The 96312-nt window shown below is 71.1% G+C and carries 70 protein-coding genes; 37 read left to right on the forward strand and 33 right to left on the reverse strand.

Annotation, left to right across the window (positions count from 1 at the left end; translation table 11 throughout):
• Window positions 1-122: 122 nt before the first annotated feature.
• The 3 genes from orn to ACFV57_RS31140 all read right to left on the reverse strand — a co-directional run bounded on the left by orn (window position 123) and on the right by ACFV57_RS31140 (window position 2860).
• Window positions 123-731, reverse strand: a complete 609-nt coding sequence (gene orn, locus ACFV57_RS31130) for an oligoribonuclease (RefSeq protein ID WP_385239051.1) — start codon at window positions 729-731, stop codon at window positions 123-125.
• A 5-nt stretch (window positions 732-736) separates the two neighbouring features.
• Window positions 737-2239: a GlxA family transcriptional regulator gene (locus ACFV57_RS31135; protein ID WP_385239053.1), complete on the reverse strand. Its 1503-nt coding sequence runs from the start codon at window positions 2237-2239 to the stop codon at window positions 737-739.
• A gap of 348 nt (window positions 2240-2587) precedes the next feature.
• Window positions 2588-2860: a hypothetical protein gene (locus tag ACFV57_RS31140; RefSeq protein ID WP_385239055.1), complete on the reverse strand. Its 273-nt coding sequence runs from the start codon at window positions 2858-2860 to the stop codon at window positions 2588-2590.
• A gap of 420 nt (window positions 2861-3280) precedes the next feature.
• Between ACFV57_RS31140 and ACFV57_RS31145 the strand changes: the two genes are divergently transcribed.
• Window positions 3281-3802 carry a universal stress protein gene (locus tag ACFV57_RS31145; protein ID WP_385239057.1) on the forward strand — a complete coding sequence of 174 codons (522 nt, stop codon included), beginning with the start codon at window positions 3281-3283 and terminating at the stop codon, window positions 3800-3802.
• Between the two features lie 657 nt (window positions 3803-4459).
• Here ACFV57_RS31145 and glmS read toward each other — a convergent pair.
• Together glmS and ACFV57_RS31155 are read right to left on the reverse strand one after the other, a co-directional pair.
• Window positions 4460-6289, reverse strand: a complete 1830-nt coding sequence (glmS, locus tag ACFV57_RS31150) for a glutamine--fructose-6-phosphate transaminase (isomerizing) (RefSeq protein WP_385239059.1) — start codon at window positions 6287-6289, stop codon at window positions 4460-4462.
• Window positions 6290-6361: 72 nt separating this feature from the next.
• The gene (locus tag ACFV57_RS31155) at window positions 6362-6637 is read right to left on the reverse strand and encodes a hypothetical protein (protein ID WP_030018892.1); all 276 of its coding nucleotides are present in this window, start codon (window positions 6635-6637) and stop codon (window positions 6362-6364) included.
• A gap of 173 nt (window positions 6638-6810) precedes the next feature.
• Between ACFV57_RS31155 and ACFV57_RS31160 the strand changes: the two genes are divergently transcribed.
• Window positions 6811-8454, forward strand: coding sequence for a beta-N-acetylhexosaminidase (locus ACFV57_RS31160; RefSeq protein ID WP_385239061.1), 1644 nt, complete (start codon window positions 6811-6813; stop codon window positions 8452-8454).
• 116 nt (window positions 8455-8570) lie between these two features.
• Here the strand turns inward: ACFV57_RS31160 and ACFV57_RS31165 are convergent, their stop codons facing one another.
• Genes ACFV57_RS31165 through ACFV57_RS31180 form a run of 4 tightly spaced genes read right to left on the reverse strand, consistent with a single transcriptional unit; the run spans window position 8571 to window position 14337 of the window.
• The gene (locus tag ACFV57_RS31165; RefSeq protein ID WP_385239063.1) at window positions 8571-9725 is read right to left on the reverse strand and encodes an acyl-CoA dehydrogenase family protein; all 1155 of its coding nucleotides are present in this window, start codon (window positions 9723-9725) and stop codon (window positions 8571-8573) included.
• A 3-nt stretch (window positions 9726-9728) separates the two neighbouring features.
• Window positions 9729-10667, reverse strand: coding sequence for a hydroxymethylglutaryl-CoA lyase (locus tag ACFV57_RS31170; protein ID WP_385239065.1), 939 nt, complete (start codon window positions 10665-10667; stop codon window positions 9729-9731).
• Entirely contained in the window at window positions 10664-12679 is a 2016-nt protein-coding gene (locus ACFV57_RS31175) for a biotin carboxylase N-terminal domain-containing protein (RefSeq protein WP_385239067.1), read from the reverse strand. Before ACFV57_RS31175 ends, ACFV57_RS31170 begins: the two co-directional genes overlap by 4 nt.
• Window positions 12680-12711: 32 nt before the next feature.
• Window positions 12712-14337 (reverse strand): carboxyl transferase domain-containing protein, encoded by a 1626-nt coding sequence (locus tag ACFV57_RS31180; protein WP_385239173.1) that lies wholly within the window; start codon window positions 14335-14337, stop codon window positions 12712-12714.
• A gap of 152 nt (window positions 14338-14489) precedes the next feature.
• Between ACFV57_RS31180 and ACFV57_RS31185 the strand changes: the two genes are divergently transcribed.
• The 4 genes from ACFV57_RS31185 (at window position 14490) to ACFV57_RS31200 (ending at window position 18604) form a co-directional block, all read left to right on the forward strand.
• A complete protein-coding gene (locus ACFV57_RS31185) occupies window positions 14490-15161 on the forward strand; it encodes a TetR/AcrR family transcriptional regulator (protein WP_385239069.1) in 672 nt (223 codons plus the stop codon).
• Window positions 15162-15241: 80 nt separating this feature from the next.
• Window positions 15242-16399 (forward strand): acyl-CoA dehydrogenase family protein, encoded by a 1158-nt coding sequence (locus ACFV57_RS31190; protein ID WP_385239071.1) that lies wholly within the window; start codon window positions 15242-15244, stop codon window positions 16397-16399.
• Window positions 16400-16491: 92 nt separating this feature from the next.
• Entirely contained in the window at window positions 16492-17376 is an 885-nt protein-coding gene (locus tag ACFV57_RS31195) for an acyl-CoA thioesterase (protein ID WP_385239073.1), read from the forward strand.
• Between the two features lie 247 nt (window positions 17377-17623).
• Entirely contained in the window at window positions 17624-18604 is a 981-nt protein-coding gene (locus ACFV57_RS31200; protein WP_385239175.1) for a cation diffusion facilitator family transporter, read from the forward strand.
• Window positions 18605-18769: 165 nt separating this feature from the next.
• Here ACFV57_RS31200 and ACFV57_RS31205 read toward each other — a convergent pair whose 3' ends face one another.
• A complete protein-coding gene (locus ACFV57_RS31205; protein ID WP_385239075.1) occupies window positions 18770-19564 on the reverse strand; it encodes a phosphatase in 795 nt (264 codons plus the stop codon).
• A 113-nt stretch (window positions 19565-19677) separates the two neighbouring features.
• Here ACFV57_RS31205 and speB point away from each other — a divergent pair, with 113 nt between their 5' ends.
• A complete protein-coding gene (speB, locus tag ACFV57_RS31210) occupies window positions 19678-20664 on the forward strand; it encodes an agmatinase (RefSeq protein ID WP_385239077.1) in 987 nt (328 codons plus the stop codon).
• 137 nt (window positions 20665-20801) lie between these two features.
• On the opposite strand, the gene ACFV57_RS31215 is transcribed toward speB, so the two are convergent.
• Window positions 20802-20996, reverse strand: coding sequence for a hypothetical protein (locus tag ACFV57_RS31215; protein ID WP_385239079.1), 195 nt, complete (start codon window positions 20994-20996; stop codon window positions 20802-20804).
• The gene (locus ACFV57_RS31220) at window positions 20993-21904 is read right to left on the reverse strand and encodes a LysR family transcriptional regulator (protein ID WP_385239080.1); all 912 of its coding nucleotides are present in this window, start codon (window positions 21902-21904) and stop codon (window positions 20993-20995) included. The genes ACFV57_RS31215 and ACFV57_RS31220 overlap by 4 nt, the downstream gene beginning before the upstream one ends.
• A gap of 158 nt (window positions 21905-22062) precedes the next feature.
• On the opposite strand from ACFV57_RS31220, the gene ACFV57_RS31225 reads away from it, so the two are divergent.
• Together ACFV57_RS31225 and kdpB are read left to right on the forward strand one after the other, a co-directional pair.
• Window positions 22063-23010, forward strand: coding sequence for a DMT family transporter (locus ACFV57_RS31225; RefSeq protein WP_385239082.1), 948 nt, complete (start codon window positions 22063-22065; stop codon window positions 23008-23010).
• 365 nt (window positions 23011-23375) lie between these two features.
• Window positions 23376-25613, forward strand: a complete 2238-nt coding sequence (gene kdpB, locus ACFV57_RS31230; RefSeq protein ID WP_385239084.1) for a potassium-transporting ATPase subunit KdpB — start codon at window positions 23376-23378, stop codon at window positions 25611-25613.
• Between the two features lie 133 nt (window positions 25614-25746).
• Here the strand turns inward: kdpB and ACFV57_RS31235 are convergent, their stop codons facing one another.
• The 5 genes from ACFV57_RS31235 to ACFV57_RS31255 all read right to left on the reverse strand — a co-directional run bounded on the left by ACFV57_RS31235 (window position 25747) and on the right by ACFV57_RS31255 (window position 33252).
• On the reverse strand, window positions 25747-26745 hold the full coding sequence (locus ACFV57_RS31235) for a nitroreductase/quinone reductase family protein (RefSeq protein ID WP_385239086.1): 999 nt from the start codon (window positions 26743-26745) through the stop codon (window positions 25747-25749).
• A gap of 550 nt (window positions 26746-27295) precedes the next feature.
• Complete coding sequence (locus ACFV57_RS31240) at window positions 27296-28981, reverse strand: NAD-dependent malic enzyme (RefSeq protein WP_385239088.1); 1686 nt, start codon at window positions 28979-28981, stop codon at window positions 27296-27298.
• Window positions 28982-29175: 194 nt separating this feature from the next.
• Window positions 29176-29781 carry a TetR/AcrR family transcriptional regulator gene (locus ACFV57_RS31245; RefSeq protein ID WP_385239177.1) on the reverse strand — a complete coding sequence of 202 codons (606 nt, stop codon included), beginning with the start codon at window positions 29779-29781 and terminating at the stop codon, window positions 29176-29178.
• A 308-nt stretch (window positions 29782-30089) separates the two neighbouring features.
• Window positions 30090-32462 (reverse strand): YhgE/Pip family protein, encoded by a 2373-nt coding sequence (locus tag ACFV57_RS31250; protein ID WP_385239090.1) that lies wholly within the window; start codon window positions 32460-32462, stop codon window positions 30090-30092.
• Window positions 32434-33252: an ATP-binding cassette domain-containing protein gene (locus ACFV57_RS31255; RefSeq protein WP_385239092.1), complete on the reverse strand. Its 819-nt coding sequence runs from the start codon at window positions 33250-33252 to the stop codon at window positions 32434-32436. Before ACFV57_RS31255 ends, ACFV57_RS31250 begins: the two co-directional genes overlap by 29 nt.
• 207 nt (window positions 33253-33459) lie before the next feature.
• On the opposite strand from ACFV57_RS31255, the gene ACFV57_RS31260 reads away from it, so the two are divergent.
• The 5 genes from ACFV57_RS31260 (at window position 33460) to ACFV57_RS31280 (ending at window position 45458) form a co-directional block, all read left to right on the forward strand.
• Window positions 33460-36390 carry a discoidin domain-containing protein gene (locus ACFV57_RS31260; protein WP_385239094.1) on the forward strand — a complete coding sequence of 977 codons (2931 nt, stop codon included), beginning with the start codon at window positions 33460-33462 and terminating at the stop codon, window positions 36388-36390.
• A gap of 252 nt (window positions 36391-36642) precedes the next feature.
• Window positions 36643-38283, forward strand: coding sequence for a penicillin-binding transpeptidase domain-containing protein (locus tag ACFV57_RS31265; RefSeq protein ID WP_385239096.1), 1641 nt, complete (start codon window positions 36643-36645; stop codon window positions 38281-38283).
• A 94-nt stretch (window positions 38284-38377) separates the two neighbouring features.
• On the forward strand, window positions 38378-39625 hold the full coding sequence (locus ACFV57_RS31270) for an esterase-like activity of phytase family protein (protein ID WP_385239098.1): 1248 nt from the start codon (window positions 38378-38380) through the stop codon (window positions 39623-39625).
• 165 nt (window positions 39626-39790) lie between these two features.
• The gene (locus ACFV57_RS31275) at window positions 39791-43753 is read left to right on the forward strand and encodes an ABC transporter ATP-binding protein (RefSeq protein ID WP_385239100.1); all 3963 of its coding nucleotides are present in this window, start codon (window positions 39791-39793) and stop codon (window positions 43751-43753) included.
• Window positions 43754-44033: 280 nt separating this feature from the next.
• Window positions 44034-45458 carry a S28 family serine protease gene (locus ACFV57_RS31280; RefSeq protein WP_385239102.1) on the forward strand — a complete coding sequence of 475 codons (1425 nt, stop codon included), beginning with the start codon at window positions 44034-44036 and terminating at the stop codon, window positions 45456-45458.
• Between the two features lie 110 nt (window positions 45459-45568).
• On the opposite strand, the gene ACFV57_RS31285 is transcribed toward ACFV57_RS31280, so the two are convergent.
• The 5 genes from ACFV57_RS31285 to ACFV57_RS31305 all read right to left on the reverse strand — a co-directional run bounded on the left by ACFV57_RS31285 (window position 45569) and on the right by ACFV57_RS31305 (window position 52259).
• Window positions 45569-46198 (reverse strand): hypothetical protein, encoded by a 630-nt coding sequence (locus ACFV57_RS31285; RefSeq protein ID WP_385239104.1) that lies wholly within the window; start codon window positions 46196-46198, stop codon window positions 45569-45571.
• Between the two features lie 392 nt (window positions 46199-46590).
• Entirely contained in the window at window positions 46591-48420 is a 1830-nt protein-coding gene (locus ACFV57_RS31290; RefSeq protein WP_385239106.1) for a glycoside hydrolase family 3 protein, read from the reverse strand.
• A gap of 749 nt (window positions 48421-49169) precedes the next feature.
• Entirely contained in the window at window positions 49170-49976 is an 807-nt protein-coding gene (locus ACFV57_RS31295; RefSeq protein ID WP_385239179.1) for a sugar phosphate isomerase/epimerase family protein, read from the reverse strand.
• 29 nt (window positions 49977-50005) lie between these two features.
• Entirely contained in the window at window positions 50006-50965 is a 960-nt protein-coding gene (locus ACFV57_RS31300; RefSeq protein ID WP_385239108.1) for a GNAT family N-acetyltransferase, read from the reverse strand.
• Window positions 50966-51008: 43 nt separating this feature from the next.
• Window positions 51009-52259 carry a LacI family DNA-binding transcriptional regulator gene (locus tag ACFV57_RS31305; RefSeq protein ID WP_385239110.1) on the reverse strand — a complete coding sequence of 417 codons (1251 nt, stop codon included), beginning with the start codon at window positions 52257-52259 and terminating at the stop codon, window positions 51009-51011.
• 225 nt (window positions 52260-52484) lie between these two features.
• On the opposite strand from ACFV57_RS31305, the gene ACFV57_RS31310 reads away from it, so the two are divergent.
• The 5 genes from ACFV57_RS31310 (at window position 52485) to ACFV57_RS31330 (ending at window position 59520) form a co-directional block, all read left to right on the forward strand.
• Complete coding sequence (locus ACFV57_RS31310; RefSeq protein ID WP_385239112.1) at window positions 52485-53636, forward strand: Gfo/Idh/MocA family protein; 1152 nt, start codon at window positions 52485-52487, stop codon at window positions 53634-53636.
• Entirely contained in the window at window positions 53633-54733 is a 1101-nt protein-coding gene (locus ACFV57_RS31315; protein WP_385239114.1) for a dihydrodipicolinate synthase family protein, read from the forward strand. Before ACFV57_RS31310 ends, ACFV57_RS31315 begins: the two co-directional genes overlap by 4 nt.
• On the forward strand, window positions 54730-55605 hold the full coding sequence (locus tag ACFV57_RS31320; RefSeq protein ID WP_385239116.1) for a sugar phosphate isomerase/epimerase family protein: 876 nt from the start codon (window positions 54730-54732) through the stop codon (window positions 55603-55605). Before ACFV57_RS31315 ends, ACFV57_RS31320 begins: the two co-directional genes overlap by 4 nt.
• A gap of 242 nt (window positions 55606-55847) precedes the next feature.
• A complete protein-coding gene (locus tag ACFV57_RS31325) occupies window positions 55848-58115 on the forward strand; it encodes an ATP-dependent RecD-like DNA helicase (RefSeq protein ID WP_385239118.1) in 2268 nt (755 codons plus the stop codon).
• Window positions 58116-58230: 115 nt separating this feature from the next.
• The gene (locus ACFV57_RS31330) at window positions 58231-59520 is read left to right on the forward strand and encodes a citrate synthase (protein WP_385239120.1); all 1290 of its coding nucleotides are present in this window, start codon (window positions 58231-58233) and stop codon (window positions 59518-59520) included.
• Window positions 59521-60030: 510 nt separating this feature from the next.
• On the opposite strand, the gene ACFV57_RS31335 is transcribed toward ACFV57_RS31330, so the two are convergent.
• On the reverse strand, window positions 60031-62340 hold the full coding sequence (locus tag ACFV57_RS31335) for a heavy metal translocating P-type ATPase (RefSeq protein WP_385239122.1): 2310 nt from the start codon (window positions 62338-62340) through the stop codon (window positions 60031-60033).
• 5 nt (window positions 62341-62345) lie between these two features.
• Window positions 62346-62642, reverse strand: a complete 297-nt coding sequence (locus ACFV57_RS31340; protein WP_385239124.1) for a heavy-metal-associated domain-containing protein — start codon at window positions 62640-62642, stop codon at window positions 62346-62348.
• A 231-nt stretch (window positions 62643-62873) separates the two neighbouring features.
• Here ACFV57_RS31340 and ACFV57_RS31345 point away from each other — a divergent pair, with 231 nt between their 5' ends.
• Together ACFV57_RS31345 and ACFV57_RS31350 are read left to right on the forward strand one after the other, a co-directional pair.
• Complete coding sequence (locus ACFV57_RS31345; RefSeq protein WP_385239126.1) at window positions 62874-63632, forward strand: DedA family protein; 759 nt, start codon at window positions 62874-62876, stop codon at window positions 63630-63632.
• Between the two features lie 11 nt (window positions 63633-63643).
• On the forward strand, window positions 63644-64864 hold the full coding sequence (locus ACFV57_RS31350) for a cation:proton antiporter (RefSeq protein ID WP_385239128.1): 1221 nt from the start codon (window positions 63644-63646) through the stop codon (window positions 64862-64864).
• A 100-nt stretch (window positions 64865-64964) separates the two neighbouring features.
• Here the strand turns inward: ACFV57_RS31350 and ACFV57_RS31355 are convergent, their stop codons facing one another.
• The 7 genes from ACFV57_RS31355 to ACFV57_RS31385 all read right to left on the reverse strand — a co-directional run bounded on the left by ACFV57_RS31355 (window position 64965) and on the right by ACFV57_RS31385 (window position 72595).
• Window positions 64965-66050 (reverse strand): Gfo/Idh/MocA family oxidoreductase, encoded by a 1086-nt coding sequence (locus tag ACFV57_RS31355; RefSeq protein ID WP_385239130.1) that lies wholly within the window; start codon window positions 66048-66050, stop codon window positions 64965-64967.
• 327 nt (window positions 66051-66377) lie between these two features.
• A complete protein-coding gene (locus ACFV57_RS31360) occupies window positions 66378-67325 on the reverse strand; it encodes a 2-dehydropantoate 2-reductase (protein WP_385239132.1) in 948 nt (315 codons plus the stop codon).
• 76 nt (window positions 67326-67401) lie between these two features.
• Window positions 67402-67605, reverse strand: a complete 204-nt coding sequence (locus tag ACFV57_RS31365; RefSeq protein WP_385239134.1) for a helix-turn-helix transcriptional regulator — start codon at window positions 67603-67605, stop codon at window positions 67402-67404.
• A 275-nt stretch (window positions 67606-67880) separates the two neighbouring features.
• A complete protein-coding gene (locus ACFV57_RS31370; RefSeq protein WP_385239136.1) occupies window positions 67881-69359 on the reverse strand; it encodes a sugar porter family MFS transporter in 1479 nt (492 codons plus the stop codon).
• Complete coding sequence (locus ACFV57_RS31375) at window positions 69356-70219, reverse strand: sugar phosphate isomerase/epimerase family protein (RefSeq protein ID WP_385239138.1); 864 nt, start codon at window positions 70217-70219, stop codon at window positions 69356-69358. Before ACFV57_RS31375 ends, ACFV57_RS31370 begins: the two co-directional genes overlap by 4 nt.
• Before the next feature lie 399 nt (window positions 70220-70618).
• A complete protein-coding gene (locus ACFV57_RS31380; protein ID WP_385239140.1) occupies window positions 70619-71641 on the reverse strand; it encodes a Gfo/Idh/MocA family protein in 1023 nt (340 codons plus the stop codon).
• Window positions 71642-71674: 33 nt separating this feature from the next.
• Window positions 71675-72595: a sugar phosphate isomerase/epimerase family protein gene (locus ACFV57_RS31385; RefSeq protein ID WP_385239142.1), complete on the reverse strand. Its 921-nt coding sequence runs from the start codon at window positions 72593-72595 to the stop codon at window positions 71675-71677.
• A gap of 453 nt (window positions 72596-73048) precedes the next feature.
• On the opposite strand from ACFV57_RS31385, the gene iolC reads away from it, so the two are divergent.
• The 6 genes from iolC to ACFV57_RS31415 all read left to right on the forward strand — a co-directional run bounded on the left by iolC (window position 73049) and on the right by ACFV57_RS31415 (window position 80281).
• Window positions 73049-74047, forward strand: coding sequence for a 5-dehydro-2-deoxygluconokinase (gene iolC, locus ACFV57_RS31390; RefSeq protein ID WP_385239181.1), 999 nt, complete (start codon window positions 73049-73051; stop codon window positions 74045-74047).
• A gap of 109 nt (window positions 74048-74156) precedes the next feature.
• Window positions 74157-75050, forward strand: coding sequence for a deoxyribose-phosphate aldolase (locus ACFV57_RS31395; protein ID WP_385239144.1), 894 nt, complete (start codon window positions 74157-74159; stop codon window positions 75048-75050).
• Window positions 75051-75080: 30 nt separating this feature from the next.
• A complete protein-coding gene (gene iolB, locus ACFV57_RS31400; protein ID WP_385239146.1) occupies window positions 75081-76052 on the forward strand; it encodes a 5-deoxy-glucuronate isomerase in 972 nt (323 codons plus the stop codon).
• On the forward strand, window positions 76049-77959 hold the full coding sequence (iolD, locus tag ACFV57_RS31405; RefSeq protein WP_385239148.1) for a 3D-(3,5/4)-trihydroxycyclohexane-1,2-dione acylhydrolase (decyclizing): 1911 nt from the start codon (window positions 76049-76051) through the stop codon (window positions 77957-77959). The genes iolB and iolD overlap by 4 nt, the downstream gene beginning before the upstream one ends.
• Window positions 77960-78042: 83 nt before the next feature.
• Window positions 78043-79536, forward strand: a complete 1494-nt coding sequence (locus ACFV57_RS31410; protein WP_385239150.1) for a CoA-acylating methylmalonate-semialdehyde dehydrogenase — start codon at window positions 78043-78045, stop codon at window positions 79534-79536.
• A 265-nt stretch (window positions 79537-79801) separates the two neighbouring features.
• Window positions 79802-80281, forward strand: a complete 480-nt coding sequence (locus ACFV57_RS31415; protein ID WP_385239152.1) for a GNAT family N-acetyltransferase — start codon at window positions 79802-79804, stop codon at window positions 80279-80281.
• Between the two features lie 105 nt (window positions 80282-80386).
• Here ACFV57_RS31415 and ACFV57_RS31420 read toward each other — a convergent pair whose 3' ends face one another.
• On the reverse strand, window positions 80387-81622 hold the full coding sequence (locus tag ACFV57_RS31420; protein WP_385239154.1) for a styrene monooxygenase/indole monooxygenase family protein: 1236 nt from the start codon (window positions 81620-81622) through the stop codon (window positions 80387-80389).
• 210 nt (window positions 81623-81832) lie between these two features.
• On the opposite strand from ACFV57_RS31420, the gene ACFV57_RS31425 reads away from it, so the two are divergent.
• The 3 genes from ACFV57_RS31425 (at window position 81833) to ACFV57_RS31435 (ending at window position 86316) form a co-directional block, all read left to right on the forward strand.
• Window positions 81833-84754 carry an alpha/beta fold hydrolase gene (locus ACFV57_RS31425; protein ID WP_385239156.1) on the forward strand — a complete coding sequence of 974 codons (2922 nt, stop codon included), beginning with the start codon at window positions 81833-81835 and terminating at the stop codon, window positions 84752-84754.
• A 116-nt stretch (window positions 84755-84870) separates the two neighbouring features.
• Window positions 84871-85671, forward strand: a complete 801-nt coding sequence (locus ACFV57_RS31430) for an ABC transporter permease (protein WP_385239183.1) — start codon at window positions 84871-84873, stop codon at window positions 85669-85671.
• A gap of 141 nt (window positions 85672-85812) precedes the next feature.
• Entirely contained in the window at window positions 85813-86316 is a 504-nt protein-coding gene (locus tag ACFV57_RS31435; RefSeq protein ID WP_385239158.1) for a hypothetical protein, read from the forward strand.
• A 9-nt stretch (window positions 86317-86325) separates the two neighbouring features.
• Here the strand turns inward: ACFV57_RS31435 and ACFV57_RS31440 are convergent, their stop codons facing one another.
• Window positions 86326-87354 (reverse strand): alpha/beta hydrolase, encoded by a 1029-nt coding sequence (locus tag ACFV57_RS31440; protein WP_385239160.1) that lies wholly within the window; start codon window positions 87352-87354, stop codon window positions 86326-86328.
• Between the two features lie 457 nt (window positions 87355-87811).
• Between ACFV57_RS31440 and ACFV57_RS31445 the strand changes: the two genes are divergently transcribed.
• The 7 genes from ACFV57_RS31445 to ACFV57_RS31475 all read left to right on the forward strand — a co-directional run bounded on the left by ACFV57_RS31445 (window position 87812) and on the right by ACFV57_RS31475 (window position 96173).
• Window positions 87812-89983, forward strand: a complete 2172-nt coding sequence (locus tag ACFV57_RS31445) for an FUSC family protein (protein ID WP_385239162.1) — start codon at window positions 87812-87814, stop codon at window positions 89981-89983.
• Window positions 89984-90353: 370 nt separating this feature from the next.
• Window positions 90354-91433, forward strand: a complete 1080-nt coding sequence (locus ACFV57_RS31450; RefSeq protein WP_385239164.1) for a rod shape-determining protein — start codon at window positions 90354-90356, stop codon at window positions 91431-91433.
• Window positions 91434-91831: 398 nt separating this feature from the next.
• Complete coding sequence (locus tag ACFV57_RS31455) at window positions 91832-92338, forward strand: DUF4288 domain-containing protein (protein ID WP_385239166.1); 507 nt, start codon at window positions 91832-91834, stop codon at window positions 92336-92338.
• 489 nt (window positions 92339-92827) lie between these two features.
• Window positions 92828-94723: a sensor histidine kinase gene (locus tag ACFV57_RS31460; protein WP_385239185.1), complete on the forward strand. Its 1896-nt coding sequence runs from the start codon at window positions 92828-92830 to the stop codon at window positions 94721-94723.
• A gap of 2 nt (window positions 94724-94725) precedes the next feature.
• Window positions 94726-95133: a roadblock/LC7 domain-containing protein gene (locus ACFV57_RS31465; protein ID WP_360122739.1), complete on the forward strand. Its 408-nt coding sequence runs from the start codon at window positions 94726-94728 to the stop codon at window positions 95131-95133.
• Between the two features lie 73 nt (window positions 95134-95206).
• The gene (locus tag ACFV57_RS31470) at window positions 95207-95569 is read left to right on the forward strand and encodes a DUF742 domain-containing protein (protein WP_385239169.1); all 363 of its coding nucleotides are present in this window, start codon (window positions 95207-95209) and stop codon (window positions 95567-95569) included.
• Complete coding sequence (locus tag ACFV57_RS31475; protein WP_385239171.1) at window positions 95550-96173, forward strand: ATP/GTP-binding protein; 624 nt, start codon at window positions 95550-95552, stop codon at window positions 96171-96173. The genes ACFV57_RS31470 and ACFV57_RS31475 overlap by 20 nt, the downstream gene beginning before the upstream one ends.
• Window positions 96174-96312: the final 139 nt, after the last annotated feature.

Genomic DNA, 96312 nt, shown 5'->3' on the forward strand with positions numbered 1-96312 from the left:
TGAGCTATACCCACCATGACCGGTGCTGTGTGGTGTCTTGTTCCCCACCGGCTGAGAAAAAGTGTACAGGGTCTGGAGGGGTGCTCGCTCCCGGCGTTGGGTCCGGCCGGGAGCGAGCTGCGTCACTCCGTGTCCGCGGGCAGGACGTGCCTGGCCGCGATCTCCTTCGCGGTGTCCGAGTCCGGGCCGGGCTGCGGCACGAAGACCGCCTCCCGGTAGTAGCGGAGCTCCGCGATGGATTCACGGATGTCCGCCAGCGCCCGGTGGTTCCCGTTCTTCTCCGGACTGTTGAAGTACGCCCTCGGATACCAGCGCCGGGCCAGCTCCTTCACGGACGACACGTCCACGATCCGGTAGTGCAGGTGGCTCTCCAGCTTCGGCATGTCGCGGAGCAGGAAGCCCCGGTCGGTGCCGACGGAGTTGCCGCACAGCGGTGCCCGGCCGGGTTCCGGTACGTGCTGCTTGATGTACTGGAGTACCTGTTCCTGTGCGTCCTCCAGGGTGGTGCCGCTGTCCAGCTCGGCCAGCAGCCCGGAGGAGGTGTGCATCTGGCGCACGACCTCGGGCATGGTGGTCAGGGCCTCGGCCGGGGGGCGGATCACGATGTCCACCCCGTCGCCCAGGACATTCAGCTCCGAGTCGGTGACCAGGGCGGCCACCTCGATGAGCGCGTCGTTCGCCAGCGAGAGCCCGGTCATCTCGCAGTCGATCCACACCATGCGATCGTTCATACGTCTCACCCTACGGGGCGCTCCCGCTGGCTGGGCAGCACCGGGCGGCCGCCCGGCCGGCCGGCGGGCTGTTCCGGGAGTCGCGGCGCGTAGGCGTCGGATTCCGGTTTGCCCGGTTCTGTGGGCGCGAGAGCCGTTGCCTGGCTGTGCACCGGCTGGGAGTGGCCCGCCGTACTGTGCCCCGGCTGACCGCCCGACCCGTGCCCGCCCGGACCGCCGTGCCCGCCCGGACCACCGTGCGGTCCCTGCGGGTGCCCGCCCGGACCGTGGCCGCTTTGCGGGTGGCCCTGCGTGTGGCCGCCCGGACCGAGCCCCCCTTGGGCGTGCGTCGCCTGGCTGTGCGACGTCTGCCCGTGGTGCAGCTGGCCGTGGCCCCCGGGCAGATGGCCCGCCGCGGCTGCGGCGAACCGGTCCGCACCGGCACCGGGGCGCTCGCCGCGCTCCGGCCGGTCCAGCCGGGAGGCCTGCTCGGGCACCCCGTTCTGCGGCCGGCGCGCGCGGTACGCCGCGCGGTAGGCCGCGGGTGAGGCGCCCAACTGCCTCCGGAAGTGGCCGCGCAGTGCGACCGGCGACCGGAAGCCGCAGCGTCCGGCGACCTCGTCCACGGAGTAGTCGGAGGTCTCCAGCAGCCGCTGCGCCTGTAGAACGCGCTGGGTGATCAGCCACTGCAGGGGAGCGCTCCCGGTCAGGGACCGGAAACGGCGGTCGAAGGTACGGCGGCTCATGTAGGCGCGGGCCGCCAGCGTCTCCACGTCGAACTGCTCGTGGAGGTGCTCCAGCGCCCAGGCCACGACCTCGGCGAGCGGGTCCGCGCCGATCTCCTCCGGTAATGACCTGTCCAGGTACCTCTGGTGCCCCAGGTCCGACGCGGTGCGCCGGGGCGGGACCACCAGCCGCCGGGCGAGCGCGTTGGCCGCGTCCGCCCCGTGGTCGGTACGGACGATGTGCAGGCACAGGTCGATGCCGGCGGCGGTCCCCGCGGAGGTCAGCACGTCGCCGTCGTCGACGAAGAGCTCGCGGGGATCGACATGGACGGACGGATAACGCTTGGCGAGCGTTGGCGCGTACATCCAGTGGGTGGTCGCGGGGCGGCCGTCGAGGAGCCCTGCGGCGGCGAGCACGAAGGCCCCCGTGCAGAGCCCGACGATGCGGGCCCCCTCTTCGTGCGCCCGGCGCAGCGCGTCCAGCGCGGCCGGGGGTGGTGCCTGTGTGATGGACCGCCAGGCCGGCACGACGACCGTGCCCGCGCGGGCGATCGCCTCCAGCCCGTAGGGGGCCGACAGTTCCAGCCCCCCGGTGGTGCGCAAAGGCGCATCTTCGCCCGCGCACACAAGTAGTCGGTACCGCGGAACACCCGCGTCCTGGCGGTCGATGCCGAAGACCGAGAGCGGAATGGAGCTCTCGAAAATCGGGCCGCCACTGAAGAGGAGCACCGCGACTATTTCGCGGCGTCGTCGGGCGGCGAGCTTGCGTGCGGCATCTGGTACGGCAGCGGAGTCCTGGCTCATGGCACTTAAGCCCCCCTCGGTCGTCTCGCCCTCTCGGTCCTGCACTGTTCCCCCGCCGTGATTGCCAAGATCGAATCTACTGCGTCCCGTGAGGATGGAGTGCCAAGTTCACCACCCGCTCGTATGTCGATATGGCAACTTGGCGCGAAGCATTCGATCACGAAGCGTTCCACTCGTCGGGCCTGCTGGGAAGTACGCCTCTCGCCTCTGCCCGCGAGCCGTAGGGCACAACCATGCCCGGCGGTCCTTTCCGCCCAGCTCAGGCCCAGGTTGTGGGTCGCTTTTGCCAAGGGATGCACTTGGGAGCGAAGTTGGCCGAAAACGACCCTGGGCAGGCTTGCGAGCGCGTCATTCCTCCGGCGTACGCCCCTCGGAGCGGCGCCCTCCGCGGTGGGCCCCGGTGCCGGTGCGGCTGTGCCGGCCGCGGTGCGGGGCGATCTCGTCGGGGGACGGCCGGGCGGCGGTGCGTTCGGACTGGCGCAGCAGCGCCCGGCACGCGCAGGTAACCGTCGCCAGCCCCACGGCGGTACCGGCCGCCCCGGCGGCGGAGGCGCCGCACAGGACGAGGACGAGGGGCACCAGGGCGCAGCTGAACGCCGCCCAGCGGACGAGATCGCTCACCGGATCGGCTGATGTGTTCGACGGACCGCGCACGGCGTACTCCCTCCAGGCAGGCAGGTACTACAACGGCTGTGGGGTCCATGAGTCACCGCGAGGGGTACGTACGGGGGCAGGCCGGGGCATTGCCATCCGGCCCACGCTCCGGCATGCTCCGGGAATGTTCGAGCGGTACCCCGTCCCCGGTGGCCGCGGGGGTTCGCCCCCGTCCCAGGGGCCCGTCGTCCGCGCGGGGCTCTGGGCAGCGGGGGAGTGGCGCCGTACTCTTGGGGTAAGGCATTGGGAAGATGATTCCCGGTCGTGTTGTTCCTCTTTGAACTAAGAGGTTGACCTGCCGATCAAGCCAGCCCAGTCAACTGTCGGATCAAGTCAATCGCCGCTCCCCGTCCGCCCCTCCGCAAGGACTTCCTTCGCCGAGACACCATGGCCGGTCACGAAATCCCCGAACCCGCGGACCGCAAGCAGGTCGCCGATCCGACGGCGGACCTCCAAGCGGCGGATCAGACACGCCACTCCTGCGACCCGGCCTTCCGGCACGGTGTCGTGGTCGGCTTCGACGGCTCGATGTCCAGCGAGCGGGCGTTGGCGTATGCAATCGGTATGGCGCGGCGCTCCGGCTCGGGCCTGATCATCGTCCATGTGGCCAACCGGCTGCCCACGACGGTCTGGGCGGGCTGCGAACCCCCGGTCTTCGTGGACGTGCCGGATCACCGTACGGAAGTGCTGGGGCTGGAGCTGGCCTGCGCCGATCATCTCGCGGAGATCCCGTGGATTCTCGTGGAGCGCGGCGGCGACATCTGCCACGAGCTCGAAGAGGTCGGGCAGGAGTACGAGGCCGACGCGATCGTCGTCGGCTCGACGCACGGCATCGTGGGCCGGATCTTCGGCTCGGTCGCGGGGCGGCTGGCCCGTCGGGCGCAGCGGCCCGTGGTCGTCATCCCCTGACCGTACGGCCGACGGTCTGACCGTATGCCCGCCCGCCTGCCCCGCTCGGCCGACGGCCCCGGCCGCCCGCCCCGGCGTCGCCCCGGGCCTCCGGCCGCCCTGTCGCGCACGGCCATCCCACGTACGCCCCTCCGCTTTCCTGACACTGCGTGACCCTGTGGTGCGCGAGGTGAAAGAGCGTCACCAGCCGTACGAATATGCGCAGTCGGCATATCTACTGGCCCGTAGAGGTGGATTGGGGGGTCGTGGCGGGTAGAAATCCGATCAAGAGGGCGCGAACAGAGCGTGAACGGCGGGGGCGGTCAGGACGCCCCCGGCCTCCGCTCCCGGGGTGCGCGGGCGTCCGGCGGACGAAGGGCCGCCGCCCGGCCGCCGCCCGTCAACAGCGTGCTGCCGCCCGGGAGGTGACGGTTCCCGGGGAGGTGGCCACCGCCGGCGTAAGGGCGACGCCGGCAACAGGGGAGGCGGGGCCCCGCGCGTATGGTGGCACGCGCGGGGCACCCGCCTCCCGCCCCTTCGCGGACGTACGAGCCGACGTCCGGGCCGGCGTACCGACGTGCCGGCGGACGTACGGGCTGACGCGCGAAAGGGACGGGCGGCCCCCCGTAGGCCGCCCGTCCCCTGATGCGTTTTCCGTGGTCCCGCAGGACCGGACTGCTACTCGACCGTGACCGACTTAGCCAGGTTGCGCGGCTTGTCGATGTCCCGGCCCATGGCCAGCGCCACGTGGTAGGCCAGCAGCTGGAGCGGGATGCCCATCAGGATCGGGTCCAGCTCGTTCTCGTTCTTCGGCACGACGATGGTGTGGTCGGCCTTGTCCTGCTTCTGGTGCGCGACGGCCAGGATGCGGCCGCTGCGGGCCTTGATCTCCTCCATCGCGGCGCGGTTCTTCTCCAGCAGGTCGTCGTCCGGGACGATCGCCACGGTCGGCATGGCCGGCTCGATCAGCGCCAGCGGGCCGTGCTTGAGCTCGGACGCCGGGTACGCCTCGGCGTGGATGTAGGAGATCTCCTTGAGCTTGAGGGAGGCCTCGCGGGCGACGGGGTAGCCGCGCACCCGGCCGATGAACATCATCGACCTGGCGTCCGCGTACTCCGCCGCCAGCTGCTTGACCTCGTCCTCCAGCTCCAGGATCTCCTGGATCTGGCCGGGCAGCCTGCGCAGGCCCTCGATGATCCGCTTGCCGTCGGCGACGGACAGGTCGCGGATGCGCCCGAGGTGCAGGGCGAGCAGCCCGAAGGCGACCACGGTGTTGGTGAAGCACTTGGTGGAGACCACGCAGACCTCGGGGCCCGCGTGCACGTACACGCCGCCGTGGGTCTCCCGGGCGATCGCCGAGCCGACCACGTTCACCACGCCCAGGACGCGCGCGCCCTTGCGCTTGAGCTCCTGCACGGCCGCCAGCACGTCGTAGGTCTCACCGGACTGGGAGACCGCGATGTAGAGGGTGTCGGGGTCCACGACCGGGTTGCGGTAGCGGAACTCGGAGGCCGGCTCGGCGTCCGAGGGGATGCGGGCCAGCTCCTCGATCATCTGCGCGCCGATCTGGCCCGCGTGGTACGAGGTGCCGCAGCCCAGGATCTTGACCCGGCGGATGGCGCGCGCCTCGCGGGGGTCCAGGTTCAGGCCGCCCAGGTGCACGGTGGAGAAGCGGTCGTCGATCCGCCCGCGCAGCACGCGGTCGACGGCGTCGGCCTGCTCGCTGATCTCCTTGTGCATGTACGTGTCGTGGCCGCCCATGTCGTACGACTCGGCCTCCCACTCCACGGTGGTCGGCTGGGCGGAGGTGTGCGAGCCCTCGGTGGTGTAGGTGCGGTAGTCGTCGGCCTTGATGGTGGCCATCTCGCCGTCGTCGAGGGTGACGACCTGGCGGGTGTGCGAGACCAGCGCGGCGACGTCGGAGGAGACGAACATCTCCTTCTCGCCGATGCCCAGGACGACCGGCGAGCCGTTGCGGGCGACGACGATGCGCTCGGGGAAGTCGGCGTGCAGCACGGCGATGCCGTACGTGCCCTCAATGACCCGCAGGGCCTCGCGGACCTGCTCCTCCAGGGTCGGCGCCTGGGAGCGGCCGATCAGATGGGCCAGCACCTCGGTGTCGGTCTCGGAGACGAACTCCACGCCGTCGGCGGTGAGCTTGGCGCGCAGCTCGTCGGCGTTGTCGATGATGCCGTTGTGGACGACGGCGACCTTGCCCTCGGTGTCCACGTGCGGGTGGGCGTTCTCGTCGGTGGGGGCGCCGTGGGTGGCCCAGCGGGTGTGCGCGATGCCGGCGGTGCCCGCGAAGCGCTTGGGCAGCCGGGACTCCAGCTCGCGGACGCGGCCCTTGGCCTTGGCGGTCTTCAGGCCGCCGGCCGCCTTGCCGGCGCTCTTCGCGTGGATGGCGATACCGGCGGAGTCGTAGCCGCGGTACTCCAGGCGCTGCAGTCCTTCGAGGAGCAGCGGAGCCACGTCCCGCTTACCGATGTAGCCGACGATCCCGCACATGAAGTGACCCTCCCGGTCAGGCAGTTGGACAGGTGGCGCACGATGCGGCGCGCGCCGGGGTGCTCGGCCGGTTCAGCCGTAGACGAGGCGGCGCAGCTGGCGCGCCGAGAGCTCGGGCGGGCGGACCGCGCGGTGCGGCAGCTCCTGGCCGATGCGTTCGAAGATCGCCTCGTTGCGCAGTCCCTGCGACTGCAGCTCCCGGTGGCGTCTGCGGACGTAGTCCTCGGTCGTCTCGTCGAAGTACGCGAGAACGTCGAGCACCACCCGGGCGGCCTCACCGCGCTGTAGCGGTGTGCTGCGCACCAGGTGGTCGACGAGGTCCTCATGGGGCGAACGGCGATCGAGCACCCGATGAATACTGAAGGGTCGCTCCGGCTTATGCAAGAAATCTGCCCGATATCGGGCAAGCGACACGCCGGATGACGCCAGACGTGGTCTGCACCTTGACCACCAGGGGGGTGAGCGGTACTCAATGTTGACGTTCGGTTGCTCCATGCCACGTATGACGTCCACGCACGGTCATGCACGACGAGCCCACCGAAGGGAATCTCGTGAGACGAAGCAGACTGTTCTGCTCGCTGCTGTTGGTCGCGACGGCCGGCCTGTCGACGGCCGGGGCCCAGTCCGCCGCGGCCGACCGCGGCGGCCCGGCCGCCCGCCACGCCAAGCCGATAGCCCTCGACCAGGTCATCCCGGCGCCCGCCGCCGTCCGGCCCGGCAAGGACCCGTACACGATCGGTGACCGGACGCAGATCCGGGTGCCCGGCGCGTCGGGCGAGGTCAGGCGGGTGGCCGGCTATCTGGCGGAGGTGCTGCGCCCGTCCACCGGCTACCCCTTGCCGGTCACCGGCAAGGACGGCCGGGACGGCATCGTGCTGCGCCTGGGCGGCAAGGACAGCAAGAAGCTGGGCGCCGAGGGCTACCGCCTCACCTCCACCCGGCACGCGGTGACGATCACCGCGGACCGGCCCGCCGGCCTCTTCCACGGCGTGCAGACGCTGCGGCAACTGCTGCCGCCGTCCGTCGAGAAGCGCAGCAGGCAGCACAGCCCCTGGAAGGTCTCCGGCGGCACCATCACCGACACCCCGCGCTACGGCTACCGCGGCGGGATGATCGATCTCGGCCGGCACTTCTTCACCGTCGAACAGCTGAAGCGTTACATCGATCAGCTTGCGCTGTACAAGTACAACAAGCTGCATCTGCACCTCACCGACGACCAGGGCTGGCGGCTGCAGATCAACTCCTGGCCGCGGCTCACCACCTTCGGCGGCAGCACCCAGGTCGGCGGCGGCCCCGGCGGCTACTACACCAAGGCCCAGTACCGCGAGATCCTGCGGTACGCGGCCAGCCGCTACATGGAGGTCATCCCCGAGATCGACACCCCGGGGCACACCCAGGCCGCGCTCGCCTCGTACGCGAAGCTCAACTGCAACAACGTTGCGCCTCCGATCTACACCGGTGTCGAGGTCGGCTTCAGCTCGCTGTGCGTGCCGAAGAAGCTGACGTACGAGTTCCTGGACGACGTCTTCCGCGAGGTCGCGGCGCTCACCCCGGGGCCGTACCTGCACATCGGCGGCGACGAGGCCTACTCCACCAGCCACGCCGACTACATGACCTTCATGAACAAGGTCCAGCCGCTGGTGACCAAGCACAAGAAGAAGGTCATAGGGTGGCACCAGCTGACCGCCGTGACCCCGGCCAAGGGCGCCGTGGTGCAGTACTGGGGCTACGACAAGACCACCGCGAAGGAGCGGGCGCAGGTCGTGGCGGCGGCCAAGAAGGGCACCGGGCTCATCCTGTCGCCGGCCGACCGGTCCTACCTCGACATGAAGTACACCAAGGACACCAAGCTGGGTAAGGCCTGGGCCGGGTACGTCGAGGTGCAGCGGTCCTACGACTGGAACCCCGCGACGTACCTCAAGGGCGCGCCGCAGAAGTCGATCCTCGGCGTCGAGGCCCCGATCTGGACGGAGACCCTCTCCACCGATCAGCACCTCGACTACATGACGTTCCCGCGGATGCCCGGCATCGCCGAGCTGGGCTGGTCCCCGGCGTCCACGCACGACTGGAACACCTACAAGCACCGGCTGGCGTCCCTGGCGCCCCGCTGGGAGGCCATGGGCTTCGACTACTACAAGTCCCCGCAGGTCCCGTGGCGCAAGTGAGCTGACGGCGAGAACGACGGCAACGACAGCGGGGCGGGACCGGAGCACCGGTCCCGCCCTGTGCCGTACCGGGCAGCCGTACGGGCGAGCCGTACGAGCCGCCGTACGCGGCCGTCCTACACGCCCAGCTCCCGGGCGATCAGCAGCCGCTGCACCTCGCTCGTCCCCTCGCCGATCTCCAGGATCTTGGAGTCGCGCCACATACGGGCGACCGGGTACTCGTTCATGAAGCCGTAGCCGCCGTGGATCTGGGTGGCCTCGCGGGCGTTGTCCACCGCGATCTCGGAGGAGTACAGCTTGGCGAGCGCCGCCTCCTTCTTGAAGCGCTCGCCGTGCACCAGCCGGGAGGCGGCGTCGCGCCAGGCCAGCCGGGAGGTGTGGGCGCGCATCTCCATGTCGGCCAGCTTGAACTGGATCGCCTGGTTGTGGCCGATCGGCCGGCCGAAGGCGTGCCGCTCCTTGGCGTAGCGCACGGACTCGTCCACACAGCCCTGCGCGAGGCCGGTGGCCAGCGCCGCTATCGCGATCCGGCCCTCGTCGAGGATGCGCAGGAACTGGGCGTAGCCGCGGCCCTCGGTACCGAGCAGGTTGCCGACCGGGACCCGTACGTCGGAGAAGGACAGCTCACGGGTGTCCGAGGCATTCCAGCCGACCTTCGAGTACGGGGCGCCGACGGTGAAGCCCGGGGTGCCGGAGGGCACGATGATCGAGGAGATCAACGGGCTGCCGTCGTCCTTGCGGCCGGTGACGGCGGTGACCGTGACCAGGCCGGTGATGTCCGTACCGGAGTTGGTGATGAAGCACTTGCTGCCGTTGATCACCCACGAGTCGCCGTCGCGGACCGCCGTGGTGCGGGTGGCGCCCGCGTCGGAGCCGCCGTCCGGCTCGGTCAGGCCGAACGCGCCGAGCACCTCGCCCGCGCACATCCGGGGCAGCCACTCGCGCTTCTGCTCCTCGGTGCCGAAGTGGAAGAGGGGCATGGCGCCCAGCGAGACGCCCGCCTCCAGGGTGATCGCCACCGACGAGTCGACCCGGGCCAGCTCCTCCAGGGCGACGCCGAGGGCGAGGTAGTCGCCGCCCATGCCGCCGTACTCCTCGGGGAAGGGCAGGCCGAACAGGCCCATCCGGCCCATCTCCCGCACGATCTCGTACGGGAACTCGTGGTGCTCGTAGAACTCGCCGATCTTGGGGGCGACGACGTCGTGGGCGAACGCCTCGACCGTGCGCCGCAGTTCTTCGAGTTCAGGGGACAGGCGGTGGTCCAGGGACATCGTTCACTCCTTGTGGGAGAGGGCACGGACGGTGCGGGACGGGCTCGGACGGCCCAGTTGTTCGGCCATCCACCCGCTGGTGGCGGTGAGCCGGCCCAGATCGACCCCGGTCTCGATGCCGAGGCCGTGCAGCATCCACACCAGGTCTTCGGTGGCGAGGTTGCCGGTGGCGCTCTTGGCGTACGGGCAGCCGCCGAGGCCGCCCGCCGACGCGTCGACGGTGGTGACGCCGTGCTGGAGCGCGGCGAGGGTGTTGGCCAGCGCCTGGCCGTAGGTGTCGTGGAAGTGCACGCCGAGGCGGTCGGTGGGCACGCCCGCCTCGTTCAGCGCGGCGAGCAGTGCCTGTACGTGGCCGGGGGTGGCGACGCCGATGGTGTCGCCGAGGCTCAGCTCGTCGCAGCCCATGTCGAGCAGGGCACGGCAGACCCGCACGACCTGCGCGATCGGCACCGGGCCCTCCCAGGGGTCGCCGAAGCACATGGAGAGGTAGCCGCGGACGTGCGTCTTCTCCTCCTTCGCGCGGGCGACCACCGGAGTGAACATGGCCAGCGATTCCTCGACCGTACGGTTCAGGTTGGCCTTGGCGAACGACTCCGTGGCGCTGCCGAAGACGGCGATGCGGCGGGCGCCGAGGGCGAGCGCGCGGTCCAGGCCGCGGTCGTTGGGGACGAGGACGGGCAGGTGCGCGTCGAGGTCCGCCAGCATCGGGTAGAGCTGTTCGGCGTCGGCGAGCTGCGGCACCCACTTGGGGTGCACGAAGCTGGTCGCCTCCACCGTGGTCAGCCCGGCTTCCGCGAGGCGGCGGATGAACTCGGCCTTGACCTCGGTGGGCACGACGGCCGACTCGTTCTGCAGGCCGTCGCGGGCGCCGACCTCGTGGATGCGGACCCGGGCCGGCAGGGCGGGCGCCGGGACGGGCATGGGGAGTCCGGAAGCGGTCATGCCGTTGCCTCCTCGGTCGGGGCGGCCGCCTGCGCGTCCGGCGTCCGCGGGCCGGACGCTTCCGCATCGGCGGACGCGTGCGGGTCGACGACGGCGAGCACCTGGTCCATGGCGACGGTGCTGCCGGGGGAGACGCCCAGCTCGCTGACCGTGCCGGCGTGCGGCGCGGAGATGACGTGCTCCATTTTCATCGCCTCGACGACCAGCAGCCCCTGCCCTGCGGCCACTTCGTCGCCGACGGCCACCTTCACGACGGTGACCGTGCCGGGCATCGGCGCGGTCAGCGCGTCCATCCCGTGGGCCCCGGCGGCGCCGCGCAGCGTCTCGGCGACCGGGTCGTGGTCCGTCACGTGCCAGGTGTCGCCGTCCCGGCCGAGCCAGTCGCCGACCCGGTGGAAGGTGTGCACGATGCCGTCGACGGTGACGCGGACCCGGTCGGCGGTGACGTGGCCGGTGCCCGTGGCGGCCACCGGGTCGTGGCCGGGGACCTTGACCTGGTGGGCGACGGGCGCCGGACGGCCGCCGATCCGCCAGCCGTCCGGTACGGAGAACGGGTCCACCCAGCCGCCGTCCGGCACCGGCTCCAGGGCCGCGTTCCGTACGGCAGCGGCGGCCGCGTACACCTCGGCGGGCACCTCCCGCGGCACCAGCGCGTCCATCTCGCGCTCGACCAGCCCGGTGTCCAGCTCGCCCGCCACGACGGCCGGGTGGGCCAGCAGGCGGCGCAGGAAGCCGGTGTTGGTGGGCACCCCGAGCACAACCGTTTCGGCGAGCGCGGCGCGCAGTTTGCGCAGCGCGGTCGCACGGTCCGGGCCGTACGCGACGACCTTCGAGAGCATCGGGTCGTACAGGCTGCCGACCTCCGTGCCCTCGGCCAGGCCGGAGTCCGTGCGCACCCCGTCGCCCTGCGGCTCGGCGAGCGCCAGGACCGTACCGCCGGAGGGCAGGAAGCCCCGCGCGCCCTCCTTCACCGACACCGTCTCGGCGCAGATCCGGGCCTCGACGGCGTGTCCCGTCAGGCGGACGCCGTCCTGCCCGAACGCCAGCGGCTCCCCGGCGGCGATGCGCAGCTGCCACTCGACCAGGTCGAGGCCGGTGACGAACTCGGTGACCGGGTGCTCGACCTGGAGACGGGTGTTCATCTCCATGAAGTAGTACGCGGACGGGTCGTCGCCCGGCACGATGAACTCGACCGTGCCCGCGCCCCGATAGCCGCACGAGCGCGCTGCCTGGACGGCGGCCTCGCCCATCGCGGCCCGCGTCGCCTCGTCCAGCAGGACGGACGGCGCCTCCTCGATCACCTTCTGGTGGCGGCGCTGGAGCGAGCACTCGCGCTCGCCGAGGTGGACGACGTTGCCGTGGCCGTCCGCGAGCACCTGGATCTCGATGTGCCGGGGGCGGTCCACCCAGCGCTCCACGAGCAGCGTGTCGTCGCCGAAGGAGCCGCGCGCCTCGCGCCGGGCGGCGGCGATCTCGTCGGCGAGCAGCGCCTCGTCGCGCACCAGGCGCATGCCCTTGCCGCCGCCGCCCGCGGACGGCTTCAGCAGCACCGGCATCCCGATCTCACGGGAGGCGTCGGCAAGTTGGGAGTCGGTCAGGCCGCTGCCGGAGGAGCCGGGCACGACCGGCACACCGGCCGCCCGCACCGTCTCCTTCGCGCGGATCTTGTCGCCCATCAGCTCGATGGCCTCGGCGGACGGCCCGATGAAGACCAGCCCGGCGTCGGCGCAGGCCGCCGCGAACGCGGTGTTCTCGGCGAGGAAGCCGTAGCCGGGGTGCACGGCCTCGGCGCCGCTGCGGTGCGCGGCCTCGATCAGGCGGCCCGCGTGCAGATAGCTCTCGGTGGACGGCGGCGGGCCGATGCGGACCGCCGTGTCGGCCTCGCGGACATGGCGGGCGTCGGCGTCCGCGTCGCTGAAGACGGCGACCGAGCGGATGCCGAGGGCGCGCAGCGTCCGGATGACGCGGACCGCGATCTCGCCCCGGTTGGCGACCAGGACCGTGTCGAACATGCTCATCTGTTCCTTCACTCCCCGCACTCCCCTCACATCCGGAAGACGCCGTAGCCCGGCTCGCCCAGCGGCGCGTTGCCGCAGGCCGTCAGTGCCAGACCCAGCACACGGCGGGTGTCCAGCGGGTCGATGACCCCGTCGTCCCACAGGCGCGCGGTCGCGTAGTACGCGCTGCCCTGGGTCTCGTACTGCTCGCGGACCGGGGCCTTGAACGCGGCCTCCTCCTCGGCGCTCCACTGCTCGCCGCGGGCCTCCAGCTGGTCGCGCTTGACCGTCGCGAGGACGGAGGCGGCCTGCTCGCCGCCCATCACCGAGATCTTCGCGTTCGGCCACATCCACAGGAAGCGGGGCGAGTAGGCCCGGCCGCACATCGAGTAGTTGCCCGCGCCGTACGAGCCGCCGATGACGACGGTCAGCTTGGGGACCCGCGTGCACGCGACCGCCGTGACCATCTTCGCGCCGTGCTTGGCGATGCCGCCGGCCTCGTAGTCGCGGCCGACCATGAAGCCGGAGATGTTCTGGAGGAAGACCAGCGGGATGCCGCGCTGGTCGCACAGCTCGATGAAGTGCGCGCCCTTCTGGGCGGACTCGGAGAACAGGATGCCGTTGTTGGCGACGATGCCGACCGGGTGGCCGTGGATGTGCGCGAAGCCCGTCACCAGCGTCGTGCCGTACTCGGACTTGAACTCGGCGAAGCGGGAGCCGTCCACGACGCGCGCGATGACCTCCCGTACGTCATAGGGCGTACGGGAGTCGGCGGGCACCACCCCGTACAGCCCCGCCGGGTCGGCCTTGGGCTCCTCGGCGGGGCGCGCCGTCCAGGGCAGCGGGCCGCGGTCGCCCAGGGTGGAGACGATGGTGCGCACGATGCGCAGCGCGTGGGCGTCGTCCTCGGCGAGGTGGTCGGTGACGCCGGACGTACGGCTGTGCACCTCGCCGCCGCCCAGCTCCTCGGCCGTGACGACCTCGCCGGTCGCGGCCTTCACCAGCGGCGGGCCGCCCAGGAAGATCGTGCCCTGGTTGCGCACGATCACGGCCTCGTCGCTCATCGCCGGTACGTACGCGCCGCCGGCCGTGCACGAGCCGAGGACCGCCGCGATCTGCGGGATGCCCGCGCCCGACATCCGGGCCTGGTTGTAGAAGATCCGCCCGAAGTGCTCGCGGTCGGGGAAGACCTCGTCCTGCATCGGCAGGAAGGCGCCGCCCGAGTCGACCAGGTACAGGCACGGCAGGCGGTTCTCCAGGGCCACTTCCTGGGCGCGCAGGTGCTTCTTGACCGTCATCGGGTAGTACGTGCCGCCCTTGACCGTGGCGTCGTTGGCGACGATCACCGTCTCGCGGCCGGAGACCCGCCCGACGCCCGCGATCACGCCCGCGGCCGGCGCGGCACCCCCGTACATCCCCTCGGCCGCCAGCGGCGCCAGCTCCAGGAACGGCGAGCCGGGGTCCAGCAGCGCGTCCACCCGCTCCCGGGGCAGCAGCTTGCCGCGCGCCGTGTGCCGGGCCCTGGCCTTCTCGCCGCCGCCGAGGCGGGCCGCGGCCAGGCGGGCGCGCAGGTCCTCGGCCAGCTCCTGGTGGGCGGCCTCGTTGGCCCGCCAGGTGTCCGAGGCCGGGTCGGCCGTGCTGCCGAGCACCGGCGCGTGCTCCGTCGGGTCCATCCGCATCCGTCCCCCCGCCTCCGTCGGCTCCATCGCTACGGCCCCCTTCTCACGGCTGCCGCGGACGCCGGGGATCGCCCGGCGGTTAATGGGCGTTAACTTCGTCGCTTCCAGGTTAACGACCACTAACCCGCCTGTCTACAATTAGTTGTATGAGCAGCACACACGTCCCGGCAGCCACCAGCCGACGCGAGCAGATCCTCAAGGAGGCCGCCCGGCTCTTCGCCGAGCGTGGCTTCCACGGCGTCGGCGTGGACGAGATCGGGGCCGCCGTCGGCATCTCCGGGCCCGGCCTGTACCGCCATTTCGCGGGCAAGGACGCGATGCTCGCCGAACTGCTCGTCGGCATCAGCGAACGGCTCCTGGACGGCGGCCGCATCCGCGCCGCGTCCGGCGGCGACAGCCCGTCCGCGGTGCTGGACGCCCTGATCGACGGCCATATCGACTTCGCGCTCGACGACCGGCCGCTGATCACCGTCCACGACCGCGAGCTGGACCGGCTGCGCGAGGCCGACCGCAAGCGGGTGCGCCGCCTCCAGCGCGAGTACGTGGAGCTGTGGGTGGAGGTGGTGCGCGAGGTGTACCCGGCGTGCACGGAAGCCGACGCGCGCGCCTCCGTGCACGCCGTCTTCGGCCTGCTCAACTCGACCCCGCACCTCAGCCGCCCCGGCGCGCTCCCGGGCCGTACGGAGATGTCGGCGCTGCTGCACCGGCTGGCGCGCGGGGCGTTCGCGGCGGTGGGCGCGGACGGAGAAGCGGGCGGGAGCGCGGGCGTGCCCGAGGGGCTCGCCGCCCCCTCGGGCACCTCTGGACAGCCTCGCTGACCGGCGGGTAGCTTTCGGCTGAGCAAGCGCTTAGTCGAGGGGCCGGCCCGGGCCGGCCGGCGGACCTGAGGAGGCGGCGGATGCGTCGTACGGTGTTCAACGAGGATCACGAGGCGTTCCGGGAAACCATCCGCGACTTCATCGCCGCCGAGGTCGTCCCCGTCTACGACGAGTGGATGCAGGCCGGACAGGCCCCGCGGGACTTCTACAAGAAGCTCGGTGAACTGGGCGTCTTCGGCATCGAGGTCCCCGAGGAGTACGGCGGCGCCGGCGAGACCAGCTTCAAGTTCAACGCCGTCATCACCGAGGAGTGCGCCCGGGCCGGCGTCAGCTTCGGCGGCTCCGGCGTGCACACGGCGCTGTGCCTCCCGTACTTCCTCGAATACGCGAACGAGGAGCAGAAGCGGCGCTGGCTGCCGCCCTTCGTCTCCGGCGACATGATGACCGCCATCGCCATGACCGAGCCCGGCACCGGCTCCGACCTGGCCGGGATGAAGACCACCGCCAGGCTCTCCGAGGACGGCACCCACTACGTCCTCAACGGCGCCAAGACCTTCATCACCGGCGGCGTCCTGGCCGACCGCGTCATCGTCTGCGCGCGCACGGCCGCCCCCACCCCGGAGGACCGCCGCGGCGGCATCACCCTCCTGGTCGTCGACACCGCCACCGAGGGCTACGCGGTCGGCCGCAAGCTGGAAAAGCTCGGCCTCAAGAGCTCCGACACCGCCGAACTGTCCTTCACCGACGTCAAGGTGCCCGTCGAGGACCGCCTCGGCGAGGAGGGCAAGGCGTTCTCCTACCTCGGCCAGAACCTCCCGCAGGAACGTCTCGGCATCGCCGTCGGCGCCTACGCCCAGGCCGCCGCCGCGGTCCGCTTCGCCACCGCGTACGTCCAGGACCGCGAGGTCTTCGGCAAGTCCGTCGCCTCCTTCCAGAACACCAAGTTCGTCCTCGCGGACTGCAAGACCGAGGTCGACGCCATGCAAGCCGTCGTCGACCGCGCCCTCGACGCCCACGACGCGGGCGAACTGACCGCCGCCGACGCCGCCTCCGCCAAGCTCTTCACCACCGAGCGCGCCGCCGTCGTCATCGACAAATGCCTCCAGCTGCACGGCGGCTACGGCTACATGCAGGAGTACCCGATCTCCCGCCTGTACGCCGACACCCGCGTCACCCGCATCTACGGCGGCACCAGCGAGGTCATGCGCTCCATCGTCGCCAAGTCCATGGGGCTGTGAGGCTCCGGGCTCCGTAGGCGCCTTCCCCACGCGGGGCCGGCGGGCTGCCGTACCCGGGGCCCGCGCCCCGCACGACCGAAAGCCGCACGCGCGTGAACGACGCCCTCCTCTCCCTGCTCGAACAGCTCGACCTGGAACGCATCGAGCAGGACATCTTCCGCGGCACCAGCCGCGCCTCCGTCGTGCCCCGGGTCTTCGGCGGCCAGGTCGCCGCCCAGGCCCTGGTCGCCGCCGGGCGCACCGTCCCCGAGGACCGCCCGCCACACTCCCTGCACGCGTACTTCCTGCGCCCCGGCGACCCCGGCGCGCCCATCGTCTACACCGTCGACCGCATCCGCGACGGCCGCTCCTTCACCACCCGCCGCGTCGTCGCCGTCCAGCACGGCCAGCCGATCTTCCACCTCTCCGCCTCCTTCCAGGTGTACGAGGAGGGCATGGAACACCAGGAGCCGATGCCGTACGCGCCGGACCCGCTGACCCTGCCCACCGCGGCCGAGATGCTGCCCCGCCACGCCGACCGCTTCCGCGAACCGGGCGTGACCCAGCGCCTCCTGGAGGCACGCGCGGCCGTGGACCTGCGCTACGTGGACGCGCCGCCGTTCGGCAGCGTCGGCGAGCCGCGCGAACCGCGCTCCCAGGTCTGGTTCCGTACGCACGGCAAGCTGGACGGTGACATCGACCAGCCGCTCCTGCACATCTGCCTGGTCACCTACGTCTCCGACATGACCCTGCTGGACTCGGTACTGCTCGCACACGGGCGCGGCGGCTGGGCCGTCGGCGACGTCGTCGGCGCGAGCCTGGACCACGCCATGTGGTTCCACCGGCCGTTCCGGGCCGACGACTGGCTGCTGTACGACCAGGAGTCACCGACGGCCCAGGGCGGGCGCGGGCTGGGCAAGGGCCGCATCTTCACGGCGGACGGGCAGCTGGCGGTGTCGGTGATCCAGGAGGGGGTTATCCGGGTGCCTCGGGGGTGAGGTGGGGGCTGGGGCGGAGCGTTGGTCCGAAGCGGGGGCGTTGGTCCGGTGCCGCGGGACCGAGGAGCTGTTCCGGCCGGGGGCGTTGGTCCGGGGCGGGGGCGTTGGTCCGGCGTTCCGGTCGGGCGGGTGCGCATACTGGATCTTCGTGGACGCTTCGAGAAGTTCTGTGTCTCCGTCTGATCCGTCCGGCTCGTTCGATCCGTCCGGCCCGTCCGACCCGTCCGGCCCGTCCGACCCGTCCGGGCTGGGCGGCCCGCCCGATGCGTCCGGCCCGTCGGCCTCGGACGAAAGCACCGGCACCGTCCTCGTGGCCGCCGCCGCGAACCTCGGCATCGCGGCGGCCAAGGCCGTCGGCGGCGCCGTCAGCGGTTCCAGCGCGATGCTCTCCGAGGCGGCCCACTCCACCGCCGACACCGTCACCGAACTCCTCCTGCTGACCGCCCTCAAGCGCAGCGGGAAACCGGCCGACGAGGACCATCCGCTCGGCCACGGCGGCGAGCGCTACGTCTGGGCGCTGCTCGCCTCCGTCGCCACCTTCGTCGGCGGCGCGGTCTTCGCGATCCACGACGGCATCCACACCCTCACCCACGGAGAGGACCCCGGCGACCCGCTCCTCTCGTACGCCATCCTCGCCCTCGCCTTCCTCCTGGAGGGCGCCTCGCTCCTCAAGGGCGTACGCCAGGCGCGCGGCGAGGCGGCACGTTTCGGCGTCTCCCTGCACCGGTACATGGCACACACCCCGGACACCGCCGTGAAGGCCGTCGTCATGGAGGACTCCGCCGCCCTGGCGGGCCTGCTGCTGGCCGCGGGCGGGCTGCTCGGCGGCCAGCTCACCGGCTCCGGCGTCTGGGACGGCGCCGCGTCCATCTGCATCGGGCTGCTGCTCGTATACGTGGCCTGGGTCCTCGGCCGCAGCAACGCGCGCCTCCTGATCGGCCGCCCGCTGCCCGCGCCGATGCGGGACGCCGTACGGAAAGAACTGCGCGCGGTTTTGAACGTCGTGGACGTACTGGAGCTGGTCACGCTCGTCCAGGGCCCGCGGGAGGTCCTGGTGGCGGCGAAGGTCGACTTCCGGGACGTGGCCACGGCCGGGGAGATCGAGTGGGCCTGTGAGGACGCCGAACAGCGCCTGCGCGCACGCTTCCCGGCGATCCGGCGGGTGTTCCTGGACCCGACTCCGGGGGCCTGCCGGAAGCGACCGGGGGCGGGCGGGGCGGAGGGCTGACCGGCTCGGTCGGCCCACCGGCGGCGGTGGGCCGAACCTTTTTTCATTCGGCTAGTCGGCTAGTCGGCTAGCTGGGTAGTCGGGAGCCGGCCGGTCGGCTGGTCAGTTGGCCGGTCGGTCAGTCGGTCAGTCGGTCAGTCGGCCAGTCGGTAGGCCGGTTCGCCCTCAGCCCACCAACCCCGCCGCGTCCAGCAGGTACGCCGTCAGCGGGTCGTAGTACCGGGGGCTCAGCACGTGATCGTCCAGCGGGATCGTCACCTGGAGCGTGCCCTCCGCCTCGCCCAGGAACAGCGCCGGGTCGTTGCAGTCCGCGAACCCGATGGCGTCCAGACCGCGCTGACCCGCGCAGCCGGCCCAGCCGTGATCGGCCATGACCAGGTCGGGCAGCGCCTCGCCGGCCCGCTCCAGACCGTCCAGCACGGCGGTCATCGGCGCGGGGGAGTGGGTGTGCCACAGCGTCGCGCCGCGCTCCAGCATCGCCACGTCGGCGAACTGGAACACGAAACCTTCGTCCGCCTGCAGCCCGTCCGGTACGACGACGATGTCGCAGCCCTGCGCGCGCAGCGCCTCGGCGGTGGCCCGGTGCACGTCCAGCAGCCCGCCCGGGTGCCCGGTCGCGAACAGCACCCGCTGCCGGCCGGCGGCGGCCTTGCGCAGCCGCGCGGCGGCGCGGTCCAGGGCGTCCACGGTCAGCTCGGGGTCGATGGTGTCCTGGCCCATCCGGTGGTGCGCGTCGTCGTTGACGCCGCACCGCTCGGCCATCACCGCGAGCACGTCCTGCTCGTCGGTCCAGCGGTCCCCCAGCTCCAGTCCGAGCCAGTAGTGGCGGTCTCCGTTGGCCAGCTTGCGGTAGTGGTCGAGGTTGTTCTCGCGGGGAGTGGCGACCTCGCCGGCGATCCGGGTCCGTGCGAGATGGTCGACGAGTTCGGTGCGGCTGGGAGCAGGCGGCAGTATCGGCATGAGCTCATTGTCCCTTGAAGCACCCCGGGATGGACGGGATGTCCATCGACCGGCGCCACATCACCACAAATGTCCATGGGCACCGCGGGTCCCCGCTCCCTACCCTCACCCTCATGACCACCGCACCCGCCGCTTCCGGCGCCTCCCAGGACCCTGTCGGCCCCGTCGACTCCTCCCGCGTCCCCCGCTACGCGGGCCCGGCGACCTTCGCCCGGCTGCCCCGCCTCGACGAGGTGGGCCGTACCGACGTCGCGGTGGTCGGCGTCCCCTTCGACACCGGCGTCTCCTACCGCCCCGGCGCCCGCTTCGGCGGCAACGCCATCCGCGAGGCGTCGCGCCTGCTGCGCCCGTACAACCCGGCCCAGGACGCGTCCCCCTTCGCGCTCGCGCAGGTCGCGGACGCCGGCGACATCGCCGCCAACCCGTTCAACATCAACGAGGCCGTCGAGACCATCGAGGCCGCCGCCGACGACCTCCTGGACACCGGCGCCCGTCTGATGACGCTGGGCGGCGACCACACCATCGCGCTGCCCCTGCTGCGCTCGATGGCCAAGAAGCACGGCCCGGTCGCCCTGCTCCACTTCGACGCCCACCTGGACACCTGGGACACCTACTTCGGCGCCGAGTACACCCACGGCACCCCGTTCCGCCGCGCCGTCGAGGAAGGCATCCTCGACACCTCCGCCCTCTCCCACGTCGGCACCCGCGGCCCCCTCTACGGCAAGAAGGACCTCAGCGACGACGAGAAGATGGGCTTCGGCATCGTCACGTCGGCCGACGTCATGCGCCGCGGTGTCGACGAGGTCGCCGACCAGCTCCGCCAGCGCATCGGCGACCGCCCCCTGTACATCTCCATCGACATCGACGTCCTGGACCCGGCCCACGCCCCCGGCACGGGCACCCCGGAGGCCGGCGGCCTGACCTCCCGCGAACTCCTGGAGATCCTCCGCGGCCTGGCCGGCTGCAATCTCGTCTCCGCCGACCTCGTGGAGGTGGCCCCCGCCTACGACCACGCCGAGATCACGTCGGTGGCGGCCTCCCACACGGCGTACGAACTCACCACGATCATGTCGCGGCAGATCGCGGCTTCGCGCGGCTGAGCCGAAACGCCGCACGGAGGGGGTGTGCGCGGCGCGCAGGAGGCGTCCGCGCACCTGGCGGAGGTGTCCGCACACCTTGCGGAAGGCTCCCGCGCCGAGCCCTCGTGGTCGGCGCGGGAGCCTTCGCCGGGGAAACGTCACTCCTCGTACTCCCGGGATTCCTCGTACTCGCGGGGCTCCTGGTACTCCCGCTCCCGGTGCTCCCGGTGCTCCCGGTGCTCCCGGTGCTCCCGGTGCTCCCGGTGCTCCCGGTACTCCCGGATTGCCGCGAGCACGAGCTCATGGTCGGAGCGCGCCTCCTCCAGGTTGTCGAACTCTCTCCCCGGAGTCACTCCCGTGGCCACTCCCCGGGTGCGTGCTCATCCATGAGCGCGTCGAGACAGGCGCGGACCGGCGGAGTCTCCGTACGGGGGCACCAGGCCGCTTGTACGTGGCGCCGGAGCGGCGGCTCCGTCGGGATGCACCGGACGCCCGCCGGCGCCTGCTGCCGCGCCGCGGTCGGTACGAGCGCGGCGGTCAGGCCGGCCGCCACCAGGGTGAGCTGGGTGGCGTGGTCGCTGATGCTGTAGCGGATCTCCGGCTCGACACCGCGGGTGCGCAGCGCCTGGACGAGCGCTTCGCGCGCTTCCGCCCCCGGTGGGCAGGCCGCCCACGGGATGCCGCCGAGGTCGGCGAGGCGGAGGGCGGGCCGGTCGGCGAGCGGATGGCCCTCGGGCAGCGCCACCTGCGCTTCCTCCGTGATGAGCGTGCGTACGGTGACGCCTTCCGGAATGTGCCGTGGCCGGTTCGACCAGTTCTCGATGAGGAGCAGATCGAGTTCGCCGCGCAGCAGGGCCGGAAGCAGGTCGGCCACCTCGCCGTCGCGCACGGTCGGGGAGAGCCGCGCATGGCGTGTGGCCAGCGTGGCCAGTGTGGCGGGCAGCAGGGTCCGGATGGCGCTGCCCACGGCGCCGATCCGAAGCGGGCCCAGAACCTCGTCGCCCAGGGCGGCCAGATCGCGTTCGGCATCGGACATCCGGGACATGACCGCAGTCGCGTGGTCCGCGAGCACCCGGCCCGCGTGCGTCAGCCGTACGCTGCGCCCCTCCGGTTCCAAGAGGCGGTGCCCGCACTCCCGTTCCAGCTTGCTCAGCTGCTGGCTCATGCCCGATGGCGTGATGTGCAGGGCCTGCGCGGCTCGTGCGATGGAGCCGTGGGTGTCCACCGCGGCCAGGGCGCGCAATCGCTCCAAGTTGATCACGGGCCCAGGGTAGCGACAGATAAGCAGCGGTAACGGGTTGTGGTGACAGAACGTCGCTTTTGTTCATGGGTGGTGGTGGTCAGAGTGGAGGAATGACGATTCAAGGGAGCGGTCGGGGACGGAGTGGGGGCGGCGGTGGGCTGCTCGGGAGCGGTGGCGTGCCGGGAAAGCCCGTGTGGATGGTGCTCATGGGGAGCCTCTGCATCTCCGCTTCCGCCGTCTTCGTCAAGCTCTCCGGTACGAGCGCGGGAACCGCGGCGTTCTTCCGGTGCGCCATCGCGCTGCTCGTGCTGGTCCCGCCGGCGCTCGTGGAACGGCGGGCGGCCGGCCCGCGAGCGTGGCGGCTGCGGCGACTGGACCTGGCCGCGGGACTGCTGCTCGGCATCGACTACGTGTTCTGGGCGGCGGCGATCCACAGCGTCGGCGCTTCCATCGCCACCGTGGTCGTCAACGTCCAGGTGGTGATCTTTCCGCTGCTGGCGCGCGTCTTCTCCCGTACGCCCGTGCCCCGGCGGTTCGTTGTCGCGGCCCCCGTCATGCTGCTGGGGGTCGCGCTGGCCAGCGGAGCCGTCGGCGCTCCGGCGCAGGGCAGCGACCCCGCCACCGGCGCCGTGTTCGGGCTGGTCGCCGGATGCGGTTACGCGGGATACCTCTTCCTGATGCGACTCGGCGGAGGGCAGGGGCACACGGTCGGCCCGGTGTGCACGTCCACCGCGGCCGCCGCGGGGGCCGCCGCCCTGCTCGGCGGAGCCTGGACCGGCATCGACCTCTCCCTCGACGCGCACGCCTGGACCTGGCTGACCGCGCTGGCTCTCGTCGGGCAGGTGCTCGCCTGGCTGGTGATGACGCCCGCGCTGCCTCGGCTGGCGCCGAACGTCGGTGCCGCGCTGCTGCTTCTGCAACCGGTGATGGCGGTCGGGCTCGGGATGGCGGTCGGGGAGCGGCCCACGGCGAGCCAGCTCGGAGGGTGCGCGCTGGTCGTGGTGACGGTGTGGGGCGTGGGGCGCAGGGGAGGGGCACGCGGTGCGGCTCGTACGCCGGGGAGCTCTGTACGAGCCGCACGCCGCCTGAGGGACCGGCGCGCCGCCGACGTCGAAGGCCCGTAAGGACGACAAGGCACGTAAGGACGTCAAAGGCACGTATGGCGGAGCGCGTTGGGCAACAGGAGCGCGTCAGGGAAGCGGCGCGCGGCGCGCGGGGCCGGTTGAGTTGGGTCATCAGTTGGGACATGAGCCGGCACAACCACTCGGGGACCCGGCTCTGGTCGGTCCGGCAGGTTGAGCCGACTCCGCTCGGACCTGCCCCTCCGGGACATGTGCCGCTGGAGGCCGCCCTCCGCGAACCGGACCTACACGGCTCCGCGCACCACCGTCCCGCTCAGCCCCACCCCGCACAGCCTCGTACCGCTCAGCCCGCCTCACCTGGCTTCACCGCACCCGACCTCACTCCACCGCCCCGAAAGCTCCCATCGATGCAGCCTCTGGTTCCAGGCCAGCAGCACGACACCACAACCACCAGCGGCACCACCTCCACCACTCCAACCACCATTCCCCACCCCCGCCTCAACACCTCACACCCCACCCATCCCCACCCCAACAGCCGTAGCCAAGACCACAGCCACAGCCACAGCCACAGCCACAAAATTCAAGCCCCACCCCACGGCACCCTCGCCCCCAAACAGCTCCTCGCCTCCCTCCCGGACGCGCTGCGCAAGCTGCGCCCCAGGGCACTCGTCCGTAACCCGGTGCTGTTCGTCGTGGCGGCCGGCGCGCTGCTCACCACGCTGTCGGCCGTTCTCGTCCCGAGCGTCTTCGCCTGGACGATCAGTGTCTGGCTCTGGCTCACCGTCGTCTTCGCGAACCTCGCCGAGGCGGTCGCCGAGGGCCGTGGCAAGGCCCAGGCCGAAACGTTGCGCCGGACGCGCAGCGACACCGTCGCCCGCCGGCTGCGCGGCTGGCGGGTGGGAATGGCGGAGTGGGAGTACGAGGAGGAGTCCGTGCCGGCCGCGGATCTTCAGCCGTACGACTTCGTCATCGTGGACGCGGGCGCGATCGTGCCCGGCGACGGCGAGGTGGTGCAGGGCGCGGCGGCGGTCGACGAGTCGGCGATCACGGGCGAATCGGCTCCGGTCATCCGCGAGGCGGGCGGCGACCGTTCCGGGGTGACGGGCGGCACGACGGTGCTCTCCGACCGGATCGTCGTACGCATCACCTCCCGCCCCGGGAAAACGTTCCTGGACCGCATGATCGCGCTCGTCGAAGGCACGACCCGGCAGAAGACCCCCAACGAACTCGCGCTCAACATCCTGCTCGCCGCGCTCACCGTCATCTTTCTTCTGGCGGTGGTCTCGCTCCAGCCGATGGCCGGTTACGCGGGCGCCGCCCAGCCGCTGACCGTACTGGTCGCCCTGCTCGTCACCCTGATCCCGACGACCATCGGCGCCCTGCTGTCGGCCATCGGCATCGCCGGTATGGACCGGCTCGTCCAGCGCAACGTACTGGCGCTGTCCGGCCGGGCCGTCGAAGCGGCCGGGGACGTGAACACGCTGCTGCTCGACAAGACCGGCACGATCACGTACGGCAACCGCCGCGCCGACTCCTTCGTACCGCTGGACGGCGTCCCGCACGCCCAACTCGCCGACGCGGCCCAGCTCTCCTCGCTCGCCGACGGGACGCCGGAAGGGCGGTCCATCGTGATGCTGGCGCAGGAGAAGTACGGAATCCGGCCCCGTGCCGAAGGGGAGATGGGGGCCGCGCGCTGGGTGGCGTTCAGTGCGCGGACCCGGATGAGTGGCGTCGATCTGGCCTGGTCGGGCGGGTGTCTGGTGCGCAAGGGCGCCGCCGGGGCGGTACGGGACTGGGTGGCGCGGCTGGGCGGACAGGTGCCGCCGGAGGCGGGCTGGATCGTCGACTCCATCGCGGCGGGCGGCGGTACGCCGCTCCTCGTGGCGGTCGCCGACCGGCACGGCGCGCGGGTGCTCGGCGCCGTCCACCTCAAGGACGTGGTCAAGGACGGCATCGCGCGCCGCTTCGCGGAACTGCGGGCCATGGGCGTCAAGACGGTGATGGTGACCGGCGACAACCCGCTGACCGCCCGCACCATCGCGGCGGAAGCCGGTGTCGACGACTACATCGCGGAAGCCACGCCCGAGGTCAAGCTGGCGCGCATCCGGCAGGAGCAGGAGGGCGGCAACCTCGTCGCGATGACGGGCGACGGCACCAACGACGCGCCCGCGCTCGCCCAGGCGGACGTGGGCGTGGCCATGAACACCGGCACCTCCGCCGCCAAGGAGGCCGGGAACATGGTCGACCTGGACTCCAACCCGACCAAACTCATCGAGATCATCGCCGTCGGCAAACAGTTGCTGATCACACGCGGCGCATTGACGACATTCTCGATCTGCAACGATGTGGCGAAGTACTTCGCGATCGTGCCCGCCATGTTCACCGCGGCCTACCCGGGGCTCGGCGCGCTCAACATCATGGGCCTGCACAGCCCGACCTCGGCCATCGCCTCGGCCATCATCTTCAACGCGCTGATCATCGTGGTGCTGATCCCGCTCGCCCTGCGCGGCGTCCGCTACCAGCCGGCCTCCGCGCACGCCCTGCTCCGGCGGAACCTCGGGGTGTACGGACTGGGCGGCCTCGTCGCGCCCTTCCTCGGCATCAAACTCATCGACCTGGTCCTGCAGCTGGTGCCGGGCATCTGACCCGGTTGCTCCTCAGTTGCCGGAGCACGTGATCACTGCGGACCTTGCAGCACGTGATCGCTGTGGCGTTGCCGTCGGGCTCGAAGGATCGCACCGGGCCGGTCGTTGGAGGACCGGCCCGGTGGCGGCGCTTCTACGGGACGTACCCCGCCGACGGCTCCGTCGGCGCAGGCTGCTCGGAGGGGGCCGACAGGCCGGAGGGGGCCGACGGGCCGGGCGGCGTCGGCGGCGGCCACGGAACATCGGCGAGTGCGGGAATCAACTGTTCCTCCTCGTACGCGAGGTGCGCGCCCAACTCCTCCGACATCCGCGCCAATTCGGTGCGGAAACGTTCCGGGTCGGCGTTGCCGATATCCGCGAGAAGGCCGAGCAGATCGTTCTGGATACGGGCGATCGTCCGGTGTTCGTCCTGGAGGCGGTCGAGGGCGGGGCGTAGTTCGGGGTGGTAGCGGGCGACGGCGGGAAAGATGTGCGCGTCTTCGCCGGTGTGGTGGAACTCCAGGCTCTGACAGAACGCCAGACAATGCTGCCGGATCTGCAACCCGAGCCCCGGCGCCGGCGGCTCGCCCGGCCCCTGATGGGCCGCGCGCGCCGCGAGGTGGGCTTCCGCTTCTTCGCGTACGTGCCGCAACTGCGCGCGCAGCCACGTGTGCACCTGTACGAGCTTGTCCGCGAGCGAGGCCACCGTACGCGGATTCTGCCCGTCCGCTTCCTCGTACTCGGGCTCGGCGGGCTCCAGCACCACGACCGGCAGGGTCCGCGCGGTACCGGCCTGGTACTCCGCGTACCCGGGAGCCACCCGCACCACCTGCGCGAACAGCCGGTCGCGGCGCTCGCCCTCGGCGGGCACCGCGATCGCCTCGTACGTCTCGGTGCCCATCTCCACCTGTACTTGGGGGTGTGCGAGCAGATTGCGGTACCAGTCGGGGTGGCGCGGCGCGCCGGCGTTGGACCCGACGATCAGCAGCAGCCCGCCGTCGCGTACGCAGCCGAGGGGCACGGTGTGCGGCTTCCCGGACGTGGCGCCGGTAGTGGTCAACAGGAGGAGGTCGCTGCCCTCGAAGGGGCCACCGACTTTTCCACCGTTGGCCCGGAACTCTTCGATCACGGATTGGTTGAAGGACTGGGACATGCTGGTGTGCGCTCCATAAGCGTGATCCGCGGGCTGCCGCCGGGCAGGCCTCGCCTTCGGGGCGCAGCGACCGCGGTAAGGACGAAAGGGGATGGGGGAAGAGTGGGAAGGGGGAGGCGGACGGCTGAGGGCAAAGGGAATGAGCCCGCCCACAAGGAATGGCGGAACAGCCGGAACACGCCGAATGCACGAGATACGTGGAAGGCGGCGCGCGGAGTACGCAGAACGCGCGAAGGAACGGTCATGCAGCACCTGACGCGCTCAGCGCGTCGGCGTCAGACCCTGCCTGGGGAGTATGAACTCATGGCGTAGTCCTTCAAGAAGGTGCGTCGCCCGACTGCCGGTCGGCCCACTGCTCTTTGACCGACGTCACGCGCACACGCGTTCATCATAGTTCCGCGCGCCGACGCCCCGTCAACCGCTCAACCGCTCAACCGCTCAACCGCTCAACCGCTCAACCGCTCAACCGCCCAGCCACCCGGCCTCCCCCACTCCCTTCACCCTCTCCACTCGCCTCGTGCCCCTCACACCCCGAGCGCTCCCCGCGCCCCTAGCACTCCCCATACACCGGCTGCCACATCGCGTCCTGCACCGCCTGTACGACATCGTCGGGAATCGCCCGCGCAACTCCTTCGTCGACGGCCGCCCGTACCACCGCGACCGCGACAGCTGCCGAAGAGGCACGCAGATTCTCGACCTGTGGCAGCAGCGGCGCTCCGGGCCCGCCGGCGTCGACCTGGCCGGCGACCGCGTCGGCAGCGGCCAGCAGCATCCCGGGTGTCAGCCGCTCGGCGCGCGAGACGACCACGCCCAGCCCCACTCCCGGGTAGACGAGCGCGTTGTTGGCCTGGCCGATGACATGCCGGACGCCGTCGATCTCGACGGGGTCCACCGGGATGCCGGCCGCCGTCAGCGCTTTGCCGTCGGTCCAGCGCAGCAGATCCGCGGGCATCGCCTCGATCTTCTCCGTCGGGTTGGAGAGCGGGAAGACGACGGGCCGCTCGACGTGCTCGGCCATCTCCTGTACGACCTGCCGGGTGAAGGCGCCGGGTACGGTCGAGGCGCCGATGAGAATGGTCGGGCGTACGTTCCGTACGGTCGTCAGCAGGTCGATGCCGCCTTCGCCGCCTTCGCCGTCTGACGCGCCCCAGTCCACCCAGTTCGCGACTTCCTCCTCGGAGCGGGCGTAGCCGCGCTGGTAGTCGCGCAGGCCGTCCATGTCGTCGAGCAGCAGCCCCGGCCGGTCGACCAGCCAGATGCGACGGGTGGCTTCGTCACCGTCCAGGCCGTCACGGACCATCGCCTCGCGCAGCTGGTCGGCGATGCCCACGCCCGCCGTACCGGCCCCGAACACGACGACGCGCTGCTCGCGGAACGGCTCCCCGGTGATCTTCAGCGCGGACCGGACGGCCGCGAGCGTGATCGCGCCGGTGCCCTGCAGGTCGTCGTTGAACATGCGGTAGCGCTCGCCGTACCGCTCCAGGAAGCGCCGCGCGTTGCCCGCGCCGAAGTCCTCGAAATGCAGCAGCGCGTCGGGATACAGCGTCGAGACGGTGTCCAGGTACGCGGCGACGAAGGCGTCGTAGCGTTCGCCGCGCGCCCGGCTGTGCCGTACGCCGAGGTACAGCGGGTCGTTGAGAAGTGTCTCGTTGTCCGTGCCGACGTCCAGGACCACCGGCAGGCAGCGGGCGGGATCGATGCCCGCGGCCGCCGTGTACACCGCCAGCTTTCCCACGGAGATCTGGATACCGTGCACGCCCCAGTCACCGATGCCGAGGATCTGCTCGGCGTCCGTGACCACCACCAGGTCCACTTCGTCCGCCCCGAGCTCCAGCTCCTCGAACGAGCGCCGCAGGTCCCGCGGCCGGTCGATGGAAAGGAAGACACCGCGCGGACGCCGGTACTCGTGGCTGTAGGTCTTGATCGCCTCGCCCACGGTCGGGTCGTAGACGATCGGCAGCAGCTCGGTGAGGTGATCGGTGAGCAGCCGGTAGTACAGGACCTCGTTACGGTCGTGCAGCTGTTCGAGATCGATGTACGCGGCCAGGGCGCCGGGCTGGCGGCGCAACTGCTCGTACGCGCGCCGGACCTGCTGGTCCAGGGTGAGCACCGCGTCGGGCAGCCGGCCGACGAGGCCGAGGCGGTCGCGTTCGGCGGCGGTGAAGGCGGTGCCGCGGTTGGCCAGCGGATCGTTCAGCACCCACGGCAGCCGCGGCGCCCCCGCCGATCTGCCCATATGTCCGCACTCCGCATCACCCCCGCTCGTGCCGTCCGGCGTCTGCTGCCCGCTGTCTGTCGGCTGCCGTCCGCCGCCCTGCCTGGTCAGTCTCGCGCGAGAGCCCCGCCCCCGCATCCGGTGGATACGGGAACGGGGCTCTCACCTGTGACTACGCGAATGTGGCCGCGCGAATGTGACGACGCGAAACGGGGTCAGTCCCGCCGCATGGGGCTGACCCGCCCCTGAAGCAGCCGCGACAGCGCGGCGTGCACGTCCTCCACCGAGCGGTGCGGCTGGAACGACAGCCAGTCCAGCGCCGCCACCAGCACCATCCCGAGGAGAGCGGAGGCCGTCAGCGGGATGTCGAGTTCCTCGCTCAGTTCGCCGACGGCGACGGCGTCCCGCAGTACGGACTCGACGACGGCGACCGCCCGGCCCCGTACGGACTGGAGGGTCGGCTGCCAGACACGGTTCGTACGCCACAGTTCCGCCACGTACAGCTGGGTGAGGGAGGGCGAGCCGGCGATGAAGTCCAGGCCCGCCCGGATCATCGCGTCCAGCGCGTCGACCCGGGTACCGCCGTCCGCCTGTACGGCCCTGTCGGCGGCCTCCTGGAGGGAGGCGGCGAGCAGGTCGATGCCGTCCCGCAGGAGTTCCTCGTAGAGGACGTTCTTGCTGGCGAAGTTGTAGTAGACGGTGCCCTTGGCGACGCCGGCGCGCTCGGCGATCTCGTCCACGGTGGTGGCGGAGAAGCCCTGCTCGGCGATGAGCGTGACCGCGGCGTCGAACAGCTTGCGCCGTGTGGCGCCGCGGCGCAGCCCAGCAGCCGGAGTGGGAGCGGAGGCGGGAGCAGGAGCGGCGCCACGAGACTCGGAGCCGCCCTCCTGGGATTCCGGACCGGCCTTGCGTGCTCCCGGACCGGTCTTGCGCGCCCCCGTAGTGGTCTTGCGCGTTCCCGAGCCGGTGTTATGCGCTTCCGGTCCGGTCTCGCGCGTTCCCCTACCGGGCTTGTGTGCTTTCGGTCCGGTCCTGCGGGGCCCGTGCTCGGCTTCATGCGGCCCGGGGCCGGGGGCGGCGCCGCTGATGGCGCCGCCCCCGTGCCCGCCGAGGTGCTCGGTTCGCACGCTCACAGGCTCAGTTCCGGATGCAGGTCCTTCATCCGTACGACCTGCCGGCTGCGCGCGGTCAGCGACGTGAGCGCCAGCGCGCCGACCGTGAACGCCGTCAGGACGACGGAGCCCTGCCACACGATCTGGAGGTCACCGCCGGTGATGAGCCGGCGCAGGCCGTCCACCACGTAACTCATCGGCAGGAACGGGTGAATGGCACCGAAGAAACCGGGGCTGGTCTGCACCGGGTAGGTGCCGCCCGCGGACGTCAGCTGGAGCATCAGCACGACGAGCGTCAGTACGCGGCCCGCCGGGCCGAACTGCGCGCCGAAGAACTGAATGATCGCGGTGAACGCGGCCGTCGCCAGCAGCAGGAAGCCGATGGTGGCCCCCGCGCGCTCCATCTCCAGGCCCAGACCCCAGTGCAGTACGGCCATCAGGGCCAGCACCTGCACGACGCCGATGGCGAAGGCCGGCAGCCAGGAGCCGAGCGCGATCCGCCAGCCCGGCGCCCCCGCGGCGAGCGCACGCTTGCCGAGCGGCGCGAGCAGCATGTACGCGACCATCGCGCCGACCCACAGGGACAGCGGAATGAAGTACGGGGCGAGCCCGGTGCCGTAGTTCGGCGCCTTGTGCATCGACTTCGACGCCAGCTCGACCGGGTTGGACATGACCTCGGTGCGCGCGTCGCGGTCCTTCTTGTCGTAGTCCGGAATCTGCGCGACGCCGCTGTCGAGCTTGCCGGCCAGCTGGTTGGAGCCGTCCTTGAGCTTGTAGATGCCGCCGTTGAGCTTGACCGCACCGTCCTCCAGCTGACCGAGACCGTCGCCGATCTTCCCGGAGCCGGCCGCGGCGTCACCGAGCTTGTCGTGCAGCTGACCGGCGCCGTCGGCGAGGCTACCGGCACCGTTGGCCAGCTTGCCGCTGCCGTCCGCCAGCTTGCCCGTACCGTCCTTGAGCTTGCCGCTGCCGTCGGCGAGTTTGCCGCTGCCGTCGGCGAGCGCGCCGATGCCCTGGGCGAACTGCCCCGCTCCCTGGGAGACCTTCTGGGCGCCGGCGTTCAATTCGTTGATCTGCCGGATCGCGGCGTCCGCGTTGTCGGCGATGCCCGGGACCTGATCGGCGATCAGGGCCGCGCCCTGGTGCAGGTCGCGAAGCTGGGTGCGCAGATGCTGCAGGTCGGTCTTGACGATCACGTCGTTGACCCGCTCCGCCGCATCGGCGGCAACGGCGCTGCCTGCCGCGATGCCCTTCAGCTTGGCGCAGTCCGCCTTGCCGTCCGAGGAGCCGCCGCAGCTCTCCTTATAGAGGGCCTGGGCGTCGTCGGCGTTCTTGCGTGCCTGGGTCGCGGCCTTGGCGGAGTTCCCCGGGAGCTTGCCGAGGTCGTCGTCCAGGGCCTTGCTGAGGTCGGCGACGATGCGCGCCTTCTCGGCGATCTCCTTGCTGTGCGCCTTCAGGAAGGGCAGGTCCTTCTTGGCGATGCCATTGACCTTGTCGGCGAGCTGCTTGGTGCCGGCGGCGACCTGGCCGGCACCGTCGCTCAGCTGCTTGGCCTTGGAGCCGGCGGTGGCGACACCCGCGTTGAGGTCGTTGGCGCCCTTGCTCAGGTCACCGGCGCCCTTGTTCAGGTCGCCCGCGCCCTGGCTCAGCTCACCGGTCTTGTCGCGCAGCGTCCCCGCGCCCTTGCTCAGGTCGCCGGACCCCTTGTCCAGCTTCCCGAGGCCGTCCGTCAGCTCGCCGTTCTTGTCCTTGGCGGTGCCGAGGCCGTCGGCCAGCTTGCCGGCGCCGTCCTTCGCGTCCCCCAGCCCCTTGTCGATCTTGCCGGCGCCGTCCGCGGCCTGCTGCGTCTTGTCGTGCAGATCCGAGAACGACACGAAGATCTTGTCGAAGAACTCCCGCGACGACTTCGCGGAGGTCTTCGCGCGGATCTCCGAGAAGATCGTCTTGGAGATGGAGCCGACGATGTAGTTGTTCGCGTCGTTCGTGTGGACCTGGAGCGCGCCGGTCTCCGGGTGATCACCGGAGCTGGAGGCGATCCGCTCGCTGAAGTCCTGGGGAACGGTCAGGGAGAGGTAGTACGTACCGTTCTCGATGCCCTTCGCGGCGTCGGCGGAGCTGACCTCCTCCCAGTTGAAGGTGTTGCTGTCCTTGACGTTCTTGACGAGTTCGTCGCCCGCCTGGACCTTCTTGCCGCCGGCGGTGGTGCCCTTGTCGTCGTTGACGAGTGCGACCGGGATCTTGTCCAGGTTCGAGTACGGGTCCCAGAACGAGCACAGGTACAGCGCGCCGTACAGCAGCGGGATCAGCATCAGGGCGACGAGGCCCAGCCGGGGGAGCTTGCCCCTGCCGAAGCGCTTGAGCTCAAGCGCGGCGAGCTTCGGCGAGCGCATGGGCTGCTTCCTCCTCGTGGGTGTCGGTCGTACCGGCGGTGCCGGTGGTCGAAGCGGGAGTGGGGGCGGGGGACGGAGCGGGCTTCGCGTCGGCCGGAGCGGTCCGTACGACGATCGCGTCATCCGGCGCGGCGCTGGCCGCGGCCACGACCGTCGTGCCGTTCAGGGCCAGGTCCCGCAGCATCTGCCAGACCTGGGAACGCTCGTCGGCGGAGAGCTTGAGGTCGACGTCGTCGATGGCCACCAGGCGCGGGCCGTGCATGACGGCCAGCGCGACCGACAGCCGCAGCGCCTCGATGCGCTCCAGATCCCGTACCGCCGTACGCAGACCCTTGGGCAGCGTGGCGGGATCGAGGCCGACGGCCGACAGCGCGGCCTCGACGCGGGCCCGCGTCGCCTCCTTGTAGCGACGGCCCCACGGCAGCCGGGCGCCGAGCGAACCGGCCATCCGGCGGCCCAACAGCGCCTGCTCCTCCAGGTGTTCTCCGGCGGTCAGGGCCGGTTCCAGGTCGGCGATCCCGGGGACGTGCGCGATGGCGGTCAGGCTGCGCACCGTGCCCATGCGCTTGGGGAGGGGGAAGCCGGCGACCGTGGCGTGCCCCTCGGCGAGCTGCATACGGCCGGTGAGTGCCAGCAGGAGACAGGTGCGTCCGGAGCCCGAGGGGCCCTCGACGGCGATCAGTGAACCCGGGTCCGCGGTGAGGTGGACGTCTCTGAACGCCCACCCCCGCGGACCCTTGACTCCGATTCCCCTGGCGTTGACCGCCGCCCCCTGGCGGGTGGTGTCCACGGCCCCTCCTTTGATCTGACTGGTCAGTCTAAAAGTGTGCCGTATGGAGAGGCCTATTGACCAATCAGCGCGTGATCCTGTGAACTCCGTCATGTGGCGGGTGGGGCGCCTTGATGCTTTCGGGGCGTTTGTTGGTGATGTTCTCGGTGTTGTCCGTGATGCTGTACGGCATGGACGGCACCGGTCGGACACTTGCGACGGAGACCGATGACACACTCGGCCAAACTGATCGCCCCGCTCCTCGCTGGGGCCCTCGTCACGACGCTGCCACCGGCATCAGCGTCCGCAACCACACCGGCACCGCGCGCCACGGCGGCCTCCGAGGCGGCGTACGCGGCGTCTTCTGAGGCGCCGTCCGAGGCGGCGCAGACCACCGCCCGGTCCGCCCAGCCGCCCGGTGCCACTGCCTCCTGCGCGCCGCAGGACTTGGAACGGCTCAGTAAGAAATCTGCCGGCGAGGCCTCCGGCAAGGCCACCGGCGGGGAGCCTTCAAGCGCGAACGCCGCCGCCGGGACGCACTCCAACGCGGACGACGGCGACGGCTGGACGCCCACCGCCACCCGCATCGCCCCCAAGGACGGCCACCACGCCTTCGTCGGCAACGGCTACCTCGGCCAGCGAATAGCCCCCAACGGCACCGGATACGCGGCTCCCGGCGAGACGACCGGCTGGCCGCTCAAGACGCCGCGCTACGACGGCTCCTTCGTCTCCGGCCTGTACGCGCGCGGCCCGGAGAACCTCAAGGGCCGCCAGGCCATCGCCGCGCTCCCCACCTGGACCGGCCTCGACGTCACCGCCACCGGCGACCACCCCCAGACCTTCGACTCGGCCACCCCGGCGGGCCGCATCTCGAACTACCGCCAGACGCAGTTCATCCGCTGCGGCCTGGTCCGTACGTCGCTGACCTGGACAGCCGCCGACGGCCGCGCCACCGACCTCGTGTACGACGTGCTCGCGGACCGCGCCAACGCGCACACCGGCGCCGTACGGCTGCGCATGACGCCGCACTGGGCCGGCCGGGCCACGGTCACCGACCGCCTCGACGGACGCGGCGCGCGCCGCATGTCGCAGACCGGCGGCGGCGCGCGGCCGGGCGACCGGACGATGGACGTGACCTTCCGTACGGACGGCACGAAGACGGACGGCGCGGTCGCCTCGACCCTGCGCCCCGGCCGCCAGGTCCGCTCGCAGCATGCGACGACGCAGCGGGCCGGAGCCGCGAAGGACCTGGGCAACCAGCAGAGCACCACCTTCCCCGTACAGGCCGGACGCTCCTACGAGCTGACCAAGTACGTCGGCGTCGACACCGCCCTCACCTCCCGCACCCCGCGCGCCGCCGCGACCGAAGCCGCCCGGCGCGCCGCTGACCGGGGCTGGGACGCCCTGTACCGGGACCACGCCGCCGCCTGGCAGAAGCTGTGGCGCAGCGATGTCGAAGTACGCGGAAGCGGACGAGGGCAGCGGGATCTGCGGTCGTGGGCGCGCGCGGCGCAGTACGGCCTGCTCTCCAGCACCCGGGCCGGCAGCCGCGACAGCATCAGCCCGGCCGGACTGACCAGCGACAACTACGCGGGCGAGATCTTCTGGGACGCCGAAACCTGGATGTACCCGAGCCTGCTCGCGTCCCGCCCGGAGCTGGCCAGGTCCATCGTGGACTACCGCTACCGGACCCGCGCCGGAGCCGCCGCCAACGCGAAGAAGCTGGGCTACAAGGGCCTGTTCTACCCGTGGACCAGCGGCAGCAACGGCGACCTGTGGAACGAGTGCCACAGCTGGGACCCGCCGCACTGCAAGACCCAGAACCACCTGATGGGCGACGTGTCCCTGGCCGCCTGGCAGTACTACCTCGCCACCAAGGACACCGCCTGGCTGCGCGAACGCGGCTGGCCGGTGATGAAGGGCATCGCGGAATTCTGGGCGTCCCGCGTCACCCGTAACGCCGACGGCAGCTACTCGATCAAGAACGTGGCCGGGCCGGACGAGTACAGCAACGGCGTCGACGACGGCGTCTTCACCAACGCCGGCGCGGTCACCGCGCTGCGCAACGCCGGACGCGCCGCCGCGCTCCTCGGCCGCCCGGCCCCCGCCGCCTGGAAGGACATCGCCGACCGCATCCGCATCCCGTACGACGCGAAGAACGAGATCTTCAAGCAGTACGACGGGTACCGGAACACGACGATCAAGCAGGCCGACACCGTGCTGCTCATGTACCCGCTGGAATGGCCGATGTCGCAACGCGCCAAGGTCAACACGCTGGACCACTACGCCGGGCTCACCGACCCGGACGGCCCGGCCATGACCGACTCGGTGCACGCCATCGCCGCCGCCGGAGCCGGCGAGCCGGGCTGCTCGACGTACACGTACATGATGCGTTCCATCAGGCCGTTCGTCCGCGGCGCCTTCAACCAGTTCTCCGAGGCGCGCGGCGACAAGGCGGGCGCCGGAGATCCGCACGCCGGATCGCCCGCGCAGGACTTCCTCACCGGCAAGGGCGGATTCCTGCAGACCTTCACCAACGGGCTGACCGGCCTGCGGATGCGCGAGGACCGGGTGCGCCTGGACCCGATGCTGCCGCCGCAGCTGTCCGACGGCGTCACGCTGCGCGGGCTGCGCTGGCAGGGACGTACGTACGACGTGGAGATCGGCGCGCACAGCACGACGGTACGGCTGACGGCCGGAGCGCCGATGCGCGTCGAGTCGCCGGAAGGCGAGCGGGTGGTGAGCCGGAGCGTGCCGCTGACGCTCAAGACCCGCCGGCCCGACCTGGCCGAGACGGACAACGCGGCCCGCTGCGGTACGGCGCGGGCCACGTCCGAAGAGCCCGGCATGTACGCGGGCGCGGCGGTGGACGGCAACGCCGCCACCTCCTGGGTGCCGGACGGCCCCGACGGCAGCGTGACCGTCGACCTCGGCAAGCCCTCCCGCATCGGTCAGATCGCTCCGCACTGGAAGGGCGGCGAGCCCACCTCGTACTTGGCGCAGGTCTCGATGGACGGCAAGCACTGGTACGGCACCGGATATGACGGACGTACGACAGCGCGCTACGTGCGGCTCACGGTGCACGGCGCCGACGCGGCGAAGGACGGCCGGCGTCCCGGTCTCGCGGAGCTGACGGTGCAGAAGGTGCAGGAGAAGTAGGAGAAGTAGGAGAAGGGGAGGCGGGGGAGAGGCGGGAGAAGGGCCGGGAGGGCTGAGGCGGCCCGGCCCAGGGCCCTGGGGCTTCGGCCCTGGGGCCCTGGGCCCGGGCTTTCCCCTCCCTGGCGAGATCCCTGACAAAGTCATTGGTCTGGACCGAAAGTGACCAATCCGTCCCCCGAATGAGACATCCGTGACCGCTTCCGTCACATAGTGTCCGGACACGCACGGTGTGTCTGACCTGGGGAGGGAACTGTGCGTACGGGTGTGAAGTACGTGGTCGGCGGGGTGTTCGCCGCGATGGTGGGTGTGGCCGGCGTGGGCGCGTACAACGTCTACGAGGCGTTCGCCGGCGGGGACTCCGGATCATCCGGCGCCTCGGCCGGTACGACCGCGTCCAGACCCACCGGCCCACCGTCCGAGGACGAAGTGCGCGACACGGCGCGCGACTTTCTCGCGGCCTGGAGCAAGGGCGACACGGAGACCGCCGCCCTCCTGACGGACAACGCCGCGGGCGCGCGCCAGGGCCTGACCGGCTACCGCGACGAGGCGATGGTGTCGAAGGTGACCTTCGAGGTCGGGCGGAGCAGCGGAACGAAGGTTGCGTTCCACGTCACCGCCGAGCTGGCCGTGGGCAAGGACGGAGCGCAGCACTCGACGTGGGCGTACGACTCCGCGCTGCGCGTCGTGCGCGGCAAGACCACCGGCAAGGCCCTCGTCGACTGGCAGCCCGCCGTACTCCACCCGACGCTGCGGCACGGCGAAAGCCTGCGCACCGGCTCCGACGGCGCGCCGCCCGTCAAGGCCGTCGACCGCAACGGCACCGAGCTGGAAGCCGCCGACCTGCCGTCGCTCGGCACCGTACTGCCCGCGCTCCGGGAGAGCTTCGGGGAGAAGGCGGGCGGCGTCCAAGGCATCGAGGTACGCGCCGTGAGCGAGGGCGGCGAGCCGGGCGCGACGCTGCACACCATCGTCAAGGGCCGCGCCGCGACGCTCCGTACGACGCTCGACGCGAACGTGCAGCGGGCCGCCGAGGCAGCCGTCAAGGGCTACCGCGAGGCGTCGGTCGTCGTGGTCAAGCCGGGCAGCGGGGACATCCTCGCGGTGGCCAACAACCGGGCCGACCAGTTCAACGCGGCGTTCCAGGGCCGGCTGGCGCCCGGTTCCACGATGAAGGTCGTCACGGCCGCGATGCTGATGGAAAAGGGCCTGGTCTCCGCGGGCAAGAGCGTGGAATGCCCGAAGTACGCCTCGGCGGGCGGGCGCTCCTTCCACAACCAGGGCATGTTCGAGATCAACGGCGGCACGTTCTCCGACAGCTTCGCGCGCTCCTGCAACACCGCCTTCGTCGGCCTGGCCGACCGGATCTCGGGCACGGACCTCGGCGACGAGGCCCAGCAGGTCTTCGGCCTCGGCCTGGACTGGAAGGTCGGCATCCCGACGTTCGACGGCAGCGTGCCGCAGAGCGACGGGGCGGACACCCCGGCGGCGCTCATCGGCCAGGGCCGCATCCAGGCCAACCCGTTGAACATGGCGTCCGTCGCGGCCACGGCCAAGGCCGGGTACTTCTCCCAGCCGATCCTGGTCTCCCCGGAGCTGGACGGCCGCCCGGTCGCCCGCGCCGGCCGGGCCCTGCCGCCCTCGGTCGCCGCGCAACTGCGGGCCATGATGCGGCGTACGGCCGTGAGCGGCACCGGCGCGCGGGCGATGGCCGGGCTTGGCGGCGACATCGGCGCGAAGACCGGCTCGGCGGAGGCCGATGGCCAGGGCGACGCCAACAGTTGGTTCCTCGGTTACCGCAACGACGCCGCGGCGGCCGCCGTCGTGCAGCAGGGTGGGCATGGCGGCGACGCGGCGGGACCGATTGTCCGAAGAGTGCTCGCGGCGAGCCGCTGAGGGGAAGGGTCGACACTGGGGCGTGCCCGCGTCGGGGCCTGCCCGCATCCCGGGGCGCGCCTGCCCCGGGTGTCGACGAACGGGAGGACCCCTCGTGCGCGTACGTTCCGCGGTTGTTGTCCGTGTCACCGCAGCAGTGCTGGCCGCCGGCTGTCTGACGGCGTGCGCGGAGGGGGCACCGTCGGCGGCCCCGGACCCGGCCGCCCCGGCCTCGACCGCCTCGGACCGGGACGCCGCGGGACCGCGCACGTCCGCCGCTTCGGCACGTACGGGCAAAAGCGGCGCGCCCTCGGACACGGGCGGCCAGGATTCGGGCGGTCAGGCTTCAGGTGATCGGGCTTCGGGCGGGAACGATCGTCCCTCCGCCGCGGACGGCCACGCCTGCTCCCCGTCCGTCTCCCTCGACCGCTACTCCGACGCCCTGGACAAGACCACCTTCCAGGGCACCTTCGTAGGCAACCTCTCCGCCCTCGCCCGCGACACCGACGGTTCGATCGCCGCCCTCTCCGACCGCTCCGTGCTGATCGGCCTGGACGGACGGAGCCACCGGCCGGTACGGACGACCAAGATCAACGACGAGCGCGGCGCGGTTCTCGACGCCGAGGGCCTGGCCGTCGAACCGGGCGGCACCTATCTCGTCTCCTCGGAGACGGAGCCGGCGGTGCGGCGTTACGACCGTTCCGGCGCGCTTCTCGGGCGGCTGCCCGTCCCCGACGCGCTGCGCGTCGAACCGGCCGGACGGGCCCAGGCCAACCAGACCTTCGAAGGCCTTGCGCTCAAGCCCGGCGGCAGCACCCTGACCGCCGCCATGGAAGGACAGCTCAGCGGGGACGGCAAGGACACCGCGGGCCGACCACTGCTGCGCTTCCAGACCTGGCAGCGGCAGAGCGGCGGCTCCGGCTCCGCGCCGTACCGGCTGAGCAGGCAGTACGCGTACCCGATGGACGCCGGACTGGGCGTCTCCGAGATCGCCGCCCTCCCCGACGGCCGGCTGCTCGTCCTGGAACGCGGCTTCACGGCCGGCGTCGGCAACACCGTGCGCCTCTACCTCGCCGACCCGCGCCGGGCCAGTGACGTCAGCGGCGTCGCGAAGCTGCCGGGCGGCAAGGGCGTACGCGCCGCCCGCAAGAAGCTCCTCGCCGATCTCGGCGCCTGCCCTTCCCTGGGCGCCCCCAACCACCAGCCGCAGGCCAATCCGCTGCTGGACAACATCGAGGGCATGACGATCACCGGCACTGCCTCCGGCGGACGGCTGCGCCTCCTGCTGGTCAGCGACGACAACGAGAGCCCGAAGCAGATCACGCGCCTGTACGCCCTGACGGTGCGCCCCGGCGGCCACTGACCCCCGCCCGTCCACGGGCCTTCGCCCCGCCCACTGGCCTCCGCCGCCCCCCACGAACCGGCATCGCGTCCACGAACCGCCGCCCCGAATTGTTGCAGCGGGATGAAATCCGCTGCCCACGGCGTTGCAGCCTCCTGGTGAACGACGAGACGCGGGAGGCAGCGCGTGACGGGGACGGGCAGCGATCCATCAGGACGGGGCGGCTGGGCGCGGCGGCTGACGCGCCTGTGCTGGCAGTACAAGAAGGACGTACTGCTCGCACTCGGCTCGTCACTCGCCGGAATGGGCGTGATGGCCCTCGTCCCGCTCATCCCGAAATTGATCATCGACGATGTGATCGTCAGCCATGAGCGTTCGCTCGCGCCGTGGGCGACCCTCCTGGTCGTCGCCGCGCTCGCCGTCTACGCGCTGACGTACGTCCGCCGCTACTACGGCGGACGGCTGGCGCTCGACGTACAGCACGACCTGCGGACGCGCATGTTCCGCTCGATCGCGCGGCTGGACGGGCACCGGCAGGACGAGCTGAGCACCGGGCAGGTCATCGGCCGTGCCACCAGCGACCTGCAGCTCATCCAGAGCCTGCTGTTCATGCTGCCGATGATGATCGGGAACGTGCTGCTCTTCGCGATCTCCCTGGTCGTGATGGTGGTGCTGTCCCCGCTGCTCACCGTCGTCGCGCTCGCCGTCGCGCCTGCCCTGTGGTTCATCGCCCAGCGCAGCCGTGACCGTCTCTACCCGGCCACCTGGTACGCGCAGGGGCAGGCCGCAGCCGTCGCGGGCGTCGTCGACGGCGCCGTCTCCGGTGTCCGCGTCGTCAAGGGCTTCGGCCAGGAGGCGCAGGAAGCCGGCAAACTGCGTACGGTCAGCCGCCGCCTCTTCGCCGGCCGGCTCCGTACCGTACGGCTCAACGCCCGCTACACCCCCGCCCTCCAGGCCGTGCCCTCCCTCGGGCAGGTCGCCATGCTGGCGCTCGGCGGCTGGCTGGCCACCAACGGACAGATCACTCTGGGCACCTTCGTCGCGTTCTCCACCTACCTCGCCCAGCTCGTCGCGCCCGTACGGATGCTCGCGATGATGCTGACCGTCGGGCAGCAGGCGCGCGCCGGTGTGGAGCGGGTCTTCGAACTCGTCGACACCGAGCCCCTCATAGAGGAGCGCCCGGAAGCGCGCGAACTGCCCGCCGAGGTGCCCGCCACCGTCGAATTCGAGAACGTCTCCTTCGGCTACGGCAACGGCCGCCCCGTCCTGGAAAACTTCTCGCTGCGCATCGAGCCCGGCGAGACCGTCGCCGTCGTCGGCACGTCCGGCAGCGGCAAATCCACCGTCTCGCTGCTGCTGCCGCGCTTCTACGACGTGACCGCGGGCCGGGTCCTGGTCGGCGGCCAGGACGTACGCGACCTGTCCCTCGAATCGCTGCGCGCGGCCATCGGCCTCGTACCCGAGAACAGTTTCCTGTTCTCCGACTCCCTGCGCGACAACATCGCCTACGGGACCCCGGACGCCACCGACGAGCAGATACGTATCGCCGCGCGTGCCGCACAGGCCGACGGCTTCATATCCGCTCTCCCGGACGGCTACGGCACCGAGGTCGGCGAGCAGGGCCTGACCCTGTCCGGCGGACAGCGCCAGCGGGTCGCGCTGGCGCGGGCGATCCTCACCGACCCGCGGCTGCTGGTCCTGGACGACGCGACCTCCGCGGTCGACGCCCGGGTCGAGCACGAGATCCACGAGGCGCTGCGCGGCGTGATGGCCGGCCGTACGACGCTGCTGATCGCGCACCGGGCCTCCACACTCGCCCTCGCCGACCGCGTCGCCGTCCTGGACGGCGGCCGACTGGTCGACATCGGTACCCGCGAGGAGTTGGAGAGCCGCTGCGAGCTGTACCGCCGCCTGCTGACCGACCCGGAGGAACTGGGCGGCACCGAAGGCGATCCGGCGGAGGCGCAACACGGCCCGGCGGGCGCCCAACGCGACCTGGCGAACGCGGCCCCCGACAGCATTACGCCGGATCGCCGCGTCGACGGCACCGCGCCCGACCGCCGCGTCGACGGCATCACCCCCGACCTGTGGGGCCGCGACCGCACCGGCAAGGAAGCGGGCACCGGACCCGACGCCCCCGGATCCTCCGATGCCGCCCCCGGCATGCCCGCCACGCCGGAACTCCTCGCCCAGGTCGCCGCCCTCCCTCCCGCGACCGAGACCCCCGACATCGACGAGGAGCGGGCCGCCCGCCCCGAGAAGTCCTACGGTCTGCGGCGACTCCTGCACGGTTTCGGCGGACCGCTGGCCGTCGCCCTCGCACTGGTAGCCGTGGACGCCGTGGCCGGACTGCTGCTCCCGGTCCTCATCCGGCACGGCATCGACGACGGCGTACGGCGCGCGCAACTGGCGGGCGTCTGGACAGCCGCCGGCCTGGCCCTTTTCGTCGTGCTTGCCCAATGGGTGGCCCAGGTCGGCTCGAACCGCATGACGGGCCGCACCGGCGAACGCGTCCTGTACTCGCTGCGCGTCAAGATCTTCGCGCAGCTCCAGCGCCTCGGCCTCGACTACTACGAGCGCGAACTGACCGGCAAGATCATGACCCGGATGACGACGGACGTGGACGCTTTGTCCACGTTCCTGCAGACCGGCCTGGTCACCGCGGTCGTCTCCGTACTGACCTTCTTCGGCATACTCGTCGCGCTCCTGGTCATCGACGTCCAGCTGGCCCTGGTCGTCTTCGCCACCCTTCCACCGCTGATCATTGGTACGTATTTCTTCCGCAAGCAGAGCGTGAAGGCTTACGAACTGGCCCGTGAACGCATCAGCGTCGTCAACGGCGACCTTCAGGAGAGCGTCGCCGGACTGCGCATCGTGCAGGCGTTCCGCCGCGAACGCAGCGGCGCCGACCGGTTCGCGGAGCGCAGCCACGCCTACCGCGCGGCCCGCGTCCGCGGACAATTCCTGATCTCGGTGTACTTCCCGTTCGTCCAGCTGCTGTCCTCCGTCGCCGCGGCGCTCGTCCTGATCGTCGGCGCCGGCCGGGTGGGCGAGGGCACGCTCACCGCGGGCGCCCTGGTCGCGTACCTCCTCTACATCGACCTCTTCTTCGCCCCCGTACAGCAGCTCTCGCAGGTCTTCGACGGTTACCAGCAGGCCGCCGTCTCGCTCGGCCGCATCCAGGAACTGCTGCGCGAACCGACCACCACGCCGCAGGCCGCGAAGCCGCGCGCGGTGGGCGAGCTGGCGGGCGAAATCGTCTTCGAGGATGTGCATTTCCGGTACGGGGGCGCGGGCGGCGCGGACAGCACGAATGGCGCGGACACTGCGAATGGCGCGGGCAGCGTGGACGGCACGGGCTCCGGGAGTTTTGGAGCTGACGGCTCCGTCTCCGCTGACAGTTCCGGTTCCGCCGGGGCCGGCAGCGCCCCCGGTTCTCTCGGCTCCGACGCCACCGCGCTGTCCGGCATCGACCTGACCATCCCCGCCGGGCAGACCGTCGCCTTCGTCGGCGAGACCGGCGCGGGCAAGTCCACCCTCGTCAAACTGGTGGCGCGCTTCTACGACCCGACCGCGGGCGCCGTCCGCGTCGACGGCACGGACCTGCGCGAACTGGACCTCACCGGCTACCGGCACCGCCTCGGTGTCGTACCCCAGGAGTCCTACCTGTTCGCCGGTACGGTCCGCGACGCCATCGCCTACGGGCGGCCCGACGCCACCGACGCCGAAGTGGAGACCGCGGCCCGCGCGGTCGGCGCGCACGACATGATCGCCGGGCTCGACGGCGGCTACCTCCACGAGGTCGCCGAACGCGGCCGCAACCTCTCCGCCGGACAGCGCCAACTGCTCGCGCTCGCCCGCGCCGAACTCGTCGATCCCGACATCCTGCTGCTCGACGAGGCCACCGCCGCCCTCGACCTGGCCACCGAATCCGCGGTCAACGAGGCCACGGACCGGCTGGCGGGACGCCGTACGACGCTCGTCGTCGCCCACCGTCTGACCACCGCGGCCCGCGCCGACCGGGTCGTGGTCCTGGTCAACGGCCGGATCGCCGAGGACGGAACCCACGCGCAACTCCTGGCCCGCGGCGGCCGGTACGCCGAACTGTGGCGCACGTTCACGGGCGAGGAGGAGCCGGTGGCGGCCTGAGGGACGGCGGCGGTGGCCGGTCGCCGGCGGCTGCAGTGATCCGTTGGCGGTTGCCGCTGTGGCGGCGGCTGCTCGATGCCCGCCGCCGCTAGCAACCGGAGGCCGTGAGGAACCGGCCGTGAGGAGTCACCGCACCGTGTCGGTCGCCGAACGTCGTGACGACGGCACTGTCGGTCGCCGTGACGGCGGATCACCGGCCCCGCGAAAAGAAGGGGCTGGTGGGACCGTTGTCGCGCCGATAGGTTCACCCCGACCTTTGCTATCCCAAGGGGAGGGTGCAATGCGCAAGGCCATCAGATGCCTGCTGTCTCTCGCGGTGCTCATAGGCACGGCGAGCGCGGGCACGGCGTCGGCGACCGCGGCCACCGCCGCCAAGCCGAAGGCGACCGACATCAAGGACCGGATTCTCAAGATTCCGGGGATGAGTCTCGTCCAGGAGAAGCCGGTCGACGGCTACCGCTTCTTCGTCCTGAACTACACCCAGCCGATCGACCACCAGCACCCCTCCAAGGGGACCTTCCAGCAGCGGCTGACCCTGCTGCACAAGTCCGTCGACCGGCCCACGGTCTTCTTCACCTCCGGCTACAACGTCAGCACGGACGTGCGGCGCAGCGAGCCGACGCAGATCATCGACGGCAACCAGGTGTCGATGGAATACCGTTACTTCACGCCGTCGCGGCCCCAGCCCGCCGACTGGAAGAAGCTCAACATCCGGCAGGCCGCCAACGACCAGCACCGCATCTTCAAGGCGCTGCACCGGATCTACGACCAGAACTGGATCTCCACCGGCGGCAGCAAGGGCGGCATGACCGCGACGTACTACCGCCGCTTCTTCCCGGACGACATGGACGGCACCGTCGCCTACGTCGCGCCGAACGACGTCAACAACAAGGAGGACTCGGCCTACGACCGGTTCTTCCGTAACGTCGGCACGGCGCAGTGCCGCGCCGACCTGGCGGCGGTGGAGCGCGAGGCGCTGCTGCGCCGCGGCGAGATCGTCAAGCGCTACGCGAAGTGGGCGCAGGACAACAAGCAGACCTTCAACCTCGTCGGCAACATCGACAAGGCTTACGAAGTCCTCGTCACCGACCTGGTATTCGGCTTCTGGCAGTACCAGCCGGCCGCCACCGCCTGCGCCGAGGTGCCCAAGAAGACCGCCACCACGGACGAACTGTGGAAGTGGATCGACAAGGTCGGCGGCTTCAACAGCTACACCGACCAGGGCCTTGAGACCAACATCCCGTACTACTACCAGGCGGGCACCCAGCTCGGTGAGCCCGGCTACAAGTACGACCACCTCAAGGACCTGCTGCGCTACCCGGGCATCAACAACTCCCGTTCCTTCGTGCCGCGCGACATCCCCATGAGCTTCGACAAGAACGCGATGCCCGACGTGGACCGCTGGGTGCGCCACCACGCCGAGCGCATGATGTTCGTGAACGGCGAGTGGGACCCGTGGAGCTCCGAGCCGTTCCGGCTGGGTTCCGGCTCCGAGGACTCGTACGTTTTCAAGGTCCCCGGCGGCAACCACGGCTCCAACATCGCGAAGCTGCGGGAGGCCGACCGCAAGGAGGCGACCGAGGCGCTGCTCGACTGGGCGGGCGTCGACGCGCCGCAGGGTGCCAAGACCGCTCCGCTGGCTCCGTTCAACAAGAAGCTGGACAAGCGGGACGACACGCAGAAGATGCAGATGCTGCGCCCGTGACGCAAAACGGTTAAGAGGCCGGCCGGCCCGGGACCCACGGGTCGGCCCCGGCCTGAAGGGCCACGCTGAAGGATCACGCTCGCCCTCGGTCGTGGTCCATCACCGACACATCACAGGCGGCGGGCGCACCCGATCGATGCCCCGCCGCCAAGTTGTACGTACAAATCCGTGTCGGCCGGACAGACGGAACGGGCGCGGACCGCGGCCGTCACTTTGAACCGCGGCGCCCGCGCCCCGGTACCGTCGCAGGCCGTCTCCTTCACCTCGCCCTGCCGCAGCGGGCGGACGCAGTCCCCGACGATGGTGCGCGGCCCGCCGCCCCCGCCCGGGTCCCCCGGATGCGGCGCCTCCAGGTTGCGCATACAGGCGTAGCCCTGCGGAACGGCACCGTCGCCGTTCTCGTCGGAGTCCGGCCGGCGTTCGCTGATGTGCAGGACGAAGTCCGTACGTTCCGGGCACAGCGGGCCCTGCGCCTGCGGGCCGTCGTACCGGGCCAGCACCAGGGCCGCGGCCTTCTCACTTCGACAGGACACTTGGTGGAAGACGGCGCGCCCCCGGGTGCTGCACGTGCCTCGGGCGAGAAACGTGACCACCGGAGTCGGTGACGCGGCTGTCGCGCCGGCATTCCTGTCCGGCGCCGTGCCACCGCCCTCGCGCTGGCATGCAGTCAGAGCGGCGAGCAGCAGAGCTGCAATCGCGCAGCCCAGCGCGCCCCCGCCGTGCCCCCTGAACCCGCGCATCGCGGCCCCCCTGCGTTCCCCGGTGCGTGCACACCAGCGTGACCCGCCCATTCAGGCGCACGCCAGGCGTAACGGACGCATTGCGCACGAGGTACGGGGCGCGCAGTACGAACTGCTCCGAGGCCGGCGGTACAAGGGCCGTACGGGGGCCACTCGATAGCCGTACGAGGGTCACGCGCGGGCTGCATGGGGGACTCACGCGCGTCGTACAGGAGTCGCGCGCGGGCCGTACGGGGCCACGCGCGGACCTACAGGTGTCACGCGCGCACTGTACGGAGGCCGATTCCGTAGCCCCGCGCCCAGGGCCCGACGCCCCGTACGGGTGCGCATCCCGCTCGCCGGACGCGCACCCCGACTCCGCCCCACGCCGGTTGCCCGGCCCTGTCGGCCGCTCAGTACGAGAGCCCGTACCCGACCGGATAGAGAACAGTCCCCGGCGCGTCGGCACGCATCACCGGAACCGGCAGCTTCCCCTCCGGGTCGCGCCGCCCGGCGATCACCCGGGCCGCGGCACGCAGTTCCACGTCCGTCCATGAATAGCTGGCCAGTGCCGCCCGTACGTCTCTGAGCTGCGCGATGTCGTACGGGTTGCGCACCGCCAACTGGACGACCGGTTTGCCGGTGCCCAGCAGCGCGTCGACCAGGGCGCGCTGCGACGAGGACGACGTGACGTTGTACGTCGCCACGACCACCGCGTCGTGTTCACGGAGCGCCTCCACAGCCCGGTCGATCTGTTCCCGGGTGGGTGCGGTGCCGGTGGAGAGCGCGGCTGCTGTGAAACCCAGCTGCTTGAAGGTTTCTGCGAGCACCTTGGTCGGTGGCCCGCCGGTCCCGGACGGCGACGCCGGGTCGGCGCCGACCACCAGCAGACGCGGCTGCGCCCGCCGGGACAGCGGCAACAGCCGGCCGTCGTTGACGAGCAGCGTCGTGGTGCGGTCCGCGATCCGGTCCGCCGTGGCCAGATGCCGCCGCGTACCGACCGTACGGTCCACCGCCCGGTGCGTCGTGTACGGATCGTCGAACAGTCCCCGGCGTTCCTTGAGCCCCAGGATGCGGAACAGTTTCTCGTCGACGGCGCGCTCGCTCAGCTCACCGGTCCGTACCGCCTTGAGCACGCTCGCGAAGGCGACGGCGATGTCCGGCGGATTGAGCAGCTGGTCGACGCCCGCCTGGAGCGCGAGCACCGGTACCCGGGCGTCGCCGTACTTGGTCCGCACGCCCTCCATGCCGAGCGAGTCGGTCACGACCACGCCGTCGTAACCGAGGCGCTCGCGCAGGATGCCGGTGAGGATCGGGCGGGACAGCGTGGCCGGGTCCTCGCTCGCGTCGAAGGCGGGCACGACGATGTGCGCCGTCATGATCGAATCGATGTCGGCCGCGATGGCGGCCCGGAACGGTGGTGCGTCCAGCCGTTCCCACTCCTCGGCCGTGTGGCGGATGTAGGGCAGGCCGACGTGGCTGTCGGTGTCGGTGTCGCCGTGACCGGGGAAGTGCTTGGCCGTCGCGGCCACCCCGGCGTCCTGGTAGCCCCGCACCTCGGCGGTGACCAGCCGCGCCACCGCCTTCGGATCGGAGCCGAAGGACCGTACGCCGATCACCGGATTCGCGGCGTTGACATTCACGTCGGCGACCGGCGCGTAGTCCTGCCGGATGCCCATCGCGTACAGCTCCTCGCCCGCGATCCGGCCGGCCGTACGGGCGTCCTCGCGCGAGCGGCCGGCGCCGAGCGCCATCGCGCCGGGGAAGAGCGTGGCGGGCGCGCCGATCCGTGCCACTATGCCGTGCTCCTGGTCGGTGGAGATCAACAGCGGTACGGGGAGGCGCTGGTCGGCGGCGGCCCGCTGGATGCCGTTGGAAAGGTCGGCGATCTGGTGGGGCTCGCGGGTGTTGTGCGCCCAGCCGAAGTAGATGATGCCGCCGAGGTGGTACTTGGCGATCAGTTCGGCGGCGTTGGAGACGCCCATCTCCTTGCGGTTGGCCTCGGCGTCGGCCGGGTCCGGGTCGGTCGCGGAGTGCCCGTAGACCCGCATCACGAACAGTTGCCCGACCTTTTCCTCCAGGCTCATCCGGGAGACGAGCCGGGCCGCGCGGGTACGGGCGCCGGCGTGGGAGGCCCCGGCGGCGCGCGGGCCGGAAGTGGCGGCGTGAACGGCGGCGCCGCCCGTACCCATGGCACAGGCGGCGGCCGCGGCGGTGGTCAGGACGGTACGTCTGGAGTGCATCTGCGCTCCTTCCGGAGGGCTTCCTCGCCGAGTGCTGCCCCGGCGACGTGAAGGAAACTTCCAAGAAGTCACGGATAGTCGGAAAAGTATTGCCGGTCAATGCTCGGCGGCTCTGCCAGTCGGGGGACCATGCGACGCGTACGGAGAAAGCGCGTACGGGAAGCGCATTCGCAGAGACGCGTACCGAGGTGACGAGCCCAAAGCGAGCGCGCTCACAGTGGTCGCGCTGGTGGACAACGTGCTCGCAGAGAGCGCGCCCGCAGAGGACGCGCGTGACGAAGGCAGGCAGGCGCAGCTGCCGCGCGCGACCGGGCACGGTGACGCCGCGTGCCGGTGATCCGCCACCGGCGCGTTTGGAGGGGGGTGCACCGGTGGCGGGTGCTGCCGGCCGCAGGCGGCGGAGAGGGTGGTCAGCAACGCAGCCAGCAGCGAGGCCGACACCGCTCTGCGGGGTCATACAGCACACCGTTTTGACGGTCGGCGGCTCGGGTGGGTTCCCCGGTTCGGCGCGATTACGGGAAATGGTACGGATGTGGGGGGATGTGCTGTTGATGCGGACACAGGCGGTGTCAAGGCGTCACCGAGTAAGCCTGCGTACGCCGGAGAGCATCCGATTACGTCCAACTACGCCCAGGTACGTCCATGGAGTGCCGCTCTACGCGGCGCGTCGCAGTTGCGCCGACAGGACGCCATAAACCCGCGCGCGGCAAACGAACGCGGGCGCACCGGAGCCGCGGAGACCGCGAGCCTTAAGACGCCGCCGACACCAGTCGCTCCAGGTGCTCGCGCCCCGCGCTCAGCATTCGGGGCAGGTCGTCGGCCCGCGGGTACCACCGCTTCTCGTACTCCCAGCACAGCCAGCCGTCCCACTGCGCGCGGGCGAGTTCACCGATGCAGTCGGCCAGAGGGACCGCGCCGGCGCCGAGCGGCAGGGGAGTGGTGTCCTCGGCCGAGGCAACGTCCTTGACCTGCACGAATCCGAGATACGGAGAGAGCGCGGCGAACGTGTCGGCCGGAGCCTCGCCGGCCCGCCACGGATGGAGCACATCCCAGAGCGCGCCGATGTGCCGGTGGCCCACAGGCCCCAGAATCCGCGCCGCGTCGGCACCGCGGGGGTGTGAATCGTGCGTCTCCAGGAGAACGCGTACGTCCCGCTCCGCCGCGAACGGTGCGACCGCCGCCAAGTGCCGGGCCGCGTCCGCATCGGCCTCCCCGGCAGGCCGGTCACCACCGCCGGGGAACACCCGAACGAACTTCGCTCCCAGATCCGAAGCCAACACAACCAGCTCCGTCAGCTCCGCCGCCAGCTCCTCTTCCCCACGCTCGTCATGGGCCGCGGCCACCCGTGCGTACCCGGATACCGCCAAGATCTCCACACCGGCTTCGGCGAACTGCTGACGTACCGCTGCCCGTTCATGCAGCCCGATGCGCGGATGCACCTGCTCCTCGGGGTGGGCCCGCAGCTCCACCCCACCGAATCCGGCGCCGGCCGCCAGTCGCACGACCTCGCCCACCGGCATCCCGGGCACTCCGAGTGTCGAGAACGCATATCGCATATCGCTCATGAGAACCATGTGAACACAGATCAGAGCGGCAAACGCCAGTCCTGTCCGACGAGATCCCTGCCGAAACTGTGGTGCGGCCTCTCGGCGACCAGCTCGAAGCCCGCGCGCTCGTACAGGACGCGGGCCGCGCTCAGGACGGAGTTCGTCCACAGGACCAGTTCGCGGTAACCGGCCTCGCGGGCGAAGTCGACGCAGGCGGACACGAGCGCCCGGCCGACGCCGTGCCCGCGCGCTTCCGGCTCGACGAGGAGCAATCGCAACCGGGCTGTACGGGGTGGCGCCCCGTCCGCCAGCTCAGCGGCCGCTTCGACGCCATCTCGTACGCACATGACCGCGCCCACCCGCTCGCCGTCCAGTTCGGCCAGCCAGGTGCGGTCCCAGCGCGAGTCGTAACGCTCGGCGTACTCGGCGACGATACGGGCCACCAGCGCCTCGTAAGTGAGGTCGAACCCGTACTCCCGCGCATACAGAACGGCGTTGCGCTGCACCATCCAGCCGAGGTCGCCGGGCTCCTGGGTGCGGAGCCGCAACACCGGTTCCGGGCGCTGCGCCGTGTCGCCGAGCAGCTCCCGCACGGTCGCCATGGACTCTGTGAGCCGCGCCCGGTCCGAGTGGGTGAGGTGCTTGATGAGCGTTCTCGCGGAGCCGCGTGAACGCTCTTCCAGAATTTCCGCGGTCGCACGGCCGTGCTCGGTGAGCCTGATGCGCTGCCGCCGACCGTCCCGCTCCGAGGGACCGCGGGTGATCAGCCCGTTCTCCTCGAATCTGGTGAGCAGCCTGCTGAGGTAGCCCGCGTCCAGGGAGAGCGAGGTGCGCAGATCGGCGGCGTCCACACGGGGAGAGTGGGCGACCTCGTACAGGACGCGGGCCTCGGTGAGGGTGTACGGGGTGTAGAGGTGGCGGCCGTAGTCGAGGGCGCCTATGAGGTTCGTGTAGAAGCGGTTGAACCTGCGGATCTCCTGGACCTCTGGGCCTGCCATGGCGCACCCCGTCCTACCGTTGACTCAGTCAAGGTTGACTGAGTCAAGAGTAAGGTACGGATGTCGACTCGCGCGCCATCAATTCGGCGCGAATCGTGGCGACTTCCCCCGGCGGCGATGCCTCGCGCCCCATCGCCAGCCGCCCGGCCCGCGCGCCGGCTTCCTGGAGCGGCAGCCGTACGGTGGTGAGCGCCGGGGCCGCGTCCGCGCTGAACGGCAGGTCGTCGAAGCCCGCCACGGAGATGTCGCCGGGTATCCGTAGGCCCTGGTCGCGCAGGGCGGCGCACACTCCGAGCGCGGCGGTGTCATTGGCCGCGACCACGGCCGTCAAGGAGGGGTCGCGGCGCAGCAGTTCCAGAGCGGCGTCGTAACCGGCGGAGCGGTCGTAGGCGCCGTGGACGGTGCGGTGGGCCGGGTCGGGGATGCCGTGCCCGGCGAGGGCGGCACGGTGGCCCTCCAGGCGGTGGCGGGTGGTGGTACGGCCGGCCGGTCCCGCGACGTACCCGATTCGCCGATGGCCGAGGGCGATGAGGTGCTCGGTCAGGCGTCGGGCGCCGCCGCGGTTGTCGAAGGCGAGGGTGACGGGGGAGGGGGCGGCGGGCGAAGTGAGCACGGAGGAGGAAGTAGTCGGTGCTCCCGTGGCGGCGTCCCGGGCATCGGGCGCTCCGGGGACGGGGCGCGCGCCCGCGACCGACTCGGCCTCGGCCCCACGGGCTTCCGGCCTCATGGGGGGACGCCCGCACAGCACCACTCGGGTGCCGGCCGCGGCGAGCCGCGCCAGCGCAGCCGAGACGGCCGCGACGTGATCCGGGTCCTCCACGGCGCCACCGGTCAGAACGACCGCTGCCGCGCGTTGGCGCTGGAGCAGCGTGAGGTAGGTGAGTTCGCGCTCCGGAGAGCCGCCGGTGTTGCACACCACGGCCAGTTTTTCGTCGGCCGGTACGAGTCCGTACGCGCTCCCGGGACGGTGGTACGTATCGCCGTCACCCGTTCGGGTGCCTGCTCCGCCCGCAGTCCGTCGCCCCGCGCCGCCGCTCATCTCGGACTGTACGGCCGAGGCGATGATTCCGAAGAACGGATCGGCGATGTCGTTGACGAGGATGCCCACCAGGTCGGAGGTGGCGGCGGCCAGCGCACTGGCCGGGCCGTTGACCACGTACTCCAGGTCCGTGACGGCGCGCAGTACGCGAGCGCGGGTGTTCTCGGCGACCGGGTAGTTGCCGTTCAGTACGCGCGAGACGGTCGCCGTCGAAACCCGCGCCCGCGCCGCAACATCCGCCAGCGTCACCGCCATCGGTCGACCCGCCCCCTGTCGTGCCCCTTGTCCTTGCCTTGCACGGCAGGCTAGCTTCTCCCGCGATGGAAAGCGCTTACTATCCGTTTCTGGTCCGCGCTCACCGTCGGATGTCCCACCGTTGTCATGAGCTGTCATCCGCCGTCATCCGCTCGCCGTACGCGCCGCCGCTCCACCAGAGCGCCCGCCACGCGAGCCGAGGTCTCCAGAAGGAAGGGCCGGACCGTGACACGCAAGACCGTACGTATCGCCATGAACGGCGTGACCGGGCGCATGGGCTACCGCCAGCACCTGGTGCGCTCCATCCTCGCGCTGCAGGAACAGGGCGGCCTGGACCTCGGTGACGGCACGGTGATCTGGCCCGAACCGATTCTCGTGGGCCGTACCGAACACAAGCTGCGGGCGCTTGCCGAACGCCACGGCCTGGATCACTGGAGCACCGATCTGGACGCGGCGCTCGCCGACGACAGCGTCGACATCTACTTCGACGCCCAGGTCACTGCCGCGCGTGAGGCGGCCGTGAAGAAAGCGATTGCTGCCGGGAAGCACCTGTACTGCGAGAAGCCCACCGCCACCGCCCTCGACGGCGCGCTGGAGCTGGCCCGCCTGGCCGACGAAGCCGGCGTCAAGCACGGCGTCGTGCAGGACAAGCTCTTCCTCCCTGGCCTGCTCAAGCTGCGCCGCCTGGTCGAAGGCGGCTTCTTCGGCCGCATCCTGTCCGTACGCGGCGAGTTCGGATACTGGGTCTTCGAAGGCGACTGGCAGCCGGCGCAGCGCCCGTCCTGGAACTACCGCGCCGAGGACGGCGGCGGCATCGCGGTCGACATGTTCCCCCACTGGGAGTACGTCCTGCACGAACTCTTCGGCCGCGTCCGGACCGTACAGGCGCAGATCACCACCCACGTGCCGCGCCGCTGGGACGAAAACGGCACACCTTACGAGGCCACCGCGGACGACGCGGCGTACGGAATCTTCCAACTGGACGGCGGCATCGTCGCGCAGATCAATTCTTCGTGGGCGGTGCGGGTCCACCGTGACGAGTTGGTCGAGTTCCAGGTGGACGGTACGGAAGGCTCCGCCGTCGCGGGATTGCGCGGGTGTCGCGTCCAGCACCGTGCCGCGACGCCCAAACCGGTCTGGAATCCGGACGTCCCGGCAACCGAGCCGTTCCGCGACCAGTGGCAGGAGATCCCGGAAAACGCGGACTTCGACAACGGCTTCAAGGCGCAGTGGGAACTGTTCCTGCGCCACGTCGTACGGGACGAGCCCTGGCGCTGGGACCTGGCGGCGGGTGCGCGTGGTGTCCAGCTCGCCGAACTCGGGCGCAGGTCGTCGGCGGAAGGCCGCCGCCTGGACGTGCCGGAGCTGCGGCGATGAACGCGAGCTCATACCCCGCGGCGCCGCTCACCTCCCGTACCGTCTTCGCGGCCGCCCACGTGGTCGCCGATCCGTTCGCCGATACCGCCCCCGACGGCCCTGCTGTCATCGACTGGGACGCCACCATGGCCTTCCGCCATCATCTGTGGTCGCACGGCCTGGGCGTGGCCGAGGCCATGGACACCGCGCAGCGCGGCATGGGCCTCGACTGGCCCGCGGCGGCCGAGCTGATCCGCCGCTCTGCCGCCGAAGCGGTTGCGGTGGGCGGGCGCATCGCCTGCGGCGCCGGCACGGACCAACTGGGCGCGGCAGCGGTGAGCCTGGCCGATATTCGTGCCGCTTACGAGGAGCAACTGACGCTTGTCGAGGGGGCAGGCGCGCAGGCCGTTGTCATGGCCTCCCGGCAACTCGCCGCGGTAGCCGCTGGCCCGGAACCGTACATGGACATCTACGGAAGCCTGCTGCGCCAGGCCGCCGAGCCGGTGATTCTCCACTGGCTCGGCCCGATGTTCGACCCTGCTCTGCAGGGCTACTGGGGCAGTACGGACCTGGACACCGCGACCGAGACGTTTCTGCAGATCATCACCACACACGCCGACAAGGTGGACGGCGTGAAGGTGTCGTTGCTGGACGCCGACCGCGAGATCCAGCTGCGCCGTCGTCTCCCGGACGGGGTGCGCTGCTACACGGGCGACGACTTCCACTACCCCGAGCTGATCGCAGGCGACGCTCACGGCTTCAGCGACGCCCTGCTGGGCATCTTCGATCCGATCGCTCCATTGGCGGCCGACTCCGTACGCCTTCTCGACGCCGGTGATACGGCCGGCTTCCGCAAGCTGCTGGATCCGACCGTCTCCCTCTCCCGCCACCTCTTCCAGGCGCCGACGCGTTACTACAAGACCGGCGTGGTCCTGCTTGCCTGGCTCGCGGGACACCAGACCCATTTCACGATGGTGGGCGGTCTCCAGTCCGCGCGCTCGTTGCCTCACCTGAAGCGCGCATATGAACTGGCCGACAGCATCGGCCTGTTCCCAGACCCCGACCTGGCGTTGGCTCGTATGCGTCAACTGACGTCGGTGTACGGAGGTGTGGCATGAGCGGCTCTCCTCCAAACAGATCGGCAGGCCGAGACGCACCCTCTCCCCGCTTCAGCATCAACCAACAGACCGTCAAACAGTGGTCCCTGCCCGAGCTCGCCGACGGCTGCGCCGCAGCTGGAGTACGCGGCGTCGGCCTGTGGCGCGCTCCGGTGCAGGAGTACGGAGTGGCCGCTGCCGCCCGGCTCGTACGGGATGCGGGCCTGACCGTCACCAGTCTGTGCCGCGGCGGTTTCTTCACAGCCCTCGACCCCAAGGAGCGCGCGGACGCGCTGGCCGACAACCGGGCCGCCATCGACGAGGCAGCCGCCCTCGGCACCAACACTCTCGTCCTGGTCTCCGGAGGACTGCCGTCGGGCAGCCGCGACCTGCACGGCGCCCGGGAACGGGTCGCCGACGCGTTGGGTGAACTCATGCCGTACGCGGCCGAGTCGGGCGTACGGCTCGCTATCGAACCGTTGCACCCCATGTACGCGGCGGACCGCTGTGTCGTCTCCACCCTCGACCAGGCCCTGAGCCTCGCCGAGCGGTTCCCGGCCGAGTGGGTGGGCGTGGTCGTGGACACGTACCACCTGTGGTGGGACGACACGATCGGCTCACAGATCCGACGTGCGGGCGCCGGGGGCCGGATCGCGGCCTTCCAAGTCGCGGACTGGGTGACGCCGTTGCCCGCCGGCGTGTTGCTCGGGCGTGGTCAACTCGGCGACGGCGTGGTGGACCTGCGATGGTTCCGCGAGCAAGTCGACGCCTGCGGATACCGGGGGCCCATCGAGGTCGAGATCTTCAATCCGGCGCTGTGGGAACGGCCGGGTGCCGAGGTGCTCGCCGAGGTTCTCCAGCGGTTCGACGCCCACGTCATGCACGTCAGGTAACGATGAGATAACGCACCGAATCCGTGCAACCGTTCCCGGGCCGGGTGGGTCGTACTTGTCGTCAGGCTCCCGAGGGGAGAGGGAACCGGGGGGATCCGAGGGGGGATCAGGGGGCCGAGCGGAGGGGGAATCGAGGGGTCCGGTCATCGAACCGGGCCCCTCGAAGTGTCTGCCGCAGCGGCCTCCGCCGAGTTATCCACAGGCCCGAACGCGATGTCGGAGCCTGGCGGTACGGTCGGTTCATGTTCATTCCAGCCGTGGTCGAAGGGGTCCTGGAGCGGATCACCTACGCCAATGAGGAGACCGGTTACACGGTCGCCCGTGTGGACACGGGCAGCTCCGGCGAACTCCTCACTGTCGTCGGGTCGCTGCTGGGTGCCCAGCCGGGGGAGTCGCTGCGACTGGAGGGCCGCTGGGGCTCCCATCCGCAGTACGGGCGGCAGTTCGTCGCCGAGAACTACACCACTATCTTGCCCGCCACGATCCAGGGCATACGGCGCTACCTAGGCTCCGGCCTCATCAAGGGCATCGGCCCGGTCATGGCCGACCGCATCACCGAGCACTTCGGCCTGGACACCCTCGACGTCATCGAGAAGGAACCGAAGCGCCTCGTCGAGGTGCCCGGCCTCGGCCCGAAACGCACGAAGCTGATCGGCGACGCCTGGGAAGAGCAGAAGGCCATCAAGGAGGTCATGATCTTCCTCCAGGGGGTGGGCGTCTCCACCTCCATCGCGGTGCGCATCTACAAGAAGTACGACGACGCCTCGATCTCCGTCGTCAAGAACCAGCCATACCGCCTCGCCGCCGACGTCTGGGGCATCGGATTCCTGACCGCCGACCGCATCGCGCAGGCCGTCGGCATCCCGCACGACAGTCCGGAGCGCGTCAAGGCGGGCCTGCAATACGCCCTCTCGCAGTCCACCGACCAGGGGCACTGCTATCTCCCGGAAGAGGACCTGATCGCCGCGTCGGTCAAGTTGCTCCAGGTCGACACGGGGCTGGTCATCGACTGTCTGGCCGAGCTGGCGGCGGACCCGGAAGGCGTCGTCCGCGAGGCCGTACCGTCCCCGGACGGCGGCGACCCGATCACCGCCGTCTATCTGATCCCCTTCCACCGGGCCGAGATCTCCCTCGCGGCGCAGCTGCTACGGCTGCTGCGGACGCACGAGGACCGGATGCCGTCCTTCCGGACCGTCGAGTGGGACAAGGCTCTGGCCTGGTTGGCCAGCAGGACGGGTGCCACGCTGGCGCCCGAGCAGGAGGCCGCCGTACGGCTGGCGCTCACCGAGAAGGTCGCCGTCCTCACCGGCGGGCCGGGGTGCGGCAAGTCGTTCACAGTCCGCTCGGTCGTGGAGCTGGCCCGTGCCAAGAAGGCGAAGGTGCTGCTCGCGGCTCCCACGGGCCGGGCCGCCAAACGCCTCTCGGAGCTGACGGGCGTCGAGGCGTCCACGGTGCATCGCCTGCTGGAGCTCAAACCGGGCGGGGACGCCGCGTACGACAAGGACCGACCGCTCGACGCCGACCTGGTGGTGGTCGACGAGGCGTCCATGCTCGACCTGCTCCTCGCCAACAAGCTCATCAAGGCGGTGCCGCCGGGAGCCCACCTCCTTCTGGTGGGGGACGTGGACCAGCTTCCCTCGGTGGGGGCGGGCGAGGTGCTGCGCGATCTGCTCGCGGAGAACTGCCCGGTCCCGGCCGTACGCCTCACCCGCATCTTCCGCCAGGCCCAGCACTCCGGCGTGGTCACCAACGCCCACCGCATCAACGAGGGTGTGCTGCCGATCGTGCAGGGGATGACCGATTTCTACCTCTTCGCCTCGGAGGACTCCGAGGAAGCCGGCCGGGTCACGGTCGACGTGGTCGCCCGCCGTATCCCCGCGAAATTCGGCCTGGACCCGCGGCGGGACGTCCAGGTGCTCACCCCCATGCACCGCGGTCCGGCCGGCGCCGGCACGCTGAACGGACTCCTCCAGCAGGCCCTCACCCCGGCCCGGCCCGATGTGCCGGAGCGGCGCTTCGGGGGCCGGGTGTTCCGGGTAGGCGACAAGGTGACGCAGATCCGCAACAACTACGAGAAGGGTCACAGCGGAGTCTTCAACGGCACGGTCGGCGTCGTCACCAAGATCAACAGTGATGAGCAGTCGCTGATGGTGCTCACGGACGAGGACGAGGAGATCTCGTACGATTTCGACGAGCTGGACGAGCTGGCGCACGCCTACGCGGTGACCATCCACCGTTCCCAGGGCAGCGAGTATCCGGCAGTGGTGATTCCGGTCACCACCGGCGCTTGGATGATGCTGCAGAGAAACCTGCTCTACACGGCCGTCACCCGGGCAAAGAAACTGGTGGTGCTGGTCGGCTCGCGCAAGGCTCTGGGCCAGGCTGTACGCACCGTATCCGCCGGTCGGAGGTGGACCGGACTGCGTCACCGACTTGTCGGCGCGGTGCGTGGTCACCTCTTCCCCAAACGGGGCGAAGGGGAGCAGGATGGGCATCTGAAGCGGCACTGAGTGCCGCCCGGAGGCCCTATGGCCGACCCCGAGTGCACAGCCAAGGTCCAAATGGGGGAAGGTATAGGCAGTCAGGGCACCTCGAAGAAGAGGCACAACGTCGGTGAGGGATGACGTGAGCGACAACTCTGTAGTACTGCGTTACGGGGACGGCGAATACAGCTACCCGGTCGTCGACAGCAGTGTCGGCGACAAGGGCTTCGACATCTCGAAGCTGCGCGCCCAGACCGGTCTGGTGACCCTGGATTCCGGTTATGGCAACACTGCCGCGTACAAATCCGCGATCACCTATCTGGACGGTGAGAACGGGGTTCTTCGGTACCGCGGTTACCCGATCGAGCAGCTCGCAGAGCGCAGCACGTTCGTCGAGACCGCCTACCTGCTGATCAACGGTGAGCTGCCCACCGTCGACCAGCTGGCGACCTTCAAGCAGGACATTACGTACCACACCCTGCTCCACGAGGACGTCAAGCGGTTCTTCGACGGCTTCCCGCGGGACGCCCACCCGATGGCGATGCTGTCCTCCGTGGTCAGCGCGCTGTCGACGTTCTACCAGGACAGCCACAATCCGTTCGACGAGCGGCAGCGCCACATCTCGACGATCCGGCTGCTGGCCAAGCTGCCGACGATCGCTGCGTACGCGTACAAGAAGTCGGTCGGCCACCCGGTGGTCTACCCGCGCAACGACCTCGGCTACGTCGAGAACTTCCTGCGCATGACCTTCTCGGTGCCGGCCGCCGAGTACGACCTCGACCCGGTCGTGGTCAACGCTCTGGACAAGCTGCTCATCCTGCACGCGGACCACGAGCAGAACTGCTCGACCTCCACCGTGCGCCTGGTCGGCTCCTCGCAGGCGAACCTGTTCGCCTCGATCTCGGCCGGCATCAACGCGCTGTGGGGCCCGCTGCACGGCGGCGCCAACCAGTCGGTGCTGGAGATGCTGGAGGGCATCCAGCGCGACGGCGGCGACGTCGACTCCTTCATCCGCAAGGTGAAGAACAAGGAAGACGGCGTGAAGCTCATGGGCTTCGGGCACCGCGTCTACAAGAACTTCGACCCCCGGGCGAAGATCATCAAGGCGGCGGCGCACGATGTCCTCTCGGCGCTCGGCAAGTCCGACGAGCTGCTGGACATCGCCCTCAAGCTGGAGGAGCACGCGCTGTCCGACGACTACTTCGTCGAGCGCAAGCTCTACCCGAACGTGGACTTCTACACCGGTCTGATCTACCGGGCCATGGGCTTCCCGACCGAGATGTTCACCGTGCTCTTCGCGCTCGGCCGGCTGCCCGGCTGGATCGCCCAGTGGCACGAGATGATCAAGGAGCCGGGTTCCCGCATCGGCCGTCCGCGCCAGATCTACACCGGGGTCGTCTCGCGCGACTTCGTCCCGGTCGAGGAGCGCTGAGGCGCTCTCGGTATCCGGGACAGCTGCTGACCGGCCGGCCGCCCGCACGGCGGCCCGGGCCGGTCCGTCCAGCAGAAAGCGCCCCGCCTCCAGATCCCCCCACGGGTCCGGAGCGCGGGGCGCTTCCCTTGTTCCCCGGGTCGGATTCCCCCCACGGGATCCGTCCGGGCGCTTCACGGCGAGTAGCGCGATCTGCCGGGACGCGCACGTACGGGAGGGCCGCTCAAAGCTCCCCGGGCACGTCGCCCCGGCCACGCGTTGCCGGGCAAAGTCCCCCAAGACCAGCCTGGCCGTTGCGGTACAGGCCCCGCCGAGGTGCCTGCACCGCACGGTTAGACTCGCCACCCCCCACAATGGTTACGTTCCAATCGCTGTGATCTGGGTCTCTTGCCATAACTGGGCGAATACGGTCAAGGGCCTCGATCTGGAGATCGAGGCCCTTCTGTATGGGTGTTGTGTCGGTTGTAGGGGAATTGTGAAGGCGAAAAAATCTCGCGCCGCACACATCCGTCAGCGGAAGTGCCGCAACCGGAGACTGTTGCTGACCACGAAGACCGATGAGAAGGCCATTGCCGCCCCCGCGATCATCGGATTGAGCAGACCGGCCGCGGCGAGCGGGATCGCCGCGACGTTGTAGCCGAAGGCCCAAAAGAGGTTTCCCTTGATCGTGGCGAGCGTCCGGCGGGCGAGCCGGATAGCGTCGGCCGCGACCCGCAGATCGCCGCGTACGAGGGTGAGGTCGCCCGCCTCGATAGCCGCGTCCGTGCCGGTGCCCAGGGCCAGCCCCAGGTCGGCGGCGGCCAGGGCGGCAGCGTCGTTGACGCCGTCGCCGACCATCGCCACGCTGCGGCCCTCGCCGCGCAGCCGCTCGACGACCGCGACCTTGTCCTCGGGCAGCACCTCCGCGATCACCTCGTCGATACCGACCTCGGCCGCGACCGCGTCGGCCACCGCCTTGTTGTCCCCGGTCAGGAACACCGGGGACAGCCCCAGCGCACGCAGCCGGCGCACCGCCTCTGCGCTGCCCTCCTTGACGGTGTCGGCAACCGACAGCAGGCCCCTGGGCTGCCCGTCCCAGGAGACGAGTACGGCGGTCCGCCCCGCGGCCTCGGCGGCGTCCCTGGCGGCGGCCAAGGCTTCCGGGAGGGCCATTGCGCCGGACGCCACGCCTCCTTCGGTGTCCTGGTGCAGCAACCGCTCGCGTCCGACAAGGATGCGACGGCCCTCCACCACGCCTCGGACGCCGAGGCCCGCCGCATTCTCGAAGCGTTCCGGCTCGGGCAGCGTGCCCAGGCGCTCGCGCGCCCCTTCCGCGATGGCGCGCGCGACCGGATGCTCCGAGGAGTGCTCCAGCGCACCCGCCAGCCGCAACAGCTCGTCCTCCGCGACGCCCGGTGCCGGCACGGCCTCGTACAGACTCATCCGGCCCGTGGTCACCGTGCCGGTCTTGTCCAGCACGACCGTGTCGATACGGCGGGTGGACTCCAGGACCTCGGGCCCCTTGATAAGGATGCCCAGCTGCGCGCCGCGGCCCGTGCCGACCATGAGCGCGGTGGGCGTCGCGAGGCCGAGGGCGCAGGGGCAGGCGATGATCAGTACGGCGACGGCGGCCGTGAAGGACGCGGTCGCGTCACCGGTCGTCAGCAGCCACCCGGCCAGGGTGCCGAGCGCCACCAGCAGTACGACGGGGACGAAGACGGCCGAGATCCGGTCTGCCAGGCGCTGCGCGGCGGCCTTGCCGTTCTGCGCGTCCTCGACCAGTGCGGCCATCCGTGCCAGCCGTGTCTCGCTGCCGACCCGCGTGGCCTCGACCACCAGCCGGCCGCTGGTGTTCACCGTCGCGCCCGTCACGCTGTCACCGGCAGCCACATCGGCCGGTACCGATTCGCCGGTCAGCATCGACGCGTCCACCGCGGAAACGCCCTCGACGACCGTGCCGTCCGTGGCGATCTTCTCCCCGGGGCGTACGACAAACCGGTCGCCGACCTCCAGCTGCTCCACCGGGACGCGCACCTCGCCCCCGTCCCGCAGCACCGCGACATCCTTCGCGCCCAGCTCCATCAGCGCGCGCAGCGCGGCGCCCGCCTTCCGCTTGGAACGCGCCTCCAAATAGCGGCCGAGCAGCAGAAACGCCGTAACGCCCGCCGCGGCCTCCAGGTAGATGGCCGAGGAGCCTTCCGTACGGGCCACGGTGAAGTCGAAGCCGTGCCGCATACCGGGCATACCCGCGTCGCCGAAGAACAGCGCCCACAGCGACCAGCCGAAGGCGGCGAGCGTTCCGAGGGACACCAGCGTGTCCATCGTGGCGGCGCCGTGCCGGAGATTCGTCCAGGTCGCCCGGTGGAAGGGGTACGCGCCCCAGACCACGACCGGCGCGGCCAGGGTCAGGCACAGCCACTGCCAGTTGTCGAACTGGAGGGAGGGAATCATCGACAGCAGGACGACGGGAATGGCCAGCGCGGCGGAGACCGCCAGCCGCTGACGCAATCCGGTCAGTTCCCGGTCCTGGGAGTCAAAACCGTCCCCCGCGGTGTCCGGCGCGGCGGAATCCCGTGCGGAAGCGCCGGTCGGGGGCGGTTGCGCGGGCTCGGCGGGCGCGGGTCGCTGCGCCGTGTAGCCCGTCTTCTCGACCGTGGCGATCAGATCGTCCACCGACACCTCGCCGCCGTACTCGACCCGCGCCTTCTCCGTGGCGAAATTGACGGTGGCGCTGACGCCCGGCATCCGGTTGAGCTTCTTCTCCACGCGCGCCGCGCACGAGGCGCAGGTCATGCCGCCGATGGCGAGCTCGACCCGCGCCTGCGTGGTCATACCGGTCATCGGACTCAGGCCGCCAGACCCTCAAGTTCGTAGCCGGCTTCGTCGACCGCCGTGCGCACGGCCGCCTCGTCGAGCGGCGCCTTGGAGGCAACGGTCACCAGGCCGGTGGCGGCGGACGCCTGCACCGAGTTCACGCCCGGGATCTCGGAAATCTCGGAGGAGACGGCGCCTTCGCAGTGACCACAGGTCATGCCGCTCACCTTGTACGTGGTGGTGACGTCGCCCACCTGGACGTCGGTGGCGCCCGAGTGGCAGGAGCCCTCGGGGGAGCAGCAGGAGCCGTTGGTCGGTTCGGCAGTCATGGGTCTCTCCTTGGTACGAGTGGTCACCGTGCGCGAAGTCTTCACCGACATGCGCGTGTGGCGTGGGACGTCGGGGAACCCGAGAGTCCCCGGCGCTTCCCGGTAATCACGACTTTATACCCCTGGGGGGTATGAATGCCAGGCGTGCGCCTTTCAACTCCGTTGCCGAGTGCCCCGGCGCGCGTCAGCCTTGAGGTGTGCCTCGGAGGTGGAGGCGAGGAGGCGGGAGCCATGGACGCGCTCTCCCTGTACTGGCTGCTGGCGCTCACCACCATGCCGCCCCTGGTGCCCAACTCCGCCCTGCTGGTGACCGCTGGAGTGCTCGCGTCCCGAGGGGCCTTGGAGCTCCCCGTCGTCCTGCTGGTCGTAGCCGGCAGCGCGACCCTCGGCGACCTGGCGATGCACCTGGTTGCGCGGCGCTTCGGCGGTCCCGTACGGTCCTGGATGCTCCGCCGGACATGGCGGCGGGCGCTCCTGGAGTGGGCCTCTTCGCAGATGGAGCGCCACGGCGTGCCGTTCGTTGCGACGGTGTGCTTTCTGCCGGGTGGGCGGATCGTGGGGGCGCTCGCGTCGGGTGTGGTGCGCTATCCGGTGCGCAGGTACCTCGCCGGAACCGGGATCGCCGAAGCGGTGTGGGCGGCGTACTCCGTCGGGCTCGGATACATCGGAAGCGTCGCGACGGAAGACACGCTGCACGCCATCGGTATCGGTGTGGGCGTCTCGGCCGTGATGGCCGCCGCGGGCGCGTCGGCGCAGTGGGCGGCGCGCCGGTGTGGCGCGCGCCGTGCGCTTCGGGACCTCGACAACAAAGAACGGGACGTCGGCGTGTCCGCCGTAAGCGGCGACGCGGGCGATCGTGTAGCGCCTGTCCAGCCTGGCGACGAACCTGCCGAAGTGCGAGCTCGGCCTGGCGGTGTCCGGAAGGGTGCGCCGGAAGAGATGCCTGGTCGGACGGCCCGTGAAGCGGGAACACGTTGCACCTTGTGGTAGAAAAGCGGCTTATGTCGCAGTCCGCAACGCTCGTATTGATCATGGCGATCGCCGTGGCCGCCCCGCTCCTCGCTTACGGCCTCGGCCGCTGGCTGCCCGTACCACTGGTCATCTTCGAGATCGTGCTGGGCATCCTGATCGGCCCGGACGTCCTGGGCTGGGCGCATTCCGGAGAGGTCATCAACGCTCTCTCCGACCTCGGACTGGCCACCTTGATGTTCATCGCCGGGTACGAGATCGAGTTCGCCAAGGTCCGCGGCGACACCCTCAAACGCGCCGGCTGCGCCTGGATCGTCGCGCTCGCCCTCGGCCTGGCCATCGCCTACGGGTTCGCCGCGGGCGACGTCACCAAGGCAATCGTCGTCGGCACCGCACTCACCAGTACGGCACTCGGTACCGTCCTGCCCGTACTGCGCGACTCCGGCGACCTGGGAACCCGCTTCGGCTCGGTGATGATGGCCACCGGCGCGGTCGGCGAGTTCGGACCCATCATCGCGATGGCGCTGCTGCTCAGCGGACGCGACCCCGGCGAATCGACCATCCTGCTCTTCGCCTTCGCCCTGCTGACCGCCGGCGCCGTCTACTGGGCCCTGAAGCCCAGCCCCATGTGGTTCTACCGGATCATCGCCCGCACCCTGCACAGCAGCAGCCAGTTCGCCATCCGGCTGTTCGTCCTGCTGCTCGCCGTCATGCTCGGTATCTCGCAGGTGTTCGGACTGGACATCCTGCTGGGCGCGTTCGCAGCCGGGATCATCATGCGGCTGGTGCTGCACGAGGCCGCGCCGGACAGCAGTCAGGAAATCCTCGGACGGCTGGAGGCGATGGGTTTTGGCTTCCTGGTGCCGCTGTTCTTCATCGTCACCGGCGTCGAGTTCGACTTGTCGTCCCTCTTCGAGAACGGCCGCTCGCTCCTGCTGCTCCCGCTCTTCCTCGTTCTCCTGCTGGTCGTACGCGGACTGCCGCTCGTCCTGCTCGCGCCCCGCGATCTGGGGCGCAAGGACCGCGCGGCGCTGATGCTGTACGGGTCGACAGCGCTGCCCCTGGTCGTGGCGATCACGACGATCGGCCAGGACAGCGGAGTCCTCGACGCCGGCGAGGCGGCCGCCATGGTGGGCGCGGGGATGATTTCCGTACTGGTCTTCCCGCTGGTGGCCATGCGGCTGCGGGCCGGGGCGGAAGGGCTGGCACCGCTACCGGAGGGGCCGCGGGAAGGCGCGTCGGAATCCTGGTGAGCCGTCCGCCGAGCTGCTCTTCTTCGGTTTCGCGGCAGCAGGTTGACGCTGGCCAAGGTCGAGGCCAAGGCCCCGGTGGGATATGCGACGTCCGGGCCGGTTACGCGCCGGAAGAAGCGGCAGAATCGGTGGCGGTGGCTGAATCGCGCAGTTTCCCGGCGTTGCGCGCTCCCGTGCCCCTCGTAGCGGCGCGAACATCCGCCACCTGTACTGGTTCGCCGGTGCGGCGGGAGCGGTCGCACGCCTCGGCGACGTAGAGCGCTTCCAGCGCCTCGGCAGGCGAACACGGACTCTCCGCACGGCCGGCGGCCACGTCCACGAAGGCGCTCAGTTCCGTGACGTACGCGTCGTGGAAGCGCTCCATGAAGGTCGTGTACGGGGCGGACTGCTGCCACGAGACGTGCGGCTCGGCGCTGGGCAGCGGGGCCCGGTCGTCGAGTCCGACGAAGCGCGCGCCCTTGGAGCCGCACACCTCCAGGCGGACGTCGTGGCCCGCGCCGTTGTAGCGGGTGGCGGTGACGGTGGCCAGCGTGTCGTCGTCGAAGCGCAGCAGGGCGGCGCAGGTGTCCACATCGTCGCCGTCGGAGAAGAAGGAGTCTCCGCGGTTGGCGCCCTGTGCGTATACGGAGACCACTTCGCGGCCGGTGAGCCAGCGCAGGATGTCGAAGTCGTGGATGCCGCAGTCGCGGAAGAGCCCGCCGGAAGTCGGGATGAAGGCGGCAGGCGGCGGCGACTGGTCGCTGGTGCACGCGCGAAGCGTGTGGAGCCAGCCGAGGTCTCCGGATCGCAGCGCTTCGCGGGCGGCCCGGTAGCCACGGTCGAAGCGTCGTTGAAACCCGATCTGTACGGGGACGGAGCAGGCTTCGGCGCGTTCCACGACGGCGACCGTGCCCGGGACGTCCAGTGCTACCGGCTTTTCGCAGAAGACCGGCACCTCGGCGTCCAGAGCTTGGTGGATCAGTTCGGCGTGCGCGCTCGTCGCGGCCGTGATCACGACGCCGTCCAGTCCGTTCGCGTACATCTGGGGGAGGGTTTCGGAGGCCTCGACGCCGAGGGTGTCCGCGAGTACGCGCGCACGGGCCGCGTCGACATCGGCGACGACGATGCTGTCCACGCCGGGCACGGACTTCAGGGTCTGGGCGTGGAACGCTCCGATGCGTCCGGTGCCGATGAGGCCGATCTTCATGTGCCAGCTCCCTGTCGACGGGGGGTCTTTGAGGGGCGCGGCGTGCGGAGCGTTCCGAGGCTGTTGCGATGGAACGCGAAGTTGGAGTCCGCCGACGCCGGTTGGGGTGCTCCCTGAGCGGCCTGCGGCGCGAATCCGGGTTCGGCGCTCCGGAGCTTCGCCGTAGCGTGCATGTCCTGACATCTGTATGTCAAGCCCTGGAAGTGGGGCGGCAAGTGCCTAGAGTGAGCGCGACGGGGGGCGAGTGACCGCCTGGAGGCGCGGCCGGGGCGAGTGTTGAAACGCGCTAACCGGCTCTCGCCAGGGGGCCGGCCGGGGGCCCGGTTCTCACGTCCCCGTAGATCGCGCCGTGGTGTCTTTCCCGGCGGCGATTTCGCGGTCGACGGCGCGCAGGAGGGTGAGCAGCATTCCGTTGAGGGGAGTGGGGATTCCGTGGCGTTCTCCGGCTCGTACCACGGCGCCCGTGATGTGTTCGTGCTCCATGGGGCGGCCGGCCAGGCGGTCGTAGAGCATCGATGAGCCGCCGTCCGGCGGGACCAGCGCGTACATCTCCAGTACGTGGTCGATGTCGGAATCACGGACGTTCGCGCCCTCGGCCCGCGCGACGACGGCAGCTTCGCCCAGGATGTCCCGGGTGAGGGTGGCCATGCCGGGGTCGGTGAAGATGCCCATGCGCTGCTGGAGGAGGGCGGTGAGGGGATTGGCTGCGAGGTTGGTGAGGAGCTTTTGCCAGGCGGTCGTCGTGAAGTCCTGGACGGGGACGACCTTGAGGCGGCCGGCGGTGAGGAGATCGGCGAGGCGGGCGGCCAAGGGGCCGTCGGGAACGTGGATCTCGTTGCCCGCGTAGTGCCGGACCTGGCCGGGGGCGGTGCACTCGGACGCCGCGTAGATAACCGCCGGCAAAATGTCCGTACATCCGGGGGTGTGCGGGGCCACGCGTTCGGCGTGGTCGATGCCGTTCTGAAGGGCGACGACGACCGTTCCCGGGCCGCAGAGGCGGCGCAGCCAGCCGGAGGCGCCGGCGGTGTCCTGGGCCTTGGTGGTCAGGAAGACCCAGTCCGCGGGCTCGGCCGTTTCCGGATCGACGGCGAAGCGTACGGGGGCGTCGATGATCTCGCCGTCCGTTTCGAGGGTGAGTCGGTCCAGCGGCGTGCGCAGGCACAGCGTGACGTCGTGCCCGGTCAGATGAGCCAGTGCCGCCACGAATCCGCCGATGGCGCCGCCGCCGATCACGGCGATGCGGTGGGGCGCGGGCGGTACGGGTATCGGTGGCATACGCCGAGCCTAGGTGCTCGCGCACCGGTTGCGGAGGCCCCGCGCACCGGCTGCGCGGGGCCTGGGAGGAACGGGATCAGTCCTTGTCGCGCCGTCCGCCGTGTCCGGGGCGTTGGGCGACCCAGGTCCGGATGGTGTCGGCGAACCAGTACGGTCTGCCGCTCTCGACCAGATCCGGTGGCGGCAGTAGCCCGTGCTTGCGGTAGGAGCGCACGGTGTCCGGCTGGACCCGAATGTGTGCGGCGATCTCCTTGTACGACCAGAGTCTGCGGTCGGTCATATGGCTTGCACCTCCCTCAGCCGCTCGCAGTGGCGGCCCGGGGGGCCGACGGAAGAACTGCGCGCGGTCTGGTGATCACTCAGCTTGTCCCCGGTGAACGACGCAGAGTGAGCAGGAGCGAGGGCCTGTTGATCGGCTGTGACGGAAGACCCGCGTAATGGTGACAGCTGTGACGAACGGGGCATCGCTGTCACGGGATGAAGAAGGGGTTGGAGGGTGGGGGTCTGTGATCTGCCATGGCGTGGCATGCCGCGTGGCGCCGTTCCCCTCCGTGGCTAGCCTTCCGTCGTCCGCGTGGCCGCCTTCCGCAGTTCGTGTTCCAGGTCCTCCAGGGCCATCCCTTTGGTTTCCGGGGCATAGCGCTTGCAGAAGAGCAGGGACAGTACGCACATCAGGCCGAAGACCCAGAACGTCACGCCGGCGCCGGCCGCGTCGAGAAGGACCGGGAAGAGCAGCGCCACCGTGAAGTTGACCAGCCACATCACGAACACCGCGGCGCCCATGGCGAGCCCGCGTACCTTCAGCGGGAACATCTCGGCGAGCAGCAACCAGACGCCGGTGTTCAAGGTCGCCTGCATGAATCCCATGTAGACGACCATCAGGGCCAGGACGAGGTAGCTGACGCCGGTGGACTTCGGGAGGTGGAAGGAGGCGCCGAGCAGAGCCAGTGAGATGGTCATTCCGGAAAGGCCCGTGATCAGCATCGGTCGTCGTCCGACCCTGTCGATCAGCGACATCCCGATTGCGGTGGCGATGACGGAGACGGCGCCGATGGCGATGGTGGCGGTGATCGCGGCGTTGGTGCCGAGCCCGGTGGACGCCAGGATCTTCGGCGCGAAATAGATGACCGTGTTGACGCCGGTGATTTGCTGGACGATCGCCAGTCCGACGCCGATGAGCAGGACGCGCCGCACCCAGGGAGTACGCAGTTCCTGCCAGGCGCCGCGCCGCGCGCCGGCTTCCAGGGCGCGCGCCTGGTCGATACGGCCCAGCTCCCCGTCGACCTCCTCCGGGGGCAGCGTGCGCCGCAGGACACGCGCGGCCTGCTCCGTACGGCCCTTGCTGATGTACCAGCGAGGTGTGTCGGGGAGGAAGAAGAGGCCGACGAACAGGGCAACGGCGGGCAGTGCGGCCAGGCCCAGCATCCAACGCCATGCTTCCCACTGGGCGAGAAGCGCGTTGATGAGGTACGCCAGCAGCTGACCGCTGACGATCATGAGGGAGTTGAAGGAGACCAGTCGGCCCCGGATGTGTGGTGGCGCGATCTCCGAGAGGTACAGCGGTGTGATCACCGAGGCGCTGCCCACCGCGAGACCGAGCGCGAAGCGCGCCACGACCATGAAGGCGACGGTGGGGGCGAGCGCCACGGCGAGGGCGCCGCCGATGAACACCGCGCCCGCCCACAGCAGCGAGTTGCGCCGCCCCAGGGCGTCCGACATCCGTCCGCCGGCCAGCGACCCGAATGCCGCGCCGATCAGCAGGGCGCTGGTGATGACGCCCTCGCCGAGTGAGGTGAGGCCGAAATGCGTCTCCATGTAGGGGAGCGCGCCGGAGACGACTCCGGTGTCGTAGCCGAAGAGGGCGCCGCCGAGGGCGGCGATGACAGAGATGCCGACGATGAAGCGTCTGGCGTTGCGGGAGACGGCGGAAGAAGGTACGGATGTACGGACATTTGTTGCTCCCGCCGGGGAGGAATCCGCGGGGTCGGCCCCATCCGTGGGCGCCGCTGGTCTGCTGGGCGCGGCCATCGTCATCGGCTCCAGTTCTTCGTGACGTACGCGTCGATCTGCTCGCGCATGAAGCGTGACGACTCCTCTGCGCGCTCCTCCCAGGCGAACACAGACGAGACGAGGGTGCCGTCGAACCCGTTGGCGGCCAGTGCGCGGAAGAGTTCGTCGAAGTCCACCTCGCCCTGCCCGATGTCCAGGTGCTGGTGGACGCGTACGGCCGAGCCGGGTGGGTTGACGATGTAGCGCAGGCCGGAGGACGCGGTGTGGTCGAAGGTGTCGGCCAGGTGCACCGCCGTGGTCAGTTTGCCGGCGCGTTCGAGGATGCCCGGGGCGTCGTTTCCCTGGTGGAAGGTGTGCGGCGCGCAGTAGAGGAAGGAGACCAGCGGGGAGTTGATGCCGCGGATCATGTCGACGGCGGCGTGCCCGTCCTCGATGAAGTCGTCCGGGTGCGGTTCGAGGGCGAGCGTGACGCCTTCCCGCTCGAAGATGGGCAGCAGTTCCTCCAGTGATCGCCAGAACTGACCCTCGCTGCGGTCGGCCCGCTCGGGACGGCCGTTGAACTCCGAGTTCATGGCGTCGACGCCGAGGTCGGTGGTGATCTGTATGGCGCGCTTCCAGTACCGGACGGCGGCCTGCCGCTCGTCCTCATCCGGGGAGGACCACTTGAACAAGGGGAGAGCGGAGGAGATGCCGACGCCCGCGGCCGTCAGTTCCCTGCGGAATTTGCGGACGGTGGCGTCGTCGATGCGCGGGTGCAGGAAGAACGGGTTGACGTCGTCGCGCGGCGACAGCTCGATCCACTCGTAGCCGAGCTCGGCGACCAGGGCGGGGAGTTCCAGCAGCGGTACGTGACGGAACATGTAGGGGTCGAGAGCGATCTTCATGAGGGGGAGACCTTTCGGGACCGGTCTGCGAGGAGGCACGGGAGTGCGGGGCGCGCGGAAAGGGGCGTGCCCGTGTGCGCGTAGGGGGCCGTGTGGGCCATGGGATTTGTGGGGGCTGTGAAGGTGTGACGGGAGGGGGACGGCTGTTAGCAGGGGTGGTGAGGGATTGCAGAGCTACGCGGCGTTACTCGGAATCGTTTCTGCAGAGAGGAGTGAGGCCGAGTCCGGGCCGACCCGCTCAGCCACACCCCGCACCGCCCCGGCCGAGGCGCGGCGCCCCGGCCGAAAAGCGGCCTCGCTGGCCCCGGCCCCGGACCCCGGCCCGAAGCCAGCCCTGGCCCCGGCCCCCGGCTCCAAATCCAGCCCCCGCCCCTCCCGCACCCCCCCGGCTTATCCCCTTCAGCGATAAAGCGCCGGCCGTTCGGCCAGTTCGACCTCGATGCGTTCGCCGGTGGCGGCCTGGGCGCGTACGCCCGCCTCGCACACCGCCGCTGCCGCGTAGCCGTCCCAGCAGCTCGGGCCCTCGACCTCGCCGCGCCGCGTAGCGTCCACCCAGCGCTGCACCTGCCGGTCGTACGCCTCCTCGAAGCGCTCCACGAAGCCCGGCGCGATCGAGCCGCCCCACTTGCCGGCCGCGTTGACGAACACGCCGTGGTCGTCGCCGATCCGGGCGGTGCCGCCCTCGCAGACCGCTTCGCAGCCGACCTGATAGCCGAAGCCGCAATTGACGAACAGTTCGTTGTCCACGACCTGACCGGCGGCGGTCTCGAAGAGGATGAGCTGCGGGTCGCTGAGCCCGTCGGGCGCGTAGCCGGTGGGGGTCGGGCGCAGTACGCGTACGGCCGTGATCTCCTCGTCCAGCAGCCAGCGCGTCACGTCGATCTCGTGGACGACCGAGTCGTGGATCATCATGGCGTTGGTGAAGCCGGGCGGTGTTCCGGCGTTGCGGTGTTTGTTGTGCAGCATCAGCGGGCGGCCGTACGCGCCCTGGTCGAGCAGTGATTTGAGCTTGAGGTAGTCGGCGTCGTACCGGCGCATGAAACCGACCTGTACCCGCCGGTGCCCCAGCTGCTGTTCGGCCTGGAGGACGCGCAGCGCGGAGGCCGGGTCGGGGGTGAGCGGTTTCTCGCAGAGCACCGGCAGATCGTGCGCGAACGCGGCGAGCAGCGCGTCTTCGTGGGCCGCGCCCGGTGAGGCGATCAGTACGGCGTCGACGCCCGGGTCCGCCATGGCGGCGGCCGGGTCCGTGTAGGGCGTACACCCCTCGACGCCGTCGGCGATGCGCTTCACCCGGTCCGCGTCGATGTCGGCGACCGCGGCCACCCGCGCGCCGCTGATGACGTGGTTGATGCGGCGCACATGGTCGGCGCCCATGCGGCCGGTGCCGATGACCGCCACGCCGAGCGTTGCGTGCTGGCTCATGACGTAGAACTCCTAGCTCCGTACGGTGGGGACTCAGGCGCCGCAGGAGCGCAGGAAACGGCGGGTGCGCCGGGCGATGGGCAGGGGCTGGTCGGCGGGGCAGGGGTACATGTCCTGCTCGACGATGGCGAAGAGGTCGATGTCCAAGTCCTGGGCGGCCTCCAGGACGGGCGGCAGCGCGGGGACGCCCAGCGGCGGTTCGCACATCACGCCCTGCCGGACCGCCGGCCCGAAGGGCGTGCCCTTGTCGACCACGTCCGCGAGGATGTCCGGGTCGACCTGCTTGAGGTGGAGGTAGCCGATCCGCTCGCCGTAGGTCTTGATGAGCTTGACGTTGTCGCCGCCGCAGTACGCGTAGTGCCCGGTGTCCAGGCACAGGTTGACCAGGGAGGAGTCGGTCCCGTCGAGGAAGCGCTCGACGTGTTCCTCGGTGTCGATGTGGGTGTCGGCGTGCGGGTGTACGACGATGTCGAGGCCGAACTCCTCCCGTACCTGCTTGCCCAGCCGCTCCATGCCGCTGTTCAGGTGGCGCCACTGTTCGGTGGTCAGTTCGCGCGGTTCCAGCTCCTCGGCGGTCTTGTCGTCGCGCCAGAAGGAGGGGATGACCACGAGGTGCTTGGCGTCCATGGCACGGGTGAGGGTGGCGACCTCGCTGACGTGCGCCCAGGTCTTGTCCCATACGCCCGGGCCGTGGTGCAGCGAGGTGAAGATCGTGCCGGCCGAGACCTTCAGGTCGCGCCGGGCGAGTTCCGCGTGGAGTACGGCGGGGTCGGTGGGTAGGTAGCCGTACGGGCCGAGTTCGATCCACTCGTACTGGGCCTCGGAGACCTCGTCCAGGAAACGCTTCCACGGGACCTGCTGCTCGTCGTCGGGGAACCAGACTCCCCAGGAATCGGGGGCCGATCCGATGCGCAGGCGGTCCAGAACGCGCGGGACGGCATGGGGAACGGACATGCTGCGGCTCTCCTCTCGCCGGTCGCCGGTGACCGGGAGGCGCGGGGCTGAGTTGTGGGGCACAGCCTCCATCCCGGTCAGGGGAGTGTCAAGACTTCGTCCTGACATAAGGACTTAAGGACTTGGGGGAGGTGGCGGCGTGTTCGGGTGGGGGTTTCTCGGCGGTGCGCCGTCGCTGCGTCGCTTCCGCCGTATCTGACGTCAGAATGTAAGGACAAAGTATTGACAGGGTCTCGGCCGCCCGGTTAGACCTGTGCTCAGTGACGAACCGGAGGGGCGCACATGACCGAGCCGCGGCAGGCCGCAGAGACGGGAACAGTCGGAGCACTCGGAGCTGCTGAAGCAGTGAGTGCAGCTGGAGCATCCGGAATGGCCGGAGGTATCGGCGGGACGCCCGGGACCGGTGGCGTGTATGGGACCGAATCGGCCGGCCATGCCGACCGAGCCCACCAGATCCGTGACCGCGACCCGTACGACCTGATCACCATGGGCCGCATCGGCGTCGACATCTACCCGCTGCAGACTGGCGTGCCGCTGTCCCAGGTCGAGACGTTCGGGAAGTTCCTCGGCGGGTCGGCCACCAATGTCGCGGTGGCCGCGGCCCGGCTGGGGCGGCGTACGGCGGTCATCAGCCGCACCGGTCGCGACCCCTTCGGCGACTACGTCCACCAGGCGCTGCGCGACTTCGGCGTGGACGACCGCTGGGTGACACCGGTGACGGAGTACCCGACGCCCGTCACCTTCTGCGAGATCTTTCCGCCGGACGACTTCCCGCTCTACTTCTACCGCCGCCCCAAGGCGCCCGATCTCGTCATCCATCCCGAGGAGCTGGACCGCGGCGCCGTACGGGCGGCCCGTATCTTCTGGATCACCGGTACCGGCCTGTGCGAGGAGCCCAGCCGTAGCGCCACCCTCGCCGCACTGGAGACGCGCGCCAAGGCGGGCGTCACCGTCTTCGACCTGGACTGGCGGCCGATGTTCTGGGGTGGCGAGGGCGGCGCGTCCGGCGACGGCGGTGTCACCGGTGCGGCGGCGCGGGATCGGGCCCGGCCGTACTACGAGGCCGCGCTCGCCCACGCGACCGTCGCGGTCGGCAACGTGGACGAGGCCGAAGTCGCCACCGGAGTACGCGATCCGAAGCGGTGCGCGCAGGCGCTGCTGGACATGGGCGTCGAACTGGCCGTCATCAAGCAGGGCCCCAAGGGCGTATTGGCCGTGCACCGTGACGGCCGTACCGCCGAGGTGCCGCCCACTCCCGTAGAGGTCGTCAACGGCCTGGGCGCCGGTGACTCTTTCGGGGGCGCGCTCTGCCACGGGCTGCTGTCCGGGTGGGAGCTGGAGCCGATGATGCGGTACGCCAACGCGGCCGGCGCGATCGTCGCGTCCCGGCTGGCCTGTTCGTCCGCCATGCCGACGCGGGACGAGGTCGAGGAGTTCCTCGGCGCTCGCTGAGTGCCGGCCGGGGCCCGGTTGTCACCGGCCGGCCGGTACCGGTCGTCATACGGGCACCCCGCCGCCCGCCCCCACCGAACCCCGTCCTTCCCAGAAGGTGAGAACCGCCTTGAGCACTCGGATCTCCGACATCGTGACGCTGCGGGCCCGGCACCCGAAAGCCGTCGCGGAGGCCGCGGCGCGCCGTGTCCGCCGCCCCCTCATCGGCGACAGCGGCCGGCTGATGATCATCGCGGCGGACCATCCGGCGCGTGGCGCGCTCGCCGTCGGCGATCGCAAGCTGGCCATGGCCAACCGCCTCGACCTGCTGGAACGCCTGCGCCTCGCGCTGTCCCGCCCGGGCGTGGACGGCGTGCTCGCCACCGCCGACATCCTGGAGGACCTGCTCCTGCTCGGTGCCCTCGAAGGCAAGGTGGTCATGGGGTCCATGAACCGTGGCGGTATCGCGGGTGCCTCTTTCGAGATGGACGATCGTTTCACCGGCCACCGCCCACAGGACATCGCCCGGCTGCGTTTCGACGCCGGGAAGCTGCTGCTGCGTATCGACTACGACGACCCCGGCTCGCTGGCCACACTGGAGTCCACGGCCCGCGCCATCGACGCCATGGCCGAGCGGGAACTGCCCACTTTCGTCGAACCGTTCCTCTCCCGCCGCGTGGACGGCAAGGTGTGCAACGACCTGAGCGCGGAGGCCGTCACGAAATCCGTGGCCATCGCCTCAGGCCTGGGCGGCACCTCCGCGTACACCTGGCTGAAGCTGCCGGTCACCGACGACCCTGACGACATGGCGCAGGTCTGCGAGACGTCGACGCTGCCGACCGTGCTGCTCGGTGGCGACATCAAGGGCACCGCCGAGGAACAGGCGGCGGCGTACGAGAAGTGGCGCAAGGCGCTGCGGCTGCCGACCGTGCAAGGGCTGGTGGTCGGGCGGTCGCTGCTCTATCCGGCCGACGGGGACGTGACGACGGCCGTGGACACCGCCGTGTCGCTGCTCCAGCGGTAACTGTCAGTGGCGAGGAGGAGACTTGCAGCCATGAGCACCGAGTTTCACATCAGGGCCCAGGACAGCGGGGCCGACGGACCGTACGTGCTGGACATCGACCCGGACAGGGCGGGCTGGGGCCATTCGTCCCTGCGCGTCCTCCAACTGCCGCCCGGCGGACGACATACGTTCACCACCGGTGACAGCGAGTGGATCGTGCTGCCCCTGAACGGCGGCTGTACGGTCACGACCGGCGACGCCGAACCGGACCAGGGCGCCGGACCGGCTCAGGACCCCGAACTGGGCCAGCGGTTTCAACTGACCGGTCGAAAAGACGTGTTCAGCGGCGTCACGGACTTCGCCTACGTACCGCGCGACGCCGAAGTGGAGATCAGCAGCGCCGCGGGCGGCCGGTTCGCGCTGACCGGGGCCCGTTGTTCCCGTCGGCTGCCCGCGCGTTACGGGCCGGCGAGCGGCGTGCCCGTGGAGCTGCGCGGTACGGGCAACTGCTCGCGCCAGGTCAACAACTTCGGCGCGGCCGGCGTCTTCGAATGCGACAAGCTCATCGCCGTCGAGGTGCTCACCCCCGGCGGCAACTGGTCCTCGTACCCGCCCCATAAGCACGACGAGTGCCGACCGGGCGAGGAGAGCGAGCTGGAAGAGATCTACTACTTCGAGATCGCCCCCGCCCAAGCCCCCACTTCCGGGCACACCCCCGATCCCGCCCCCACCGGACTCGGCTACCAGCGCGTCACCCCCTCCGGCAACGGACGCGGCACGGACGTCCTCGCCGAGGTCCGCAGCGGCGACGCCGTGCTGATCCCCGACGGCTGGCACGGCCCGTCCATCGCCGCTCCCGGCCACGACATGTACTACCTCAACGTGATGGCCGGACCGGGCGACGAGCGCGCCTGGCTGATCTGCGACCACCCCGACCACGGCTGGATCCGCGACACCTGGCCCGGTCAGCCCGTCGACCCCCGCCTGCCCCTCTACGACGCCCCAGCGGGAGACCCACGATGACCACTCGACGTCTCACGGTGGCGCAGGCCCTGGTCACCTTCCTCGCCCACCAGTACACGGAGCGGGACGCCGCCCCCGCTTCCGGCGGCCGGGGCGGCGCGCCCACCCGGCATCGCCTCGTCAACGCCTGCTGGGGCATCTTCGGACACGGCAACGTGGCGGGCATCGGACAGGCCCTCCTGGAGGCGGGCCCGGAGGTGATGCCCTACCTCCAGGGCCGTAACGAGCAGGCCATGGTGCACGCCGCGGTCGGCTACGCCAGGCAGCGCGACCGCCTGTCCGCGCACGCCGTCACGACGTCCATCGGCCCCGGCGCCACCAACCTCGTCACCGGCGCGGCCCTCGCCACGGTCAACCGCCTCCCGGTGCTGCTGCTGCCCGGCGACATCTTCGCGACCCGCCCCGCCGACCCCGTGCTCCAGCAGCTCGAAGTCCCGTACGCCGGCGATGTGTCGGTCAACGACGCCCTGCGCCCCGTCTCCCGCTACTTCGACCGCGTCACCCGCCCCGAGGCGCTGATCCCGGCCGCCCTCCAGGCGATGCGGGTGCTCGCCGACCCCGTGGAGACCGGCGCCGTCACGCTCGCGTTGCCGCAGGATGTGCAGGCCGAGGCGTATGACTGGCCCGAGGAGTTCTTCGCCGACCGCGTGTGGCGGGTGCCGCGTCCGGCTCCCGACGCCGCCGCGCTGGCCGAGGCCGTACGGGCGGTACGGGCCGCCGAGCGGCCGTTGATCATCGCGGGCGGCGGCGTCCACCACAGCGAGGCCGAGGACGCCCTGCGCGCCTTCGCCGACACGACCGGCATCCCCGTCGCCTCCACCCAGGCGGGCAAGGGCTCCCTGCGCCACGACCATCCGGCGGACGTGGGCGGCATCGGCCACACCGGAACCGCCACCGCCGACGCGCTGGCCGCCCGCGCCGATCTCGTCATCGGAGTCGGCACCCGCTACACGGACTTCACCACCGCCTCCGCCACCCTGTTCGCCGCCCCCGGCGTCCGCTTCGTCAACCTGAACATCGCTTCCTTCGACGCCCACAAGCTCGCCGCGACCTCCCTGGTCGCCGACGCCCGCGCCGGCCTCGAAGCGCTCACCGAAACCCTGTCGGGGTATCGCGTCGCGCAGGCGTACGAGGACGAGTACGGCGCGGCGAAGGCCCGCTGGGAAGCCCTCGTCGACGCCGCCTACGCCACGCCCGACGCCTCCGTACGCCCCTCGCAGACCCAGGTCCTCGGCGCGCTCGACGCCACCGTCGGCGAACACGACGTGATCATCAACGCCGCCGGTTCGCTCCCCGGTGACCTGCACAAACTGTGGCGGGCCCGGTCCCGCCGCCAGTACCACCTGGAATACGGCTACTCCTGCATGGGCTACGAGATCCCCGCCGCCATCGGGGTCCGGCTGGCGGCGCCCGACCGGCCCGTATGGGCGCTGGTCGGCGACGGTACGTATTTGATGCTGCCCACCGAGATCGTCACCGCGGTCCAGGAAGGCATCAACATCAACATCGTGCTGGTCCAGAACCACGGCTACGCCTCCATCGGCGGCCTGTCCGAGCAGACCGGCGGCGAGCGCTTCGGCACCGCCTACCGCTACCGCGCCGCCGACGGCTCCTATACGGGCGGCCCGCTGCCCGTGGACCTCGCCGCCAACGCCGCGTCCCTGGGGATGCACGTCATCCGCGCCGCGACCGCCGGCGAACTGCGCGCCGCGCTCGCCGCGGCCCGTGCCGACGAGCGCCCCACATGTGTCTATGTCGAGACCGCAACGGCCGACACTGTGCCGGGCGCGCCCGGCGCCCAAGCCTGGTGGGATGTCCCTGTGGCCGAGACCGCGACGCGTCCGGCGGCGGTCGAGGCCCGTAAGGACTACGACCGGCACGTCGCGGCACGCCGCCGCCACCTCTGAACCACCTCCTCCGACCGCCCCCCACCGACCGCCCCTCCGACACACGGCATCCGCTCCCCGCCGTCCCCCAGAAAGGCCTCCGAATGAAGACCATCAACCACTGGATCGGCGGCAAGCCCGTCGAGGGCGCGTCCGGCTCCTTCGGCCCGGTTTACAACCCCGCGACCGGCGCCCAGGAGAAGCAGGTCGCCTTCGCCTCCGTGGACGAGGTGGACGCGGCCGTCGCCGCGGCCAAGGAGGCGTTCCGCAGCTGGGGCACCAGCTCGCTGGCGAAGCGTACGGCCGTACTGTTCGCCTACCGCGAGCTGATCGACGCGCACCGCGAGGAACTGGCCGCGCTGATCACCGCCGAGCACGGCAAGGTGCACAGCGACGCGCTGGGCGAGGTCGCCCGCGGCCTGGAGATCGTCGAGCTGGCCTGCGGCATTCCGCAGCAGCTCAAGGGCGAGCTGTCCACCCAGGTCTCCACGCGGGTGGACGTGGCCGCGATCCGTCAGTCCCTCGGAGTCGTCGCGGGCATCACGCCGTTCAACTTCCCGGCGATGGTGCCGATGTGGATGTTCCCGCTGGCCGTCGCCTGCGGCAACACCTTCGTCCTCAAGCCCAGCGAGAAGGTGCCCTCCGCGGCCCTGAAGCTGGCCGAGCTGGCCGCCGAGGCGGGCCTGCCGGACGGCGTGCTGAACATCGTCAACGGTGACAAGGTCGCGGTGGACCGCATCCTGGAGCACCCGGACATCGCCGCCGTCTCCTTCGTCGGCTCCACCCCCATCGCCCGCTACATCCACACCACGGGCACGGCCAACGGCAAGCGTGTCCAGGCCCTCGGCGGTGCCAAGAACCACATGCTGGTCCTGCCGGACGCCGACCTCGACCTGGCCGCGGACTCCGCGATCAACGCCGCGTACGGTTCGGCGGGCGAGCGCTGCATGGCGATCTCCGTCGTGGTGGCCGTCGGCGACACCGCCGACCCGCTGATCGAGAAGATCAAGGAGCGGGCCGCCGCGCTGACCATCGGCCCCGGCAGCGACCCGACCTCCGAGATGGGCCCGCTCATCACCAAGGCCCACCGCGACAAGGTCGCTTCGTACGTGACCGGCGCCGCCGCCCAGGGCGCGGACGTCGTGATCGACGGTACGGGCTTCACGGTCGCCGGCCACGAGGACGGCCACTGGATCGGTATCTCGCTGCTCGACAAGGTCACGCCCGAGATGGACGCGTACCGCGACGAGATCTTCGGCCCGGTGCTGTCGGTCGTCCGCGTGGACACCTACGACGAGGCGATCTCCCTGATGAACTCCTCGCCGTGGGGCAACGGCACCGCCATCTTCACCCGGGACGGCGGCGCGGCCCGCCGCTTCCAGCTGGAGGTCGAGGCCGGCATGGTCGGCGTGAACGTGCCGATCCCGGTGCCGGTCGGCTACCACTCCTTCGGCGGCTGGAAGGACTCCCTCTTCGGGGACCACCACATCTACGGCAACGACGGCGTGCACTTCTACACCCGCGGCAAGGTCGTCACCACCCGCTGGCCCGACCCGTCCGACGGCGGCATCAACCTGGGCTTCCCCAGCAACCACTGACGGCAGAGCCGCCCGCGGGCCGGAACAAAAGCCCGCGGGCGGCCGCCGCAGCCGGCGCGTGCGGCCGGGCCCGCAACCGGGGCGTGCGGCCGGCCTGCCGGAGGCACGGCGAGGTCTCCGGCGCCCCACCGTTCGCCCACGGCGCGCAAGTCTCGCCGTAATACCCGGGAACCGTTCCGGCCGAATGGCGCATGATGCTGCGTATGAATGACGAACCAAACCCCACCGGTGCCGTGGAGATACGGCGCGCCGCGGCGGGCGCCCCATGACGCGAGCCCCGGTCATCCGCCACGCGGTGCGTACGGACCTGGCGGAGGTCGTCGCGCTGGCCGCGGAGCACGCCACGTACGAGCGGTCCGCGCCACCCGCCGCCGACCTGGAGAACCGGCTCGCGGACGCGCTCTTCGGACCGCGCCCGCCGTGGCTGCGCTGCCTGGTCGCCGAACTGTACGGCGGCGAACTCGCCGGGTACGCCACCTGCTCGACGGCCTTCGACACCTGGCAGGGCCGCGCATACCTGCATCTGGACTGCCTCTACCTGCGCGCCGAGCACCGCGGTCTGGGGCTGGGCGCCCTGCTGGTCGAGGCGGTCATCGCGGAGGGCAAGGCCCTGGGCGTGGCGGAAATGCAGTGGAACACGCCGGACTGGAACGCCGGAGCGATTCGTTTCTACGACCGGTTCGGCGCGACCCGCAAGGACAAGAAACGTTTCACGCTGGCGCTGGAAACGAGCGGCGGAAACTGAGGGACGGTGGTGCCCGGCCCTCCCCGGGACGGGCACCAGCCAGACGACGCCGGCTGGACGAGCCGGTACCGGCCGACGGCCGTCATCCGCGACGACGGCCGGCCGTCACCTTTTGACGCAGACAGCAGACAGATAGGCCTCGGCGTTGGCCGCCGTCATCAGCCAGTCGTGGTAGTCGGCGGGATCGGCGTAGCCGTTGACGAAGCGGTGCGCCACGGCGGGGTGTTCGGCGGCGGCGGCCAGCAGGCGCTGTACGTGCTGGGGCAGCGGTTCCAGCATCAGGTTGGTGAACTCCGTGACCTGCCGGGCGTGGCGCCAGAACGCGGCGAACGCCGTGTGCATCCACTCGGGGTCGAAGGGCGCGTCCCCGCGCTCCAGTATCGCGGCCAGATAGGCGGCCGCGCCGCGGGCCGCGGTGTTCGAGCCCTGGCCGGTGATCGGGTCGTTGGTGACGACCGTGTCCGCCATGCCCAGTACGTACGTGTCCGGCGCGACCTCGGCGACCGGGTGCCGGACGATGGGGGTGACCGCCCCGTACAGCGTCGCGCCCGCGTCCGTGGGGACGGCGTCCTTGCACAGCTCGTACTCACCCGGCGCGTGCGTGCGCAGCAGCGCCATGGCGCGGGCCACGCAGTCGGCCGGCGAGGGGTCGTCGTGCCAGCAGTCGAACGGCCCGCCCGGCAACGCCTCGAACAGGATGATGCCGCAGGGCCCGCCCGTCGTCAGCGCGGGCAGTACGAACACCTCGCCGGCCCCGGCCACCGCGTTGATCCGCGTCTGCGACTCCGGATGGCCGGGCGGCGCCGCGACGCCGTGCACGTACATGCAGGCGAGGATGCGCTGCGGGCGGTCGAAGGGGCAGAACAGCGGGTTGCGGGCGAAGATCCGGGTGAGGTCGCCGCGGCCGGTCGCCACGACGGTCAGGTCGTGTTCGGCGGCGAGTGTGGGCAGCGTGGCGCGCGAAACGGGCCCGTAGCGGACGCGGCCGCCCCTGGCCTCGTACAGGCTGAGCCAGCCGGCCATCTTCACCCGCTGGTCGACGCTGTGCGGCGGCTCGTCGAACGGCGCGGTGAAGGTCAGCGCGGACTTGCCGGGCGGGTCCCACACCGTCATCCGCAGTTCGCTCGCGGCGGGCGCGGTCGCGTCCCAGAGATTGAGCCCGGCGGCCCGCTCCAGGCGCCGCGCCGGGCCGAACATGAGCTGCGTCGACATCACCCGGCCGGCGCGCACCTCCTGCGCCCTGCGGTCGGTGACCAGTGTGACGTCGTAGTCCGCGGCCAATAGGGCCAGGGCGAGATGCAGCCCCGCCTGCCCCGCGCCGACGATGGCGATCCTGCGCATTGCCGCCTCCCCTGGGCCGACCCGGCCCGCCCCACATCGTCTTTTGTAGCGGCGGGGTTGTGCGGTGTACAGAGGGCCCCGGGGCGCACGGGCGCGTTGCGCGTACTGCAGGCGCGGTACGCGCGGCGGCGGTCGTACTGCCGCGGGAGGTGCGCGGGTTCGCCCCGGCGGCTCGGTGGTCCGCCGCGCGACGTCCTTAGGATTCACCGTATGACTTTCCGACTCCGCGGACGGCGGCTGTACGCGACGGCGGCCGTGCTGGCCGTGCTCGCCGGGTCCGGTACGTGGGCGGCCGTCGCCGCGGACGGCCCGCCCGCCGTGCACCGGGAGGACCGCGCGTTCACCATGCCCGAGAGTTCCGGTGGCGCCGACGGGGGTGCGGACGGCCGTAAGAGCGGCGACGGTCGCGCGGACGGCGGCTCCGCCCGGGACACCTCGGCGGCCGGCCAGGGCAAGGTCCGTATCGACACCTCCTTCTTCACCGCGGGCGGAACCGGCCGCCGCCCCGCCGTCCTCCTGGGGCACGGTTTCGGCGGCAGCAAGGACTCCGTACGCACGCAGGCCGAGGAGCTGGCGCGCGACGGCTACGCCGTGCTGACCTGGTCGGCGCGCGGTTTCGGCAAGTCGACGGGGAAGATCGGGCTCAACGACCCGGACCGGGAAGTGGCCGACGTCCGGCGGCTGATCGACTGGCTGGCCGAACGCCCCGAGGTGCGGCTCGACGGCGCGGGCGATCCGCGGGTCGGCGTGGCCGGAGGCTCTTACGGGGGCGCGATCGCGCTGCTGGCGGCCGGGTACGACAAGCGGGTCGACGCGATCGCCCCGCAGATCACGTACTGGAACCTGGCCGACGCGCTGTTCCCCAACGGCGTCTTCAAGAAGCTGTGGGCCGGCATGTTCTTCTCCACGGGCTCGGTCGGCGCGCTGGACGCGGCGGCCGGTTCCGGGGGCGGAGGGACCGGAGCGGGGGCCGGTGGTGGCACCGGCGGCAGTGACACCAACCGTGGTGGCACCGGGAACACCGGCGGCGATGGCGCGGGGGCGGGGACCGACGGCGGCAGCGGGAAGTCCGCCACCGGGACCGCGCCCCGGGACGTCACCGACGGCTGCGGCCGGTTCGAACAGCAGCTCTGCGCGATGTACGAACGGGTCGCCGTCGCCGGCAAGCCCGATGCCGCCGCCCGCGAACTCCTCGAAGCCCGCAGCCCCTCCGCCGTCGCGGACCGGATCAAGGTCCCGACGCTCCTCATGCAGGGCAGAACCGATTCACTGTTCCCGCTCGGCCAGGCCGACGCGACGTACCGGGCGCTGCGCAAGAACGGCGCGCCCGTCTCCGTCGACTGGCTCGCCGGCGGCCACGACGGCGGCGACCGCGAGACCAGCCGTCTCACCGGCCGTACGAAGGCGTGGTTCGACCGCTACCTCAAGGGCGAGAAGAACACCGACACCGGGCCCGCCTTCCGGGTCAGCCGCGGCGGTGCCGTCGACTCCACCAACGGCGCGGCCCGGCTGCGCGGCGCGAGCGGTGACGCGTACCCCGGCCTGGACAACGACCCGCGCCCGGTCCGCCTGGCCGGCCGCGAACAGCGCTTCGGCAACCCGGCCGGGGCGAGCCCGCCGTCCATCTCCACGGTGCCCGGCGTCGGCGCCCTCAACAGCCTCTCCGGCGTCGGAGCCGGACTCTCCCTCGACTCCCCGGGCCAGTACGCCCGTTTCGAGTCGCGGCCGCTCGGCGAGCCGCTGCGCGTCACCGGCGCGCCGACCGCCCGCGTACGCATCGGTGCCACGAGCGACGACGCGGTGATCTTCGCCAAGGTGTACGACATCGGGCCCAACGGCAGCAGCCGGCCGGTGCTGCCCGCCGGACTCGCCGAGCCGTATCGCATCACGGGCGCCAAGAACGGCAGGAGCGTCGACCTGCGGATGCCCGCCATCGACCACGAGTTCGCGGCCGGCCACCGGCTGCGCCTGGTGCTCTCCTCGACGGACCTCGCCTACGCCTCGCCCGCCGAGCCCGCCACGTACACCGCCTCGCTCGAAGGCGACGGCGTCCTGAGCGTCCCGACGGCGCCCGGCGTCAAGAGCGCCGCGGCCCCGCTGCCCGTGTGGACCTGGGCACTGCCCGCCGCGGGCGCGGTCGTGGCCGTACTCCTCCTGCTCGTCGGCCGGCGCCGCGCAGCGGCGGGCGCGCCCGACCCGGACCTGGCGGACGTACCGCTGCGGATCATCGGCCTGAGCAAGCGGTACGCCGGGGCCGCCGACCGGTACGCCGTACGGGACCTCTCCTTCCGCGTCGAGAAGGGCCAGGTGCTCGGTCTGCTCGGCCCGAACGGCGCGGGCAAGACCACCACCCTGCGGATGCTCATGGGCCTGATCGGGCCGGACGCCGGTGAGATCCGCGTCTTCGGGCACGCGATCCGGCCCGGCGCGCCGGTGCTGTCGCGGGTCGGCGCGTTCGTCGAGGGCGCCGGTTTCCTCCCGCACCTGTCCGGGCGCGCCAACCTCGATCTGTACTGGCGGGCCACCGGCCGCCCGGCCGAGGACGCGCACATCGACGAGGCCCTGGAGATCGCCGGGCTCGGCGACGCGCTGCAGCGCGCCGTACGCACCTACTCCCAGGGAATGCGGCAGCGCCTGGCCATCGCGCAGGCCATGCTGGGCCTGCCGGACCTGCTCATCCTGGACGAGCCGACCAACGGACTCGACCCGCCGCAGATCCGCGAGATGCGGGACGTGATGACCCGGTACGCGGCCGGCGGCCGCACCGTGATCGTCTCCAGTCATCTGCTGGCCGAGGTGGAACAGACCTGTACGCATCTGGTCGTGATGGACCGCGGCCGGCTCGTCCAGGCGGGACCGGTCGCCGACATCGTCGGCACCGGCGACACCCTGCTCGTCGGCGTCGAGGGCGGCGAGCCGCTGTCCGACGTCCTGCTGGAGAAGGTGGCCGCGCTGCCCGGGGTGGCCACCGCCGTCCGGGCCGACGAGGGCCTGCTCGTCTCGCTGGACGGCACCACGAGCACCCCGCGGCTGCTGCCCGAACTGCTGCGGCTGGAGATCCCGGTGGCCCGCATCGGCCCCCACCGGCGCCTTGAGGACGCCTTCCTCACCATGATCGGAGGTGACCGGTGACCCCCGTCACCGAACCCGGCACCGGCGGGCGGCCCGCGCTCCCCGGCGGGCGCGCCGGCGCGTCCGTACCCGGCGCGCCGCACGCCCCCGGCTACCGTGCGCACCGCACGCTTCCGCTGCGCGTGGAGGCGCTGCGCCAGCTCAAGCGGCGCCGCACGTTGGTCGTCGGCGCGATCCTCGCGGTGCTGCCGTTCGTCCTGATCGCGGCCTTCGCGATCGGCGGCGATCCCGGCGGCCGCAGCAACCGGATCACCCTGATGGACACCGCCACCGCCTCCGGCGCCAACTTCACCGCGACCGTCCTGTTCGTCTCGGCGGGATTCCTGCTGGTCGTGCCGGTGGCGCTGTTCTGCGGCGACACGATCGCCTCGGAGGCGAGCTGGTCCTCGCTGCGCTATCTGCTGGCGGCGCCCGTCCCGCGCGCCCGGCTGCTTCTCAGCAAGCTCACCGTCGCCCTGTTGTTCAGCGCGGCGGCGATGGTGCTGCTGCCGCTGGTCGCGCTCGGCGCCGGGGCGGTCGCGTACGGCTGGGGGCCGCTCCAACTGCCCACCGGCGGCGCGCTGCCCGCGGGCGATGCGCTGCCCCGCCTCTCGCTCGCCGTCGCGTACATCTTCGTCAGCCAGCTGGTCACGGCGGCGCTCGCCTTCTGGCTGTCGACGGTGACGGACGCGCCGCTGGGCGCGGTCGGCGGCGCGGTCGGCCTGACCATCGTCGGCAATGTGCTGGACCAGGTCACGGCCCTGGAGCAGTGGCGCGACTTCCTTCCGGCGCACTGGCAGTTCGCGTGGGCCGACGCCCTGCAGCCGCAGCTGGACGCCACCGGGATGATCCAGGGGGCGGCTGTTTCGGTGGCGTACGCGCTGGTGCTGTTCGCGTTGGCGTTCCGGGGGTTCGGGAGGAAGGACATCGTGTCGTAGGGGAGCGGGGGAGTGCGGGGCGCTGGGCCGAACGAGTGGTGTGCGGCGGTGCCGCGCAACCATGGGGCGGCCCCGGGTGTCTCAGTGGGTGAAGACCGGCAATGCGCACATAGAACAGAAGTCGGAAGTCGAGGACATCTCATGCTCCGTCACGCTTCGCGCACCACCGCCATCGCCGCCGCGACCGCCGTCGCCCTCGGCCTCACCCTGACCGCCGCGTCCGCCGCCCCGGCAACCGCCGCCGCGCCGGACACCGCCGTACAGCAGCAGTCCCGGACGGACACCCGCGCCGACCGGGCCGACCGTACCGACCCGAACGGCCGCTACACGGCCGAGGAGATCCGCCGCTTCCTGGCCTCCTTCTACGGGAAGCACGGCCCGAGCGCCTGGCAGCGCGAGCACCAGGTCTCCGCCGAACTCAAGAAGAAGGCCGCCGAGACACCCGACCGCGACGTGCTGCTGTGCGCCCAGAACACGCCGCGCGACATCTCCGTCGGCAAGGTCACCACCGCGCAGTCCGCACGGGTCGGCTGGGCGACGATCACCACGCACTGGAGCGGCAACCGCACGGAGCGGTTCACCGCGTACGTGGACCTGGACGCGTCCCGGCCCATCGAACTGCTGGACGTCGCCTGCTCGATGTAGGGAGCCGGGCTACTCCGCGGGCCCCTGCATATGCGCGCTGACCCACTGCATCGTGCCTTCCCCGAGGCCCTTCACATAGGTGTCGGCGCCGTGCATCCCGCCGGCCACCATCTGCAGCCGCGTCTTCACCGGGCCGCGCCCGTACCGCGCGACGAACTTCTTGACCTTCGGCACGATCGTCGACTCCTTGGTCCCGTCCTGGAAGGCGAGGTAGACGTCCGGACCACCCTTGTTGATCAGGCGTTGCGCCAGGACCTCCGGGTTGTTCTCCCGCTCCTCCTTCGCGTGCCCGCGCCACAGCGGCGAGTCGGGCACGATGTCGGGACCGCTCGGTATCGCGGCCTTGAAGGTCTGGGGGTGCTGCAGAACGTTCTTCAGCGCGGCGAACCCGCCGGACGAGGAGCCCATGATCGCCCAGCCGTCCCGGCCCTTGAGCGTACGGAAGTTCTGCCGGACGAAGTCGGGGACGTCCTCGTTCAGCCAGGTGCCCATCTTCGGCTGGCCGGGGATGTCGCTGGCGTCGTAGTACTGCTTGGCGTTGGGATTGAGCACCGGCATCACGACGATGAACGGCAGGCTCTTGCCCTCCTTCGACCACTGCGCCAGCTTCTCCTCCAGCTTCAGGTCGCCGCCGATCCAGTAGTTGACGGGGTAGCCCTCGGCGCCCGGCAGCGCCATCAGGACGGGGAAGCCCTTGTCGGCGTTCTCCTTCTCGTAGTACTCCGGCGGCGCCCACACCCACACCTTTCCGGTGAACCCGGATTTCGGGCCGTGGTAGGTGGCCACGCCGATGGGGGTGCCGTTGCCGGCGCCGCCGACCTTGCGCTGCTCCTTGAAGCTGATGGGGTTGGTCGGCATCTGCGCGAGCGACCCCGTGCCCGGCCGCGTGGCGCCGTGCGAACCGGACCCCTTCGCGTCACCGAAGCGCACCGGGCCGTCGTCGGAGCCGCCCGATCCGCCCGAGCCGCAGCCGGCGGTGGCGGCGAGGGCTGCCAGGGTGGTCGCCACGACCACCGGGGTGAGCAGGGTTTTGCGCACGGGACCTTCTCCTTGTCGAGCGGGCCGGGGACGTCCGGCCGGTCAGCAAGAGGGCGCGGCCGGGGCCCGGGTTTCCCTCTCGGACGTGTGGCATTGCCCGCCCGAACCCACCCGCATCGGCCGATCGGGCGCTGACCTGGGACGTTTACCCGTAGCGGAAACCGGCTTTACCGTGATTTTCACGGCGAATCAGTGGGAGGGGGAGGGGGCCGAGGGGTGCTTTCCGGGAGAGGGAGGGGGAAGGGGGCGAGGGGCGGTCTTCGGGAGGGTGGCTGCGGCCCAGTGCGTGATCCCTGGCGTGCTTCATCGCGTGATCTCTGGCGTGCTCCCTTGCACGATCCCTTGGGTGATCCTCTGCGGGCCGGTCCGCGGCCGGTCCGTGGCCGGTCCGCGACCCGTCCGCGAACCGGTGTCGATCATTCCGGTTCGGTGCTCCCGTATCCGTATTCTCGGAGGCATGACCTGGTCGCGAGCGCTGAAGAAGACCGCCCGCTCCGGGCTGACGATCGAGAAGGCCAAGCTCACGCCGCTCATCGCGATCCGCGGCTCGGTCGGCGTCGCCGTCGTCATCGGCCTGTGCCTCTACCTCGGCAACCCGGCCCTCGCGGTCTCGTCGGCCTTCGGCGCGTTCGCCGCCGGTATCGCCACCTTCCAGCGCAGCTGGCGCCCGCGTCCCGTCCTGGCCCTCGCCGTCGCGGGCGGCCTCTCGGTCTCCACCTTCCTCGGCTACCTGGCCGCCGCGCACATCGTCGGCTTCCTGGTCCTGCTCTCCCTGTGGACGTTCCTGGCGGGCCTGGCCTGGTCGGTCGGCCCGGTCTCCGGGCTGGTCGGCACGCAGACCGTCGCGGTCATGCTCGTCACCGTCACCCTGCCGACCTCCGTTCTCGGCGCGCTGGAGCACGCGGCGATCATCGCGTTCGGCGGGTTCGTGCAGGCCGCGCTCATCGTGCTCTTCCCCGTACGGCCCTGGGGTGTGCAGCGGGACGCGCTCGCCGACGCGCTGGCCGCCGAGGCGGACTACGCGCGCCGGCTGCGGCACGACCCGGTCGCGCCCTTCGACCCGCAGCCGCTGATGGACGCGCGCCTCGCCTCCGCGGTGACCCCGCGTCAGGCCAAGCGGCGGCCGGTGCAGCTGCACGGCCCACGGGCGCTGGCCGAGCAGGTCAGACCGGTACTGGCCTCGCTCGCCGATCCGGTCGTCGGCGCGCCGATGGAGGGGCCCGAACGGGACCGGGCGCGCGAACTGCTCGGCGCGGCCGCCACCGTACTGGACGCCGTCGCGACGGCCATCCGGCGCAACAAACCCGTACGGCTGCCGCCCGAGGCGATGGCCACCCTCGAAATGCCCCAGGACGGCGAGGGGCCTCGGCTGACCGGCGCGGCCCGCCGTTCCGCGCTGCGGCTGATCTCGCTGCTCGCGGACGCCGTCGAGTTCACCGACGAACCCGTCCAGGCCACCCGGCCCACCACCGAGGCGGAGCGCGGGCACCTGCTGCGTCCGAGCGTGCCGAAGCTGGTGCCGGTGGCGCTGCGCGCCGTACGCCGGGAGATCCGCTGGTCCTCGCACATCTTCCGGCACGCGCTGCGCGTCAGCGCGGTGGCGGCGGCCGGCTACCTCATCGGCCAGGCCCTGCCCTTCGGTCACGGCTACTGGGCGCCGCTGGCCTCGGTGATGGTGATGCGGCCCGACTTCGGGCAGACGTACTCGCGCGGCGTCGCGCGGTTCATCGGCACCCTGGTCGGGGTCGCGGTGGGTGGCACGATCATGGGCCTGACCCACCCGAACCTGTACGTCAGCGCGGCGCTGGCCGTCGTGTGCGTACTGGCGATGTACCTGCTCATGCGTACGGGGGTCTCGGTGACCTCGGCGTGCGTCGCCGCGTACGTCGTCTTCCTGCTCGGCATCGCGGGCGCGGGCTGGGAACAGACCGTCCAGGAACGCATCGTCCTCACCCTCCTCGGCGGACTGCTGGCGATGCTGTCCTACGCCCTCTTCCCCGCCTGGGAGACCCCGCGGCTGCGCGAACGGCTGGCCCAGTGGGTGGAGGCCAACGGCAGATACGCCATCGCCGTGTTCGACACCTACGCGCGGCCCGCCGACCGCCGCCCCCGCCAGGTGCGCGAAGCCCTCCTGGACGCCCGCGCGGCCCGCGCCGCCTGGGAGGAGAGCGAAGCGCGCGCCGAGAAGGAGCCGGTGCGCCACCGCGGGCTGTCGCTGAGCGCGGCGGCGTCGGCACAGTCCGCGCTGTCCACGATGGGCCGGGTGACGATGATTCTGGAAGCGCACCTTCCGGACAAGAACGCGGAACCTTCACCCGATGCCGAAGCGTTCACGGAGGAGTTGCGCGGCTCGCTGCCGCGCGCGGTCGAGGCCGTACGGGAGCGGCGCGACCTGGACTGGAGCGCGCTGCGCGCCCTGTGGGAGGAGTGGTCGGCCCGCTCCGAGAGCCGCACCGTCGCGCTGCGCGGCGCCGAACTGCTCCTGGACGCGCTGGACGATCTGGCCGAGGCGCTGTCGCGCGGGCCCGGCGGCAGGAACCGGGCGGCTCGCGGAGTCGGGGACACGGGAGCGACGAAGAAGGTGCGGGAGCGCGACGGGGCGCAGGCGTCGCGGAGCTCGTCCTCGTAGGGGTGGGGCGGGGGCGAGGGGCGAGAGTCGACCCGGACGCCCCGACGTGAACGTGCCCGCCCGGACGTCCCGTCCCGGACGTCCCGACTTGGACGTGCCGAGCCGGAGGCGTGCCCAGCCGGAGCGCCCCGAGCCGGAGCGCCCCGAGCCGGAGTGCGCCCAGCCGGAGCGCGCCGAGCCGGAACCATTCGGCACCGCCTGTAGTCTTGATAATTGCCCGCAAATGGCGCCATTGGCGAGCTTGCCGAGCTCGGTGGGCTTCGCTTGCCGACCGGCTCAGCGAGCCACTCGCGCCGCCCGGGGCGCGATGTTCGAGGGCCCTGTGCGCGGGGCCCTGTCGTCCAGTCGAGAGAGAGCAAGCGAACCTCCCATGGCGTCCAGCACTTCGTCCGGTACGTACGACATAGGCATCGACCTGGGCACTGCCAACACCCTGGTCTACTCACGTGGCAAGGGTGTGGTCCTGAACGAGCCGTCCGTCGTCGCCGTCAACGCGTCGGGCGAGGTGATCGCCGTCGGCTCGGAGGCCAAGCGCACCATCGGCCGCACCCCGTCCGGCATCACCGCGATGCGCCCCCTCCAGGAGGGCGTGATCGCCGACTTCGACGCGGCCGAGCAGATGCTGCGCGCCCTGATGAAGAAGGCGCTCCCCAGCCGCCGCTTCTCCAAGCCGCGGGTCGTCATCTGTGTGCCCTCCGGCATCACCGGTGTCGAGCGGCGGGCGGTCATCGACTCGGCGCGCAGCGCCGGGGCCCGCGAGGTGCACCTGATCGAGGAACCGATGGCGGCGGCGATCGGCGCCGGTCTGCCGGTGGCCGAGCCGGTCGGCTGCATGGTGGTGGACATCGGCGGCGGCACGACCGAGGTGGCCGTCGTCTCGATGGGCGGCATCGTCACCGCCCAGTCGGTACGGGTCGCGGGCGACGCGCTGGACGCGGCGATCATCTCGTACGTCAAGAAGAAGCACTCGCTGGCGATCGGCGAGCGCACCGCCGAAGACATCAAGATCGCTATCGGCTCCGCGGCCTGGACGCCGGTCGACGTGGACGAGGAAGGCGAGCCCGAGCGCCGCACGTCCTACACCGTCCGCGGCCGCGACCACGTCAGCGGGCTGCCGCGCATCCAGGAGATCACCGAGGAGGAGATCCGGTCGGCGCTGGCCGAACCGGTCGACGCGATCGTCGGGGCCGTGCACCGCACGCTCGACGAGTGCCCGCCCGAACTCTCCGGGGACATCATCGAGCGCGGCATAGCGCTCACCGGCGGCGGAGCGCTGCTGCGCGGCCTGAGCCAGCGGCTGCGCCAGGAGATGGGCGTGCCGGTGGTGGTCGCCGACGACCCGCTGGACTGCGTGGTCAACGGTACGGGCCGGTGCGTCGACGAATTCGCCACGTTGCAGGGCCTGTTGGCCGGGGCGATGGAGCAGCCGCGGAGGGCTGTGCGGCTCTGACGCGCGCGGGGTGTCGCCGGGGTGCCGGTGGGGCGGCGCCGGCTTCCCGTCCGTACCTCGCCGAATGCGCCGACGTGCGGCAACCCCCGGAACGGGTGAAGATGATTGCGCCGGCTGCGCGGCCGGTGGTGGTGAGCAACCTTGATCACCCTGGAAGGAACGGTCATGCCGAACCGTGTGGCGCTCATGATCGAATCGGGTCCGCTCCCGCCGGGCACGGGGGCGCGGGGGCCGGAGGGGGCGGCGGGGCTGCCGACGGGCCGCCCGGCAACCAGGCTCTCCCCCGGAGGCTGGTCCCCACCTCCGGCGAACGCGTACGCATCCGCATCCGTATCCGTGCCCGTTCCCGCGCACGCTTCCGCATCCGTGCCCCCGTACGGAGAAGTGCCCGCCTCCGGATGCGAAAGCTGACTGCGGTGCTGAGCGCGAAGGCCCTCCAGCCGGCCGAATGGGTGCGGACGGGGGCCGTAGCGCCGCGCCGCTGGGCCGTCGCCCCCGGCCGGCCGATCGCGGTGGACGGTGAGTACACCGTGGCGACCGGCGGCGAGCGGAAGGGCCCGCCGGCCAAGGGGCCCAAGCCGTACATCGCGGTCGTCCTCATGGAGTCGCCGGGCCGGGGCGGCAGCGATCCGTTGTACGAGGAGAGTGTGGTCCTCGTATACGCGACGGACGACGCGGACGCCCGGTGCCGGGCCGAGCGGCGCGCCCGTTCGCGGGAGGCCGGCTGCCACGGCTCCCTCGATGACCGGGGCGAGACGGTTGCCTGGTGCTTCAAGCGCGTGGTGGACGTGAGCGCGGCGCTGGACGAGGACCTGACACAGGACGCCGATCTCTACGCGCGGCAGTTCCGCGACTACGCCGCCTACGAGCGCTTCGAACCGCTGCTGTCGGGCGAGGAACTCTGACCGCTCGTTCCCTGACTGTTCGTTCCCTGACTGTTCGTTCCCTGACCGTTCGCTCCCTGACCGTTCGCTCCCTGTCCGCCTTCGGATCGCTTTCGGGCCGTCCTCTGCCCGGTTTCTGTCCGGTTTCCGTCCGGTCTCCGTCCGGTCTCTGTCTGTCCTTGCCTGCCCGCCCGCGTCCGTCTCGCGCGCTCGCTCTGCTCACCGGCCGCCGGCCGGCCGCCGACCGTTCGGCTCGCGAATCGGCTCCCCTGGACGGCCGTCCCCCACCCTCAACCCCCGCCCCACCAGCAACGACGGAGTGGCTCGATCCACTTGTCGGTGGCGAGTGATGACCTGGCGTCAGTCCTTGATCAAAGGCGGTTATGCTACTACCGGCCCAGTGTATGAAGGCAGTTACCGCAGGTGACCTCTGTGGCGGCGCCGAACGGGGAGCTGGGGCCCGCTAGACGTCCTGTGATCTGTCGATGTTTTGAGGGTTTTAGGGTGCAGATGGTTCGAGAAGGATCGTCGCCCGAGGGGCCGCGTCCTGGCTCGGTTCTCGCGTGGATATTGCCCGCCGCGGCGACCGCCGTGGCCGCGGCCGTCGCCACGGCGATGGTCCCTGCGCAGGCGAGTACGCCGGTGGTGTGGATCGGTGCGGTCGCCACCGTGGCGGTGGCGCTGGTCACCGGCGAGGTCACGCGCCGCGGTCAGGCGCTGACCGCGCTCCGTGAGCGGGCCGCGGCGCAGCAGGCCGCGTTGGACCGGCAGGAGGCCGAGACCGTCCGGCTGGCCGAGGAGCTGCTGCCCGAGGTGGTGGCCCGGCTGGGGCGTGGCGAGTTCCCCGAGGACGTGCACGCGGCGATCACCGAGCAGGTGGCGCGGCAGGCGCAGGAGTCGGGGCTGACGCCGGAGTTCACCGCGGCGCACCAGGCCGTACTGCGCTCCGTCCTCGACGCCGTCGTCGCCGAGGAGGACCTGCGCGAGTCCGCGCAGCGCGCGTTCGTGAACATCGCCCGCCGTGTGCAGGCGATCGTCCACCAACAGGCGCAGGAACTGCGGGACATGGAGGACCGGCACGGTCAGTCCCCGGAGGTCTTCGGTGATCTGCTGCGGCTGGACCACGGTACGGCGCTGATCGGGCGTCTCGCCGACTCCATCGCCGTACTCGGCGGCGCACGGCCGGGCCGTCAGTGGAGCCGCGCGATCCCGCTGTTCAGCGTGTTGCGTGGCGCGATGTCGCGGATCATCGACTACCAGCGTGTCGAGCTGCACTCCGTGTCGGAGGTCGCGGTCGTCGGCACCGCCGTCGAGCCGCTGATCCACGCGCTGGCCGAGCTGCTCGACAACGCCACCCGTTACTCCCCGCCGCAGACCCGGGTGCACCTGACCGCCGTGGAGGTGCAGTCCGGTATCGCCGTGGAGATCGAGGACGGCGGCGTCAGCATGAGCGAGGAGGCCCGTAAGCGGGCCGAGCGGATGCTCCAGCAGGCGCAGCAGGGCATCGACGTCAACGACCTGGGCGAGACGCCGCGGCTGGGCCTGGCGGTGGTCGGCCGGCTGGCGCAGGTGTACAACTTCCAGGTTTCGCTGCGGCCTTCCGCGTACGGCGGTGTGCGCGCGGTGCTGATCGTGCCCCAGGACCTGATCACCACCGCCGCCGCGACCGGCCGCGCGCACGGCATCGGCGCGTCCTCGGGACCGCGCACGGCCCGTACGGAGCGCCGTCAGCTGAACGGGACCCCGCGGTCCGCCGGCCCCCGGCATGCCGCGGCGGCTCCGCCCGCGCGGCCCGCTCCGGCCCCGGCGGCTCCGGCGGCTCCGGTGGCACCGCCCGCTCCCGCGGCCCCCGCGCCCTCCGCCACGCCAGTGCCCCCGCAGTTCCGGGACGACGTCCGGGAGGAGACCCAGGATGACCTCCCTCTCGTGACCGAGCGGACCACCAACGGCCTGCCGCAGCGGCGCCGCAAGTCCCGCGCCACCGCGCCCATGCCTCCCGCGGCTCCCGGCGCCCCCGCGCCTTCCGCCGCGATGCCCCCCGCCGCGGGTGCGGACGACGCCGCTCCGGTGCAGCCGGGTATGTGGCTCGCCGCGTTCCAGAGCGGCCTGTCCGGCGACAGCCCGTCGGGCACGTCGGCCCAGTCGAGCAGGGCGGCTCAGCAGGACGCGTCGGCTCAACACGGCGCGTCGGCTCAGCAGGGCGCTACGCCCCGGCCGAGATCGGACGGTGAGCCGGGGCAGGGCCAGTACGGTCAGCCGCACCAGCCGGGTGGAACCGTCGGCGGGCCCGGACCGGCCACCGACTGGACCGGCCACCCGGACCCCGCCTCCGGTACGGGGACTTCAGTCAGTGCCGCAAGTGCAGCCAGTGAGAAGAGTGACGAGTCGTCGGAAAAGAGTGAGTAGCCATGATTCAGCACCGGCCCAACATGGACTGGATGCTCAAGGATCTCGCGGAGAGCGTTCCGCAGACCCGTCACGTGGTCGTGCTGTCCTCGGACGGCCTGCGCATGGCCCAGTACGGTACGGACACCGATACCGCCGACCGACTGGCGGCGGCCTGTGCCGGACTGCAGAGTCTGGCGGGCGCGGTGTCCGCGGAGTTCCCGCACAGCGACGGCCGGATGCGCATGGTCGTGATCGAACTGGACGGTGGCTTCTTCTACTTGATGGCGGCGGGCGCCGGCGCTTACCTGGCCGTCCTGGCCGATGAGGGTGTGGACGCCGGGCTGATAGGGCAGCGGATGCGGGACCTCGTGGCCCGTATCGGCGAGCACCTCAGCAGCCCACCACGCCACGACGGACAGGACGCATGAGCGAGGGCGGCGAGCGGATCGGCAGGCTGCGCGGGCCGCGCGCGGGTACGGCGGGGCGAAGCGGGGACACGGCATGAGCGGAGCGGACCAGGACTGGGAGGATCAGAGCCCCGAGCGGCTCTACGTGATCACCGGTGGGCGCAGCGGCGCCTCCGGCCACACCACCTCCCTCGACCTGGTCACGCTGATCGTGGCGAAAACCGGGCCGAAGCCGGGGATGCAGCCGGAGCAGGCGTCGATCGTACGGCTGTGCCATTCGCCGCTGTCCGTGGCGGAACTCTCCGCCTACATGCAGTTGCCGGTCAGTGTGGTCACCGTTCTGCTCGGTGACCTCCTGGCCGGCGGCCGGGTGGTGGCACGCGCGCCCGTGCCTCCCGCCCAACTTCCCGACCGTGCCCTTATTGAGGCGGTGATCCATGGACTTCAAAAGCTCTGAAACGCTCGTCGAGCGCCCCGCCCAGGGGCCGCGGAGCGAGGACGAACTGCCCGAGACGGCGGCCGCCGCGGTCAAGGTGGTGATCGTGGGCGGTTTCGGGGTCGGCAAGACGACCCTGGTGGGCGCGGTGAGCGAGATCCGCCCGCTGACCACTGAAGAAACGATGACGCAGGCCGGTGTCGGCGTGGACGACATCGTCGGTGTCGAGCGCAAGACCTCGACGACCGTGGCGATGGACTTCGGCCGCATCAGCCTCAACGACGAACTGGTGCTGTACCTGTTCGGTACGCCGGGGCAGCAACGTTTCTGGTTCCTGTGGAACGGGCTGTTCGACGGCGCGCTCGGCGCGGTGGTCCTCATCGACACCCGTCGCCTGGAGGTCAGCTTCGACGTCATCGGGCGCCTGGAGGAGCGCGGCGTCCCCTTCGTCGTCGCGGTCAACTCCTTCCCGGACGCACCGGTCCACCCGGTCGAGGAGATCCGGGGCGCCCTCGACCTGCCTCCCGAGGTGCCGATCATCGACTGCGACGCGCGGCTGCGCACCTCCAGCCGTGACGTGCTGATGACGCTGATGCGTTACCTGCACTCCCTCGCCGCAGGCTGACCGGCCCCGGGCCGCGGCCCCCGGCACGCCACCCACGGTCTGCCGCCCGCCTGCCGCCCGTCCGTCGCACCATCGCCGCGCGCCGCCCGGTGACCGCCGTGAAAACCGGCGGGGCCCGGGCGGCGGCGTGGTGACCGGG

This window comes from Streptomyces sp. NPDC059788 (assembly GCF_042732265.1).
Classification (GTDB): Bacteria; Actinomycetota; Actinomycetes; order Streptomycetales; family Streptomycetaceae; genus Streptomyces.

What these genes read in the sequence shown, in the direction of transcription:
- orn (WP_385239051.1), bottom strand. Translation starts at nt 731, where the DNA reads ATGAACGATCGCATGGTGTGGATCGACTGCGAGATGACCGGGCTCTCG.
- ACFV57_RS31135 (WP_385239053.1), bottom strand. Translation starts at nt 2,239, where the DNA reads ATGAGCCAGGACTCCGCTGCCGTACCAGATGCCGCACGCAAGCTCGCC.
- ACFV57_RS31145 (WP_385239057.1), top strand. Translation starts at nt 3,281, where the DNA reads ATGGCCGGTCACGAAATCCCCGAACCCGCGGACCGCAAGCAGGTCGCC.
- glmS (WP_385239059.1), bottom strand. Translation starts at nt 6,289, where the DNA reads ATGTGCGGGATCGTCGGCTACATCGGTAAGCGGGACGTGGCTCCGCTG.
- ACFV57_RS31160 (WP_385239061.1), top strand. Translation starts at nt 6,811, where the DNA reads ATGCACGACGAGCCCACCGAAGGGAATCTCGTGAGACGAAGCAGACTG.
- ACFV57_RS31165 (WP_385239063.1), bottom strand. Translation starts at nt 9,725, where the DNA reads ATGTCCCTGGACCACCGCCTGTCCCCTGAACTCGAAGAACTGCGGCGC.
- ACFV57_RS31170 (WP_385239065.1), bottom strand. Translation starts at nt 10,667, where the DNA reads ATGACCGCTTCCGGACTCCCCATGCCCGTCCCGGCGCCCGCCCTGCCG.
- ACFV57_RS31175 (WP_385239067.1), bottom strand. Translation starts at nt 12,679, where the DNA reads ATGTTCGACACGGTCCTGGTCGCCAACCGGGGCGAGATCGCGGTCCGC.
- ACFV57_RS31180 (WP_385239173.1), bottom strand. Translation starts at nt 14,337, where the DNA reads ATGGACCCGACGGAGCACGCGCCGGTGCTCGGCAGCACGGCCGACCCG.
- ACFV57_RS31185 (WP_385239069.1), top strand. Translation starts at nt 14,490, where the DNA reads ATGAGCAGCACACACGTCCCGGCAGCCACCAGCCGACGCGAGCAGATC.
- ACFV57_RS31190 (WP_385239071.1), top strand. Translation starts at nt 15,242, where the DNA reads ATGCGTCGTACGGTGTTCAACGAGGATCACGAGGCGTTCCGGGAAACC.
- ACFV57_RS31205 (WP_385239075.1), bottom strand. Translation starts at nt 19,564, where the DNA reads ATGCCGATACTGCCGCCTGCTCCCAGCCGCACCGAACTCGTCGACCAT.
- speB (WP_385239077.1), top strand. Translation starts at nt 19,678, where the DNA reads ATGACCACCGCACCCGCCGCTTCCGGCGCCTCCCAGGACCCTGTCGGC.
- kdpB (WP_385239084.1), top strand. Translation starts at nt 23,376, where the DNA reads ATGCAGCCTCTGGTTCCAGGCCAGCAGCACGACACCACAACCACCAGC.
- ACFV57_RS31235 (WP_385239086.1), bottom strand. Translation starts at nt 26,745, where the DNA reads ATGTCCCAGTCCTTCAACCAATCCGTGATCGAAGAGTTCCGGGCCAAC.
- ACFV57_RS31240 (WP_385239088.1), bottom strand. Translation starts at nt 28,981, where the DNA reads ATGGGCAGATCGGCGGGGGCGCCGCGGCTGCCGTGGGTGCTGAACGAT.
- ACFV57_RS31250 (WP_385239090.1), bottom strand. Translation starts at nt 32,462, where the DNA reads ATGCGCTCGCCGAAGCTCGCCGCGCTTGAGCTCAAGCGCTTCGGCAGG.
- ACFV57_RS31260 (WP_385239094.1), top strand. Translation starts at nt 33,460, where the DNA reads ATGACACACTCGGCCAAACTGATCGCCCCGCTCCTCGCTGGGGCCCTC.
- ACFV57_RS31280 (WP_385239102.1), top strand. Translation starts at nt 44,034, where the DNA reads ATGCGCAAGGCCATCAGATGCCTGCTGTCTCTCGCGGTGCTCATAGGC.
- ACFV57_RS31285 (WP_385239104.1), bottom strand. Translation starts at nt 46,198, where the DNA reads ATGCGCGGGTTCAGGGGGCACGGCGGGGGCGCGCTGGGCTGCGCGATT.
- ACFV57_RS31290 (WP_385239106.1), bottom strand. Translation starts at nt 48,420, where the DNA reads ATGCACTCCAGACGTACCGTCCTGACCACCGCCGCGGCCGCCGCCTGT.
- ACFV57_RS31295 (WP_385239179.1), bottom strand. Translation starts at nt 49,976, where the DNA reads ATGCGATATGCGTTCTCGACACTCGGAGTGCCCGGGATGCCGGTGGGC.
- ACFV57_RS31300 (WP_385239108.1), bottom strand. Translation starts at nt 50,965, where the DNA reads ATGGCAGGCCCAGAGGTCCAGGAGATCCGCAGGTTCAACCGCTTCTAC.
- ACFV57_RS31305 (WP_385239110.1), bottom strand. Translation starts at nt 52,259, where the DNA reads ATGGCGGTGACGCTGGCGGATGTTGCGGCGCGGGCGCGGGTTTCGACG.
- ACFV57_RS31315 (WP_385239114.1), top strand. Translation starts at nt 53,633, where the DNA reads ATGAACGCGAGCTCATACCCCGCGGCGCCGCTCACCTCCCGTACCGTC.
- ACFV57_RS31320 (WP_385239116.1), top strand. Translation starts at nt 54,730, where the DNA reads ATGAGCGGCTCTCCTCCAAACAGATCGGCAGGCCGAGACGCACCCTCT.
- ACFV57_RS31325 (WP_385239118.1), top strand. Translation starts at nt 55,848, where the DNA reads ATGTTCATTCCAGCCGTGGTCGAAGGGGTCCTGGAGCGGATCACCTAC.
- ACFV57_RS31335 (WP_385239122.1), bottom strand. Translation starts at nt 62,340, where the DNA reads ATGACCGGTATGACCACGCAGGCGCGGGTCGAGCTCGCCATCGGCGGC.
- ACFV57_RS31340 (WP_385239124.1), bottom strand. Translation starts at nt 62,642, where the DNA reads ATGACTGCCGAACCGACCAACGGCTCCTGCTGCTCCCCCGAGGGCTCC.
- ACFV57_RS31345 (WP_385239126.1), top strand. Translation starts at nt 62,874, where the DNA reads ATGGACGCGCTCTCCCTGTACTGGCTGCTGGCGCTCACCACCATGCCG.
- ACFV57_RS31350 (WP_385239128.1), top strand. Translation starts at nt 63,644, where the DNA reads ATGTCGCAGTCCGCAACGCTCGTATTGATCATGGCGATCGCCGTGGCC.
- ACFV57_RS31355 (WP_385239130.1), bottom strand. Translation starts at nt 66,050, where the DNA reads ATGAAGATCGGCCTCATCGGCACCGGACGCATCGGAGCGTTCCACGCC.
- ACFV57_RS31360 (WP_385239132.1), bottom strand. Translation starts at nt 67,325, where the DNA reads ATGCCACCGATACCCGTACCGCCCGCGCCCCACCGCATCGCCGTGATC.
- ACFV57_RS31365 (WP_385239134.1), bottom strand. Translation starts at nt 67,605, where the DNA reads ATGACCGACCGCAGACTCTGGTCGTACAAGGAGATCGCCGCACACATT.
- ACFV57_RS31370 (WP_385239136.1), bottom strand. Translation starts at nt 69,359, where the DNA reads ATGACGATGGCCGCGCCCAGCAGACCAGCGGCGCCCACGGATGGGGCC.
- ACFV57_RS31375 (WP_385239138.1), bottom strand. Translation starts at nt 70,219, where the DNA reads ATGAAGATCGCTCTCGACCCCTACATGTTCCGTCACGTACCGCTGCTG.
- ACFV57_RS31380 (WP_385239140.1), bottom strand. Translation starts at nt 71,641, where the DNA reads ATGAGCCAGCACGCAACGCTCGGCGTGGCGGTCATCGGCACCGGCCGC.
- ACFV57_RS31385 (WP_385239142.1), bottom strand. Translation starts at nt 72,595, where the DNA reads ATGTCCGTTCCCCATGCCGTCCCGCGCGTTCTGGACCGCCTGCGCATC.
- iolB (WP_385239146.1), top strand. Translation starts at nt 75,081, where the DNA reads ATGAGCACCGAGTTTCACATCAGGGCCCAGGACAGCGGGGCCGACGGA.
- iolD (WP_385239148.1), top strand. Translation starts at nt 76,049, where the DNA reads ATGACCACTCGACGTCTCACGGTGGCGCAGGCCCTGGTCACCTTCCTC.
- ACFV57_RS31410 (WP_385239150.1), top strand. Translation starts at nt 78,043, where the DNA reads ATGAAGACCATCAACCACTGGATCGGCGGCAAGCCCGTCGAGGGCGCG.
- ACFV57_RS31415 (WP_385239152.1), top strand. Translation starts at nt 79,802, where the DNA reads ATGACGCGAGCCCCGGTCATCCGCCACGCGGTGCGTACGGACCTGGCG.
- ACFV57_RS31420 (WP_385239154.1), bottom strand. Translation starts at nt 81,622, where the DNA reads ATGCGCAGGATCGCCATCGTCGGCGCGGGGCAGGCGGGGCTGCATCTC.
- ACFV57_RS31425 (WP_385239156.1), top strand. Translation starts at nt 81,833, where the DNA reads ATGACTTTCCGACTCCGCGGACGGCGGCTGTACGCGACGGCGGCCGTG.
- ACFV57_RS31435 (WP_385239158.1), top strand. Translation starts at nt 85,813, where the DNA reads ATGCTCCGTCACGCTTCGCGCACCACCGCCATCGCCGCCGCGACCGCC.
- ACFV57_RS31445 (WP_385239162.1), top strand. Translation starts at nt 87,812, where the DNA reads ATGACCTGGTCGCGAGCGCTGAAGAAGACCGCCCGCTCCGGGCTGACG.
- ACFV57_RS31450 (WP_385239164.1), top strand. Translation starts at nt 90,354, where the DNA reads ATGGCGTCCAGCACTTCGTCCGGTACGTACGACATAGGCATCGACCTG.
- ACFV57_RS31455 (WP_385239166.1), top strand. Translation starts at nt 91,832, where the DNA reads ATGCGAAAGCTGACTGCGGTGCTGAGCGCGAAGGCCCTCCAGCCGGCC.
- ACFV57_RS31460 (WP_385239185.1), top strand. Translation starts at nt 92,828, where the DNA reads ATGGTTCGAGAAGGATCGTCGCCCGAGGGGCCGCGTCCTGGCTCGGTT.
- ACFV57_RS31465 (WP_360122739.1), top strand. Translation starts at nt 94,726, where the DNA reads ATGATTCAGCACCGGCCCAACATGGACTGGATGCTCAAGGATCTCGCG.
- ACFV57_RS31470 (WP_385239169.1), top strand. Translation starts at nt 95,207, where the DNA reads ATGAGCGGAGCGGACCAGGACTGGGAGGATCAGAGCCCCGAGCGGCTC.
- ACFV57_RS31475 (WP_385239171.1), top strand. Translation starts at nt 95,550, where the DNA reads ATGGACTTCAAAAGCTCTGAAACGCTCGTCGAGCGCCCCGCCCAGGGG.